At 71.8% G+C, this 115343-nt stretch carries 93 protein-coding genes, 1 tRNA gene and 1 other RNA gene (2 of these 95 cut by a window edge); 51 read left to right on the top strand and 44 right to left on the bottom strand.

The genetic code is table 11. The annotated features are described in order from the left end of the window. The 3 genes from WME90_RS47675 to WME90_RS47665 form a co-directional block, all read right to left on the bottom strand. Positions 1-1914, bottom strand: partial view of a M20/M25/M40 family metallo-hydrolase gene (locus WME90_RS47675; RefSeq protein WP_437278768.1) — the 5' portion only. It extends 279 nt beyond the left edge of the window; only the first 1914 of its 2193 coding nucleotides appear in the window; it begins with the start codon at positions 1912-1914; its stop codon lies off the left edge, out of view. Then, positions 1911-2324 (bottom strand): hypothetical protein, encoded by a 414-nt coding sequence (locus WME90_RS47670; RefSeq protein ID WP_437278767.1) that lies wholly within the window; start codon positions 2322-2324, stop codon positions 1911-1913. The genes WME90_RS47675 and WME90_RS47670 overlap by 4 nt, the downstream gene beginning before the upstream one ends. 231 nt (positions 2325-2555) lie before the next feature. Continuing rightward, the gene (locus WME90_RS47665) at positions 2556-5249 is read right to left on the bottom strand and encodes a HEAT repeat domain-containing protein (protein ID WP_437278766.1); all 2694 of its coding nucleotides are present in this window, start codon (positions 5247-5249) and stop codon (positions 2556-2558) included. Between the two features lie 228 nt (positions 5250-5477). On the opposite strand from WME90_RS47665, the gene WME90_RS47660 reads away from it, so the two are divergent. The 4 genes from WME90_RS47660 (at position 5478) to WME90_RS47645 (ending at position 9222) form a co-directional block, all read left to right on the top strand. After that, the gene (locus tag WME90_RS47660) at positions 5478-6023 is read left to right on the top strand and encodes a TlpA family protein disulfide reductase (RefSeq protein ID WP_437278765.1); all 546 of its coding nucleotides are present in this window, start codon (positions 5478-5480) and stop codon (positions 6021-6023) included. 101 nt (positions 6024-6124) lie between these two features. Further along, positions 6125-7273 carry an SUMF1/EgtB/PvdO family nonheme iron enzyme gene (locus WME90_RS47655; protein WP_437278764.1) on the top strand — a complete coding sequence of 383 codons (1149 nt, stop codon included), beginning with the start codon at positions 6125-6127 and terminating at the stop codon, positions 7271-7273. Positions 7274-7334: 61 nt separating this feature from the next. Next, a complete protein-coding gene (locus WME90_RS47650; RefSeq protein WP_437278763.1) occupies positions 7335-8201 on the top strand; it encodes a helix-turn-helix domain-containing protein in 867 nt (288 codons plus the stop codon). 469 nt (positions 8202-8670) lie between these two features. Further along, positions 8671-9222 (top strand): hypothetical protein, encoded by a 552-nt coding sequence (locus WME90_RS47645; RefSeq protein ID WP_437278762.1) that lies wholly within the window; start codon positions 8671-8673, stop codon positions 9220-9222. Between the two features lie 9 nt (positions 9223-9231). Here the strand turns inward: WME90_RS47645 and WME90_RS47640 are convergent, their stop codons facing one another. Beyond that, on the bottom strand, positions 9232-9459 hold the full coding sequence (locus WME90_RS47640; RefSeq protein ID WP_437278761.1) for a hypothetical protein: 228 nt from the start codon (positions 9457-9459) through the stop codon (positions 9232-9234). A gap of 212 nt (positions 9460-9671) precedes the next feature. On the opposite strand from WME90_RS47640, the gene WME90_RS47635 reads away from it, so the two are divergent. From WME90_RS47635 to WME90_RS47620, 4 genes are all read left to right on the top strand, one after another. Further along, entirely contained in the window at positions 9672-10073 is a 402-nt protein-coding gene (locus WME90_RS47635) for an MmcQ/YjbR family DNA-binding protein (protein ID WP_437278760.1), read from the top strand. Positions 10074-10313: 240 nt separating this feature from the next. Beyond that, positions 10314-10823, top strand: a complete 510-nt coding sequence (locus WME90_RS47630; protein ID WP_437278759.1) for a hypothetical protein — start codon at positions 10314-10316, stop codon at positions 10821-10823. A 441-nt stretch (positions 10824-11264) separates the two neighbouring features. Next, on the top strand, positions 11265-11597 hold the full coding sequence (locus tag WME90_RS47625) for an ArsR/SmtB family transcription factor (RefSeq protein WP_437278758.1): 333 nt from the start codon (positions 11265-11267) through the stop codon (positions 11595-11597). Continuing rightward, complete coding sequence (locus WME90_RS47620; protein WP_437278757.1) at positions 11581-12075, top strand: SRPBCC family protein; 495 nt, start codon at positions 11581-11583, stop codon at positions 12073-12075. Before WME90_RS47625 ends, WME90_RS47620 begins: the two co-directional genes overlap by 17 nt. A gap of 79 nt (positions 12076-12154) precedes the next feature. Here the strand turns inward: WME90_RS47620 and WME90_RS47615 are convergent, their stop codons facing one another. From WME90_RS47615 to WME90_RS47600, 4 genes are read right to left on the bottom strand one after another with little or no spacing between them, the layout of a single operon-like run. After that, positions 12155-13321 carry an NADH-quinone oxidoreductase subunit D gene (locus WME90_RS47615; protein ID WP_437278756.1) on the bottom strand — a complete coding sequence of 389 codons (1167 nt, stop codon included), beginning with the start codon at positions 13319-13321 and terminating at the stop codon, positions 12155-12157. Beyond that, positions 13318-13866, bottom strand: a complete 549-nt coding sequence (locus WME90_RS47610; RefSeq protein ID WP_437278755.1) for an NADH-quinone oxidoreductase subunit C — start codon at positions 13864-13866, stop codon at positions 13318-13320. The genes WME90_RS47615 and WME90_RS47610 overlap by 4 nt, the downstream gene beginning before the upstream one ends. A 25-nt stretch (positions 13867-13891) precedes the next feature. Continuing rightward, on the bottom strand, positions 13892-14440 hold the full coding sequence (gene nuoB / locus WME90_RS47605; RefSeq protein ID WP_437278754.1) for an NADH-quinone oxidoreductase subunit NuoB: 549 nt from the start codon (positions 14438-14440) through the stop codon (positions 13892-13894). Further along, a complete protein-coding gene (locus tag WME90_RS47600) occupies positions 14437-14949 on the bottom strand; it encodes an NADH-quinone oxidoreductase subunit A (RefSeq protein WP_437278753.1) in 513 nt (170 codons plus the stop codon). The genes nuoB and WME90_RS47600 overlap by 4 nt, the downstream gene beginning before the upstream one ends. A gap of 190 nt (positions 14950-15139) precedes the next feature. Between WME90_RS47600 and WME90_RS47595 the strand changes: the two genes are divergently transcribed. Next, positions 15140-15964, top strand: coding sequence for an undecaprenyl-diphosphate phosphatase (locus WME90_RS47595; RefSeq protein ID WP_437278752.1), 825 nt, complete (start codon positions 15140-15142; stop codon positions 15962-15964). Between the two features lie 67 nt (positions 15965-16031). Beyond that, complete coding sequence (locus tag WME90_RS47590) at positions 16032-17192, top strand: mannose-1-phosphate guanylyltransferase (RefSeq protein WP_437278751.1); 1161 nt, start codon at positions 16032-16034, stop codon at positions 17190-17192. Positions 17193-17197: 5 nt separating this feature from the next. Here the strand turns inward: WME90_RS47590 and rsmI are convergent, their stop codons facing one another. Further along, the gene (gene rsmI / locus WME90_RS47585) at positions 17198-18076 is read right to left on the bottom strand and encodes a 16S rRNA (cytidine(1402)-2'-O)-methyltransferase (RefSeq protein ID WP_437278750.1); all 879 of its coding nucleotides are present in this window, start codon (positions 18074-18076) and stop codon (positions 17198-17200) included. Between the two features lie 3 nt (positions 18077-18079). Further along, positions 18080-19375, bottom strand: a complete 1296-nt coding sequence (locus WME90_RS47580) for an RNA polymerase factor sigma-32 (RefSeq protein ID WP_437278749.1) — start codon at positions 19373-19375, stop codon at positions 18080-18082. 229 nt (positions 19376-19604) lie between these two features. On the opposite strand from WME90_RS47580, the gene WME90_RS47575 reads away from it, so the two are divergent. From WME90_RS47575 to miaA, 3 genes are read left to right on the top strand one after another with little or no spacing between them, the layout of a single operon-like run. Beyond that, the gene (locus tag WME90_RS47575; protein WP_437278748.1) at positions 19605-20192 is read left to right on the top strand and encodes a hypothetical protein; all 588 of its coding nucleotides are present in this window, start codon (positions 19605-19607) and stop codon (positions 20190-20192) included. Continuing rightward, entirely contained in the window at positions 20189-22216 is a 2028-nt protein-coding gene (gene mutL, locus WME90_RS47570) for a DNA mismatch repair endonuclease MutL (RefSeq protein ID WP_437278747.1), read from the top strand. Before WME90_RS47575 ends, mutL begins: the two co-directional genes overlap by 4 nt. Beyond that, complete coding sequence (gene miaA, locus WME90_RS47565; protein WP_437278746.1) at positions 22213-23154, top strand: tRNA (adenosine(37)-N6)-dimethylallyltransferase MiaA; 942 nt, start codon at positions 22213-22215, stop codon at positions 23152-23154. Before mutL ends, miaA begins: the two co-directional genes overlap by 4 nt. A gap of 78 nt (positions 23155-23232) precedes the next feature. Here the strand turns inward: miaA and WME90_RS47560 are convergent, their stop codons facing one another. Further along, the gene (locus tag WME90_RS47560) at positions 23233-23964 is read right to left on the bottom strand and encodes a hypothetical protein (protein WP_437278745.1); all 732 of its coding nucleotides are present in this window, start codon (positions 23962-23964) and stop codon (positions 23233-23235) included. 474 nt (positions 23965-24438) lie between these two features. Between WME90_RS47560 and WME90_RS47555 the strand changes: the two genes are divergently transcribed. Beyond that, complete coding sequence (locus WME90_RS47555; protein ID WP_437278744.1) at positions 24439-24891, top strand: nuclear transport factor 2 family protein; 453 nt, start codon at positions 24439-24441, stop codon at positions 24889-24891. Here WME90_RS47555 and WME90_RS47550 read toward each other — a convergent pair. The 5 genes from WME90_RS47550 to WME90_RS47530 form a co-directional block, all read right to left on the bottom strand. Continuing rightward, positions 24884-27226 (bottom strand): methyltransferase domain-containing protein, encoded by a 2343-nt coding sequence (locus tag WME90_RS47550; protein WP_437278743.1) that lies wholly within the window; start codon positions 27224-27226, stop codon positions 24884-24886. The genes WME90_RS47555 and WME90_RS47550 overlap by 8 nt on opposite strands. A 142-nt stretch (positions 27227-27368) precedes the next feature. Continuing rightward, on the bottom strand, positions 27369-28661 hold the full coding sequence (locus tag WME90_RS47545; RefSeq protein ID WP_437278742.1) for a DUF1552 domain-containing protein: 1293 nt from the start codon (positions 28659-28661) through the stop codon (positions 27369-27371). 303 nt (positions 28662-28964) lie between these two features. Beyond that, on the bottom strand, positions 28965-30278 hold the full coding sequence (locus tag WME90_RS47540; protein WP_437278741.1) for a DUF1552 domain-containing protein: 1314 nt from the start codon (positions 30276-30278) through the stop codon (positions 28965-28967). 51 nt (positions 30279-30329) lie between these two features. Next, entirely contained in the window at positions 30330-32066 is a 1737-nt protein-coding gene (locus WME90_RS47535) for a DUF1592 domain-containing protein (RefSeq protein WP_437278740.1), read from the bottom strand. Between the two features lie 611 nt (positions 32067-32677). Next, positions 32678-33220: an inorganic diphosphatase gene (locus WME90_RS47530; RefSeq protein WP_437278739.1), complete on the bottom strand. Its 543-nt coding sequence runs from the start codon at positions 33218-33220 to the stop codon at positions 32678-32680. Between the two features lie 344 nt (positions 33221-33564). On the opposite strand from WME90_RS47530, the gene WME90_RS47525 reads away from it, so the two are divergent. Beyond that, the gene (locus WME90_RS47525; protein ID WP_437278738.1) at positions 33565-35010 is read left to right on the top strand and encodes a hypothetical protein; all 1446 of its coding nucleotides are present in this window, start codon (positions 33565-33567) and stop codon (positions 35008-35010) included. Positions 35011-35062: 52 nt separating this feature from the next. On the opposite strand, the gene WME90_RS47520 is transcribed toward WME90_RS47525, so the two are convergent. The 3 genes from WME90_RS47520 to WME90_RS47510 form a co-directional block, all read right to left on the bottom strand. Then, a complete protein-coding gene (locus tag WME90_RS47520) occupies positions 35063-36394 on the bottom strand; it encodes a phosphoribosyltransferase family protein (RefSeq protein ID WP_437278737.1) in 1332 nt (443 codons plus the stop codon). Positions 36395-36500: 106 nt separating this feature from the next. Further along, positions 36501-37772, bottom strand: coding sequence for a DUF6882 domain-containing protein (locus tag WME90_RS47515; RefSeq protein ID WP_437278736.1), 1272 nt, complete (start codon positions 37770-37772; stop codon positions 36501-36503). Positions 37773-37934: 162 nt separating this feature from the next. Continuing rightward, positions 37935-39932: a DsbA family protein gene (locus WME90_RS47510; RefSeq protein WP_437278735.1), complete on the bottom strand. Its 1998-nt coding sequence runs from the start codon at positions 39930-39932 to the stop codon at positions 37935-37937. Between the two features lie 170 nt (positions 39933-40102). Between WME90_RS47510 and WME90_RS47505 the strand changes: the two genes are divergently transcribed. From WME90_RS47505 to WME90_RS47490, 4 genes are all read left to right on the top strand, one after another. After that, on the top strand, positions 40103-41389 hold the full coding sequence (locus WME90_RS47505; RefSeq protein ID WP_437278734.1) for a GNAT family N-acetyltransferase: 1287 nt from the start codon (positions 40103-40105) through the stop codon (positions 41387-41389). A 78-nt stretch (positions 41390-41467) separates the two neighbouring features. Further along, positions 41468-44323 (top strand): DUF4175 family protein, encoded by a 2856-nt coding sequence (locus WME90_RS47500; protein ID WP_437278733.1) that lies wholly within the window; start codon positions 41468-41470, stop codon positions 44321-44323. Beyond that, on the top strand, positions 44320-45885 hold the full coding sequence (locus WME90_RS47495) for a hypothetical protein (protein WP_437278732.1): 1566 nt from the start codon (positions 44320-44322) through the stop codon (positions 45883-45885). The genes WME90_RS47500 and WME90_RS47495 overlap by 4 nt, the downstream gene beginning before the upstream one ends. Positions 45886-46025: 140 nt before the next feature. After that, positions 46026-46631, top strand: a complete 606-nt coding sequence (locus WME90_RS47490; protein ID WP_437278731.1) for a hypothetical protein — start codon at positions 46026-46028, stop codon at positions 46629-46631. Between the two features lie 21 nt (positions 46632-46652). Here WME90_RS47490 and WME90_RS47485 read toward each other — a convergent pair whose 3' ends face one another. Continuing rightward, complete coding sequence (locus tag WME90_RS47485; protein WP_437278730.1) at positions 46653-48158, bottom strand: sigma-54-dependent Fis family transcriptional regulator; 1506 nt, start codon at positions 48156-48158, stop codon at positions 46653-46655. A gap of 32 nt (positions 48159-48190) precedes the next feature. Continuing rightward, the gene (locus WME90_RS47480) at positions 48191-49033 is read right to left on the bottom strand and encodes an MBL fold metallo-hydrolase (protein ID WP_437278729.1); all 843 of its coding nucleotides are present in this window, start codon (positions 49031-49033) and stop codon (positions 48191-48193) included. Between the two features lie 561 nt (positions 49034-49594). Between WME90_RS47480 and asd the strand changes: the two genes are divergently transcribed. The 3 genes from asd to WME90_RS47465 are packed head-to-tail and all read left to right on the top strand — an operon-like array spanning position 49595 to position 54749. After that, positions 49595-50317, top strand: coding sequence for an archaetidylserine decarboxylase (gene asd / locus WME90_RS47475; protein WP_437278728.1), 723 nt, complete (start codon positions 49595-49597; stop codon positions 50315-50317). Beyond that, positions 50314-52674, top strand: coding sequence for a methyltransferase domain-containing protein (locus WME90_RS47470; RefSeq protein ID WP_437278727.1), 2361 nt, complete (start codon positions 50314-50316; stop codon positions 52672-52674). The genes asd and WME90_RS47470 overlap by 4 nt, the downstream gene beginning before the upstream one ends. A gap of 20 nt (positions 52675-52694) precedes the next feature. Beyond that, positions 52695-54749: an FAD-binding protein gene (locus WME90_RS47465; protein WP_437278726.1), complete on the top strand. Its 2055-nt coding sequence runs from the start codon at positions 52695-52697 to the stop codon at positions 54747-54749. A 22-nt stretch (positions 54750-54771) separates the two neighbouring features. On the opposite strand, the gene WME90_RS47460 is transcribed toward WME90_RS47465, so the two are convergent. The 5 genes from WME90_RS47460 to rpmE all read right to left on the bottom strand — a co-directional run bounded on the left by WME90_RS47460 (position 54772) and on the right by rpmE (position 58508). Further along, complete coding sequence (locus WME90_RS47460) at positions 54772-55110, bottom strand: histidine triad nucleotide-binding protein (protein ID WP_437278725.1); 339 nt, start codon at positions 55108-55110, stop codon at positions 54772-54774. A gap of 15 nt (positions 55111-55125) precedes the next feature. Beyond that, positions 55126-55707: a hypothetical protein gene (locus tag WME90_RS47455; RefSeq protein ID WP_437278724.1), complete on the bottom strand. Its 582-nt coding sequence runs from the start codon at positions 55705-55707 to the stop codon at positions 55126-55128. After that, on the bottom strand, positions 55707-56810 hold the full coding sequence (gene prfA / locus WME90_RS47450; RefSeq protein WP_437278723.1) for a peptide chain release factor 1: 1104 nt from the start codon (positions 56808-56810) through the stop codon (positions 55707-55709). The genes WME90_RS47455 and prfA overlap by 1 nt, the downstream gene beginning before the upstream one ends. 65 nt (positions 56811-56875) lie before the next feature. Continuing rightward, positions 56876-58054, bottom strand: a complete 1179-nt coding sequence (locus tag WME90_RS47445) for a DUF1385 domain-containing protein (protein ID WP_437278722.1) — start codon at positions 58052-58054, stop codon at positions 56876-56878. A gap of 247 nt (positions 58055-58301) precedes the next feature. Beyond that, positions 58302-58508 (bottom strand): 50S ribosomal protein L31, encoded by a 207-nt coding sequence (gene rpmE, locus WME90_RS47440; RefSeq protein ID WP_012241637.1) that lies wholly within the window; start codon positions 58506-58508, stop codon positions 58302-58304. Positions 58509-59093: 585 nt separating this feature from the next. Between rpmE and dnaK the strand changes: the two genes are divergently transcribed. The 3 genes from dnaK (at position 59094) to WME90_RS47425 (ending at position 63981) form a co-directional block, all read left to right on the top strand. Further along, on the top strand, positions 59094-61010 hold the full coding sequence (dnaK, locus tag WME90_RS47435; protein WP_437278721.1) for a molecular chaperone DnaK: 1917 nt from the start codon (positions 59094-59096) through the stop codon (positions 61008-61010). 293 nt (positions 61011-61303) lie between these two features. Then, the gene (locus tag WME90_RS47430) at positions 61304-63331 is read left to right on the top strand and encodes a hypothetical protein (RefSeq protein ID WP_437278720.1); all 2028 of its coding nucleotides are present in this window, start codon (positions 61304-61306) and stop codon (positions 63329-63331) included. A gap of 224 nt (positions 63332-63555) precedes the next feature. Then, on the top strand, positions 63556-63981 hold the full coding sequence (locus WME90_RS47425; RefSeq protein ID WP_437278719.1) for a TraR/DksA family transcriptional regulator: 426 nt from the start codon (positions 63556-63558) through the stop codon (positions 63979-63981). A gap of 67 nt (positions 63982-64048) precedes the next feature. Here WME90_RS47425 and WME90_RS47420 read toward each other — a convergent pair whose 3' ends face one another. Both WME90_RS47420 and def read right to left on the bottom strand, forming a co-directional pair. After that, positions 64049-65644: a bifunctional metallophosphatase/5'-nucleotidase gene (locus tag WME90_RS47420; protein ID WP_437278718.1), complete on the bottom strand. Its 1596-nt coding sequence runs from the start codon at positions 65642-65644 to the stop codon at positions 64049-64051. 27 nt (positions 65645-65671) lie between these two features. After that, complete coding sequence (gene def, locus WME90_RS47415) at positions 65672-66247, bottom strand: peptide deformylase (RefSeq protein ID WP_437278717.1); 576 nt, start codon at positions 66245-66247, stop codon at positions 65672-65674. 105 nt (positions 66248-66352) lie between these two features. Between def and WME90_RS47410 the strand changes: the two genes are divergently transcribed. Next, positions 66353-67276: a hypothetical protein gene (locus WME90_RS47410; RefSeq protein ID WP_437278716.1), complete on the top strand. Its 924-nt coding sequence runs from the start codon at positions 66353-66355 to the stop codon at positions 67274-67276. 92 nt (positions 67277-67368) lie between these two features. Here the strand turns inward: WME90_RS47410 and WME90_RS47405 are convergent, their stop codons facing one another. After that, a complete protein-coding gene (locus WME90_RS47405) occupies positions 67369-68148 on the bottom strand; it encodes a hypothetical protein (RefSeq protein WP_437278715.1) in 780 nt (259 codons plus the stop codon). A 366-nt stretch (positions 68149-68514) separates the two neighbouring features. Here WME90_RS47405 and ffs point away from each other — a divergent pair. After that, positions 68515-68604: signal recognition particle sRNA small type (gene ffs, locus WME90_RS47400), an RNA gene on the top strand. Between the two features lie 210 nt (positions 68605-68814). Here the strand turns inward: ffs and WME90_RS47395 are convergent. Beyond that, on the bottom strand, positions 68815-69255 hold the full coding sequence (locus WME90_RS47395) for a deoxycytidylate deaminase (protein ID WP_437278714.1): 441 nt from the start codon (positions 69253-69255) through the stop codon (positions 68815-68817). Positions 69256-69528: 273 nt separating this feature from the next. Between WME90_RS47395 and purD the strand changes: the two genes are divergently transcribed. The 4 genes from purD (at position 69529) to WME90_RS47375 (ending at position 73247) form a co-directional block, all read left to right on the top strand. Further along, complete coding sequence (gene purD / locus WME90_RS47390) at positions 69529-70866, top strand: phosphoribosylamine--glycine ligase (protein ID WP_437278713.1); 1338 nt, start codon at positions 69529-69531, stop codon at positions 70864-70866. A gap of 9 nt (positions 70867-70875) precedes the next feature. Beyond that, positions 70876-71325: a hypothetical protein gene (locus WME90_RS47385; RefSeq protein ID WP_437278712.1), complete on the top strand. Its 450-nt coding sequence runs from the start codon at positions 70876-70878 to the stop codon at positions 71323-71325. A 191-nt stretch (positions 71326-71516) separates the two neighbouring features. Beyond that, positions 71517-72395 (top strand): FHA domain-containing protein, encoded by an 879-nt coding sequence (locus WME90_RS47380; RefSeq protein WP_437278711.1) that lies wholly within the window; start codon positions 71517-71519, stop codon positions 72393-72395. A 3-nt stretch (positions 72396-72398) separates the two neighbouring features. Then, complete coding sequence (locus WME90_RS47375) at positions 72399-73247, top strand: FHA domain-containing protein (RefSeq protein ID WP_437278710.1); 849 nt, start codon at positions 72399-72401, stop codon at positions 73245-73247. On the opposite strand, the gene WME90_RS47370 is transcribed toward WME90_RS47375, so the two are convergent. From WME90_RS47370 to WME90_RS47360, 3 genes are all read right to left on the bottom strand, one after another. After that, positions 73138-73893, bottom strand: coding sequence for a DUF721 domain-containing protein (locus WME90_RS47370; protein ID WP_437278709.1), 756 nt, complete (start codon positions 73891-73893; stop codon positions 73138-73140). The genes WME90_RS47375 and WME90_RS47370 overlap by 110 nt on opposite strands. Positions 73894-74075: 182 nt before the next feature. After that, a tRNA-Leu gene (locus WME90_RS47365) sits at positions 74076-74158 on the bottom strand. A 172-nt stretch (positions 74159-74330) separates the two neighbouring features. After that, positions 74331-75194, bottom strand: a complete 864-nt coding sequence (locus WME90_RS47360; protein ID WP_437278708.1) for a Crp/Fnr family transcriptional regulator — start codon at positions 75192-75194, stop codon at positions 74331-74333. Positions 75195-75560: 366 nt separating this feature from the next. Here WME90_RS47360 and WME90_RS47355 point away from each other — a divergent pair, with 366 nt between their 5' ends. Continuing rightward, the gene (locus tag WME90_RS47355; protein ID WP_437278707.1) at positions 75561-76547 is read left to right on the top strand and encodes a hypothetical protein; all 987 of its coding nucleotides are present in this window, start codon (positions 75561-75563) and stop codon (positions 76545-76547) included. 11 nt (positions 76548-76558) lie between these two features. Continuing rightward, a complete protein-coding gene (gene nadE, locus WME90_RS47350; protein WP_437278706.1) occupies positions 76559-78478 on the top strand; it encodes an NAD(+) synthase in 1920 nt (639 codons plus the stop codon). Positions 78479-78618: 140 nt separating this feature from the next. Here the strand turns inward: nadE and add are convergent, their stop codons facing one another. Beyond that, positions 78619-79800, bottom strand: a complete 1182-nt coding sequence (gene add / locus WME90_RS47345; protein ID WP_437278705.1) for an adenosine deaminase — start codon at positions 79798-79800, stop codon at positions 78619-78621. Between the two features lie 55 nt (positions 79801-79855). Continuing rightward, a complete protein-coding gene (locus WME90_RS47340) occupies positions 79856-81250 on the bottom strand; it encodes a vitamin K epoxide reductase family protein (protein ID WP_437278704.1) in 1395 nt (464 codons plus the stop codon). A gap of 92 nt (positions 81251-81342) precedes the next feature. Between WME90_RS47340 and rnr the strand changes: the two genes are divergently transcribed. The 9 genes from rnr to WME90_RS47295 all read left to right on the top strand — a co-directional run bounded on the left by rnr (position 81343) and on the right by WME90_RS47295 (position 90879). Next, a complete protein-coding gene (gene rnr, locus WME90_RS47335; RefSeq protein ID WP_437278703.1) occupies positions 81343-83715 on the top strand; it encodes a ribonuclease R in 2373 nt (790 codons plus the stop codon). A 421-nt stretch (positions 83716-84136) separates the two neighbouring features. After that, positions 84137-84619 (top strand): MSMEG_0572/Sll0783 family nitrogen starvation response protein, encoded by a 483-nt coding sequence (locus WME90_RS47330; protein WP_012241614.1) that lies wholly within the window; start codon positions 84137-84139, stop codon positions 84617-84619. A 14-nt stretch (positions 84620-84633) separates the two neighbouring features. Beyond that, positions 84634-85662, top strand: a complete 1029-nt coding sequence (locus WME90_RS47325; protein WP_437278702.1) for a Nit6803 family nitrilase — start codon at positions 84634-84636, stop codon at positions 85660-85662. After that, the gene (locus WME90_RS47320) at positions 85607-86926 is read left to right on the top strand and encodes an MSMEG_0568 family radical SAM protein (RefSeq protein ID WP_437278701.1); all 1320 of its coding nucleotides are present in this window, start codon (positions 85607-85609) and stop codon (positions 86924-86926) included. Before WME90_RS47325 ends, WME90_RS47320 begins: the two co-directional genes overlap by 56 nt. Beyond that, positions 86823-87338, top strand: coding sequence for an MSMEG_0567/Sll0786 family nitrogen starvation N-acetyltransferase (locus tag WME90_RS47315; protein ID WP_437278700.1), 516 nt, complete (start codon positions 86823-86825; stop codon positions 87336-87338). Before WME90_RS47320 ends, WME90_RS47315 begins: the two co-directional genes overlap by 104 nt. Then, positions 87338-88372: a sll0787 family AIR synthase-like protein gene (locus tag WME90_RS47310; protein ID WP_437278699.1), complete on the top strand. Its 1035-nt coding sequence runs from the start codon at positions 87338-87340 to the stop codon at positions 88370-88372. Before WME90_RS47315 ends, WME90_RS47310 begins: the two co-directional genes overlap by 1 nt. Continuing rightward, the gene (locus tag WME90_RS47305; RefSeq protein ID WP_437278698.1) at positions 88369-89619 is read left to right on the top strand and encodes an MSMEG_0565 family glycosyltransferase; all 1251 of its coding nucleotides are present in this window, start codon (positions 88369-88371) and stop codon (positions 89617-89619) included. Before WME90_RS47310 ends, WME90_RS47305 begins: the two co-directional genes overlap by 4 nt. A gap of 20 nt (positions 89620-89639) precedes the next feature. Next, positions 89640-89927 carry an MSMEG_0570 family nitrogen starvation response protein gene (locus tag WME90_RS47300; RefSeq protein WP_012241608.1) on the top strand — a complete coding sequence of 96 codons (288 nt, stop codon included), beginning with the start codon at positions 89640-89642 and terminating at the stop codon, positions 89925-89927. A 40-nt stretch (positions 89928-89967) separates the two neighbouring features. Next, entirely contained in the window at positions 89968-90879 is a 912-nt protein-coding gene (locus tag WME90_RS47295; protein WP_437278697.1) for a methylenetetrahydrofolate reductase, read from the top strand. 132 nt (positions 90880-91011) lie between these two features. On the opposite strand, the gene WME90_RS47290 is transcribed toward WME90_RS47295, so the two are convergent. From WME90_RS47290 to WME90_RS47270, 5 genes are all read right to left on the bottom strand, one after another. Further along, entirely contained in the window at positions 91012-92175 is a 1164-nt protein-coding gene (locus tag WME90_RS47290; RefSeq protein ID WP_437278696.1) for a flavin reductase, read from the bottom strand. 144 nt (positions 92176-92319) lie between these two features. Continuing rightward, positions 92320-92688: a cupin domain-containing protein gene (locus WME90_RS47285; RefSeq protein ID WP_437278695.1), complete on the bottom strand. Its 369-nt coding sequence runs from the start codon at positions 92686-92688 to the stop codon at positions 92320-92322. A gap of 14 nt (positions 92689-92702) precedes the next feature. After that, positions 92703-93164, bottom strand: a complete 462-nt coding sequence (locus WME90_RS47280; RefSeq protein ID WP_437278694.1) for a 1,2-dihydroxy-3-keto-5-methylthiopentene dioxygenase — start codon at positions 93162-93164, stop codon at positions 92703-92705. A gap of 55 nt (positions 93165-93219) precedes the next feature. Next, positions 93220-94218: an FHA domain-containing protein gene (locus WME90_RS47275; RefSeq protein WP_437278693.1), complete on the bottom strand. Its 999-nt coding sequence runs from the start codon at positions 94216-94218 to the stop codon at positions 93220-93222. A gap of 34 nt (positions 94219-94252) precedes the next feature. Then, a complete protein-coding gene (locus tag WME90_RS47270; RefSeq protein ID WP_437278692.1) occupies positions 94253-96241 on the bottom strand; it encodes a methyl-accepting chemotaxis protein in 1989 nt (662 codons plus the stop codon). A gap of 438 nt (positions 96242-96679) precedes the next feature. Between WME90_RS47270 and WME90_RS47265 the strand changes: the two genes are divergently transcribed. Next, positions 96680-98446, top strand: coding sequence for a sensor histidine kinase (locus tag WME90_RS47265; RefSeq protein WP_437278691.1), 1767 nt, complete (start codon positions 96680-96682; stop codon positions 98444-98446). Positions 98447-98661: 215 nt separating this feature from the next. Here the strand turns inward: WME90_RS47265 and WME90_RS47260 are convergent, their stop codons facing one another. The 4 genes from WME90_RS47260 to WME90_RS47245 all read right to left on the bottom strand — a co-directional run bounded on the left by WME90_RS47260 (position 98662) and on the right by WME90_RS47245 (position 106512). Then, positions 98662-102534: a DUF4215 domain-containing protein gene (locus WME90_RS47260; RefSeq protein WP_437283755.1), complete on the bottom strand. Its 3873-nt coding sequence runs from the start codon at positions 102532-102534 to the stop codon at positions 98662-98664. 412 nt (positions 102535-102946) lie between these two features. Beyond that, the gene (locus tag WME90_RS47255; RefSeq protein WP_272096723.1) at positions 102947-103156 is read right to left on the bottom strand and encodes a TOBE domain-containing protein; all 210 of its coding nucleotides are present in this window, start codon (positions 103154-103156) and stop codon (positions 102947-102949) included. A gap of 61 nt (positions 103157-103217) precedes the next feature. After that, positions 103218-104171 (bottom strand): phosphatase PAP2 family protein, encoded by a 954-nt coding sequence (locus tag WME90_RS47250; RefSeq protein WP_437278690.1) that lies wholly within the window; start codon positions 104169-104171, stop codon positions 103218-103220. Positions 104172-104337: 166 nt separating this feature from the next. Beyond that, a complete protein-coding gene (locus WME90_RS47245; RefSeq protein WP_437278689.1) occupies positions 104338-106512 on the bottom strand; it encodes a beta-propeller domain-containing protein in 2175 nt (724 codons plus the stop codon). Between the two features lie 349 nt (positions 106513-106861). Between WME90_RS47245 and WME90_RS47240 the strand changes: the two genes are divergently transcribed. From WME90_RS47240 to WME90_RS47205, 8 genes are all read left to right on the top strand, one after another. Next, positions 106862-107647, top strand: a complete 786-nt coding sequence (locus WME90_RS47240) for a polysaccharide deacetylase family protein (protein WP_437278688.1) — start codon at positions 106862-106864, stop codon at positions 107645-107647. 173 nt (positions 107648-107820) lie between these two features. Further along, positions 107821-109092, top strand: a complete 1272-nt coding sequence (locus WME90_RS47235; RefSeq protein ID WP_437278687.1) for a glycosyltransferase — start codon at positions 107821-107823, stop codon at positions 109090-109092. An 85-nt stretch (positions 109093-109177) separates the two neighbouring features. After that, entirely contained in the window at positions 109178-110134 is a 957-nt protein-coding gene (locus WME90_RS47230) for a DMT family transporter (protein WP_437278686.1), read from the top strand. Between the two features lie 216 nt (positions 110135-110350). After that, positions 110351-111073 (top strand): hypothetical protein, encoded by a 723-nt coding sequence (locus tag WME90_RS47225; protein ID WP_437278685.1) that lies wholly within the window; start codon positions 110351-110353, stop codon positions 111071-111073. Positions 111074-111092: 19 nt separating this feature from the next. After that, positions 111093-111608 (top strand): hypothetical protein, encoded by a 516-nt coding sequence (locus tag WME90_RS47220; RefSeq protein ID WP_437278684.1) that lies wholly within the window; start codon positions 111093-111095, stop codon positions 111606-111608. A 31-nt stretch (positions 111609-111639) separates the two neighbouring features. Further along, positions 111640-112110 carry a hypothetical protein gene (locus tag WME90_RS47215; RefSeq protein WP_437278683.1) on the top strand — a complete coding sequence of 157 codons (471 nt, stop codon included), beginning with the start codon at positions 111640-111642 and terminating at the stop codon, positions 112108-112110. 352 nt (positions 112111-112462) lie between these two features. Beyond that, a complete protein-coding gene (locus WME90_RS47210) occupies positions 112463-114313 on the top strand; it encodes a DUF459 domain-containing protein (protein WP_437278682.1) in 1851 nt (616 codons plus the stop codon). Between the two features lie 185 nt (positions 114314-114498). Next, positions 114499-115343: the 5' portion of a DUF2403 domain-containing lipoprotein gene (locus tag WME90_RS47205; protein ID WP_437278681.1), read on the top strand. Its footprint extends 499 nt past the window's final position; 845 of the gene's 1344 nt are visible here — the first part of the coding sequence; it begins with the start codon at positions 114499-114501; the stop codon falls past the right edge of the window.

The following is a 115343-nucleotide window of genomic DNA, read 5'->3' as shown; positions in this document are numbered from 1 at the left end:
GCTGCGGTGCGGGTCGGCGGGCGGGTCGGTGAAGGCGAGCCGCGCGTCGCGCCGCGACAGGGCGAGCGCCATCCGCGCCGCGAGCACCGAGCACCGCGAGACGCCCGCGGCGTTGATCTTGTCCGCGGTGTCGCTCGGCCGGTGGTAGTCCTCGTGGACGCCCGTGAACAGGAAGGCGATCGGGACGCGCGACGCGGTGAACGACGAGTGATCGCTCGCGCCGAAGCCCTCGACGCCGAACTGGAGCGCGAGGCCGAGCCCCTGGGCGGCGCCGTCCACGATCGGCTTCCAGTCGGGCGAGGTGCCCAGGCCGTCGACGAGGAGCTTGTCGCCCCGCATCCGGCCGACCATGTCGGCGTTGATCATCGCCACGACCGGCTTCATCCCCGCGAGCGGCGCCGGCGGGTGATCGACGAAGTGGCGCGAGCCGATGGTGCCGAGCTCCTCGGCGCCGAACGCGATGAACAGGAGGTTCCGGGCCGGCCGCTCGGGGAGCGAGGCGAACCGCCGCGCCACCTCGAGCAGCATCGCGGTCCCCGAGGCGTTGTCGTCGGCGCCCGGGTGGACGGCGTGCACGCCGGGCGCGCGTGAGAACGACGTGCCCCCGTAGCCGAGGTGATCGTAGTGAGCACCGACGACGATGTACTCGCCGGCGTAGGGCGAGCCGTCCCGCGCCGGGAGCAGGCCGATCACGTTCGACGCCGGCGCCGTCCGCGCGGTGACGTTGGTCGTGATCTCGACGGTGCTGCCGGCGAGCGGCTTCGGCGCAGCGGCCTTTGTCGCTGCCGGCTTCACGGCCGCGGGCTTCGCCGCGGCAGGCGCCGCGTCCGCCGGCTTCGCCGGCGGCGCGAGCCCGGCCGCCGGGAAGAGCGCGCGGGCCGCGGAGCGCGTGAGCACCACGGCCGGGATCCCCATGCTCGCCGCGTCGTCCGGCAGCCGCGGGAGCTCGTCGCCCGCCGCGACAAGGATCACCCCGGCGGCCTTGTGCTCGCGGGCGGTGCGGAGCTTGTATCGGACGCTGCCGAAGTCGCGAAGCGCGTCCGCCGGCCGCGGGGACGGCGCATGATGAGGATCGGCCGCCGCTCCACCGTGCGCGCCAGCAGGCGCCGCGCCTCCGTGCGCGCCCGCAGGCGCCGCTCCTCCGTGCGCGCCAGCAGGCGCCGCTCCTCCGTGCGCGTCAGCAGGCGCCGCGCCTCCGTGCGCGCCAGCAGGCGCCGCTCCTCCGTGCGCGCCAGCAGGCGCCGCGCCTCCGTGCGCGCCAGCAGGCACCGCTCCACCTGGGCCGTCGGCCAGCGTGGGCACGCCGTCGAGCACGATCGCGATCTTCCCCTCGATGTCCTTGCCGCCGTAGTCGTCCCAGGAGAGCGCCGGCGCGGTCACTCCATGGCCGACGAGCACCGCGGCCCCCGACACCGTGCCGCTCGCGCTCCCGTCGGCCGTGACCAGCTTGCCGGCCTCGACGCCCTGCTTCCGGCCCGCGCGCTGCACCGCGAGCGCCGCGGGCGCCACGTCGGCGCCGACCCGCGCGTCGAACACCTGCCGGTACGCCTTCGGGTCGCTCCCCGGCCCGCCCAGCGGCGAGAGCTTGAGCTCGGCGAACCGGCGCGCGATGAACTCGGCCGCCAGATCGGCGCCGGGCTCGCCCGTGCCGCGCCCCGCGAGCTCGGGCGACGCGAGGTACGCGACGTCCGCCGCGATCCGCGCCTCCGCGGCGGGATCGACGTCGATCGAGGCCGGCGCGGCGGGCGCCGCGGCGGCCGCCGGCTTCGACGCCGGCGGCGCGGCGGGCTGTTGAGGCGGCGCGGCCGGCGGAGCGCACGCCGCGACCGCGGCGAGCAGGCCGGCGACCAGGCCGCGGCGAAGACCTCGCGCGCAGAGCGGCGACGGCGAGGCCGCCGCGTGCCTCGCGCTCACCACGGCGACGCCTTCTGCGCCGCGCGGACCAGCTCGAGCGCGCGGCGGCCGATGTACTCCTCCACGTCGGCGGGCGCGATGTGGCGGTCCTTCGCGAAGTCGAACTCGCGCGGCTTGCCGTCGCCGAAGGTCACCCGGACGATCGCGGAGTCCCGCAGGAGCTCCAGCGAGAGGCTGAACTCGCCGAACGCGAGGCGGTGCTTGTCCGGCTCCTGGGAGAGCACGATGGGCTGCCCCTTCTCCCGCAGCCTCTCGTGCGCGAACTTCAGCGACTCGGCCCCCAGCGACACGGCCGACTCCGCGGCCGCGAGCGCCTCGGCGACCCGCTTCTTGTGCCGCGCGAGCTCCTCTGCCTCGCGCTCCGCCTTCGATTTCACGGCCTCGATGAGCTCATCACGCCAGGTCGCCACAGTGCACCTCGGCGCGAACACTCTTCCGAAACGTGCGTTTTGTCCAGCCCGACACGCGCCGGTCACCCGGCCACCCGGGCCAGCCCGACCCGCGCCGGACACGCAACCGGCCGCGCTGCCAGCACAAAAACAGGAAGCCCGGGAGCCCTGGAGAGGACGACCTCTCCTCGAGCGCTCCCGGGCTGCCTGCCCCTGGCGCGCGCGGGCCGCGCGCCGCGGCTCCGCGCGCCGCTACTGCACGTCGGAGCCCGCGGCCTTCGCCGGGGCGAACTTGCTCAGGTCCTCGGCCACGGTGGCCTTCGGGTTCATGAGCTCGTGGAACGCGCGCTTCGCGAGCGCGCCGGTCTCGCCCTGCTCGTGCCGCAGGGCCATGAGCATGCCCTTCTCCTTCATGAACTTGAGCGTATCGATCGCGCCCTTCTTCTGCGCGCCGTCGCCGCTCTTCGCCGCCTGGTAGAGCCGGTAGCGCAGCACGACGCGGGTCTCCGAGTGCGGGCCGTTGTCGTACTTCAGGTTGTCGAACTGGGCCTGGAGCCGCTGCCGCGCCCACTCCTGCGGCGCGTCGGCGACCTTCACCCGCGTGACCGCCTCGGCGTTGGCGACGTACCGGTAGAGGTTGCCGCGCTTGAAGTCCTCGTCCGACCAGTAGCCGAAGGCGCGGTAGTAGTGGTCCTTCAGGTCGTCCAGCGCGCTCTTGTCGAAGTCGGCGTACATCGCGACCGTCCGCGCCGCGGTGTCGCTCGTGCCGCCGAGGATGAGCGCGAGCGCCGCCGCGTTCCGGACCTCGACGTCCTTGAGCTTCTCGAAGAGCTGCCCCTGCACCGCCTCGTCGAAGCCGCCGATGCCGATGGCGCGCGCGATGGCCATGCGCACCCCGGGCTCGACGTCGGCCGCGAGGAGCGGCACGAGGTCGGCGGCCGCGCCGGGCACCGGCCGGAGCGCGAGCGACGACGCGTAGCACGCGCCGATGAGCTGCTTGCGCGGCTCCTTCTTGCTCGCGAACTCCTTCGCCTTCTTCGCGATCTCGACCATCGTCTTGTCGTCGGCGCACCAGGCGATCGCCTCGCAGGCGGCCTGGCGGGCCTCCTCGTGCCACATCTCGTCCTCGACGAGCTTCGTCAGCTTCTCCACCGCGCGCGGGTCGCCCCACTCGGCGAGCCCCTGCGACGCGCCGTAGGCGACCGCGCGGAGCGCCATCCCCAGCATCGCGAGCCCAGCGCCCTGGAGCCCGTCCTGGGTGATGTCCATCTTCGGATCCTTCTTCCGGTTGAACTGGTCGAGGAGCTTCGGATAGGAGGGCTCGTCCTTCATGCGCCCGATGTACCGGAGCGCGCTCTGCGCGGTCTCGAAGGCCGCGGGGAACGGCGGCAGCTGCCCCTCCTTGGGGAGCGGGTCCGTCGGGAAGGCCCAGTCGCGCATGTCCTTCAGGATCTTCTCGGAGCGGACCGTGGCGAGGAAGCGCAGGCCGTTCGCGTGCGGCTGCGGGCGATCCTTGAGCCACAGGATGACCGGCGCCTCGGCCGCGGCCTTGAGCTCGGCGGCCTTGTCGGTGTGGATCGTGGCGAGATCGGCGAGCATGCGGGCGCCGACGACGCGCGGCAGATCGGTGCGCGACAGGTGCCCGCCCTCGTCCGCCTCCCAGAACTTCTCGACCTTGTAGAGCTTGAGCGGGTCGGCCAGCATTCGCTCGCCGATGTACTTGGCGCCGCGGATGTCGCCGATCTCGGCGAGCCGCGTCCCCGCCTCGCCCTGCCAGTGCAGCGGCGGCTTCTTGGCCTCGATCCACTTCACGAGCGGGTCGGCGGACCGCGGATCCGCGAGCTCGCGCAGCATCTCCATGATCTGCTTCGTCTGGAACCAGGTCGTCTCCTCGGGATCCTGCTTCACGCTGTCGAGGGCGAGGACGAGCCCCTCGCCGCCGATGCCGTCGCGCAGCGCCTCGAGGAAGCGCTGGCGGCTGGCCTTGTCGGCGTTCGACAGCGCCTCGAGGAGCGGGGCGCGCGCCGTCTCGTCGCCGATCCGCCCGAGGCCGTTCGCGGCCTCGCGCGCGACCTCGACGTCCTTGTCCTTCACGAGCGTGATCAGCGAGCTCGTCCACTTGGGCTCGGCGTTGCGCGACAGGACCGTCGCGACGAGCTGCCGCACCGACGAGCTCTCGTCGGTCGCGAGCTTCGAGAGCTCCTCGAGCGACACGAGGCCGGCGAGCTTCTCGGGGTCGAAGGCGATGCCGCCGCCGAGCCGCTCGACCTTCGAGAGGAACCCCTTCCTGTACTGGTCCATCGCGTCCTTGAACGCGGCGGGCTCCTTGAGCTCGACGAGGGCCCACACGATCTGGGGCCGGTCGCTCTCGTCCGCGACCTTGAGCGCCTCGAGCAGCGCGTGCTTGGCGCCGTCGGCCTTGGGCGAGCCGTAGTAGGCGAGCACCTGCGCGGCGACGCCCTTCACGCGGTGGTCGGGGAGCGCGAGCGCGTTCTGCGCGTGCGTGACGCCCTCGGGATCGTCGGCCCACGCGAGCTGCATGAGGGCCTCCTGCTGGAGCGACAGCTCGGCGCTCGCGGCGGCCCATTTGCGCCACAGGGGCAGCTGGTCCTTCTTGGGCAGGACGAAGATGTTCTTCTTCTCCTTGGAGACGGCGTCGACCGTCATCTTCTGGCTGTCCGCCTTGACGCCGAACCAGATGGCGCCCGCGGCGCCGAGCGCGACGAGGAGGCCGACCACGATCGACACGGGGCTGAACCGGCCGCGCTTGAAGTTGCCGTCGTCCGCGAAGCCGCCGCCGCCGGCGGGCGCCGGCGGGGCTCCGGGCAGGTCGTTGTCATCGGGGGGCCACTTGGCCGCCCATTTGGCCGGAAGGGGACCCGGCGGCGGGCGCCGTCCGCGCGGCCCCGCGGGATTCTCTCGTGAAAGATTCGGACGATCGAGCATGGTTCCTCCAGCGCGCGGGCGACGACGTGACCCGAACGGCGGTGGCATCGCGCGGCGTGCCGCGCTGCGCCCCCGACCCCTCCCGGCGGCGGCGGCGTCGCGCGGCGAGCCGCGCTGCGCCCCCGCCCCCGGGCCAGGCGGCGAAGCGCCCGGCCGGTCGAGGCGCCGGACCGTACCAGAGCCGCTCGGACGTAGGCCCAAAGATTTGCTATGAAGCCCAGGGCCCGTATGGCCGAACCCGAGTCCAATTCCGGCAAGATTCTCTATCCTGCAGTCGCGTTGCTCATCGCCCTGAGCGCGCTCTTTGGGCTTGTGATCCTGCCGCGCCTCGCGCCCGGGGTCGGGGGCATGGTCGGCACGGAGGCCCCCGACGTGACGCTGCCGGTCGCGGCCAACGGCGATCCCGGCGCGCGCATGCAGATCGCCGAGCTGAAGGGCCAGCCGGTGATCCTGGACTTCTGGGCGACATGGTGCGGGCCCTGCGCGGTCCAGGCCCCGATCCTCGACCGGATCGCGCGCCGGTACCAGAAGAAGGGGCTCGTGGTGCTCGGCGTCAACGTGGACGACCCGCCCGACGTGGCCAGCCAGTACGCCCTCAAGAAGGGCCTGTCGTATCCCATCCTCATCGACGCCGCGAAGGAGGCCTCGGGCCGTTACGGGGTCGACAAGCTGCCGAGCCTCGTGGTGATCGACCGGCAGGGCAAGGTCGCGGCCTACCTGACGGGCGTCGTCGACGAGGCGAGCCTCTCCGAGATCGTCGCGGCCGCCCTCTGATCTCGCGCCACGTGCCCCTCTCGCGCCGCGTGCCTCGCTCGCTCCACGTGCCTCCTTCGCTCCCCGTGCCTCGCTCGCTCCACGTGCTTCTCTCGCGCCACGTGCGTCCTCCCTCCCGTCCCTTGCGCCTCGCGCTCGCGGCGCTCGCCGCCGCCGCGCCGGCCTGCTCCCGCGGCGACGCCGATCGCGGCCGCGACGCCGGCGGCGCGCCGCCGCCTGCCAGCGCCTCCGCCCCGTCGGCCGGCCCGGCGGCCTCCGCCACGGCGGCGCCTGCCCCTCCGGCCTCTGGCGACGCCGGCGCCCCCACCGCGGCCGGCGGCGACGCTGGCGCGCCCGGGACGTTCGGGGATCCGATGGCGACCCACTACGAGGCGCGCGAGGATCTGGTGCGGCTCTTCTCGCTGAAGGAGTTCTCGGAGCGAGAGCGGAAGTTCAAGAACCCCGAGCTCTTCCTGGAGAAGAACTTCGGCGGCGGCTCCCCTGCCCGGCTCAACCAGGGCAACAAGGAGCTCGCGCGGCACACGCGCTCGAAGGAGCAGTGCCTGGAGGGCCTCCGTGGCGTCGTCCTCCAGACGGAGGAGCAGCGCGCCCGCTGCGGCGGCCAGGAGAACATGGTGCCCGTGTACAAGCGCGGGAAGCCGGCGTCGGCCGAGTTCTGCATCGACATCTTCGAGTTCCCCAACAAGCCGTGCGAGCTGCCGATGGTGTGGGCGAGCCCGACGCAGGCGGCGACCGTCTGCAGCCTGCAGGGCAAGCGCCTCTGCACCGAGGACGAGTGGAGCCTCGCGTGCCGCGGCGATCCGGGGGGCGGCAAGCCGAGGACGTACGCGTATGGCGACGAGCTCGATCTCGCCGTCTGCCACACGCAGACCCCGCACCGCGACGTCGAGGGCAAGCCGTGCGACGGCGACACCGCGCGCTCGGCCTACCAGACCTGCGCGACCGACACCGAGCCCGCGGGGTCCTACCCCGCGTGCCGCTCGCGGTTCGGCGTCTTCGATCAGCACGGCAACGTGGCCGAGATCATGACCCGCCGCGACCGCGACGACGGCAAGCTGTACAGCCAGCTCAAGGGGAGCGCCTGGTTCTACGTCGAGGTCGCCCGCGAGCACGACGCCCCGAGGCCGAAGGGCCGGGAGACCTACCCCGATCACTGCGCCTACAGCCCGCGGTGGCACGTCGAGCCGATGGAGGACGCGTGGCACGCGAACTACCACCTGGGCTTCCGGTGCTGCAAGACGATCCGCTGAGGTGCCACGCCCGGCGCGCGCGGCTGGCTCGCGCGTGCACGGGCGGGTACCCTTCCCCGCGATGCAAGCGCTGGCGCCTCGTGCCCGGATCGCCCGCGGCAAGTCCGGTGAGGGCCGCTGGGAGATCGCGACGCGTCCCCCGGCGCCGCACCTCCGCCCCTACATCCGCGACTACAGCGGCTACACGGAGGAGGCGCCTGGACCGCTGCGGCGGCGAGAGCTCCCGGCGCCGCAGATCGTCGTGATCATCGAGCTCGGGCCGCCGCTGCGCGTGTTCGACGCGGGGAGCGATCGCCGTCATTCCTCGCACCGCGGCGGCTTCGTCGCGGGCCTCGACGACACCTTCACCCTCACCGAGCACGACGGCTTCCAGCGCGGGCTCCAGGTGAACCTCACCCCCATCGGCGCGCGGCTCTTCTTCGGCGTGCCCATGGCGGAGCTGACCGGGCGCGTGATCTCCGTGCGCGATCTGCTCCCCAGGGAGCACGCCCGGCTGGCGGAGCGCCTCGAGGAGCTCCCGACCTGGGACGCGCGCTTCGACCTGATCGAGCGGGCGCTCGGCGAGCGCGTGGCCGAGGCGCGGATCGAGGTCGGCGTGGTCTCGTGGGCGTTCCGCCGGATCGAGGAGCGCGGGGGCGCGGTCGACATGCGCGCCCTCGCGCGCGAGCTCGGCTACAGCCAGAAGCACGTGATCGATCTGTTCCGCGAGCACGTCGGCGTTCCCCCCAAGCTCCTCGCGCGGCTCGTGCGCTTCGACCGGCTGGTGCGGCACCTCAAGACGGGCGCCACGGGGACGTGGGCGGAGCTCGCGCAGCGGTTCGGCTACTACGACCAGGCGCACCTCGCGCGCGACGTGAAGCAGTTCAGCGGGACGACCCCGACGAAGGCGCGAGCGGCGCTGATCGACGTCGCCGGCATGAGCCCCTGATCCCTCGTTGCCCGAGCGACGTGACGCTGAGCGGTCCGCACGGTGCCTCGGAAGCCCCGCGTGGCGAGCTCGCGAAACAACAGGGGTGGGTCACGACACGCTGCGATCCGTGACATGTCACGCCGCGGCCCGTGACATGTCACGCCGCGATCCAGGACATGTCACGGCGCAACCCGTGACATGCCGCAGAGGAATGAGCCGCACTTCACGGCGGACGACCCATGCCCCGGCGAGTGGAACGCGACGGTTCGAGAAAGCAAGCGTCCTCTGCGCCCGGCACATGGCTTGCTCTGAGCCTCCGAGCGAGCCCCAGCAGCAGCGGGGTCACGCTGCGCAGGGAGCCAGCGCTTTACGGTCGAGAAGGAGAAATCCAGAGATGCGATCCGCGAATCTTATCATCGCAAGCGCCATCACCTTGGCAATACCTATGCTTTGTTGGGAACGGGATGCCCACGCTCAAGAGGTGGGGATGAGCGATCTCCCCGAGGGCTGCATCGACGACCTTCGAGCAGGCACGTTGCCGATCGATCGCGATCTCGGCACGCTGTCCAGCGGCAATTCCTCGTACTCAGTCTTCGGGTTCAACGGCTCGGAGTGCTATGGCTACAGCTGGTTCAAGTTCAAGAACGGCTCGAACGAAAAGCTCATGACGCCCCAGTACGGCCTGAACGTGAATTCGTCGGCATGGGACTGCAATCACACGGCGCTCACGTGGGGTCTTTATTTCAGAGTTACGCTCCCATTTAGCTCACCGGGCCCCTGGCTCTTCGCCACCGGGGGCAACAGTTATGGAAGCCTCATAGGCTCAACCTGCGTTTACACTCCAGCGAACTTCCCGGGCGGATCTGGAGTAACGATCGCCAACATTCCCGTCAACCCTGCCGGTACATCGATAGAGTATCGGCTCGGCATCAGGGCATGGCAACACGACGATGTGGGCTTGGGCCATCCGGGAACGTGGTGTGGGGGCTCATCGGAGTGCAATCACAACCCCGTGGTGACGTTCTCCGACGCCCTATAGGGTTGCGGCTCATCCATCTCGTCTTCGCGCCCGGGCCAAGGCGGCGCCGAGCACCGCCCCGAGCGCGGCGCCCAGCAACAGGCCGAGCCGGCCCGTCGCCTCGTATCCCCGGAGCCCCCCTGATTCGAAATCGGTCGCGAAGTTGCCCCCGAAGAGCGCCCCCAGGAGCAGCCCCACGGTAGCTCCCACCGCGGCTCCGAGCACTGCGCCCATGACCAGCCGACTCACCTGTCCCATGGCGAGGAGCCTAGCGCCTCCGGGGTCCGGAGCGGAAGGCGCCCCGCCGCATGTCCGGTGGCCCCGCGCGAGCGCGCGCCAATGGCCCGCCATCGTCTCGCACGCACGGCCAATCCGTCGTTGAGCGACGCGGTAGGCGCGAGGTAAACTATTTACAATACCCCCGGCGTCGCGCGCCCCAACGTATGCATCGAAGGTGCGAACACACCCCCATGATCTCTTCCGACGACTTTCGAAAGCTCGCGCTGTCGCTGCCCGAGGCCGAGGAGCAGGACCACTTTGGCAAGCCGTCGTTCCGCGTGCGAGGGAAGATCTTCGCGACCCACTGGGTGGAGCAGGAGGGCGCCGTCCTGAAGCTGTCCCTGGACGAGCAGGACAGCCTGGTGCAAGCGCAGCCTGACGTCTTCTCGGTGACGCCGTGGGGCCACCAGGGCTGGACGCGGGTGGAGCTCCGTCGCGTCGACCGGACGCTCCTGGAAGAGCTGCTCGTGGGCGCCTGGCGTCGCGTGGCGCCGAAGCGCGTGGTCGCGGAGCGGGATGCCGGCCGCAGCGGGGAGCCTGCAACGCCTCCGGGCTCTCCCTCACGCCCGCGGAAGCGCCAGCGCGCGACCTGACGGTGACGGGGCGCCAAGACGCGCGGCCGGAGAGCGCCTCGGCCGCGCGCGGGGAAGCTCGCGCCGGAGGCCGCTGTCCATTTTCTCTCCACGAGGAAGAAAAATTGAACGGCGACCGTAGTGTGTTCACGCTCGCGTGCCTGCCCGGTCGACGGCGCAGCTCGCTCGCCTCCTTCGGCGGAGCCGTCCTGGAGCGACGCGCGGGCACTCAGGTGAACATTCTCGATGAGGGAGCGCTCGATGACACGGATGAAGCTTCTTGGATTGCTGATGGCTGGGCTCGCGCTCGTGGCGTGCGGCGATGACGAGGGGAGCGGCCCCGGTGGCGAGACGGGCAACGGGAGCGAGCTCGACGGCAAGCAGCTCGGCCAGCTGACGGCCGCAGAGTCCGAGCAGGTGTGCGCGGACATCGCACGCTCGACAAAGGTCTCGAAGGAGGATGCGTGCGAGCTCACCGGGATAGGCCTTAGCGTCCTCGGAGGAGACTGCGAGGCCGTCAAGGCGGAGTGCGTCAGCTCTCCGGACGAGCCTGAGGAGGTCCTCTCCTGCGACACATCGAAGTTCGCGGGGTGTACCGCGACGGTCGCGGAGGCCAAGGCCTGTACGACCGCCAGCGCTGAGTCCATGAAAGCGCTCACGTGTGCATCGGGCCTCGAGGACCTCTTGCAGCAGCCCGCGGCGTGCGCGGCCATCAACGAGAAGTGCCCCGCGCTCTTCGAAGAGGAGGCGACCGACGGCGAGGCCCCCTGAGGGCTCGTGAGGTCGCCCCCCCGGCCCGCGTCAGCGCGCCGCCTCGCGCCGATGCTTTCGGTCGCCGAGCGCGAGCGTCGAGCTGTCGGGCGCGCCGCTGACGAAGAACCTGTCCCGAAACTCAACCCGGAAGGTCTCGGCACCCCTCGGGGCTGCTGAAACTCAGCCCGGAAGGTCTCGACGCCCCTCGGGATAGCGGAGCGGGCCAGAAGACCGCCTCGCCAGCCCCACCTAGCCACCCCTCCCATGCCTGCCCCCCCGGCGCGGGCCGGTGCCGGGCCACGCCCAGCATCGTCGGCCACGGGCAGTGCCGCGCGTGGCCAGGCCCAGGGCGATGGCAGGGTCCCTACATCCGAGCACCTGCGCGACCCGCCCCCGGGACGCGCGCCGGCCGAACATGCCGGACCTTGACAGGTGACCATTTGGTAACATATCAAGGAGGTGACGGACGACGATCGCGTCTTCAAGGCGCTGGCCGATCCCACCCGGCGCTCCCTCCTCGACCGGCTCTTCGCGCGTGACGGCCTGACGCTCACGGAGCTCGAGTCCGAGCTCGAGATGTCGCGGTTCGGCGTGATGAAGCACCTTCGGGTGCTCGAAGCCGCGGGGCTCGTCGTCACGGTTCGATCAGGCCGAAAGAAGCTTCACTACCTGAACCCGGTCCCCATCCGCCAAATCCACGATCGCTGGATCGACAAGTACACCGAGGGGCGCCTCTCGGCGCTCGTGGATCTGAAGAACCAACTGGAGAAGAACGATGACGACGAAGAGTGAGAAGCCTGTCCACGTCTACCGGGTCCACATCAAGGCGACGCCCCAGGCCGTCTGGGATGCGATCACGAAGCCCGAGTGGATCGAGAGATACGGTTACTGCGCCCGCGCGGAGTACGATCTGCGCCCCGGCGGCAAATACCAGGCGTTCGCGAACACGGAGATGGCCAAGCACGGCGGCCCCAACGTGATCATCGATGGAGAGGTCATCGAGGCCGACCCTCCGCGAAAGCTCGTTCAGACGTGGCGCATCCTCTGGGATCCCGAGATGAAGGCCGAGGGGTTCAGGCGACTCACGTGGGAGATCGAGGTGAGCCCCTACGGCATCACGTCGCTGACCGTGACCCACGAGGTCGGCGATGCGCCGAAGACGGCTGCCATCACCTCGGGCGAGATCAAGGAGGCCGGCGGCGGCTGGAGCTACATCCTGAGCGATCTGAAGACGCTGCTCGAGACAGGCAAGACGCTGTCGGCGGCGTGAGGCCCCCACCCGGCCGTGCGCGGGGCTCCTCCCGTGTCTTCGGGGCGACGCGGCCCTCGGCCGGCGCTCGGCCGGCGCTCTATCGGTCGATCTCGGGCGCCACGACGTCGAAGCTCGCGATGAGCGCCACGAGGTCGGCCAAAAACAGCCCGGGGCTCTTGGCCTCGATCATCGCCATCGCGGTGAAGCTCCCTGTCCGGAACCGCGCCCGGTACGCCTCCTCCGCGCCCCGCCCGATGACGTAACAGCCCATGTCGCCGCGGGCGCTCTCGATGCGAGCGTAGGCCTCCCCGTCAGGCCTCATCTTCTTCGGCAGCTTGCCCAGGATGTCGTCCTCCGGGTGCTCGTCGATCTTGTCGAGCGCCTGCCGGAGGATCTTCGCCGACTCGCGGCACTCCTCGACCCGGACGTAGAACCGGTCCCAGCAGTCTCCCACCGTCCCGTAGCGCCCGCGGCCCACGGGCACGTCGAACTCGAGCTCCGGATAGACCGAGTAGGCGTCCTCCTTGCGGAGATCCCACTTCACGCCGGACGCGCGCAGGTTGGGGCCGACGAGACCCCAGTCCTTCGCCTCCTCGGCCGTGACCACGGCGACGTTGGCGAGGCGCTTGATGAAGATGTCGTTCAGGCTGACGAGCCGGTCGAACTCGACCATGATCGGCTCGAAGCGGTCGAGCCAGCACCTCACCTTGTCGGCCCACCCCTTCGGCAGGTCGAACGAGACGCCGCCGATGCGGTGGTAATTGAAGGTGAGCCGCGCGCCGCACAGCTCCTCGATGAAGTCGTTGATGTACTCCCGCTCTCGCAGCGCCCACGGAAAGGGGGTGACCGCGCCGACGTCCATCGCCATCGCGCCGAGCGCGATCATGTGGCTCCCGATCCGGTTGAGCTCGCAGGAGATGACGCGGAGGTACTGCGCCCTCTTCGGCACCTCGATGCCCATCAGCTTCTCGCAGGCGCTCGCCCAGGCCTCGTTCGCGAACATCGCCGCGATGTAGTCGACGCGATCGGTGTACGGCATGAAGCCGCTGTACGTGCAGCGCTCGCCGATCTTCTCGATGCTCCGGTGCAGGTAGCCGACGTCCGGCACCGCCTTCCGGATGATCTCGCCGTCCGTCGAGATGACGAAGCGGAGCACGCCGTGGGTCGACGGGTGATGAGGCCCCATGTTGAGGGTCATCTCGTCGTCCATCTCGGCGCCCGGGCCCGCGCCCCCGCGGTCGACGCTGAAGATGACCTGGCTCATGACGCCTCCGCGTCCTTCTTCGGGAGCTTGATCTTGAAGAGCTCGACGGGGTTCGGCCGCTGCGTCGGGATGCCGTGGTACTCGGCCTTCTCCTGCCAGTCCTTGCGGAGCGGGTGCCCCTCCCAGTCGTCGGGCAGGAGCAGGCGGCGGAGATCCGGGTGCCCCTCGAAGCGCACGCCGAGCAGGTCGAAGCACTCCCGCTCCTGCCAGTTCGCCGCCGACCACACGTCGACGAGCGTCGGCACCGCCGGGCCCTCCCTGTCGAGGAACGCCTTGAGGACGACCCGGTGCTTCTTCGCGTACGAGTAGATGTGATAGACGACGACGATCTTCTTGAGATCGGGATAGTCGACCCCGGTGATGCACTCCAGGTAATCGAAATCGAGCTCGGGCGCCTCGCGGAGGAGACGGCACACGGGCTCGATCTTCGCGGGCGCGACCTGGAACCAGGCGTCGCGATCCTTCGGGGACACGGGGTGGAGGTCGAAGACCGCGTCTTCGCCGAGCTTCGCCTGGAGCGCCTGGAAGATCTCTTCGGGTGACATGGCAGGTGCGCGGGAGGAGAGGGGCTCAGCCGCCCGTGGCGCCGCGGCGGCCGAGGGCGCGCTCGCTCTTGATCTTCTCCTGGATCTTCAGGAGCCCTTCGAGCAGCGCCTCGGGGCGCGGGGGGCAGCCGGGCACGTAGACGTCGACCGGGATGATCTGATCCACGCCCTTGCAGACCGAGTAGGCGTACTGGAAGAGGCCGCCGCAGTTCGAGCAGCTGCCCATCGAGATGACGAAGCGGGGCTCGGACATCTGGTCGTAGAGGCGCCTCACGCGGGTCGCCATCTTGTAGGTCAGCGTCCCCGCGATGATGAACAGGTCGCTCGACCGGGGGCTCGGCCGCGGCGCGGCCCCGAAGCGCTCGAGATCGCCGCGGGGGCCGCCGGTCTGCATGAGCTCGATGGCGCAGCAGGCGAGGCCGAAGAGCATGTACCAGACGCTGTTCGACCGCCCCCAGTTGAGCAGCCAGTTGACGGTCTGATCGACGCTCGTCGTGATGACGCCGCCGCCGTCGCTCTCGTACTTCGCCTCCCACCCGCGGGGCGGGGCCATCAGGTTCAGATTCGATGTCATGACTCGACACCTCCCTCGGCGACCGCCGCCTGCCCCGGGAGGCCCGGCGGCGCGCCTTCGCGCTCGCCCGCGAGCGGAGCGCGCGGCCGGGCCCGGCTGCTCACGTTCTGAGCCCCGCGCGGATCTCCCTTGATGGCGCGGATCCAGTTCAAGTCGCCCTTCACCCAGACATAGGCGAAGCCGAGCATCAGGATGGCCACGAAGAGGAAGATCTCGATCAGCGCGAAGAGCCCGCTGCCCTGGTCCACCCAGCGCCTGAACACCGCCGCGACCGGGTAGATGAACGCTATCTCGACGTCGAAGATGATGTAGACGAGCGCGATGATGTAAAAACGCGGGTTGAAGTTGAACCACGCGGGCCCGACAGGCGCCTCCCCGCACTCGTACGTCTCGATCTTCTCGGCGTACATGTTGTTGGGGCGCAGCAGCTTCCCGAACAGCAGAGAGCCGAGCATGAAGCCGATCGCCACCAGAAAGAACGCGGCAACGCTGGCGTAGGCCATCAACATCGGGCGGAACCTCGCTCGGCTCGGCCCCCTCGTCCCAGGCGAGAGGGGGTCGAATCCAGGGGGATTATGTAGGTGAAAAGCTGAACCGCGGCAAGCCGGCAGACCCTGGCATCGTTGGTACCGCGCGCCGCGCGCCGCGCGCCGCTGCTCGGGATCGACAGGACGCGTCGGGCTGCGGTATCGGTCGGACGTGGGTCTCGTGGACGTGACGGTGCTCGCGGCCGTGGAGGGGGCGGCGCAGGCGCTGCCCATCTCGGCCAGCGGGCACGCCGCGGCGGCCCGGCTCTGGCTCCGCGTGGCCGAGGGCGACGCCTGGGTCGGCGCGGCGCAGGCGCTCGGGGCGGCCTTGGCGCTCACGCTCGCCGTGCGGCAGAGGCTCTCTCGTGCGTTCGGCGAGGGCGCCCGGGCGCTCGCGAGGCCGTCGCTCTTCAGGGCGTCGCCGCCGGCGCGCGACGCGGCGCGGCTCGCGCTCGGCGCCGCCGCGAGCCTGATCGTCGCGGCGGCGCTCCGGTCGCACGCCGCGCCGTGGCGGGACGCGCCGCTCGCGGTGGGGCTCGGCCTGCTCGCCACCGGCGCGGCGCTCGCGAGCACCGCGCTCGCTCCGCGGCGCGACGGCCGCGACGAGGCCGACGCGCCGTCGCTCGCCGGGACGATCGCGGCAGGCGCGGCGCACGGGGTCGCGGCGCTGCCGGGCGCGTCGCGGGTCGGGGCGGCGCTCGTCGTGCTGCTCTGGCTCGGCGTCCGTCCCGCGCGCGCCGTCGAGCTCGCGCTCGCGATCAGCATCCCCGCGCTGCTCGCCTCGGGGCTCGCCGAGGCGCGCGCGTTCCACGGCCCGGCGCCAGGAGCGGGCGCCGTGACGTCGAGCCTGCTCGCGGCCTTCCTCAGCGCCGCCGCGGCGGCCGCCGCGCTCCACTTCCTCGCCGAGCGGCGGCGCACCGGGGCGCTCTCGCTGTGGGTCGTCCCCCTCGGCCTCGCGATGGTGGCCTACGCGCGCGCGCTGCCCGGCCTCGTCTGAGCGGCCCTCGGCGGACGCACCACAACCGTGCGACCCTCTTCGACGTCGAAACCTCCGAGGAGCGCCGATGACCCCGACCGACCCCTCCATCCATGTCCTGATCCTCGCCGGCGGCGCGGGCACGCGCTTCTGGCCGGCGTCGCGCGCCGCGCGCCCGAAGCAGCTCTTGCCGCTGCTCGGCGGCGAGCCGCTCCTCGCAGCGACGGCGCGCCGCGTGCTCCCGCTGTGCGCCCGCGGGGGGCGCGCCGGCTGGGAGCGCGTCTGGATCGCGACCGGCCAGCACCTCGCCTCGCCCACCCGCGCGGCGCTGCCGGAGATCTCCGAGCGGCGCCTGCTCGTCGAGCCAGCGCCGCGCAACACGGCGCCGTGCATCGGCTGGGCGGCCGCCACCATCGCGCGCGAGGACCCCGAGGCGGTCGTCGTCGTGCTCCCGAGCGACCACCACATCGCCGACGTGCCGCGGTTCCTCGAGGCGCTGGAGGCCGCGGTCGCCTCGGCCCGGGGCGGCGCGATCACGACGATCGGCGTGCGCCCGACGCACCCGGAGACGGGCTTCGGCTACATCGAGGTGGACGAGGCCGCCGGCGCGGAGGGCGCGGCGCCCGCGGAGCCCCGCCGCGTGCGGCGCTTCGTCGAGAAGCCGAGCCGCGAGCGCGCCGCGGAGTTCGTGGCGAGCGGCCGCTTCCTCTGGAACGCGGGGATGTTCATCTTCCGCGCGGGCGACATGCTGGCGGCGATCCGCGCCCACCTGCCGGCGCTCGCCGAGGGGCTCGACGAGATCGACGGCGCCGCCGCGCTGGGCCCGGGCGCCGAGGCGGAGGCCGTCCTGCGGGTGTTCCCTCGCCTGCCGGCGGTCAGCATCGATCACGGCGTGATGGAGCACGTGGGCGGCCTCGCCGTGGTGCCCGGCGATTTCGGCTGGAGCGACGTGGGCAGCTGGCAGAGCGCCTGGGAGCTCGCCGACAAGGACGAGCGGGGCAACAGCGCGCCCGCGGGGTCGGTGCTGATCGACGCGCACGGCAACCACGTGGTCGATCTGCGCGCGCGCGCGGCGGGCGCCGCGCGCGCCGCGCCGGACGATGGCCGGGTGATCGCGCTCGTCGGTGTGGAGGGGCTCGTGGTGGTCGAGACCGACGACGCGCTGCTCATCGTCCCGCGCGATCGGGCCCAGGAGGTGAAGCTCGCGGTCGACGCCCTGAAGGCGCGGGGGCAGGGCCGGTACACGTAAGCGCGCTACTCGCGCGGCGGCTCGCGCCTCGCCACCGCCCGCGCGTAGATCTCCCGCCGCGGTAGCCCGAGCTCCACCGAGAGCTCCTCGGCGATGTGCTTCGCCCGCCTCCCCTGGGCGAGCTCCCGATCGATGCGCGCGTCGAGCTCCTCGTCGCTCGGGCGCGCGCCAAGAGCGGCCGGCGCCGCGGGCGCGAGCACGAGCGTGATCTCCCCGAGCCACTCGCGCTCGATCGCCGCGAGCTCCTCCACGCTGCCGCTCAGGATCTCCTCGTGCACCTTGGTCAGCTCGCGCGCGACGACGGCGCGCCGCCCGGGCATCCGCTCGGCGAGCTCGGCGAGCGTCTCGCGGAAGCGCCGCGGCGACTCGAACAGCACGACCGCCTCGGGCGTCGACGTGACCAGCGCCAGCACCTCGCGCCGCTCGCGCCCGCCGCGCGGCAGGAACCCGACGAAGCGGAAGCCACCCGTCACCAGCCCCGACACGCTCACCGCCACCATCACCGCGCTCGGCCCGGGGATCGCCACGACGCGCGCCCCGGCCTCGGTGGCCGCGCGCACGAGCGCGGTCCCCGGATCGCTCACGACCGGCGTGCCGGCGTCCGTCATGAAGGCGATCGACTCGCCCTCTGCGAGCCGCGCGGCCGCGCGCGCCGCGTCCGCCTCGGAGGCGTGCGCGTCGAACCGGTCGACCGGCTTGCCCGAGACGCCGAGGTGGCCGAGGAGCGCCCGGGCCCGCCGCGTGTCCTCCGCGAGGATCCGGTCCGCCCCGCGCAGCGTCTCGACCGCGCGCAGCGTGATGTCGCCGAGGTTGCCGATCGGCGTCGCCATCACGTAGAGGCACCCGCGGCCCTTCGCGCCGCCCTGCTCGCCGCCGCTCGACAAGGCCTAATCCGCCTCGACGGCGTCGCCGAGCTCCTCCTGGAGGTACGTCCGCAGCTTGGACTGGAGCCGCGCCTCGAGCTGGCGCACGCGCTCGCGCGAGATGCCGAACTCGTTGCCGAGCTCCTGGAGCGTGAGCGGATCCTCCGCGGCCATGCGCTTGTCGAAGATGATCACGTCCTTGCCCTTCAGCGTCTCGCGGAACTTCGAGAGCCGATCGTGGACGAGCATGCCCATCTCGCTCGCCTCGTACGCGGTGTCCGGGCTCGCCCCCGACGAGACGAGCAGCTCGACGCGCGGGATCGTCCGGCCCTCGAGATCGCCGACCGGGGCGTCGAGCGAGGCCTCGCCGCTCGCGAGGCGGCGGTCCATGTCGACCACCTCCTTCTCCTCGACCGACAGGCGCTTCGCGATCTCCGCCGCCGTGGGCTCGATGCCCATCGCCGAGAGCTTCGCCTTCTCCTTGTTGAGGTTGAAGAAGAGCTTCCGCTGCGCCTGCGTCGTGCCGAGCTTCACGAGGCGCCAGTTGTTGAGGATGAAGCGGAGGATGTACGCGCGGATCCACCAGGCCGCGTAGGAGGAGAGCTTGACGCCGCGGTACGGGTCGTAGCGCTTCACGGCCTGCATCAGGCCGATGTTCCCCTCCTGGATGAGGTCCATGATGTTCTTGTAGGCGCGCCGGTACTCGTACGCGAGCTTGACCACGAGCCGCAGGTTCGCCGTCACGAGCCGCGCGGCGGTCGCGACGTCCTGCGTCTTCGTGTACTTGATCGTCAGCTCCTTCTCCTCGTCCGGCGTGAGCAGCGCGTGGCGCTGCACCTCGCGCAGGTAGGCCTGCAGCGGGTCCGTGCGCGACAGCGCGACGTCCCCGCCGCCGCGGCCCTCGCCGCGGCCCTCGCCGCCGCTGGCCCGCGCGGAGCGCGGGAGCTCGATGTCGTTCAGATCGAGGTTCGCGTCTTCGATCACCTCGCCGACGACCTCGACGACGTCGCCCTCGTCGACGTCGCCCGTCCTCGCGGCGCCGCTCTCGGGGGCGCCGTCCGCCTCGTCGTCGTCCTCGCGCGGCCCCTCGTCCTCGCTCGACGCGGGCTGCGCCTCGCCGCGCGCGCGCCCGCCGTCCTTCGCGGAGGAGCGCGCGCGGCGCTTCGCGGCGGGCCGGGGGGCCGCGTCCGCGCCGGGCCGGAGCTCCGCGCCTTCCTCCTCCGCTCCGGCCTGGGACCCCGCCTTCGCCACCCCATCGGGCTGGGGCGCTCCGGTCCCCTTCGTTCGCTTCGCTCGCGGCTCGCTCTTGCTCTTCGCCACCAGGACCTCGTCCTCGAAGTTCTAGTACAGCCCCGCCGCACCGCGCCACCTGTGCCGGCGCGCAGGCGCGTGGGCGCTTCGCGATTCGGAGGCTACCCGCTCCGAGATCCGCAGGTAAGGAAGACAGCGCGCGAGATCGGAGAACGTGCTACACGCCTGCCTTCTCCACGTGGACTCGCACCGCCCTCCGCGCCCGCGCTCGCTGCGCCCCTGGTACCTGGTGGCCACCATGCTGCTCACCTGGCTCATCGGCGTGCGCGGCTTCATGGCGGGGTGCGGGACGGCCATGTACCTGCGCGCCGGCATGGCGCCCGACGTCATGGCCGTGGCCGAGCAAGCGCGCGACCAGGGGGATCCGTTCCAGTTCACCTTCCTCGTGCTCGAAGCCGCCCAGGCGCGCGCGCTGAGCCTGTACCAGGACGTCTCCTTCCCCCTCAGCATCGGGAAGCTGCTCCTCGGCGGGCTGCTCGTCGTCGCGAGCGGGCTGGCGCTCGGCGGGCGGCCCGGCACGCGCGGCTTCGTGCTCCAGGTCCTGTGCGCCAACCTGGCCTTCGCCGCGGTCGAGTACGTGCTCACCCGGGGCGTCCGCGGCGCCTGGATCGACATGCTCGCGCAGGCGGGGGCGCTCCTTCCGCCGGACATCCCCGAGCGCGCGGGCCTCACGAACCCCGCCCTCTGGTGGACCGCCGAGCGGGTGCGCTTCGTGATCTTCGAGCTGGCCGTCCTGGGCTCCGCCGCGCTGGCGATGACGCGGGAGCGCACCAAGATGTACTTCCAGGCGGTCGCCCGGACGGTCGACCCCGGCGACGAGCCATGAGCACCGCAGAGAGGATCCCCGGCGCGGATCCTCGATCGAGCCCCGCCCTGGTCGAGGAGCGGAGGGTCGCCATCCTCCCGGATGACCTCGCCAACCAGATCGCGGCGGGCGAGGTGGTCGAGCGGCCGGCGAGCGTCGTGAAGGAGCTCGTCGAGAACGCGCTCGACGCGGGCGCGCGCCGCATCCGCGTCGACATCGAGGGGGGCGGCGTCGGCCTTGTGCGCGTCGCGGACGACGGGCGCGGGATGAGCCGCGAGGACGCCTCGCTCGCGGTGCTCCGCCACGCGACGAGCAAGATCGCCCGGCTCGACGATCTCCGCAGCATCCAGAGCTTCGGCTTCCGCGGCGAGGCGCTCCCCAGCATCGCCTCGGTGAGCCGCTTCTCGCTGCGGACGCGGCGCGACAGCGAGGCCGAGGGGACGGAGATCCGCGTCGAGGGCGGCGGCCCCGCGCAGGCCATCCCCTGCGGGTGCGCCGCCGGCACCGTGGTCGAGGTGCGCGACCTCTTCTACAACGTCCCCGCGCGGCGCAAGTTCCTGCGCGCCGTCGGCACGGAGTCGGCGCACGTCACCGAGATCGCGCAGGCGGTCGCGCTCGGCGAGCCGGGCGTGACGCTGGTCCTCTCGCGCGACGGGCGGGTCGCTCGGGAGTGGCTGCGCGCCTCGAGCCGCGCGGAGCGGGCGCGGGCCATGCTCACGGGCGAGGAGCTCGCGACGTGCGCCGGGCAGCGGGGGCCGCTCACGGTCGAGGCGTTCGTGTCGCGGCCGGAGCGCGCCCGCTCGGGCGCCGGCTGGCTGTGGATGTTCGTGAACGGCCGGCACGTGCGCGACCGCTCGCTCGCGCGCTCGATCGCGCTCGCCTACGGCAGCGTCCTCGAGCCGGGCCGGTACCCCATCGGCGCCGTGTTCATCGATCTGCCCGCCGAGCTCGTGGACGTGAACGTCCACCCTCAGAAGGCCGAGGTCCGCTTCGCCGACGGCCGCGCCGTGGCCGACGCGCTCTACAAGATCGTCGCCGCGCAGGTGGCCGCGGCCTTCGGCCTGCCCGCGCCGGCCCCCGGCGGCTTCCAGGGCCGCAAGGGCAAGCTCTTCGAGGACGCGGCGCCGCCGCCGGGAGACGCCTGGGTCTGGTCGAGCGGCCCCGCCGCGGGGCCGACCGCGGGGGGCGCGCCGGCCGAGCGGCAGGGGCCGCCGGCCGATCCGTGGGGCCTCGGCGGCGACCTCGGCGGGGCCCCGCCGGCGCGCGCGGACGCCGCGCAGGCCGCGCCGACCGGGCCAGACCCGCAGGCGCAGCTCGGGGCGTGGGCCGACATGGCGGCGCTCGATCTACCGGCGCGCGGCGGGCCGGACGTGCCGCCGGCGCCCGCGCCGGGGTCGCCGCCCGCCCCCTATCCGGATCTACCGACGCGCAGCGGGCCGGTGCTCGCCGCGGCCGAGCGCGTGATCGCCTGGAGGTCGCTGCGCTTCCTCGCCCAGGTGCGCAACACCTTCTTCGTGTGCGAGGGGCCGGACGGGATCTACTTCCTCGATCAACACGCGGCGGCGGAGCGCGTGACCTTCCATCGGCTGCGCGCGTCGTACGACGGGCGCGACGTCGCGACGCAGAAGCTGCTCTTCCCGGTGATCGTCCAGGCGGCCCCCGCGGAGGTGTCGCTCATCGAGGAGGCGCAGGAGGCGATCGCGCGGCTCGGGCTCGACGTGCGCCCCGCGGGCGCGGCGCAGCTCGCCGTGCACGCGGTGCCGACGCTCCTCCGCCGCGCGGCGCCCGAGCGCCTCGTGCGCGACCTCGTGGACGAGCTGAGCCACTCGGGCGAGCGCGCCTTCTCGGGCGCGGTGGACCTCGCGCTGGCGACGATGGCCTGCCACGGCTCGCTGCGCGCGGGCGACCCGGTGGCCGCGGAGGAGGCGCGGGCGCTGCTCGCGGCGCTCGACGAGGTCGACTTCGCCGGCCACTGCCCGCACGGCCGGCCCATCGTGATGCGCGTCGGCTGGCCGGAGCTGGAGCACCGCGTGGGGAGGCGGTGATCGAGGCCGCGCACGAGCTCGCCGCGGACGCGACCGCCGCGCCGCCGTCGTGGGAGACGATCGCGCCGCCGGCGCCGGGCGAGCTGCTCGTCGTGGTCGGCCCGACGGCGAGCGGCAAGACCGAGCTCGCCATCCGGCTCGCCGAGCGCCTCGGCGGCGAGGTGGTGAACGCCGACAGCGTGCAGATCTACCGGGAGTTCGACCTCGGCTCGGGGAAGCCGACGACCGCGGAGCGGGCGCGCGCGCCGCACCACCTTGTCGACGCGGTCGATCCGCTGCAGGCGATCGACGCCCAGCGCTTCGCGGAGCTCGCGGAGGCGGCGATCGACGACATCCGCGGCCGCGGCCGGGTCCCCGTCGTCTGCGGCGGCACGTTCCTCTGGGTGAAGGCGCTCGTCTTCGGCCTGTCGCCCGCGCCGCCCGCCGATCCCGAGGTGCGCGCGCGCCACCGCGAGATCGCCGACGCCGAGGGGCGCGCCGCGCTCCACGCGCGCCTCGCCGCGGTGGATCCGGAGAGCGCGGCCCGGCTCGCGCCGAACGACCTCGTGCGCGTCAGCCGGGCGCTGGAGATCTACGAGCGCTCGGGCCGGACGCAGAGCGCGTGGCACGCGGAGCACGGCTTCCGGGAGCGACGGCACGCGGCGCGCCTGCTCGCGGTGCACAGGGACCGCGCCGAGCTCGACCGCCGCATCGAGGCCCGCGTCGCCGGGTGGCTGGAGCAGGGCTGGGTGGAGGAGGTCCGCTCGCTGCTCTCCCGCGGCTACGGCGACGCGCGGGCGATGGGCTCGGTCGGCTACCGGCAGGTGCGGGAGCACCTGGAAGGGCGCCTGCCGGCCGGCGAGCTCGCGCCGGCCATCGTGCGCGCCACGCGGACCTTCGTGCGGCGTCAGCGCACCTGGCTGAGGGACGAGGCGGTCGCGTACGTCGCGCTCTCATGATCCGAAAAATAGAATAATTACGGCATATTGCACCCAACCCGCCGCCGCCGGCGCGGCGCGGCGCGGCGGGGCCGGCGCTCATGCGCCCTCGCCGCCCTTCCTGCCGCTGCCGGGGCGCCAGGCCGTCCTGGCCTGGGAGGCGCGCCACCGGACCTCGCCGTCGCAGCGCGGGCAGCCCGCGGTGGACGGCCGCACCTCCTGGGAGAACGCGACGCGCCCGCAGCGCGCGCAGACGGTCATGTGGCGCTGATAGATGTCCGGACCCGAGAGGATCGCCGCGGCGAAGAGGCTGAGCACGACGTCGCTCAGGAAGTCGCTCCCGCACGGCGCCGGCACCCAGCCTGCGCGGTCGCCCACGCCCGTCACAGACCAGCGGACGCGCGCGCTGTACAGCGCTGCGCGGAGGAACGCGCCGTCGGGGTCGGGGGCCACGAAGTCGAGCAGCGCGCTCCCCACGCGCCGGCGCGCGCCCTCGGTGAGCGCCGCGACCTCCTCGGGCCGCTCGTCCAGCTCGTGGAGCGCCACGGTCTCTGCGCCAGGCTCGCGCACCGCGCGCGGGGGTCTCATCCACCCCGGCGCGATCACGTGCTCGGCGAGCCACGCCCTGAGCTCGTGGGGCTCCCAAGGGCGGGTCGTCACCTGCATGAACTGGAGAGCTCCGGCCAGGCTGGGGCTCGCGAGCATGCGCCCGCGCAGCGCGACGAACGATCGGGCCCGCCCGGAATCGGCTCGGGTGCTCCACCCGAGCCTCCTGGTCGAGGAGCCCGCGGGCGCGGGGCCGGCCACCGGGATCTTCAGGGAATTGCTCATGAGCTCCATGGGGTCTTCCGCCCCGCTGTGCGCCGCGGGGAGCGGCCGGCGAACCGGCGATGTGCGGCGCGTTAAGCGCCCGGCGTGCCAGCCGCCGCGCGGGCCCGGATCTCACCGCAAGCGCGGACAGCGCCCGCAGATACGGCATGTCCGCGCGCGCTGGCGGCGCCGCTGAGGCCTCGAAACCGCCGTTCGGCGAGCGCGGTTGCGGGGTGCAGGCCTCAGCGGGTCACCGGCGCGCGATCGACGATCGACGCCACGGCGCGCGGCGCTTCGTGGGCTCACCCCCGCCGCGCCGATACGCGCAGCCCACGGCGCCGCTCCGGGCCGACAGCCGCGCTCGAGCGAGGTCGAGCGATAGCGGGCGATGGAGCGGGCTCTTCTCGCCCCATTGCGTCCATGTTAACCGCACCTCTCATCCGATCAGGTACGGTTCGAGAGATCTCACGGTTTCACCCGACGAGAGGGCCGAGAATGACCCAAGAGCTGAATGACGCGCAGGCGATCCAGAATGTCGTTGTCCGGGTCGCGCACCACATCGATGCTCGGCGCTGGACCGAGCTCCGCGGTCTCTATGCCGACGTCGTCGTGACCGATTTCACGTCGGTCCTCGGGGGCGAGGTGCAGGAGCAGACGCCGGACGATCTGCTGGCGGGCTGGAGGAAGTTTCACAGCGCGATCGACACGACACAACATTTCCTCGGCCCCCTCGATATCGAGCTCAGCGGCGAGCGCGCCACCGTGGAGTGCCATGTCCGCGCCTACCATCGGTTCGCGCGCGCGCCGGGCGGCGAGGACTGGATGGTCGCGGGTCACTACCGCTATGAGCTCTCCAAGCGAGCCGACGGCTGGAAGATCGTCAAGGTGACGTTCACGGTGTCGTACCAGACCGGCAACACGAACATGTTCGAGGAAGCGCTCAGGTAAAGCCCGGAGGCGCGCTCGAAAGGCCGAGCGCGTGCGCCGCGCGCAGGGCCGCGACGCGGAGGTGGCCGTCCGGCAGGTGCTCTCGGCCCGCGACGAGGTCGGTCAGCGGCACCCACGAGAGGCGCTGGGCCGCCGCGGACGCCTGCGCGAGGTCGGGCACGGCGGCGGCCGCGGCAGGCGCCGCGGAGACCACGAAGGCGAGCGGCTGGACCAGCTCCGGGGTCAGCCCAGCCGAAGGGCGGTAGACGCCTCCGAGCTCGACGGCCGCCCCCACCTGAACGCCGTACTCGACGAGCAGCCGCTCCCGTACGAACGCCTCGGCGGCCGCCAGCGTGCCCACGCTCCGAGGCAGGCGCCACGCCGGCGCGACAAGGATGCCGCTGTTGCCCGAGAAGCTCTGGGCGGCAGGCAGATCGTCGTCGTCCACGCCGAGCACGACCTCCCCCGAGGGCGCCCGCGCGAGCAGCGCCGTCGAGACCGTCAGCACCCCGAGCGACCGCGGCACCACGTACTCCAGCTCTCGCGCGGCGACGACGCCGCCGTCCGCGGTCAGCTCCTCGAAGCGCGCCCGTCGCACCTCCAGGAACCCGGCGCTCGCGCTCGGATCCACCCGCGAGAAACGCCGGCGGCTCGGGCGCGCGAGCAGCGCGCCGAGCGAGGTCGGCTGCACGACAGCCACCCTGCCGTCATCGCCGGTGCCGGCGCCCGCGCCAGCGACGCCCGCGCCGGCCGCCGCGAGCGGGATCTCGTCGCCGATCCACGGCCCGAACGGCACGCCGAAGCGCGCCAGGAGGTCGTAGACGTTCAGCTCGAGCCGCGCGTCGGGCAGGCCGCCGACCTGGGCGGCGCGCAGCAGCTGGCGCGCCTCGATGGCGCGGATGCGGCCCGAGGTGCCGAATCCCGAGACGTTCTCCGAGGGAGCGTTCACGAACGTGGGCTCGACTTGCACCAGCATCGAGCGCACCTCTTCGAGGATGCCGCCCGGCGACGGGTAATACGTCGTGCCCGGGATCATGCGCTGGATCGCCGCCGCCCGCACCCCGGCCGCCCGCTCCAGCGCACGCTCGACCGTGTGCCCGACCGGGAGCTCGGTCTGCACGACCGCGATCGGCTCGGCGAGGTAGTCGGCCGGCCCGCTGCCGTCGAGCGGAGGCGTCTCCTCGCGGCAGGCCCGCGCGATCGGCCGAGGATAGCTCGTCCTCGCCAGCACATAGGCCGTCTCGCCCGCGAAGAAGAACGGCACGATATCCAGCGTGGGGTGCGGCCGCGCCGCCAGATCGAACACCCGCCCTGTCGCCCGATCCTGGTGGTGCTCGATCCTCAAGAACTGCCGAGGGCTCTCCGCGGGCGCGAGCCGGAACGCGACCCCTTGGCCTGCCTTCACCTTCTCTCCGACGATCAGGTAGTTCGTTGGCGGATAAGGCAGGAGGGCGCCTGTGGCGTCCCGGAGCTCGAAGCGACCGGCGAACCGGTTCCGCACGATCCAGGGGTTGCGCAGCGGCGTCGACGACAGCACGCGCAGGCCGAGGCGGGCGAAGAGCGCCTCGAACTGCGCTTGCGAGAAATAGGTGTACTCCTCCTTGACCTCGGCTTCCCAGTCGGCGCGGTAATCCTTCCGCAACACGAACTCGACAGCGTGCTTGCGGGCGAGCCGGTACCGGCGCCACCCCGGGCGCGGCGCGGGCAGCGCGCCGGATGGCTCGAGCGGGGCGCGCTCGAGCGGGAAGCCCGGGTCCGGCGAGAGCGAGCGAAACTCGCCCGCGAACCGCTCGAGCAGCGCCGCCGTCGAGGCGCGCTGGGGGTCACGGCCGTCGTCGCCGTCGTCGGCGGGCACGTCGAGGAGCACCGCCTCCGGCCCCGGATCGACGAAGTCCCTCACCACCAGCACGCCGCCCGGCGAGAGCTGCTCCACCTGCGCCGCCAGCGCATCGGCGGCGTTCGCGTGGCGATAGCCGCCGTACGAGGTGACGTGGTGGAGCACCGACGAGTCGAAGATCCCGTCGAGGCTCTCGGGCGCGAATACCGCCTTGGCGATGTCGCCCAGCTGAAAGCCGAGGTTCGGGCGCTGATGAGCGCGGCGCGCGAGCTCGACGACCGTCGGATCGATGTCGACGCCGATCACCTCGAGGCGCGGGTAGAGCTGGGCCAGCGCGGCGCTGCCCTGCCCCGAGCCCATGCCCATGTCGGCGACGCGGCCCTCGCACAGGAGGTGCGCTGCCGTGAGCGCGACCTTCTGGCGCATCGACGCGTCCATCCCGGACAGGTACCGCGCGTACGCGGACAGGTCGTCTCGCCGTTGATCTGCCTCGTACCCCGCCGGCGCGCGCGTCGTCATGGCGACCAGTGTACGCGCGGCGCGGGACGGGGGTCGACGGCGGAGTGGGCCTGAGAGAGCGCACGCTGCCGGCCGCGTCGCGGCGGGCGCCGGAGACGCCGAGGACCGAAGAGCGCGCAGCGGGAGCCGCGCGCCGGGCGCCTCAGCTGGCCGCGAGGCCCGGGAGCGGCGACTTGGCCGACAGGTTCGGATCGCCGAAGCCGTTGAAGCTCGTGACGCCCATCGCGTCGCACAGGCTGAGCAGCACGCGCTCGTGCCGCTCGCCGCTCTTGATGTACCGGCCGCCAGGGCTCGTCTTCAGATAGCCACCCTCGCCGCTCGCCAGGACGAACTTCATCTCGTTCTGGTTGTGGTTCGGCGAGTCGCCCATGTCGCGGCACCACGCGATCAGCGTGTTGTCGAGGAGCGTCCCGGAGCCGTCGGCCTCGGGGATCGCCTTCAGCTTCTTGATGAGGTCGACGAACCGCTGCGACAGCCACTTCTCCAGCTTGATCAGGTCGAGGTGCGCCGGCGCGCCGGTGTGGATCATGGAGCCGTGCTCCTCGCCCTTCAGCCCGATCTCCGGGAGATCGACGTTCATGGCCTGATCCGAGCCCCACTGGATCGCGGCGACCCGGGTGACGTCGCACGCGAGCGCGCCGACGAGGACATCCATGTGGAGCAGGTTGGCCTGGAGCGGGTTGGCGGGATCGGTGGCGGGCTTCGTCGGCGCGCTGCAGCCGCCGCCGTTGTCGCCCGACGACGCGTTGGCCAGCCGCTCCTCGATCTGTCGGATCGAATCGAGGTGCAGCTCCAGCTTGTACTTCTGCTCGGAGCCGAGGTTCCCCTCGAGCGCCTTGATCTCGTTCTTGAGGTGATCGAGGACGCTCTTGCGACGGCGCAAGAGGTCGTTCGAGGTCGTGTTCGTCGGGATCGCCGAGCCGAACACGGTGGAATAGGCGGACGTCGGAGAGGCGATGGTCGGCAGGTTGTCCTTGCGGTAATACGGCGACTTCCCGCCGCTCACCGTGCTCTCGGCCCCCAGCAAGAGCGAGGGGATCTGCGTCTTCGTGCCTGCGGCGATCAGCTTGTCCGCGATGAACTGATCGACGGAGATCTGCTTGGAGGGGTCGCCGAAGCCGAGGCCCGTGAGGCCGTCGGGCGCGCCGTGGTTGTTCCCCGGATTCCCGCTGGGGAGGCCGTCCACGAGCACGACGTGCTGCTTCACGTCCGCGAGCGGCGCCGTGGCCTCGCTGAACGTGGGGGTCTCGCCGGAGACGCTCGTGGGCTTCCAAATCTGGGGCGCGGTGCCCATCGTGCAGAACAGCAGGAGCCGCTTGGGCTTCCGCCCGGGCGCCGCCTCCGCGATGGAGTCGAGGAAGGGGGTGAACAAGAAGCCGGCCCCGACGCTGGCCCCCAGCCCCTTAAGGAATTCTCTACGACGATGGCTGCGCATGAACGACCCTTTCACGCTACCGCTCTTCTATGAGTGTTCGCCGTGGGACTCACGGACTTCAAGTTCAAAGCATTGTATAGCACGGCGCACGCGCCAGCGCGCTCGATGAGCGGTGTTGTCGGCATGGCCCGTTCTCGACAGGCATCACGCGCCACAACCGGGCCGCTTTCGTGGAAGGGTGCCAGTTCTCTTCGTTGTGCCCGCGGACCGCGTTCGACGGCCGGGAGAGCGCACCAACGGAGCTCGCCGCGACAGGTGCGTGGGGGCGCACCTGTCGCGGCGAGCGGCATCGCGCTCTCGGTGTCAGGTCGCGGCGATGCCGGGGAGCGGCGACTTGTTGGGCAGAGCCGGATCGCCGAAGCCCGAGTAGTCCGTGACGCCCATCGCGTCGCACAGGCTGAGCAGCACGCGCTCATGCCGCTCGCCGCTCTTGATGAACCGGCCGTTCGGGGCCGTCTTCAGGTAACCGCCCGTGCCGCTCGCCAGGACGAACTTCATCTCGTTCTGGGTGTGGTTCGGCGCGTCGCCCATGTCGCGGCACCAGGCGACGAGCGTGTTGTCGAGGAGCGTCCCGGAGCCGTCGGCCTCGGGGATCGACTTCAGCTTCTTGACGACGGCGACGAACTGCTGGTGCAGCCACTTCTCGAGCTTGATCAGGTCGAGGTGCGCGGGGGCGCCGGTGTGGATCATGCCGTTGTGCTCTTCGTTGGCGAGGCTGATCTCCGGCAGATCCGCCCTCATCATTTGATCCGAGCCCCACTGGATCGAGGCGACCCGGGTGATATCGCACGCGAACGCCCCGACGATGATATCCAGATGATGCTGGTTGGCCTTCATGCCATTGGCCATGTCGCCGGTGGGCGAGCCGGGGACGGAGCAGGCGCCCGTTTCCCCCCCTCCCCCGGTCATCGTGTTCGAGAGCCGATTCTCGAGCTGACGGATCGACTCGAGGTGCAGATCCAGCTTGTACTGCTGCTCCTTCCCCAGGTTTCCCTTGAGCGACGTGAGCTCGCGCGTGAGGTTGTCGAGGACGCTCTTGCGACGGCGCAGCTGGTCCGCGGCGGCGGTGTTGTCGTTGCTGCCCGGGTTGGACGGCTTCACCCCCGTGAACACGGTCGAGTAGGCGGAGACGGGAGAGCCGATGGGCACCTGGTTGGTCCCTTTGCTGTAGAACCCCGTCTTGCCGCCCTCGACGGCGGCGCCGAGCAGGAGCGAGGGAACGGGCGTCCCCAGCCCCTTCAGCTTCTCGACGATGTACTGGTCGACCGAGATCAGCCCGTAGGGGCCGTTGCTGTAATAGCCCATCCCGGTGAGCCCGTCGGCGGACCCGTGGTTGTTGCTGGGGCTCCCGCTGGGGAGGCCGTCCAGCATCACGATGTGCTCCTTGATCTCCGCGAGCGGCGAGGTGGACTCGCTGAACGTGGGGGTCTCGCCGGAGACGCTCGTGGGCTTCCAGATCGAGGGGGCGGTCCCCATGGTGAAGAAGATCAGGAGCCGCTTCGGCTTCTTCCCGGGAGCCGCGTTGGCGATGGAATCATAGAAGGGAGAGAACAGAAGGCTGGCCCCCAGGCTCGCCCCGACACCCTTAAGAAACTTCCTACGACTGTGGCTGCGCATGACCGATCCTTTCACTCGCTACCGATCTGTTCTTGGGTTGCAGCCGTGGGGTCACGGACCTTGAACTCTGCGGGTGAAGTGCGGCGCACGCGTCAGCGCGAGCCACACGTTCTTGAGGCGGAACTCGTTGGCGGCCGCGTCCTCCTGGACCTCCTCGTACGTGCAGCCGTCCTGATTCCAGGTGCCGCCGAACGCGTAGTACGACCAGTAACGGACCATGCACGCCTTGACGTCCTCGCTGGCCGCGAGATAGTCGGCCAGCTCGGTCACGCCGCTGAAATTGAAATCTTCACCGCTGGGCGGCTCGACGATCGTGCCGGTGACGTCGACGGGGATCCCGTTCTCGTCGTTCCGCCACCGACCGAAGGTGTCGTAGTGCTCGAAGCCCACGCCGATCTTGTCGGTGAGCTTGTGGCAGCCCGCGCAATATTCGGCCTTCGTGTGCTGCTCGACCATCTCCCGCGTCGTCGCCGGGGTCTCCAGGGGCTTGACGTTCGGATCCACGCCGGGCGGCGGGGGCTCGAGCGGCTCGCAGAGGAGGCGCGTGCGGACCATCTTGCCGCGCTGGGTCGGCGAGGACAGCTTGGCGCTGCCGTGCCCCGTCAGGAAGCTGCCGTGGGCCAGGATGCCCCCGTCGCGCTGCCCCGGGGTGAGCGTCACCTTCGTCAGCTCGCTGCCCCCGGCGCCGTTGATGCCGTAATGCGCGCCCAGGCTGGAGTTGATGAACGTGTAGTTCGCCTTCAGGAGGTCGGCGAACGTGCCGTTCTGGTTGAACGCGGTGTCGACGACGAGCGCCTGCGTCTCGGCCATCATGTCCTTGCGCAGGGCGTCGGTGAGCTCGAAGATCGTGTTGTCCTTCACCGCGGTGACGAGGCGGTTCAGCTGGAGCCAGCCGCGCATGAACCGCATCATCTCCTTCTCGGCGAGCGGCCTGGTCGCCGAGTCCTCCAGCAGGCGCTGCGCGTGCTGGGCGATCTGCTCGCTGGTCAGGGTGGTGCCCTGCTCGGCGGCGGCGTCGGCGGCCTGCAGCAGAGCGTCGTCCGGCATCGTCCCGGTCAGCAGGTACGAGAGGTTGTTCGCGACCTCGTGCGGGGTGAGCTCGTAGACGCCCGCGCCGTTCGGCTCGGTCCCGATCTCGTGGCGGTACAGGAAGTACGGCGACTGCAGCATGGCGCTCACGACCACCTTGGCGCCGTCCTCGAACGTCTTCTCCGCCTCGAACAGATCGTCGTAGGACGCGACGCGCTCCTCCGTGAGCTTGTCGCGGAACGCGCGGCGGCCGAAGTCGCGGATGAACTCGACCCGGCAGCTCTGCTCGACGGTCCTGCATGTGACCGAGGTGATGCTGGAGAGCTTGTTCGTCACCGCCCAGTCGGCGGTCGTCTCGGCCCAGTCCATGATCTGCTGGGCCGTCAGGTCGCGGATCACCAGCGCGTTCGCGTCGGCGAAGAACCCGAGCACCATCGGATCGTTGAAGATGCTCGGAAGGGCGACGCTCTGGTCCTTGAAGAGGTCGCGAACAGTGGCTTCGAATTGTTCCACCGTCAGGCGACGCACCACGCGCGGGCCCGGGGTGCTCTTGTCCGCGACCTCGCACTGCGACACGTCCGGGATTTCCGAGGGCATCTCCGGCGGATCTTGCATGCCGCCGCCATCGCCGCCGCTGCTGCTGCTGCTACCGTTTCCGCTGCCGTCGCTGCTGCCGCTGCTACCGGTCTCGGAGGGCGTCCCGTCGGGATTGCCGAGGTTGCCCAAGCAACCGAGCGGGCCGGCGAGGAGAAGCGCCACTGCGGAGTAGCGGCGACACGCTTTCGCCGAAACTAAGCTATTAAGCGTGCTCATCATTGCTTGAGAAAAGCTGATGTCTCTCATGTTGTCAAGCCCCGATCAAGCGGTGTCGCCTCGAAAATCCAAGCACAAATTCCGCGCTTCAATGGCTTTTCATTGAATCGTTCGCGTTGCGTCACGCACGTTCGAATCGTTGCAGCGCCTCTGCCATGTCCGCTCATCCTGCCTGCGTCATGGCGAGCCCTCGTTGGTTCTCCAGGTGAAGGAAGTAGAGCTCGACGCTCTGCGTTGAGCCGATTCATGGTGTCGCCTGCCATCCAACCCGAGGCCGAATCGGAGCCGCTGGATCGCCAGGCGCACCCCGACCTCACGGCTCTCGGCGAGCCGCTGGGGCTTGCCTTCGTCGTCCATGAGCATCGAGGAGCGATCCACAGCGGGGCGGTAAAGCAACCCTCGTGCCGGGTGATCTCGCAGGGTTGCCTCAGGCCTGGATGGGCGGTTTCTGGATTTTTTCGAAGGTTGCGAGGGGTGGACCTTAAGCGGTCCAGGAAGCGCGATCCACCGCATCCGCGATCCATCCGTGCGCTGGTGGGCCCCCAGAGCCGGCCGCGTCAGCCCTTGGACCAGGCGCTGATCGAGCGATAGCTCGCGACAGACTCCTCGATGACCTCCAGCGCGCGGTTCCTGTCGTACATCGTGTCTACCTCTGCGAGCTTGTTCTCCAGCGTCTTGTAGTCGATGAAGAACCGCATGAGCTCCCTGGTCACGTGCGGCGGCAGCTCCTCGTGGGTCAGGTAGTGGGCAACGGAGGGGTCGTCCACGGCGACCGCGATGATCTTGTCATCGACGCCCTTGTCGTCGCGCATGAAGAAGCCGCCGATGGCGCGCGCCCTCACGATCGTGAGCGGCACGACAGGCTCCTGCATGAGGACGAGGACGTCGAGGGGATCGCCGTCGCCCGCGTGCGTCTGGGGGATGAAGCCGTAATTGGCCGGGTAGTGCACTGACGAGTAGAGCACGCGGTCGAGCATCAAGAGCCCGGTCTTCTTGTCGAGCTCATACTTGCACTTCGATCCCTTCGGGATCTCGATCACCACGGGGAAGAAGTCGTGTCGGCTGTCGGGGAGCAAGATGTCGTGGAGCGGATGGGTCATTGAGCCGTCCTGAGCTTTCGCCCGCCGTGGAGGCGGGTGAGGGGCTCGCAGGATAGCAGGAGTTCGACTCGGTGAGTCAGGGTCCAGACACTCCCACATTCCCGCTCTCGAACGATGACGAGCCGCCGGCGCGCGGCGAGGGCCGGCGGACGCGCGGCGCGGGCCGGCGGGCGCGCGAGGTGCAGCGCTCGCGTTGGCGAGCATGGGCAAGGGCCGTCGCTCGTGCGATGAGCTTGCGCGAAGCCGCCGGGGCAGACTCGCCAGCGGGCTTCCGGATGGCTGCAGCGCTCCCCATGAGACCGTTCCCCACACACGCCCTACCCGAGCGACGGGAGCAGGCGCCCGTGCTGCGGCGCAAGGCGCCCTGGGTGCTCGCGCTCCTGGCGCTGGCCGCGGCCTTCGGCGGCCCCCTCGCGGCAGCGGCGCGGGCGCCGGGCGCGCCGTCGCCCGGGTCACCCTCGCCCGTTGCGAGCGCGCAGGCCGGGGCGCTCGGTGACGACACCGCCGCGGAGGCCGCCGCCCCGCCGGCTGAAGGCCGACCTGTCGTCTCGCCGGTGCAGCGCCCCGACGACCGCGACGCGCCGCAGCGCGCCTGCTCCTTCACGCTGCCCCTCTGCGTCCACGCGCCCGCGGGCGTTCCCGGCGCCGCCCTCCTCGACGCCCTCGCCCAGCTGGAGGCGGCGATGCGGGCCTACGACGCGCTCGGCCTGCCACGGCCGCTCCCCGACGGAGCGCGGGGCGGCGGCCCGTCGTACGATCTCTACCTGGAGCGCGGCCCGCGCCGCGGCCCGATGCGCGTCGGGCACGACCTGCGGGCGCTCGGGGAGCGGTTCGACGCCGCGAGCGCGTTCGCCATCATCGCGGCGCCGGAGCGCGGCGGGTGCGCGAGCGCGTCCGACGCGGCCTACGCGCTCGGCTACGCCGTCGCCACGCGCCTCGACGCCGGGGCGGAGGAGGGCGCGCTCGCCATGACGGCGAGCTACCTCGCCGCCATCGCGGCGCCCTGCGCGGCCGAGGAGCTCGCCGCCGTCGACGCCTTCCAGCGCGCGCCGGAGCGGGCGATCACCGGCGCGGCGCTCGGCGCGCTCGACGGCGGCCTGCTCTTTCCGTGGTACCTGGACGACGCCTACGGCACCGGGACGCCGGCGCAGATCGCGGCGTCGCTCCTCGCCATCGCGGCGCAGTCGACGCCCGCGGGCGCGGCGCGCTTCCACGCGGAGCCCGACACCTTCGACGCGCTCCGGGCGTCCCTCCGATCCCGCGGCGAGGACCTCGGCGACCTGCTCCTCGAGTTCGCCATCGCGCGGGCGTTCCTGGGCAGCCGCAGCGACGGCGCCCACCTCTCGGACGCCGAGCGCTTCGGCGACTTCGGCCGGGTTCGCTTCGAGTGGTCGCTGCCCTACGCGACGCTGCCGCGACGGGTCGCGCCCCTGCGCCCGATCGAGCCGACCGGCGCGACCTACCTCTGGCTCGATCTCTCGGCGGAGAAGGCGGCCGCCCGGCAGGACCTCAAGACGGCCGAGATCACCTTCGTGGCCGACTGGGAGCTGCCCGCGCTGTTCCGCTGGGCCATCGTGAAGATCGACGAGCAGGGCGCCGAGGCCGGCCGCGTCGACGTGGCCGGCGTCTTCGGCAGCAGCCGCGCGCAGCGCACGGTGGTGGGGCTCGACGGCCTCTCGGGGCTGCTCGTCGTGGGCGTCAACGCGGGGAGCATGATCCGAACCCACCCGTTCGACCCCGACGAGGCGCCGTTCATGCCGCACGGGTACACCGTCTGGCTCTCCAGGTGAGCGCCGCGCCGGCCGCGCGCTCCACGCGGACGCCGGCCGGCCGCCCGGCGCGTCACACCCTCGCCTCGTCTCCCTTCGGGATCAGGTGCTGCGCGAACCACTCGCCGGCGAGCCGGGCGACCGCCGCGAGCGCGCCCGGCTCCTCGAACAGGTGCGTCGCCGAAGGCACCACGGCGAGGCGGCGCGGGCCAGCGAGGCCGTCGAGGGCGGCCTGGTTCAGCGCCAGCACCGCGGTGTCCGCGCTGCCCACGATGAACAGCGTCGGCGCGCGCACCATCGCCAGGGCCGCGCCCGCGAGGTCGGGCCTGCCGCCCCGCGAGACGACCGCGCCCACGACGCGCGGCCGCGCCGCCGCCGCGACGAGCGCGGCCGCCGCGCCGGTGCTGGCGCCGAAGTAGCCGACGGCGAGGTGGCGGAGCTCGGGGCGCGCGAGCGCCCAGTCCGTCGCCCCGATCAGCCGCCGCGCGAGCAGATCGACGTCGAACCGGAGGCGGGCGCTGCGGCGATCTTCCGCCTCCTCCTCGTCGGTGAGCAGGTCGAAGAGCAGCGTGGCCAGCCCCCACCGCCAGAGCGCCTCCGCGACCGAGCGGTTGCGAGGGCTCCTCCGGCTGCTGCCGCTGCCGTGCGCGAAGATCACGAGGCCGCCCGCCCTCTCCGGGATCGCGAGGTCCCCGGGCAGCGACGCCGTCCCCGCCTCGACGAAGAGGGGCCGCTGCGCTCGCTCCTCCGTCGGCAGCTCGCGCCGCGCCTCGGCGAGCAGCAGGGCGACCGCGTCGTCGGACGTCTGCGAGAAGTCCTCGTAGTAGGCGCCGATCGCCTGGAGGCCCGGGTCCTCCTCGATGCAGGCGATGCCGTCGACCTCACGGCTGAGCGACGACAGGCTCGACGGCGCGGCGACCGGCGCGGCGAGCACGAGCCGCCTCGGCGAGCGCTTGCGCAGGTCGCGCAGCGCGGCCCGCACGGTGCCGCCGGTCGCGATGCCGTCGTCCACGACGATCACCGTCCGCCCCTCGACGGCGGGCGTCGGCCTGTCGCCCCGGAACCGGCGCACCCGGCGCTCCACCTCGGCGGCCTGGTGCTCCGCGAGCTCGGCGAGCTCCTCCTCGGAGATCCCGAGCAGCGCGACGAGGTTGCGATCGATGTACACCTCGCCCCCCTCGGAGATCGCGCCCACGCCGAGCTCCGGCTGCCCGGGTGCGCCGAGCTTGCGCACGATCCACACATCGAGCGGCGCGCCCAGCGCGCGCGCCACCTCGTAGCCCACCTCGACGCCGCCGCGTGGCAGGGCGAGCACGAGCGGCGCCTCGCTCCTGTACCCCGAGAGCAGCTGCGCGAGCCTGCGCCCGGCGTCCCTGCGATCCTGGAACAGCTTCGCTCGCCCCATCGCCGCCTCCCCTCACGTCCGCCCCTGCGACCCTTCAAGAGCGGTGCCGCGGGGCGCGCCGCGCTGCGCGGGCTCGGCCGCGGCGCGACGGCAGGTCAGCGCCGCATCAGCCGAACAGGCTCCACTCGTCCTCGATGAGCGAGAGCGAGTTGATCAGCTCGAGCGCGAGCTCGCGCTCGATCCACTCGTCGACGCGCTGGCCGGCCGCGACCGCGCTGAAGTCTGCGCGCGGGATGCGCCTCGCGAGGTGCGCGAGGCACGAGCCGGTCCGATCGAGGCGCGCGACCCAGTCGGTGTCCCGGTAGGCGTATTTGGCCTGGTGGAACAGCGAGTCGCTGAGCGCGGAGATCCTCTCGCGGACGACGTCGGCGGGCTCAGCGCGCGACGCGATCGCCTCGCGCACCTCACCGATGGCGTGCAGCACGAGGCCGACCGGCGCTCCGGGGTGGAACGACGTGCGCTTCGGTGAGAACGTCAGCTCGTCGAGCGCGAGGAAGTACCAGGCCTGCGGCGAGGACACGCGGTAGAGGTAGGCGGCGCCGCAGGCGTCGGCCGCCTTCATCGCGATCTGCCAGGCGCCGTTCTCGTCGATGCCGTCCTGCTCCGGGGGCATCCCGTCGATGCGCTCGACCCCCGCGCCGCTCACGAGCGGGTCGGCCCACGCCATGACCAGGACCGACGTCGCGCGCGACCAGCTGCACAGGAGGCGCGCGCTCGCCTCGGCGGACACGCGCCCGCTCGGCGCGATCCAGACGAAGCGCCCCTCCTTGAGATCGGCGCGGTACTCGTGGGGCCCGGCGCCGTGGCCTTCGAGCTGCTGGAAGAGCTCCTCGCCCCGCGCCGCCCAGCGCTGGGCGAGGGCCTCCTCGGCGCTGCCAGACGGCGTGTCGTCCCAGTCGAGCTCCGGCGGCCGGGGCGGCGAGAACTCCGCGTCGTCCGCGTCGCGCTTCGCCTTCGCGCCCCGGGCTCGCCGCTTCGGCGGCGCGGCGTGGGCCTGCTCGCCAGCGCGCGCCGTCGGCGGGCGCAGCCTAGGCGCCGCGGGCCGCTCGGCGGCGCGCTTCCTCGGCGCCGCGGGCCGCTCGGCGGCGGCGCGCTTCCTCGGCGCCGCCGGTCGCTCGGCGGCGGAGCGCTTCTTCGGCGCCGCCGAGCGCTTCGCCGCAGCGGCCTCCACGAGCGAGGTCGCGGCCTTTTTCTTGGGCCTGGCTCGCGAGCTCGCAGGCGACCGCTCCTGCCTGTCGCGCAGCGTGGCCGACGGCCCCGCCTCTGCGCCACCGCGCTCGCCCGCCTTGCCATGACGCCGCGCGCGCGCCGGTCCGCTCGATGCCTTGACGGTGCGCCTGGGTTCGGCCGATGTCCCTCGACGGCGCGGTTTGGGCATTGCGACAAGGTATCACGAGCTCGAAGCGCAACACCGATGGAGGCGCCCCGAGGAGCGCACCTGCCGGACGGAGAGGCAGGTCACCCGGAGCGCCGGTCCTGGAGCCCGAAACCCGCGCGCACGCGTGCCTGGACGCGCATGTCGCGCGTGTTCAGGTCGTGTTCAGTTCGCTTCGCTGAGGGCGCGGCGAACTACCTTCTTGAATTTCGCGAGCGGCTGGGCTCCGCTGACCATGTACCCGTTGATCACGAACCCGGGAGTCCCGGTGATGCCGGCGCTCCGCGCGGTCTGCGCGTCGCCCTCGACGGCGGCCCGATGGGTGTGCTCGTCGAGCGCCTTGGCAAAGCGCGCCGCGTCGAGCCCGATGCTCGCGGCGTGCTGCTCCAGGGCCGCGCGGTCGAGGTTCGAGGCGTCGTGGGCCTTGAAGAGCCGGTCGTGCATCTTCCAGAAGCCGGCCGGCCCTTTCTGCGCGAGCGCTTCCATGGCCGCTTCGGCGGCCAGCTGCGCCTCGGGGTGGAAGGGGAGCGGCAGGTGGCGATAGACAACGCGGACCTTGCCCGGGAACGCCTTGATGATCTCGTCCATCGTGGCCGCGGCGCGCGCGCAATAAGGGCACTGGAAGTCGGAGAACATCTGGATGACCACCTTGCCTGCGGCCGCGCCCTTGCCGGGGTGGCCCTTGGGCGGCGGCGGCACGGACACCTTCGGCGGCGGCGCCGGCGGGACAGCCTGCTTCTGGATGGCCTCGTAGACCTTCGCGCGCGGCGTCCCCGCCACGACCATGGCCTCCGCCTTGGCGATCTCCTCGTCGATGATCGCCTGGAACTTCTCGACCGGCTGCGCGCCGACGAGCCTGCGGCCATTGATGAAGAAGTACGGGGTCCCCTGGGCGTCGAGATCGTCCGCGAGCTCCGCGTCGGCGTCGATCTTGGCGGCGTGCTTGTGCGAGGCGATGGCGCGCTTCGCCGCGGCCACGTTCAGCTGGAGGTCCGCGGCGACGGCCTCGAGGGCGGCGTCGTCGAGGGCGTTCTCGCCGGCGAGGAGGCGATCGTTGGCTTGCCAGAAGGCGACGTCTCCCTTCTGGGCACGCGCCTCGCGCGCGAGCTCTGCAGCGGGCTCGGCCCGGGGGTGGAACGGGAGCGGGTTGTCCTTCCAGACGACGCGCAGCTTGTCGCCGTACTGCGCCCTGAGCTTCTCGACCGTCGGCGTGACCCGCCTGCAGAACGGACACTGGTAGTCGCTGAACAGCACCATCGTGACGAGCGCCGTCTCCGCGCCGCGCACGGGCGAGTCGCCGACGGGCACGAGGTACACCGCGCCGCTGGCGCCCTCCTCCTCGTCGGCGTCGTCGGGCTCCTCGGCGGGAGGGGCGAAATTCTTCTTCGCGAGCTCCGCGTAGATCCGCTCAGGCGGCGTCCCCTCGGCGCGGAGCGCCCGCGCCGAGGCGAGCTGCGCGTCGATGATCTCGGCGAACCGCTCCGCCGGCTGCGCGCCGACGAGGAGGACCCCGTTGATGAACGACGCCGGCGTGCCGTTCACGCCGAGCCGCGCGGCGAGCGCCATGTCCGCGTCGACCTTCTGCGCCGCCCCGCTCTGCTGAACGAGCTGCTGGATCTGGCCAGGGGTCACCCCGGCCCGCCGGAGCGCCGTGGCTTCGACCTCCGGCGAGAGCCGCTCGTCGGACGTGAAGATGGCGTCGTGGAACGCCCAGAAGCCCTTCGGACCGGCGTGCGCGAACACCGCCATCGCGGCCTCGGCGGTCGGCCGAGCCTGCTTGTGGAAGGCGAGCGGGAAGTTCTTCCACACGACCCGCAGCTGCTCCGCGCCGTACCGCTGCTCCAGCTGCCTCAGCGTGCCGCCCAGGTGCTTGCAGAACGGGCACTCGAAATCGGAGAACACGACGATCGTCACGGGCGCGAGCCGGCTGCCGCGCGCCGGATCGGCGCGGGTCACCGGCACCGGACCGGGGTCGCCCTCGGCGACCATCACGTCATCGAGCGGCCCTCCCGGCGCGGCGCCCGAGCCCGGCTGCTGTGCAGCGGCGCCGCCGCCCTTCGTTACGTGCGATGCGTCTGGAGGGGACGGCGGCAGCGCGGGGCTGCAAGCCAGGACGAAAAGCAGCGAGAGCCACACGACGGCGGCGATGGCGCGGCGAAACATCGCGCGAGTGTACTCCGGTTCTGAGATCACGCCTTCATCGCGCACGCGTCGCGGTGTGCCCAGCGCGGAACGCCTCGTCACGCCGCCAGGCGCGATTGACGCGCTCACCACCTTCGGCCATGACGGGCCCGGCGCGCCGCTCTGCGCGCAAGGAGAGCGCACCGGAAGCCATGGAGAAGGTCTACAGCGCCGCCCGCATCCAGCCGGAAGAGCACAGGGACGTCCTCGCGCAGCTCTGGAGAGAGAACCTCGCGCACGGCGAGGTGTCGCAGGAGTTCGTGGAGCGGCGGATGCGCTGGTTCCAGGAGGAGAACCCGGCCGGTCCTCCCCGGACGTGGATGGGCTTTCACGGACCGGAGCGAGAGATCATCGGGAGCGGCTCGTTCTACCCGCGCGACATCTATGTCAACGGGCGCAAGCTCAAGGCCGGCATCCTCGGCGACTTCGGCGTGACCAAGGCGCACCGCATCGCCGGCGCCGCCATGAGCATCCAGCGAGAGCTCGCGAAGGGCTGCCGCGACGCCGGGGTCGACTTCGTGTTCGGCTTCCCCAACAAGGCCTCATTCCCGATCTTCCAGCGCGCCGGCTACAAGAAGATCGCCGATTCCACCCTCTGGGTCCGGCCCCTCACGGCCTCGTACAAGCTGAACGAGCTCGCGGCCGCGTCGGCCGGGGAGCAGCAGAGCACCGTGAGCGCGGTGGTGCAGCGGGTCGCCGAGCGGGCTGCCTCGGCCGTCCCCCACCCTCGCTGGCGCGCGCTCTGGGAGACGGCGGCGCCCGGCGACCCGCCCGCCCCGCTCGCGCATGCGCTGGCGACCGCCGCCGAGCGCGTCGTTCAGCGGGCGACGGTGAAGCCGGACAACCTCCTGATCCGGGGCGCGGGGAGCGCCCTCGACGCGTCGATGGCGGTCCGGGACAGCGCCGTGCTTCTCGCGAAGGGGAGCCGCGTGCGCACCGAGCTCCTGGACGCCGCCGATCACCGCTTCGACGCGCTGTGGTCGCGGGCGAAGCCCTGGCCGATCGTCGGCGAGCGGAGCGCGCAGTTCCTGAACTGGCGTTACGCGCAGCTCGGCGACGTCCGATACCGCTTCTTCTGCATGCTGGACCGGCACGACGGGCGGCTGCTCGGCTACACCGTCTACCTGGTGCGCAACAACAAGGTCGAGATCAGCGACCTGTTCTGCGAGGACAACGGCCCCACGCTCGACGCCCTGCTGCTCGAGTTCTGCCAGGCGATGCGGCGAGAGGGGCACGTCTCCGTGTGCCTGGCCCTCGTGATGCCCCCTGCGTTCGGCGCCCGCCTGCGGGCGCTCGGCTTCTTCTCCCGCCCCCAGCCGCCGGGCGTCGCCGCGCGGTGGCTCATCGTACACCTCGATCCCGCCTTCCCGGACGAGCTGCGGCGCGTGCTGCTCGACGCGGACAGCTGGTTCATCACCGACGGCGAGCTCGACGTCTGATCGCCCGGGCTCCCGCCTCGCGGGCGGTCCCGCCGATCCGCTGGACCACATCCTGCCGCCGGTTACCCTTGCCTCACCATGGATAACGAGGCGCCGGCCCTGTCCATCGCGCGGCTGCGCTCCGTCTGGGATGCGGAGGTGGACCCTTCCGCGCGTCGCGCGCTCACCGCGGCGGCCTTCGCGGGGCTGTTCGGCGCGGCGCACGTGGCGCGCGTGGGGTCCCCGCTCGCCCGCGGGCTCGCCGGCGCCGGGCTCGCGCTGCTGCTCGCCGCGATCGCGGCGCGGGCCATCCTCGCGCGGCGGCGGCGCGGCGACGCACGGCGCACGGTGCGCGAGATCATCGGTCGCACCGACGAGGCGCTCGGCGCCGCCACCCTGCGGGCGCTCGCGCTCGTGGATCGCGCCGCGGTCGATGACAGCATCGGCTCGCCGGAGCTCGCCGGCCTGCACCTCCGGCGGCTGCTCGGCCGCGCCTCGCAGGCGCGCATCATCGCGCGCGCGCGGCAGGCGGCGACGCGGTGGGCGAGCGCGGGCCTCGCCCTCGGCGCGGCGGCGCTCGCGGCGGCGGCGATCGAGCCGTCGCGCGTCGTCGAGGGGCTGGACGTCCTCGCCGCCCGCGGCGGCGAGGCGCCCCTCGCGCTGCCGTGGATCGAGGACGTCGAGATGACGGCGGCGCCGCCCGAGTACCTGCACCAGGGCACGGAGGAGCTCATGCCGTTCGCGCCGACGATGCAGCCCCGGGGGACCGTGCTCACGGTGCGCGGCCGCCCCGTCCGCGCAGGGCGCGCGCTCGTGCTGACGGACGGCAGCGCCGAGGTGCCGTTCGTCGACGACGGCAAGGGGAGCGTGGTCGCCCGCTGGACGCTCGGCGAGTCGACGACGCTCCAGGCGGCCGCGCGCTTCGGGCGGGTGCGCATCCGGCAGGCCGACGCGCAGCGCGTCGTGTCGATCCCGGACGACGCGCCGCGCGTCACGCTCGAGGGCGCGCCGCGCACGGTGAGGCTCCTCGACGAGCCCAGCATCCCGCTCCGCTACGAGATCACCGACGATCACGGCCTGCGCGAGGTCGATCTCGTCCTCCGCGCCGGCGCGAAGGAGGAGCGGCGCTTGCTCTCGCGGCCGGCGGCGGACGCGAAGGTCGACCGCGGAGGCTACGAGCTCCGGGCGCGCGATCCCTTCTTCCGAAGGACGTACGTGCCCGTCGAGGTGCGGATCGAGGCCCGGGACAACGACCCGATCGAGGGCCCGAAATGGGGCAGGAGCGAGGCGATCCTCGTCGTCCCGCCGCAGGTGGGCGAGCCCGAGGCGCGGCGCTACGCCGCGCTCGTGAGGGCGCGCGACGCGCTGACGGATCTGCTCGCCGACCGCATCGGCCAGAGGACGCCGGAGGCGGGCGGCGCCGCGGCGCACGCGGCGCACGAGGCCGAGGTGCAGGCGACCGCAAAGGCGGCGGTCGAGGCGGCGCTCTCGGCGGATCACGGGGGGCTCCGGGTGCGGGGGCGCATCGCGTCGCTCGCCCGAGGTCAGCTGGCCAGGCTCGACGCGGCGCTCGCCGCGGAGCGGAAATCGACGACCCGCGCGGCGCACCAGGGGCTGCTCGACGAGACCGAGGGCGCGCTGCTCGCGTTCGACGCCGGCCTGCGCGGCCTCGGACACCGCGACGCCCAGGCCGTCGCGCAGCGGCTCGCCGATGTCGCGGACGAGGCGGCCGCGGCGGCCGAGCTCCTGGGCGGCGGCGACCGCGAGAGCGGCGAGGTCCGCCTGGAGGCGGCCGTCACGGTGCTGGGCGGCGGGGGGGTCGAGCTCGGCAAGCTCGGCGAGCTCGGCCTCGACCTCGGCGAGATCGTCGCGAACGACCTGCGCAGGATCGCGCGCGCCCGCGGCGTCGGCGACTGGATGCACACCGAGCTCGCGGCGCGCGACCTCGCGGCGCGGCTCAGGCGGCCGGAGCCTTCGTTCGGCGGCGGCGGCCGCGGCGGGGTGGAGTCCGGAGCGCCGCGCGGGCCGCAGCCCGGGGACGCGTCGAGCGCCGACGAGAGCGTCGCCCAGAGCGAGCGGGACCTCGAGGAGCTCGCGCGCGATCACGCCTCCGAGACGAACGCCGTCGCCGAGGAGCTCTCGCGCGCGTCGCGGCCCGAGGACGTCGCGGCGCTCCGGGAAGAGGCGAAGAAGCACGCGGAGGCGATCCGCGAGGCCGTGCGGGATCTGCCGCAGCCCGGCGCGGCGCCGGGCTCGGCCGAGTCCGCCGCCGCGGCCGGCAGGGAGCAGGCCGAGGCGATGGCCGGCGCGCTGGAGCAGGGCCGTCCCGAGGAAGCGGTGACGAGCGGCCGCGGCGCGATGCGCTCGCTCGGGGAGGCGAAGCGGCTCGGCGCGCAAGCCGGCGGCTTCTTCCCCGAGGAGCGCGCCGGCCGCGAGGCTGGCGAGGCGCAGCAGCCGCTCGCCGAGGAGCTGGCCTGGGCCGAGGAGGCGCTGCGCAAGCTGCGGCAGGCGGCGGCAGAGCGGGCGCGCGACGGCCTCGGGAGGTCGAGCCAGCGCGAGGGGTCGCTCGCGGACCGCGCGCGCGAGCTCCGCAAGCGCGGCGAGCGCGGCGACGGCCGCATGCCTGAGGAGATGCTCGATCGCCTCGACGAGGCCGAGCAGGCGATGCGCGACGCCCAGCGAGCCCTCGCCGACGGAGACGGCGAGGGCGGCAACGAGCGCCAGCGCGACGCGCAGCGGCTGCTCGAGATGTCGCGCAGCGAGGACCAGGGTCAGGAGGGCGACGCCGAGTCGGAAGGGGATAGGAACATGGCGAGGAAGGCCGACATCCCGGACAAGGACAAACACAAGGGCCCCGAGGAGTTCCGCCGTCGCGTGCTCGAGGGGCTCGGGGGCACCTCGGAGCCGCGGCTGAGAGAGGCGGTCAAGCGTTACGCGGAGGGGCTCCTGAAATGACGAGCACCGGCGGTGAGGCGGCCGCGGCGCGGCGCGGGGCGGCGGCGATCGCGCGCCGCGGCCTCCGGGCGGCGATCCTCGCCGGGCTCGCGACGGCGTCGGCGACCGCGTCCGGCCGCATCCCCCTCGGCGATCTCGATCGCGCGGCGCGTGCGCGGGCCGCGATCCTGGAGATCGACCTCCCCGCGGCGCGAGACGCCCTGAAGGACGCGGATCCGGCGGACCCCTCGCTCGCGCTCGAGCGCGGCCGCCTCGCGATCTACGACGGCGACTGCGACGCCGCCTCGGCGATCCTCGCGCGCCCCGATCTCGCGGCGACGGCGGAGGGCGCGGCGCTCGGGGACATCGCGCGCGGCTGCGCCCGGGCCACCGCGGCGACGGTCGTCGTGAACGACGAGGAGCGCGGCGTCTGGGTGCGGCTCCAGGACGACGACGATCGCGCCCTCGTGCCGTTCCTCGTGGACGTCGCGGCGAGGACGCGCGACGTGCTCGCGAAGGATCTCGGCGTCGAGCTCCTCCAGCCGCTGCGGATCGATCTCGTCCGGGATCAGTTCACGCTCTCCGCGATGACGGGGCTGCCCGAGGAGGCGGCGCGGACGACGGGCACGGTCGCCATCGCCAAGTGGGGGCGCGTGACGATGCTCTCGCCGCGCGCCACGCCGAACGGCTACCCTTGGCTGGATACGCTCGCGCACGAGATAACGCACCTCGCGCTGTCGCGCGGGACGCGCGACAACGCCCCGCTGTGGCTGCAGGAGGGCGTGGCCAAGCGCGAGGAGGTCCGCTGGCGCGAGCCCGACCCGCTGGACGACGTGCCGTCCGCGGACGCCATCGCCTTCCTGGGCCTCCAGAAGGGCCTCGGGCGGCCGCTCGACAAGATCGGCCCGTCGATCGCGATGCTCCCGAGCGCGGAGGAGGCGGCCGTGGTGTTCGCCGAGGTCGCGAGCTTCATCCGTTACTGGACGAAGGAGGCGGGCGACACGGCGCTGCCGCAGCTCGTGCTCCGGCTCAAGGACGCGAGCAGCGACGCGGACCTCGAGCGGGCGATCGCCGAGATCTCCGGCGCGGACCTCGCGGCCTGGGACAAGCGCTGGCGCGCCTACCTCGCCAGCGTGCCGGCCGACGTGCCGCCCGACCTCGCGCCCGGCGCGGACATGCCGCACCGCCAGGAGGTGAGCAAGCGGGTGCGGCTCGGGCAGCTGCTCCACGATCGCGGCCACCACGCCGCCGCCGCGATCCAGCACGCGCGCGCGCAGGCGCTCGCGCCGCACGAGCCCGCGGTGCGCTGCTTCCTCGCCGCCGCCCTGCTGGCGTCGGGCGAGCGCGCGAGCGCCGCGCCGCTCGTCGAGCGGGTGGAGGACGTGAACAGCCGCTACGGGCGGTGGTGGTCGCTGCACGGGCTCCTCCACGGAGGCCCCGACGGGGACCGCTCCTTCTCGGCGGGCACGGCGCTCGATCCGCTGGACCCCGACGTGGCCTGCGAGGAGAAGCTGCCGCCCGAGCTCCCTGGAGATCCCCTCCGGTCGGCGCTCTGCGAGGCCGCGCGCCGCAGGGCGCGCTAGCCCCGCACATCCGACATAAAAAAACCGTCGAACCGAGGAAATGGCGCCGCTCGACGCAATGGGGCGCGCGCGGCGGTTTGTGCGAGAGCGCGCCCGCTCCGGATTCCGTCGCGCCGGAGCGCGCTCCTACGGTGTGCGGGATGCCGAACCCTTGTCGCATCCCCGTGATGGTCGCGCTGAGCCTCGCCCTGCCGGCCCCGGCCTACGCCCACGGCGCGCAGCGCGCTCCGCGGCCGCCTGTGCGCAGCGAGTTCAGCGCGTCCTCCGTGCTCGCGTTCGGCTTGATGCCCACCGTAGGCGTCGGCATCTCCCCCGCTGTCGCTGTCCGCTGGGGCGACCTGGCCGTGTCGCTCGAGGCGCGGGCGATCGTCGCGTTGGGCAGCAATCCGAGCGCCTTTCCGAGCACAGTGCCGAGCCGCAGCAGCGTCGGGCTGGGGGTCGTGTCGCTCTGCAAGCACAGGGACGCCGTCTTCCTGTGCAACGTCTGCCAGCTCGGCGCTCTCCGCGCGTCCGCCCCGGTGGACGCCACCCAGACGGAGAGCGGCGCCCTCTGGCTGCTCACCTCCGGCCTGCGCGGCGGCGCCGGGTGGCGCATCGCGCACTACCTCGAGCTGCGCAGCTTCCTCGAGCTGCACGTCGCCCTGACGCGCCCTCTGCTGAGGCTCGGGCCGATCGGGGGGTGGCAGACCTCGGCCGTCGCGGCGGTCGCCGGGATCGGCCTGACGTTCCCGGTGGACCCGGGGTGAGGCCGCGCGCGCCGCGCGGCTTCAGTGCTTCGCGCGGAGCGCGCGCGCCAGGGTGTTCCTGCCGACGCCGAGCCGCTTCGCCGCCTCCGTCTTGTTCCCCTCGCACGCCCGGACCATCGCCTCGACGTAGCGCCGCGTCACCTCGTCGAGGGTGAGGCCCAGCGGCAGCGCGACCCGATCCTCGCCATCGGGCGCCGCGGCGGCGTGCGGCGGGGCGCCTTCGCGCCGGCGCGCCGGGAGGTGCCCCGCGGAGATGCGGCCGTCCGGCGCGAGCGCGATGGCGCTCTCGACCCAGTGCTCGAGCTCGCGCACGTTGCCTGGCCAGGTGTGGGCGCGGATGTGGCGGAGCGCGTCCGGATCGAAGCGAGGCGATGGCCTGCCGTACCTCGTCGCGTACACATCCGCGAAGTGCCGGGCCAGCGTCTCGACGTCCTCGGGGCCGCGCTCGCGCAGGGCCGGCAGATCGATCTCGACGACGCGCGCTCGGTAGTAGAGGTCCTTCCGGAAGCGGCCCTCGGCGACCGCGCGCTCGAGGTCGCAGTGCGTGGCGCACACGACGCGCACGTCGGCGCGGAGCGACTGGCGACCGCCGACGCGCTCGAACGAGCGATCCTGCAGGAAGCGCAGGAGCTTGCCCTGGATGTCGAGCGGCAGGTCCCCGAGCTCGTCGAGGAACAGCGTGCCGCCCTCGGCGAGCTCGACCTTCCCCGGCACGCGTCGATCCGCGCCGGTGAACGCCCCGCGCTCGTGGCCGAAGAGCTCGCTCTCGACGAGCTGCGCTGGCAGCGTCGTGCAGTCGACCGTGACGAAGGGCTTCGTCTGGCGCCGCGAGTTGACGTGGATCGCCCGGGCGAACAGGCTCTTGCCTGTGCCCGTCTCCCCGCGGAGCAGCACGGTCGCGTCGGTCTGGGCCGCGAGCTGGACCTTCTCGTACACGGCGGCCAGCCGCTCGCTCCGGCCGACGATCCGGTTGAACGGGCCCTGCAGCACGACCCCCGGACCGCCGCCTTCGGCTGCGCGGAGCGTCGTCAGCGAGAGGGCTCGGGCGAGCTGCGTCGCGAGCGCGACGAGGTAGAGCTGGTCCTCCTCGTCGAAGGGCGCGCCCGCGCGGTTCAGCAGCTGGACGACGCCGCGGATCGGCGCGGCGCCGTCCTCGCGGATGGGCGCGACGAGCATCGAGCGCGTCGTGTAGCCCGTCGCCCGGTCGGCGGACGGATCGAAGCGCGGATCGCGCGCGGCGTCGTCGACGCGCACGACCTCTCCGGTCCTGGCGACGTGCCCGGCGATGCCGCGCTCGAGCGGCTGCCTGAGCGAGGGGAGCTCGGGCAGGACGGCGACCCGCGTCACGAGATCGCCGCGCTCGGCGTCGACGAGCCAGATCGTCGCGCGGTCGGCGCGGAGCGCCTTCGCGAGCCGCTCGCACGCCGTGCCGAGGAGGGCGTCGAAGTCGACCTCCCGGGCGAGGAGGGAGGCGAGATCGACGAGCAGCGAGAGGCGCGACATGGATAGCGGAGCGGTATCCAGCATAGAGGGCGCCGCCCTTGTCGTCATCCGCGTCATCACGCGGCCCGCGCGAGGGCCTCGACATGGATGCGGAGCCCCTCGCGCGCCGCGACCGAGGCGGGGAAGAGCTCGCGCGAGAGGCGCTCGATCTCCGCGACGCCGGCGTCCGTCCGCTGCGGGTCGTGGTGAAACAGGACGAGCCGCCGCGCGCCGCACGCCCGCGCGATCTCGGCGCCCGCGACGTAGGTCGAGTGCCCCCATCCGACCTTCGAGCGCCCGCCCTCGCCGCGGTACTCCTCCGGGGTGTACTGCGCGTCATAGATGAGCACGTCGGCGCCGTCCGCGAGCGCGCGCAGCGCCGGATCGACGCAGGCGTAGTGCTCGGTGTCGGTCGCGTAGACGACGCTGCGGCCCTCGTGCTCGAGGCGGTAGGCGAGGACGCCGCCCGGGTGGTTGAGCTTGGCGATCCGCACATGGACCTCGCCCACGTCGAACGCCTCGCCCGGCCGCGCCTCCCGCAGGGCGATCTGCGCGCCGAGCTCGTCCATGCGGACGGGGAAGCTCGGCGCGGCCATCTGCGCCGAGAGCGCCTCGCGCAGGCTGCCGGCCCCGTGCGCGCTGCCCACGATCGACAGCCTCGAGCTCGGCAAGTACGCCGGCACGAAGAACGGCAAGCCCTGGATGTGGTCCCAGTGGAGGTGGGACAGCAGGACCGTAGCCTCGACCGGCCCCTCGCGGAGCAGGGCGTCTCCGAGCTTGCGCACGCCGGTCCCTGCATCGAGGATGAGCCGCGACGATCCGCAGCGAACCTCCACGCAGCTTGTGTTGCCGCCCACCGCAGCCGTCTCCGGCCCCGGCGAAGCGATGCTCCCGCGAACTCCCCAGAACGTGATCTCCATCGTTGTTGCGAGCCTCCTCGGCCCTCTCCAGCGAGCGGCGTGCCAGGACGCAGGCCCTTGAAATCGCGCCGATTTTCTGCTCCGGCCGCGGGGGTCGATCGAAGCTGCAGCGCGGGCTCCGGATCGACGCTTCAGAATGGAGCGCGTGCGCGTCGGTAGACGGCGCGGCCGGCGGGCTCTCGCGTTCCCATTTGCCGCGGAGCGGCGCTTCGCGATTGACGCGCTCGCGGCGACGTGGAGAAACGTGAGGCGCGGGGGACGGGCCTGGACGTCGCGCCACGGATCGCGCTGTGCGTCGCGTCAAGGCTGAGCTCCTTCGCCCGATGGGGACCGCGCCGACGCAGGAAGGTTCGTCTGACCCGAGCGTTGACCAAGGTCCTTCCTGAGGCCTAGCATTCCTGCACCGCTCTCTTTCCCGCATCGTTAACGCCGCTCCGCACAATGACCGTTGCCACCTACGCCGCCGCACAGCTGTTGCGGGTGCTTCCGCGAGAGCGCATTACCCGGGCCGTTGGCCGCCTCTGCGACGCCAGGGCACCCGCCGCCGTCTTGAACACGGTGGTGAAGCTCTACGCGCGCGCGTACCGCGTCGACATGGACGCCGCCGAGGTGCTGACGAGCCCTTACGAGAGCTTCGACGCGTTCTTCACGCGCAAGCTCCGCGAGGGGATGCGCCCTGTCTGCTCCGATCCCGGAGCCATCACCAGCCCTGCCGACGGACGGGTCGAAGCGATCGGCCCCGTGACCGAGGGCGGGCGGCTGACCATCAAAGGGCAGCCCTACCGCGTGGAAGACCTCGTGGGCGACCCCGCAGAAGCCACGCGCTATGACGGCGGGCAGTTCGCGATCGTCTACCTGTCGCCCCGCGACTACCACCGGGTCCACTCGCCCGTCGCCGGGCGGGTGAGCCTCATCCGCTCGATGCCGGGGGAGCTGTTCCCGGTGAACGCGATCGGCGAACGCCACGTCCCGGGCCTCTTCGCGCGCAACCGGCGCGTCGCGATCGTGATCGACACCGAGGGCCAGGGGCGCGTCACGGTCGTGATGGTGGGCGCGATGATCGTCGGACGGATCACGGTGAGCGCCGTCGACGCGCGCGACGTGCCGCTCGGCGTGCACACGATCTCGCCGGCCCTCCCCGTCGCGTGCGGCGAGGAGATCGGCAAGTTCCACCTCGGATCCACCGCGGTCATGTTCGTGGAGCGCGGGGTAGCGGCCCCCTGGGGCAGGGCTCCTGGGCCGATCCTCTACGGCGAGCCGCTCGACGGAGGGGGCCTGCGATGACGAGCGAGCGGCCGCGCAACCCCCTGGCTGCGTCCGCCCAGGAGGGCGGCGCCTCCGGAGAGCCCGGCGCGCCTCGGCCGGGCGAGGCAGGGAACGCGGCCGCACCGGCGCCGCAGGGAGAGCAGGGGGCGCACCCCGCGCGCACGCCTGTTCCACGGCCCGATCGCGCGCCCAGCACGCGCCCGCAGCTCGCGACGACGACGCCGCTGCCGCGCCTCGATGTCGTCGCGGGCATCGCCGACGGGAGCTCCGGCGGGTCGATCGCGGAGATCCCGGATCTCGATCTCGACCCGCGGATCGCCGGACCGCCGACGGAGCGCTCTCGGCACGGCGCTCCCCTGCCGACGAGCCCCACCTCCAGGCGGTCCTGGCAATCGCTGGCCACGGAGGTGGAGCGGGCCGCGGAGGTGGAGCGCGGCGACGGCGCAAAGACCGCACGGCGGCGCTCGCGGCGGCTCGTGAACGTGTCCGGAGATGCGGCGCAGCAGGGCGATGATCAGGTCGCCGCGCAGGACCGGTCCACCGTGCCGGAGGATACCGCGACGCAGCGATCGCACGGGTTCGACGAGGCGGACGACGACGGATGGCCGACCGCCTCCGAGCGGCGGCCCAGCTACCCGACGCTCGAGGCTGCCGGGCATCCCAGCGACGCGGCGATCGAGGGCTCCAGGACGACCGACAAGCCGGCGCCTGCGGCGAACCTGGCAGAGCTTGTCGCGCCCCGGGCGGTCCCGCGGCCGTCGCCGAAATCCTCGAGCGTGCCGCCCCTGCCGACGCCGAGCGGGCTCATCATCGACCCCGACTCGGTCGCGGTGATCCGGCCGCTCCAGATCGTCAGCATCGAATCGGACCTGCCGCCAGTGCCGCCGGTCACCTTGGCCGTCGAGCCCGCCAGGCCGCCGCTCTTGACCGATCCGGCGGAGCACGAGTGGCCGCCGATGCAGTTCAGGATCCAGCCGGACGAGATCCCGACCGGCATGGGTCTCGAGTCGTTCCAGGAAGGCCTCTCGGAGGGCCCGCCGACGGCGCGCGACGCCGCCTTCGAGGCGCTCCAGCCGGACCTTCGAAGGCCGCGCGGAAGACAGGCCTCGGCGCCGGAGATCGACGCGCGCCCGCTGGACTGGCCGCTGGGGGCGGGCGCGGACGAGGTCTCGGAGGTCGAGCCCGAGTCCGAGCTCGCCGACGACGCGAAGGCCGATCGGTCGGGAGCCTCGACCGGCGGAGGCGAACGCCAACAGGCGCAGGGCGATCCGACGCGCATCACCTTGCCGCCGAAGAGCACCGAGGTCGAGCTGGAGGAGGTCGAAGCCGAGCCGACCGACGGGAGCTTGGCCGCCCAGGCCGACGCGCAGGCAGCCCACGCCAAGAAGCCGCCGCCGCCTCCGTTGCCGCCGCGGCGCCCGCGCGCGCAGGCCCTGGCATCGCCGGATCTCGCGACGTTCACGGCCTCGGTGCCGCCTCCGCCCATGTCAGCGCCGCCCGTGTCGGCGCCGAGCTCGCACGGCGAGCCGTCCCCGTCCGCGCGGCCCGCCGCTCCCGCGGCGACGCCCGCGGCGAAGCAGATCGAGCACGATTCGAGCTCCGGTCCGTCGACCGAGCCCGCCGTGCGCCGGAAGCGTCCGTGGTGGGAGGAGCTCTTCGGCGACGACTTCCTGCGCACGCTCGACAAGATCGACAGCAAGGTGGTTCGCCGCGAGGTCAATTTCATCGAGGAGCGGCTCGGCGTCGAGAAGGGCGCGGTGATCCTCGATCTCGCGTGCGGCGCAGGCGGCCACGCGATCGAGATCGCCAGCCGCGGCTACAGCGTGGTCGGCTACGACCTGTCGCTCGCCATGCTCGCCCGCGCCGCCGACGACGCGCAGGACCGCGGCCAGAAGCTGAACTTCCTCCAGGGCGACATGCGCGAGATGACGTTCGAGGAGACCTTCGACGGCGTCTACTGCTGGTCGACGAGCTTCGGCTACTTCGACGACGAGAAGAACGCGGACGTCCTCGCCCGCATCCGCCGCGCCCTCCGCCCCGGCGGCATGTTCCTGCTCGACATCGTCAACCGCGACTACGTGGCGTCCCGCCAGCCGAGCCTGGTCTGGTTCGAGGGGGACGGCTGCGTCTGCATGGATGAAATGCATGTGGATTTCTTCACGAGCAGGCTCAAGGTGAAGCGCACCGTCATGTTCGAGGACGGCCGCTCGCGCGAGCTCGACTACTCGTTCCGCCTCTACGGGCTGCACGAGCTCGGCAAGATGTTCCACGAAGCGGGCTTCAAGGTCACCGAGGTGACCGGGCACCCTGCGCACCCGGGCGTCTTCTTCGGCTCCGAGTCGCCGCGGCTCATCATCCTTGCCGAGCGGAGCTGAGGCGCTAGGGCTCCCGGCGCATGAGCTTCGAGGCCGCGATCGCGCGCGCGCTGCCGGGGATCCCGCGCAGCACCTCCCCCGTCGATCAGATCGCCTACGCCCGCGATCTCTGGCCGAGGCACCACCTCGCCGTGACGGAGGGCCGCATCGCCGAGCACCGGCCCGGGATGATCGTCTGGCCGTCGTCCGCGGAGGAGGTCGCCCAGGTGGTCCGCTTCTGCGCGGACGAGGGGCTCCCGCTGGTGCCTTTCGGCGCGGGCTCGGGCGTGTGCGGCGGCGTCTTGCCGGACGAGCGCACCGTCGTGCTCGACCTCAAGCGGCTCTCCCGCCGCCGCTCTCTCGATCGTCAGGCCCCCTCGGTCGAGGTCGAGGCCGGCGCGCTCGGCATCCGCTTCGAGGAGGAGCTCAACGCCGAGGGCTTCACGCTCGGCCATTTCCCGTCGTCGATCCTCTGCTCGACCGTGGGGGGCTGGGTCGCGGCGCGCAGCGCCGGCCAGTGCTCCGGGCTCTACGGCAAGATCGAGGACATGGTCGCGTCGCTCGAGTGCGTCGTCGGCCGCGGCGAGATCGTCCGCTTCGATCGGCGCGCGCACGGCCCGGATCTCACGCCGCTCCTCATCGGCAGCGAGGGCGTGCTCGGCGTGGTCACCGCCGCGACGCTCCGGCTGCACCCGGCGCCGCCGGCGCGCGCGTTCGCCGCCTTCTCGTTTCCCAGCGTCGAGGCCGGATGGGACGCGATGCGGTCGATGTTCCAGGCCGGCCTCCGCCCGGCGGTCTCGCGGCTCTACGACCCGTTCGACTCCTTCATGGCCCGGCTGGGCGCGGTGCGCCGGCAGCGCGCCCACGCCGCCGCAGGCGGTGAGCCCCCCGAGGGGGCGCCCGCGCGGGAGCGCGGGGCGCGCGGTCCTGGGGCCGGCGCCGCGGTGCTGCGCGGCCTGCTGCGCGCGCCGGGGCTCCTCAACCAGATCGTCGACGGCGTCGGGTCGCGCGTGCTCCGCGGCGCGACGCTCATCCTCATCTTCGAGGGCACGGCGCGCGCGAGCGCGGACGACCTCGCCCGCGCCGCGGCGATCGCGGAGCGCGGCGGGGCCAGGCCGCTCGGCGAGGAGCCCGCGCGCCACTGGCTCGCGCACCGCTACAGCGTGAGCTACCGCCAGGCGCCCGTGTTCATGGCCGGCGCGTTCAGCGACACCATGGAGGTCGCCGCGCCCTGGTCGCGCCTCGACGCGCTCTACCGCGCGGTGCGCGCGGCGCTCGGGCGCCACGTGTTCGTGATGGCTCACCTGTCCCACGCGTACCCGGACGGCTGCAGCATCTACTTCACCTTCGCCGGCAGCGCGCCGACCGTCGCCGCGGCCGAGGCGAAGTACGACGCGGCCTGGCGCGCGGCCCTGGACGCCGCGATCGACGCCGGCGGCACGCTCTCGCATCACCACGGCGTCGGCCGCAGCAAGGCGCCGCGGCTCGGCGCCGAGCTCGGCCTGGGCGCCGACGTCGTCCATGCGCTCCGCGGCGTCTTCGACCCCGCCGGCGTCATGAACCCCGGCAACCTGCTCCCGCGCGAGGCTCCCTCTGCCGCGCGCCGCCCGCTTCCGCCGCCGCCCGCCGCGCCTGTGCTCGACGGCGACTCCATGCTCGTGCACGCGTCCGGCGCCGCTCGCCTCGGCGAGATCGAGCGCGCCCTCGAGCAGCGCGGCCTCACGCTGGCGATCGACTTCGCCGCGACCTCGCGCGAGCTGACGCTCGACGCGTGGATCGCGGCGGGCGCCCCGGGCGCCCCGGATGCGTGGAGCGATCCGGTCGATCACCTCGTCGCCGGGTTCACCGCGCGGCTCGCGTCCGGCGCCGAGCTCGCGGTGCGGCCCGCCCCGCGGCGCGCCGTGGGCCCGGATCTCTTCGCGCTGTTCCTCGGCGTGGGGGGGCGCGTCGGCGCCATCACGTCCGCGCACCTGCGTGCCCACGGCGCGCCGCGCCCCCGCGCCCTGCCGACGTCGCTGCCGCGGCAGCCGTCGCTCCGCGCCGACGAGGCGGCGTGGCTCGACGCGGTGGTGAGCGCCGCCCGCGGCGTTCGCTGATCGCGGTCCGGGCGGGTCTCGTTCAGCCGGGAGGCCAGGCCATCGGCCTTCCGCCCAGCACGTGGACGTGGATGTGGAAGACCGTCTGGCCGGCGTTCGCGCCGCTGTTCACCACGGTCCTGAAGCCGCTCTCCGCGATGCCGGTCAGCTCTGCCACCCGCCGCGCGGCGAGCAGCAGCCTGCCGAGGACGGCCTCGTCCTCGGGCGTGGCCTGGGCGATGCCCGCGATGTGGCGCTTCGGGATGACGAGCGCGTGCGTGGGCGCCTGCGGGTTCGTGTCGTGGAAGGCGATGACGTGCTCGTCCTCGAACACGACCTTCGACGGGATCTCCTTGTTCGCGATCTTGCAGAAGATGCACATGGCCGCCTCCTACTCCTAGGGTGCTTGCGAGTCACGCGGCGCCCGGTCACGCGGCAGCGCCCTGGTCGCGGGGTCCGGCTCACCCGCCTCCCCCTGAGCGGGAGACTCCAGCGCTCCGCCGTGTCCCTCCTCGGGCAACAGCCGGGCGAGCACGCGCTCGATCCGCGAGGTATCGGCCGGCTCGGGGAAGAGATCGTGCGGCAGGGCGGCGCCTGTCGCCGAGCTCGGCGCGGCGTCTCCGCCGCCCGGCTGCTCGGCCCGAGGGACCGCGCCGCGCGCGACCGCGATGCGGAGCACCGCGAGCTCCAGGGCGTCGAGCGCGGCGGTGCGCTTCAGCCCGAGCGACGGCACGTCGTAGGTGAGCAGCGCGCCCCCGCTCGCGGCGGGCGCCAGCCCGGCGCGGTCCGCGCCCGCGACGAGCTGCCGCACGATGCTCCTGAGCAGCGCCGCCCGCCGCCGCACGCGGCGCGCCTCCGGGTCGGCGTACAGCGAGAAGAAGCGGTTTCGCGAGAAGGTCGACGGCGCCAGCACGAGCGCGACGAGCAGCGCCTCCAGATCGACGGGCCGCGGCCCCCTGTCGATGGGCGGCGCCCCCATCACGTGGCGGGCTCCAGCGCGCCGCCCGCGGGCCCCGAGAGCCCGCCGCGCCGCAGGAGCTCCGCCTGGCGGTGCGTGCGCAGCGCGCCGATGAGCTCGTCGAGATCCCCTTCGATGATCTTGTCGAGCTTGTGCAGCGTGAGGCCGATCCGGTGATCCGTCACGCGGTTCTGCGGGAAGTTGTAGGTCCGCACCTTCTGCGCCCGCTCCCCCGTGCCGACCATGGTCCTTCGCTCGGCGCTCTGGGCCTCCTCCTGCCGGCGCTGCTCTAGCTCGAGCAGCCGGCTGCGGAGCACCTTCATCGCCTTCGCCTTGTTCTTCAGCTGGGAGCGCTCGTCCTGGCACTTCACGATCATGCCCGTCGGCAGGTGCTTGATCTGCACGGCGCTGTTCGTCGTGTTGACGCCCTGACCGCCGGGGCCGCCGGACGCGGCGATCGAGATCTCCAGGTCCTTCTCGTCGATGTGCACGTCGACCTCGTCGGCCTCGGGCAGCACGGCGACCGTCGCGGTCGACGTGTGGATGCGCCCCTGCGTCTCCGTCGAGGGGACCCGCTGGACGCGGTGAACGCCGCCCTCGTACCGGAGGTGGGAGTAGACGTCCTGCCCCGTGATCAGCGCCGCGACCTCCTTGTAGCCGCCGGCGGAGGCCTCGCTCAGGTTGAGCACCTCGACCTTCCACCGCTTCGTCTCCGCGTAGCGGCAGAGCATGCGGAACAGGTCGGCGGCGAAGAGCGCCGCCTCCTCACCGCCCTCGCCGCTGCGGATCTCGATCACGGTGTTCCGCGTGTCGTTCGGGTCCTTCGGCAGGAGGAGCAACTCGAGCTCGCCGGCGAGCCGCTCCCGCTCGAGCTCGAGCTCGGGCAGCTCCGCCTGGGCGAGCTCGGACAGGTCGGGATCGCTCAGCGCCTCGCGATCCTCGGCGATGCGCCGCTCGATGTCCCGCAGCCGAGCGAAGGCGACGACCACGGGCTCGATCTCGGTCCGCTCGCGGTTGAGCCGCTGGAGCTCGGCCGGAGCGGAGAGCACCGCCGGGCTGCACATGAGGTGCTCGAGTTCCTGAAAGCGGCGCTGAACCGCCTCGAGTTTCGCGATAGGTAGCATCTGCAATCCGAAGACGGTGCGGAGTTGGACGGCGGCGGCGAGGGGCGCGGCGGAGCCGGCGCTGCCTAGCCGTGGGCGCCTGCGTAGCCGGGGTCGGCCAGCAGCTTGGAGTAGTCGGAGAACACCCGATCGGGCTGGACTGGAGCGGCCACCGAGGCCTCGCGCCAGAGCGTCGCGCGGAGCGACGCGAGGGCGATCTCCAGCTGCGCATCGTCGGGCTCCGCCGTCGTGATCTTCTGGACCAGGAACCCTGGCCAGAGCAGGACGCGGAGCGGGCCGGTGGTGCAATAACGCGCGAAGATCCGCTGGATCTCGAAGGTGACCGCGGCGATCAGCGGGAGGAACGGCAGCTTCATCAGGAAGAAGGTGACGCTCTCGACGATCCGGCCACCGGGCAGCTTGGGCAGGAGCGCCCCGAGGGACGCCCCGGCCACCGAGAAGACGACGATCGACACGAGCGCCACCATGACCAGGAACGTCGTCCCGCAGCGGGGGTGCATGGCCGTCTTTCGGCGCGCGTTCTCGACCTCGAGGACCTCGTGCGCCTCGTAGGTGGAAATCGCCTTGTGCTCGGCCCCGTGGTACTGGAAAACGCGCCGTACCTCGGCGATCTGGCGGATCAGGAGGAGGTAGCCGACGACGATGGCGAGCTTCGCCACGCCGGTGATCGCCTGGAACGCCGGGGACGTGACCTCGAGGCCGAGGCCCAGGAGCTTGTTGATCAGCTCGGCGCCGGCCTGGGGCGCCGCCACGAAGAGCAGGACCGCGAAGAGGATCGGGATCATGCCCATCCCTCCTCCCCGCTTCTTCGCTTCCGTGCCGGGTCCGCCCGGCGTGGGGCCGCCCGTGACCTGCGCGGGCTCCACGTCCTGCGCCGCGATCGCCGCCATGCTGAGGGCCAGGGAGGTGAGGTTCACTCCGCCCGCCTGTCCCGCGCTCGATCGCTTGGGCTCCGGCCCGTTGGCCGAGCCCGCCTCCTCGGCCGAGAGATCTTGCTCGTAGAGGTCCGCGGACCAGCGGAGCGCCTGGGATCCCAGGCGCAGCGACTCGACGAGGGTCGCGATCCCCCGCACGAACGGCCAGGTGCGCGGCCCCTTCGCGACGGCGGTCATCGGCTGCTCGCGCACGACCAGCTCTCCCGAGCGGCGCCGGCAGACGATCGCGACCGAGCTCGGCGACCGCATCATGACCCCCTCGATGACCGCTTGGCCGCCGATATACGGACGTGCAGGCTGATCGCTCATACGCGTTCCAATCTAGCGCATAACGCGGCTGGCGCATCGGCCCGACCGACCAGCGCTGCGCGTGTGAAGGGCCAAGCTCGTCCGCGGCGCGACGTCTCGGCCGCTCGCGCTGCGCGCAATGGGCGAGCGAACGAGCTCGGGGCGAGCCAGTCCATCCCAGTCATCCGCCACGCCCCGGGCGGGCGCGGCGTGACGGGCGGTTCCGGTGAAAGAAGGGATATCGGGGCTAGCGGGACGATCGGTCCGGCTACTTGCCGGCGGTCGCGTACTTCTTGCGGAAGCGATCGACGCGGCCGGCGACGTCCATGATCTTGTGCTTGCCCGTGTAGAACGGGTGGCAGGCGGAGCAGACGTCGGTGGTGAAGCTGCCGCGGGTGGAGCGGGTCTCGACGACGGCGCCGCACGCGCAGGTGATCGTGGAGGCCTTGTACTCGGGGTGGATGCCGGGCTTCATGGTGAGTCCTTCGGGTGTTGCGAGGGAGGGCGCCTATAGCTCAGCGCGTCTTGGACCGCAAGAAGCCCCTCCGATGCGCCCGCTCTTCTAGCTCTCCTCCGGCGCTCCTACGGCCCGCTCGTCATCGTCATCTTCATCATCTTCGCTCGCGTCGTTTGCGCGAGGCCGCGCAGCGAGCGCGTCGTTTGCGCAAGTCCGCGCAGCGCGGCGGCCCTGGCGCGACCGGCAGAGCCCGCCGCGCCGCCGGGAGCGAGGCCCCGGGCGGAGGCGCTGGGCGCTGGGCAGCGCGGACGCCCGAGGTCCGGCGCAACGGGGATCCGGTCGAGGTCCGGGCTCCGCCGGCGCGCGCGCACGGCAATTGCTAGGGGCGGCGTTGACGCTCCGGCGCACATGGTTAGCTTCGCGGTCGCGAGCCAGCGAGCTCGCGAAAACTCGGCGAAAGTATCCGGATTCCCAGCGGTTTTTGACGGCTCTGGAGCGGTGGCTCGCGGCAGCTGTCAGCTGAGCCCTGCTGGCCGGTCGGGTCTTCTCGCCCCCCGTGGTCACCAGGCCGTCGCGCAAACAGTTCTCGGAGGGTTCAACGTCATGGGCAAGATCATCGGCATCGATCTCGGCACGACCAACAGCGTCGTCGCGGTGATGGAGGGCAAAGAGCCCAAGGTCATCGTGAATGAGGAGGGTTCGCGCCTCACGCCGTCCGTCGTGGCCTGGGATGACAAGGGCGAGGTGCTCGTCGGACAGATCGCCAAGCGCCAGGCGGTCACGAACCCCACCAACACCATCTACTCGGCCAAGCGCTTCATGGGGCGCCGCTTCGAGGAGGTGCAGGAAGAGGGGAAGCGCGTCCCGTACACGGTCAGCAAGGGCAAGAACAACGACGCCTCGATCGCGGTGCGCGGCAAGCAGATGTCGCCCCCCGAGATCTCCGCGAAGGTCCTCCAGAAGCTGAAGAAGGCCGCGGAGGACTACCTCGGCGAGAAGGTCACCGACGCCGTCATCACCGTGCCGGCCTACTTCAACGACGCGCAGCGCCAGGCCACCAAGGACGCGGGCCGCATCGCCGGGCTCGAGGTGAAGCGCATCGTCAACGAGCCCACGGCGGCCGCGCTCGCGTACGGGCTCGACAAGAAGAACGAGCAGGTCATCGCCGTCTACGACTTCGGCGGCGGCACCTTCGACATCTCGATCCTCGAGGTCGGCGACAACGTCGTGCAGGTCATCTCGACCAACGGCGACACCCACCTCGGCGGCGACGACGTCGACCACCTCGTGATGGACTGGCTCGCGGCGGAGTTCAAGAAGGACACCGGCATCGACGTCTCGAACGACAAGATGGTCGTGCAGCGGCTCAAGGACGCCGCGGAGCAGGCGAAGATCGAGCTGTCGAACGTGCAGGAGACGACGATCAACCTGCCGTTCTTGACCGCCGACGCCTCGGGGCCGAAGCACCTCCAGAAGCAGCTCACCCGGGCGAAGCTGGAGCAGATGATCCGGCCGCTCATCGACCGCACGCTCGAGCCGACCCGCAAGGCGCTCGCGGACGCGAAGAAGACGCCGCAACAGATCGACGAGATCGTCCTCGTCGGCGGCTCGACCCGCATCCCGCTCGTGCAGGAGACGGTCAAGAAGTTCTTCGGCAAGGAGCCCCACAAGGGCGTGAACCCCGACGAGGTCGTGGCCGTCGGCGCCGCGGTCCAGGCGGGCGTGCTCTCGGGCGACGTGAAGGACCTCGTGCTGCTCGACGTCACGCCGCTCTCGCTCGGCGTCGAGACGCTCGGCGGCGTGATGACCGTGATGATCTCGAGGAACACCACGATCCCGACGCAGAAGAAGGAGATCTTCTCGACCGCGACCGACAGCCAGCCGAGCGTCGAGGTCCACGTCCTCCAGGGCGAGCGCACCGAGGCCCGCTACAACCGGACCCTGGGCCGCTTCCACCTGGAAGGGATCATGCCGGCGCCCCGCGGCGTGCCGAAGATCGAGGTGACGTTCGACATCGACGCGAACGGCATCCTCTCGGTGCACGCCAAGGACACGGCCACCGGCAAGGATCAGCGCATCACGATCACCGCGTCGGGCGGCCTGAAGGAGGACGAGATCAACCGGATGGTCAGCGAGGCGGCGACGCACGAGGCCGAGGACAAGCGGCGGCGCGAGGAGATCGAGCGGCGCAACAAGCTCGATAACCTCTGCTACACGCTGGAGAAGACGATCAGCGAGAACAAGGACAAGCTGCCGGAGGGCGACGTCTCGGCGCTGAACGGGATCATCGCCGAGGGCCGGTCGGCCATCGAGAAGCAGGACGACGCGGCCGTGAGCGCGGCGCTGGAGAAGCTCGAGAAGGAAGCGCACCGCATCGCGAGCGTCATGTACGAGAAGGCCGGCCCGCCGCCGGACGGGGGCGCCGCGCCCGGCGGCACGCCGGGAGGCCAGCCGCCGCCCCCCGCAGGCGGCAAGGGGAAGGATTCGGTCATCGACGCGGAGTTCGAGGAGTCGAACTGATCACCGCGAGGAGCCAGCTCCTCGCACGAGGGTGACGGGCGCGGACGAGCCGCGCTCGTCGCCAAGCGCAACGAGCGCGGCGCCGTCCGCGCTCGTTTTCATTTACAGCGAGCGCGGTTTCGGCCCGCGCTCGTTTTCATTTACAGCGAGCGCGGCGTCGTCCGCGCTCGTTTTCATTTACAGCGACGGCCGTACGAGGAACCGTACGAGGAGGCGGAGAGGACGACCACGTCCTCCGTGCCGCGCTCCTTGGGCGTCGACTCGGATGTCAGGGAGCCGTATAACGGGCGCTCATGCGAACTCTCCTGCCGATCGCCCCCCTGGTCCTGATGGCCGGTTCCCTCGCCTGCGGGCCGTCCCCCGCGCCTGTCGCGCCGGCAGGAGGACAGGGCGAGGTCAAGGCCGGACCTGCGCAGGTCGCCGCCGGCCCAGCGTTCGATCTGTCCCCCGTCGCCGAGCCGGCCGACGTCGTGGGCGTGCTGCGCTGGAGCAACCCGGCGGCCACGCTGTCGAGCATCGCGACGTGCGCCGGGCTGCCTCCGGCCCTCGCCGAGACGGGCGCGCAGGCGTTCTCCTCGGGCGTGCTGAGCGAGCTCGTGAGCCCCTCCATCGACACGAAACAGCTCGCCACGGTGCTCGCGCTCGACGCGCCGGTGCACCTCGTCGTCGCGCTCGACGACAGCTCGAAGCGGGGCAAGCCCGTGGCGGCCGTGTCGTTCGGGCTCACGTCGCTCGAGCGGGCGAAGGGCGCGCTCGAGGCAGGCGCCGCCCTCACCGAGGTGAAGCCGGGCATGTGGAAGATCGGCGGGAAGGAGCCCGCGTCGTCGAGCTGCTTCCTCGCCGCGTCCGCGGGCTCGGCGCCGGCGCGGCTCCTCTGCGGCGATCGGGACCGCGACGTGACGACGCTCGGGCCGTACCTTGCGCGCACGCTGCCGACGCTCACGCCCGAGGCGCGCGATCTCCACGGCGAGATCCGCTTCGTCCCGCTCAGCACGAAATTCGGCGGCATGGCCAAGCAGCAGCTCGGCGGGCTCCCGATCCTCGCGCAGAGCCAGCTCTCGATCGGGCAGCCCCAGTTCGACCGGGCGCTCACCGACGCGGCGACCGCCGTCCAGCAGGAGCTCGAGGCGCTCATCAACGACGCGAACAAGGCGGTCGTCGATCTCCAGGTCGACAACCAGTCCTGCGTGAACCTCACGGCGGCCCTGGAGCTCCGGGGCCAGTCGTCGTGGCTCGCCAAGACGATGGCCGACAGGGCGAACCGCGCCGGGGCCGCGCCGGAGCTCTACTGGCGCGCGCCGAAGGACAGCGCCGGCGCGTTCTTCGACCACGGCTACGACCCGGCGCACTACGGCGGCATCCTGAAGACGCTGCGCGACATGCTCGAGGGGTGGCTCGAGAAGGAGAAGATCGGCAAGCCCGCCGATCGCAAGGCGCTCGCCGACGTCCTCGCGCTGCCGATCAACCAGGGGCCGAGCGTGTCCGCCCACGGGTACGTCGACGCGCCTCCCGCCGCTGCCCAGGCCGGAAAGCCGACGCCGAACGAGGTGCTCGACAAGATGATGGGGGGCTTCGTCGGCTGGAACCTGTTCGGGTTCGAGGAGGCGCCCGACGCGATCATCAAGTACGTGAAGAACGCCGTCGCCGCCTACAACACGCCCGGGCTGCGCAAGCGCCTCCCGGAGATCAAGGTCGATCCGAAGGATCTGCCGACGGTCAAGACGGTCCAGGCGCCGAAGGAGCTCGGGAAGGCGTCGCTCGCCGTCGAGCTCCAGGTCGTCCAGGAGCTCCCGCAGCTCGACGACGACGCGAGCTCGCCCCCCGCCGCCAAGGGCAAGCAAAAGCCCAAGCTGACGATGACGCTGCACCTGCTCGTCATGGGTGAGGAGAAGACGACGTGGGTCGCCTTCGGACACGACAAGGGCGACCTGCTGAGGCGGCTCGCCACGGTGAAAGCGGGCGCGCCCGCCACAGCGACGCTCGCGTCACGTCCGGGCCTCGAGAAGCTGAAGACCGGGAAGTTCGCCTGGGGTGGATTCTCGACGCTCGCCCCGATCACCCGCACGTTTCAGAGCGTGCTCACGACGCTGGACCAGCCCGGGGCGGCGCCGGTGGCGCTGCCCCAGGAAGCCCGGCTGTTCGGCGAGGCGCTCGCAAAGCTCCCCCACAAAGGGGAAGGGCTGATGTTCGTCACGACCCAGCAGCAAGGCGGCGCCGCCCCGCGGGCCGAGCTCTCGATCAACGTGTCGAAGCCCGTGCTCGAGGACATCGGCGCGCTCGTCGCGGCGGGGCTTCGAATGGCGGGCATCACGAAGCCCTAAGCTCGCGGATGCGCTATCACAGTCAGTAGCCTGGCGCGTCCACTCCCGCTCGGTCGTGTCCCCTGGTCACCGCACATCACGCGTGCGTCGTCCGCCCACGTTCAAGATCGGTATGCGAATTGCCACCGAGAAGATGAGAGGAAACAATGAACAACCGTGAAGGTGCGAGTCGCGACGGAACGAGCCCGGCGCGGCCGGAGATATCCGTCACGACGGCAGCCGCTATGCCGAGGCCGCCCGTGCGCCGCGCGGCGCCCGAAACGGACGACTCCGATCTGCCCGATCTGACCCAGGAGCAGCTCGACGAGCTCAAGCAGGCGCTCGAGGAGCGCCGGGCGAGCCTCGTCGCCAACATCGATGAGCGGCAGCACGCGGAGCGCGACATCTCGCGCGAGGTGGGCGACGAGATGGACGAGGCCAACGCCGAGGGCGCGACCTCGCTGACATCGAAGCTCCTGGAGCGCGATGTCCGGGTGCTCGCCGAGATCGACCGCGCTCTCGCCAAGATGAAGGAAGGGAGCTACGGCATGTGCGAGGGGACCGGCGAGCCCATCGGTTACCGCCGCCTCAAGCTGCGTCCGTGGGCGCGCTACAGCGTCGCCTACCAGGAGCAGATCGAGCGCGAAGAGCGGACCGGCGGCGGCTCTTGATCGCGCGCCGCCAAGAGACCACGCGCGTCCCTCCCCGCCAGCGCGGGGCAGAGACGAGCGGCCTGCGCTAGCGGAAGCGCGCGTCCAGGGGAGCGCTCGAGCTCGTGCCGAGCGCTCTGGTCCACTCGATCACCGGCGCGCGCCAGTCGAGCCCCGTCCAGCGCGGCGAAGGGTCTTGCGCCTGGAAGCGAAAGCCGTCCCCACCGAAGTAGAGGAAGTCGATCGTCGCGACGGTGTAGCGGCGGCCCTCGTCCAGCGATCGCCCGTCGGGCAGGACGTAACGTCCGTCCCCTGCAGGCGATAGACCGACGAGCACGGCGTCGGGGTTCCGGAGGGTCTCGAGGAGCTCGCTGCCCTTCAGCGTGCAGATGACGAGCTTGTTGTCGAACGGGAGCACGGAGAACACCGTCGCCTTCGTGATCGGCCCCCTGGGCACGGCCTGCCGGATGCCATCCTTGTTCAGGATCGCGACGTCGACCCCCAGCTGTTCGCGCCAGGCCCCCGCGATCCAGCGCTGGATCTCGGTGGATTCGCGCTCCATCCCGTCGCTCGAATACCCGATCGGCTCGCCGAGCGCCTCGTCCAGCGCGCGCTGCCAGCCCGCGCTCGCCTCGACGAGCGCCGCGTCGGGCGGGACGGCCGGCGCGCCCTCCGGGTGGGACACGTCGACCACCTCCGCGGAGGCCGACACCACGCGCCGCTGCAGCGGGCGCCGGGGATCGATCTCGAGCGACACACGGGCATAGCTGCGCAGCCGCCAGCCGGGGTTGACGAGCGGGGCGCCGCCGACGCGGAGCTCGGCCTTCTTGTGGCAGTGCCCGGCGCCAACGAACGACAGGCGCCACTCGGGGTGACGCGCGAGGATGGGCTCGATCACGTCCTGGCACACGTGCGCGACGAGCACGAGCGCGTCCGGGCCGGCGCGCCACGCCTCGGGGATGGCGCGCGAGAGAGCAGCCTCCTCGTCCTCGAAATCGATGCCTTCGAAGCGGCTCGCGGCCGCGGCCTCGCGGGTGCGCGCCGTCGCCAGCCCGACCACGCCGATGCGCAGCCCGCGCCGCTCGAACACGGCGAAGGGCGGCAGCGCGAACGCGGAGAGCCCTGGATCCGTGACGCGCAGATTCGCCGCCAGGTACGCGGCTCGCGACCGCGTCCTGTTTTGAAGGAAGGCGTCCCTGCCAAAATCGAACTCGTGATTTCCGAAGGCCGACGCGGCGTAGCCCATCCGTGCCATCGCGTCGGCCATCGGCGCCCCCGTGAAATAGGAAGAGATCGCGGGCCCGGTCCAGTTGTCGCCGCCGGAGAGCGCGAGCGTCGACGGGTCCTGGCAGGCCGGCGACGGAGGGAGCGGAGATGGCGCTCCGGGCGCCGGGCCGGCGCAATGGCCCTCCCGCGAGGCCCACGCGGCGAGCACCTCGGCAGCGCCGCCGAGCACCTGGCCTCTCTCGGTGGTGGAGAGGAGCCACCCGTGCTCGTCCGTCGTGTAGAGGAGCGTGATCGTGGCTGGAGCGCGCTCGGCCGGCGCCGGCACCTTCGCGGCCGTCGCCGCGTCCCTGGGGTCGCACGCGGCCAGGGACAGGAGCGCGCGCGCGGCGAGCGAGAGCGCGACGAGCGCGCGCGCGGCGCGAGCGAGAGGAGCCTCCCGCGCAGCGATCACACGCACCGAGCAGGATCCGCGCGATGAGGCACCTCAGCCGCCCATCCGCTGGATGAACGGGACGATGCGCTCGACGAAAGGCTGCTTGTGATAGCGATCGAACTCCGCCCAGGTGCAGAGCGTCCGCGGATCCTTCACGCGATCGACGAAGAGCACGCCGTCGACGTGATCCTTCTCGTGCTGGAAGGTGCCCGCCGTCAGCCCGCGCACGGTGCGGTCGATCGGCCTCCCGCCGCGATCCAGGCCGGTCAGCCGGATCTCGGTGAACCGGTCGACGACCCCCCTCAGGTTCGGGACGCTCAGGCACCCTTCGTAGTTCTCGAACGTCTCCTGCGTGAGCGGCTCGATCACCGGATTGACCACGACGGTGAGCGGGATGTTCGGCTTGTACGGGTAACGAGGGTTGTCCTGCACCTCGACCGCGAAGATGCGCACCGGCGCATGGACCTGAGGGGCGGCGATGCCCGCGCCGTTCGCGTCGCGCATCGTCTCCACCAGATCGTCGATGAACGCCTGCATCGCGGGGGACGAGAGCTCTTCTGGCGTCACCTCGCGCGCTCGCTGCCTGAGGACGGGGTTGCCGATATGGGCGATTTTCAGGAGCGTCACGCGGCGATCGTACCATAGCGGCGCGCCGCCGGCCTGGCCGGGCCACGGCGGCGTCCACGCGCCCGTCCATGCGGCGCGCGGCGGCGTCAGCTATGGAGACGGGACATGCACGACTTCCCCGACGAACCTTGCGTCCCCGAGCAGCAGCAGGCGACCGCCGTCATGCACCTCCGCTTCGAAGACGTCAGCCAGAACGGCCGGGTGATGCTGGACGCGCTGCCGCACGGCCTCGGACCCGCGGTCTGGGTGAAGCTCCTGCGGGCGAGCCCCATCGAGGCGCTCATGTCGACGCAAGGGATCGTCCCGATCCTCACCCGGCTCGTCATCGAGGGCGGAGAGGGGCCGATCGCGACGCGGGAGCCGCTGCAGCTGCGGGGCCGCTACCAGCTGGCGCACACGGAGGACGCCACCTCGCAGGTGAATCGGCTGATCCTGGCGATGTGGCTCTCGGCCAGCGGGCGCCGCAGCCAGACCTACGGCCCGCCGCCGCCCGGCGCGGGCGAGACGATCCAGATCGGTCGCGTGTTCGCCGAGCACGTCTTCACGCGGCCGTTCGCGGGGCCCGGGGCGCGCAAGGTGCTGCGCTTCGAGTCCCCGGATCTGCCGGGGGTGCCGCCAGAGCGCTACGACTTTCGCTCGCCGGAGGCGTTGATGGCCCTGCCGGAGGGCGCGGAGCCGCTCGACGCCGTGCCGACCCTGGATCCGATCTCCGTCGCGTTCGGCCTGGATCACACGGACGGGAACCAGCACGTGAACTCGCTCGTGTACCCGCGGCTCTTCGCGGAGGCCGCGCTGCGGCGCCTCTCGGCGCACGGCCACGGCACGGCGGTGCTCGCCCGGAGGGTGGAGATCGCCTACCGCAAGCCGTGCTTCGCGGGCACGCGCGCGAGGATCGCGCTGCGCACGTTCACCCTCGGCGGCGCGCTCGGCGCGCTCGGCGCGTTCGTGCCGGACTCGACGGAAGACCCCGCCAGCGCGGCCCCCGGCGCGCGCGCCTACTGCTACATCCGCACACTGTTCCAGGGCTGAACCTGCCCACGGACAAGGCGCCCCTGGAAGGACCGGCGTTCCGGTCGGCGTCGCGCAGCGGTACGCGTGCGATGAGCGGGCCCGCTAGGCGCTCACCGGGCGGGGAGGCCGGCGCGATCGGCGATCTCGTCGTGGAAGGCGCGGAACGTCGACTCCTGGGGCCATGAGGGCGCGTCGGCGAGGAGCTCTTCGACGCGGGTGAGCTCGCCCTCGTCGATGGCGACGACGGCCGCGGCGTAACGCATGGCCCAGAAGACGAGCGGGCTGGCCTCGCTCGCGCGCTCCAGCAGGGCGCGGTCGCCCGGCACGCTCCTGTGGGCGAAGGCGCGGGCGAGCGCGCCGGCCGCCGACCGCAACGTGACGACCCGGCTGCGGAAAGGCGAGCTGATGTCCGGGAGAGGGAGGCGCTCCAGGCGACCTGCCTGCGCGAGGGCCGTATCGCGATCGCCCTCGAAGGTGCAGAGGAGCGTGTCGAGGAAGAGGCGGTGCTCGAGGGCGGCGTCCCACGCAGGCCCTCGCTCGGCAGCGGCCAGGGCCGCGCGCGCCTTCTCGACCCAACCATAGGCCGCGAACGCCGTCGCGGTCATGAGCGGGGCCATCGTGGCGGGGTGCGGGATGCGGTGCAGCGTCGACGACCAGCGCTGCAGCACCGAGCCCACGTCGCCCGAGCGCAGCAGCCTGCGCAGCTTGCGGCGAGCGAGCCAGCGGGCCGCAGCGAACACGAGGATCACGCTGAGCACCGCCCCCATGATCACCGGCTGCCGCCAGGCGAGCCGGAGCGCGACCGCCGCCAGCGCTGCGGAGCCGATGAAGAGAAGCACCGGAGTCAGCCGGCTCCCCCGTCCCTCGTCCTCGGAATCGAACGGATCCACGACACCTCCAAGCGTACGGGGCTTCCTGTACGAGGCAAGTCCCGGGCGATGCCGCTCCAGCTCGATCACGCCGCGCTCACGCCCCGCGCCCACACCCCGATCCCACCCCGCTGACGCTCACACCTCACTGGCACCGCGCTCACACCCGGAGAGGGAACCACGCGTGGACGCGTGGACGCGTGGACACGTGGACGCGTGGACGCGTGGACGCGTGGACGCGTGAATGCGTGGTGTGGGCGGCGCGACGCTCGCAGAGGAGCCGAGACGCCGTGGTCCCATCAAACGCCGCCGAACGCTCCGTGGGGCTCGACACGGGGCTGAGGTTCGACTACGACGTCTCCTGCGTCAGGCGAAAGCGCCTGAACCTCATGGGTCCGCCGACAGCGCGCCGTGAACCCCGCCAGGCCCGGAAGGGAGCAACGGTAGCGGAAAGCGAGTGTGGCGGGCCCACTTACTTTTTGTGGTTCGGTACGCTCCTGCGCTCACGTCGGGGCGCGGTCGCCGAGCCAGGTCGTGGCCGCGACGATGCAGGCCCTCGAGGGGCGTCGAGCCCGTTGCCGCTCAGGACGAGCCTGAAAATCGCAGCCTCCGCCCGCTCCCGCCACCTGTCCCTCCCGTGAGCTGGACGGTCTGCTCGGGCGTCGTGTTCTGGATCCGGACTACGTCTCAGGCGGGCGTCTCGCGCCGCTCCAGCGGGGCGAGCTCGAGCCCGAGCTCGGTGGCGAACCGAAAGATGCGCTCGTCGCGGTAGAACTCGCCGAAGACGACGCGCGAGATCCCCGCGTTCGCGATCATCTTGAAGCACCCCCAGCACGGCGAGGCCGTGACGTAGACCGTCGCGCCGTCGATCCGCACCCCGTTCCGCGCGGCCTGGATGATGGCGTTGGCCTCCGCGTGGATCGTGCGCACGCAGTGGCCGTCCTCGATCAGGTGCCCCTCCTCGTCGCAGTGGGGCAGCCCCCGGATGGATCCGTTGTACCCGGTCGCGAGGATGCTCTTCTCGCGCACGATCACCGCGCCGACGTGCTTCCGATCGCAGGTCGCCCGCGACGCGACGACCTCGGCGATGCGCATGAAATATTCATCCCACGAAGCCCGGTGCGTCATCGCTCATCTCCACGGCGTGGATCCGCGCCCGCCGTCCCCTCGATGTGCGGGGACCAGCGCGCGTCGATCCTTCCAGAATGTTCAGGGATCCGCCGTCCGGTCCCTCGCGTCCCTCGCGAAGGGCCCGGCGGCGCGCGCCCGCGGCCCTGGATGAGCCGCGCCGCGCGCCCCGAGGCGCTTCTATCACGATGTCGGGCGCCGCGGAGCCCCCGCGGGCGCGGGACCGCGCGAGGCGCCTCGACAGCGAGGGCCGGCGCGTGGTAGCGCGCGGGGGTGAGCTCCGCCGCCAACACCCGAAGGTCAGATCGCCGCATCCTCGTGCTCGGCTCCGGGGGGCGCGAGCACGCCCTCGCGCGCGCGTTCGCCCGATCGACCTCGGTCGCCGAGGTCATCGTGGCGCCCGGCAACGCCGGGACCCACGCGAAAGCGGGCGCCGGCCGCGCCCCGATCCGCCGCGTCGACCTCCCCTCCCTGTCGCCCGCCGAGGCGACCCGGCTCGCCGTCCGCGAGCGCGCCGACCTGGTCGTCGTCGGCCCCGAGGCGCCGCTCTGCGCCGGCGTCGCCGACGCGCTCGCCGCCGAGGGCGTCGCCGTCTTCGGGCCGAGCCGCGAGGCGGCGCGCCTCGAGGGATCGAAGGCGTTCCTCAAGGAGTTCGCCGCGCGCCACGGGATCCCGACCGCGCCGTTCCGGATCGTGCGCTCCTTCGACGAGGCGGCCCGCGTCATCCGTGAGCGGGGCGCGCCCATCGTCGTGAAGGCCGACGGCCTCTGCGCCGGCAAGGGCGTCGTCGTCGCGACGACCGTCGACGAGGCGCTCGCGGCGGCGAAGGACATGCTCGTGGATCGCCGCTTCGGCGACGCCGGCGCGACCGTGATCCTCGAGGACGCGATCCAGGGCGAAGAGGCCAGCCTGCACGCCATCAGCGACGGCGACGCGATCTTCGTCCTGCCGGCGGCGCGCGATCACAAGCGCGTCGGCGAGGGCGACACCGGGCCGAACACGGGCGGCATGGGCGCGTTCGCGCCGAGCGCCGGCGTTACCCCGGCGCTGACCGCGCGCGTCGAGCGCGAGATCCTCCGGCCGACGATCGACGGCATGCGGGCGGAAGGGAGGCCCTTCCGCGGGGTGCTGTTCGCGGGCCTGATGATCACGCCCGCCGGCGATCCCATCCTGCTCGAGCACAACGTCCGCTTCGGCGACCCCGAGTGCGAGGCGCTGATGGAGCTCCTCGAGGGCGACGTCGCCGAGCTCTGCGCGTCCGCCGCGGCGGGCGCGCTCGACCCCGGGGCGGCGCGCGTCGCCCCCGGCCGCCACGCGCTCACCGTCGTCCTCGCGGCGCGCGGCTACCCCACGGCGCCCGTGACCGGCGACGTCATCCGCGGCCTCGACGCCGCGGCCGCGGTGGAGGGCGCCTTCGTGAACCATGCGGGCACGGCCGAGCGGGACGGCGCGATCGTGACCGCGGGGGGCCGCGTGCTCGCCGTCACCGCCGCGGGCGACTCGCTCGCCGAGGCGCGGGAGCGCGCCTTCCGCGCCGCGGGCGCCATCGACTTCGACGGCAAGGTGCTCCGCCGCGACATCGGCGTGGACGGAGCGCGCGCGGCCGGGTGAGGCTGCACCATGCACCCCATCGTCGATCTCGCCCCAGGCGCGGAGGAGAACCCGCTCGCCGCCCACTTCGGCCAGCTCATCCGCGAGCACCTCGCGCGCGACCCGAAGCGCGCCGCTGATTTCAGGGCGCTGCGCGGCTCCGTGCTCGTCGTCGCGCAGGACGCCGGCACGTCCATGACGATGCGCTTCGATCACGGACGCCTCACCATCCACGACGGCGCCATCGGGATCCCCTCCGTCACGTTCTGCGGCGACGAGACCGCGCTGCGCCGGCTCCCCGACATCGCGTTCCACCGCTGGTTGCGCTTCCCGAAGGTGGGCGTGCTGCACCGCCGGCAGAGCGCCCCCCTGCGCGATCTCGCGCGCCTCGTGGCCAGCGGGGAGCTCAAGATCTACGGCCTCATCGCGCACCCAAGGCTCCTCCTTAGGCTGCTCCGGGTCCTCTCTCGCCTGCCCTGACCTTCGCCCAGGCCCGTCGCGACGACGCGCGACGACGCGCCAGGGCGTCACGCCAATTGGTGTGATACTGTAAGACGGCAACGGACTTCCCGTCCGTGTTGCAAGGCCGTTCTTGTGGGCTTGCAAACCAATGCTACACGGCCCGAAAGCTGTCTTTTGACGGCCTGTTGGGCTGTTGGTATGGCTCGATCATGGGCATCCGATTGCGCTACCTCGCCCACGATCTCGAGGTGCCGCTCGGCGAGTTCTTCATCGGACGGAGCGCGGATTGCCAGCTGTCGCTGGACGACCCGCTGGTGTCGCGCCGGCACGCGCTGCTGACCGTCGGCGAGGGCGGCGTCGCGATCGAGGATCTCGGCAGCCGCAACGGCGTGCTCATCAACGGGGCCCGGATCGCGGGGCGCCAGATCCTGTCGGACGGCGACAAGATCGCGATCGGCGGCCAGGAGATGTTCCTGCTCGGGGCGATCGAGCCGAGCTCGGCGCACTCGCCGCGCAGCGCGCCGCTCTGGACCAGGCAGCAGAACGCGCGCACGGTCGACATGAGCGAGATGCCCGGCGGCGAGGACGACGGCGCGACGGCCATCGCCTCCCGCAGGTCGCTGCCCGGGCTCGTCCCGCAGCACCCCGACAAGCGGGTGCACGCGCTCAGCCTCATCGGCAGCGTGGCCGACAAGGCGCTCGCCCTGGGGCGCGTGGACGAGGCCGAGCGCATCCTCCAGCGCTCGCTCGCCGACATCCTCACGAAGGCGCGGGACGGGGGCGTCGGCGCCGTGCAGCCCGAGCTGGTCGAGAAGGCCAGCATGTACGCGGCCCGCCTCGCCTCGGCGACCGGTCGGGGGTCGTGGATCAACTACATCTTCGAGCTGAACACCCGGCTCGAGCTCCTACTCCCCGCCTACCTCGTCGATGAGCTGTATAGTGTCCTGCGCAAGGTGAAGGCCGTCGACATGTCCATTCTCCGTGGCTATGCGAAGCGGCTCCGCGAGCGCGCAGGAGAGCGTACCCCGGCGGAGCGGTTCATCCTCCAGCGTATCGAAGGGCTCGAGCGCCTCGGCGCACTGAAATAGACCATGCCTTTCCGCCTCCGGTATTTGGCGCACGATTTCGAGCTCCCCGAAGGGCCCTTCGTGATTGGCCGGAGCGGCGACTGCCAGCTCTCGCTCGACGATCCGCTTGTATCGCGGCGCCATGCGACGTTGCAGGTGCGCAACGACGGCGTGGCCGTGCTCGACCTCGAGAGCAGGAACGGCGTGTACGTCAACGGCACGCGCATCTCCGGCCAGCGCGAGCTGACCGACGGCGATCGCATCATCATCGGCAGCCAGGAGATGCTGCTCTACGGCGGTGAGGAGTCGCGCCCCCACGACGCGTACGGGGTCGAGTTCCGGCGCGCGACGGCGACGCTCGGCGCGATGGCGCTGACCGAGATGCGCAAGATGTCGGACGACCCGACGGAGCTCACGAGCCCGACGGGAGACGGCGGATCGAAGGGCTTCCAGTCGCTGCGCCTGCTCGCGAGCCTCGCCGACAAGGCGCTCGCGATGGGCCGGAGCGAGGAGGCCGAGCGCATCCTGCAGACCGTGCTGATCGACATCCTGAGCCGCGCGAGGACGAACGTGCCGCTGGAGATGCCGGCCGCGGAGCTCGCCGCGCGCTACGCGGCCCGCCTCGCCGGCGCCACCACCAAGGGGACGTGGGTCAACTACGCGTTCGAGCTCTTCACGATCGCGCGCCGCCCGCTGCCCGGCCCCGTCGTCGACGAGCTCTACACCGTCGTCCGGCGCGTCAAGACGCTCGATATACAGCCGCTCAGGATCTACCTCGACGACCTGCGCCGGATGGCTCCTTCGTTCGGTCCGACCGAGCGGTTCCTGATGCAGCGGATCGAGGGTCTCGAGCGCCTCGTCGCGGCGAAGTAGCCGCCGCCTCGCCGCCGGGCGCAGCGGGCGCGGCGGCCTCGGGCGACACACGCGAAGCCGGCGGTTGCGCCGCGCGCACGGCGCCGCGTGGGACAGGCGGCGGCGCCGCGTGGGACGCCGGCGGCGCTGCAGACGGGAGCGGCGGCGGCGCGTTGCGCGGGAGCGCGCTCGCTCTCGCCTCTGCTTCCTGCCACCCGAGGTTCCTCGCGGCGGCCTTCGCGATCGCCTCGCGCAGATCGAGATCGGCGACCTTCCCGAGCTCTCGCCGCACCTCGAACGGGAGCGGCGCATCCTTCGGGGTCGGGCGGACCTCCTCGCGCCACGGCGGCCGCGCGACCGGCTCCACCTTGCCGACGCGAAACCGGAGCGAGTGCACCGGGAGGCCACGCGCCCGGAGCTGCGCGGTGATGGCGTCGCCGAGCAGCGAGAGCTCCTGCGCCCACATCGAGCTCGCCGCGCGGACGTGCAGCACGCCGCGCTCGAGCTTGAGCGGCCGCGCGCGCGCGGCGATCCGGGATCCAACGGCGGCCTCCCACTCGCGGAACGGCATCGGCGAGGAGTCGACCTCCGTCGGCGGTGCGAGCGAGGACTCGCGCTGGATCAGCGCGCCCAGCCGTTCGATGCCCCCTCCGATCCGACGCGACATGCGCGCCGAGCGTAGCAGCCTGACGGCGGCGTGCTCCGGCAGAGCGCGCCGTCCAGGCTCGCCCGGCGTCACGAACGGTCAGCGCCCCCGCCCGCCGCCTTGTGACCAGGACGGCAACCCGCCAGGGCGGAGCAGCTTTCCTCGGCTGCCCGGCGATGGGAGGTTTTGGGAGGCGCTCTCGGTACCGAAGGTGGGACTCGAACCCACAAGCCCTTGCGGACAGCGGATTTTGAATCCGCCGCGTTTGCCATTCCGCCACTTCGGCTCAGCGCTGGGATGTCAGCGAGCTCCTGGAACCGTAGATCACCGGGCACGATCCTGGCAACGGGATCGGTCCGAGAGCGGTCGAGCAGGGAGGGGAAGCGGAGAAACAAGGAGCGCGGCCGAGCGGCGGCCGTCGCTCCTCGCCGCGCGGCCGCGGGCCGCGCGGCGAGAGCTCACACCACGAAATCCAGCATCTGGAGGCGTGTCAGGTAGTCCTGGAGCGCGGCGGCGTACTCGTCGATCAAGAGATCGAGCTTCACGAGCGCGCCGTGATCGTCGACCGCGTCGAGGGTCCCGCTCACCGGGATCTCGCGCGCGGGCAGGACGAGCACGCCGCTCCAGTGCGCGCCCTTCACGGCGTCGCGCAGACCGGCGAGGCGCAGCCAGCCGTCGGAGAGCTCGACGACGGGGACGAGCGCCCCGCTGTCCAGGCGGACCGAGCTCTTCAGCGTGTGGGCCGGCTCGACCATGTAGTGGGAGCGCCGGTTCTTCTCGATGAGATCCTCGAGGGTCGCGCAGATGACCTTGCTCAGCGGCGTCTCCTCGCTGTCGAGCACGAGCTCGAGGAGCCGCTTCATCGCCTTCTGCGTGCGGATCAGGTTCGCGCGGGTCTCCTCGAGGCGGCGCGCGTCGCGCCGGATCTTGCCGGCCACGACGTTGAGCAGGTTGTTGTAGAAGGGGTACGCGACGTCGCCGTGCGCCTCGAAGAAGTCCTGGAGCTCGGCGACGCCGATGCGCCAGATCTCCGAAGGCTGCGTCGTCACGGCCGTCGTCGTCCGCCGGAAGCCGGTCAGCGCGCCGAGCTCGCCGATGGGCGAGATGGGGCTCAGGCGGAAGCGCGTCTCGCCCGCTTCGAGCAGCGCGACCTCGCCTCGGACCAGGAGAAACAGGTGCGCCGGCGCGCTCCTGGCCTCGAAGAGCACGTGGTCGGACGGGACCTCCTGGCGCTGGAACGCCTTCATCAGCTCATCGAGGTGATCCTCCGTGATTCTCTCGAACAGGGGGATCGCGTGCAGGTCGGATGGGCGGACCGCCATGGGATGACACTCCTCTTCAACAGGGGTCGGGCTCCGCGTCCGCGACGTTGCGAGACACGGACCGTTGCGGCGCGCACGAGCTGGGCGTGGACCGCGGGAGCGGCATCCTACTCCAGGTCCCGACCCGAGGAAGAGGGATGGCCTGGCTCGAACAAGGTGCGCGAGCTGGATCGCGAGCCCGCGCACCTTCTCGCATCGTCGCCGCGCCGCGCATCGTCACGTCGCCCGTCGCGCAAGGCGCAAGGGATGCTCGGCGATCGGCGATCGGCAGGTCGACACGTCGACAGGCCCCGACGCGCGCCCGGACGCCGAGGAGGTTTGCCCAGCTGGCAGGATCGGGTAGGTGCCGGTAACGTCGCCCGGGTGATGCCGTCCGTTCGCCAAGGGCTCCTCGCCGCGATGCGCCCCTCGCCGCTGCGCCGCTCGCTGCTGCGGCTCGTCGTCATCGGCCTCGCCCTCCTCGTCGCCTCGTGCGGCTCCGCGTCGTCCGGAACGCCGGTCAGCGCGGAGACGGCGCCGCCGCCGAAGCCGCGCAACGCCGCCGCGATCGCGCAGTCGATCGCCGGGGGGAAGGTCTCGGTGCTCGTCTACGGCGACAGGACCCGGGGGCACCCCATCATGGCCCGGCTCGCGGCGCTCGATCTGTGGGGCCCCGTGCTCGCCGGCACGGGGCTCGATCCAGAGAAGAACGTCGAGCGCGCCTTCGTCACCGCGCCGCGCGCGGACGCGGCCAACGACGCGGTGGTCGTGCTTCAGCACAACGTGCCGCCGGACGAGCTGGAGTCGGGGCTCGACGCGCTCCTCTCGCGCAGCCAGCCGCCAGGAGCCCGGGAGAGCGGGCTCGGCGTGCCGGCGGTGCGCGTCACCCTCAAGGGGCACACGCGCGTCGTGGCGACGGTGGAGCCGGACTTCCTCGTCGTCTTGCCGGTCGCGCGGGCGCGCGAGGCGCGGCGCTTCATCGGCACGGGTGGCTTCCCCGAGCCGACGGGCGACGAGGCCGCGATCGCCGCGGCGATCGACCCGGCGAGGACGCTGAAGGGACCGCGAGAGGCGCCCCGCGTGCCGCCCACCGTGAGGTCGCTCGCGGCCACCGTGACGCTGGCCAAGGACGGCGGCGCCATGGTCGCGCTCGACGGCGCGAGCGAGAGCCCCGAGCTCGCCGCCCGCGACGCGGCCTTCCTCAACGAGGAGCTCGAGCGCGTGACCTCGTTCCGCATCGCGATCGTGACGGTCCGGGTCGTCGACCCGATCGTCTTCTTCGCCGAGGGGGACCGGGTGAAGTCGAACCGGCGCGTGACGCCCGGGGAGCTCGACAAGCTCTTCGGCCTGCTCAGCGCCGTGCTGCCGCGGTAGGCTGCCGCCCGATGCGACTCGTCAAGATCGGAATCGCCAACGTCAACGCGACCGTCGGCGCCGTCCGCTCGAACGCCGACCGGTGCCTCTCGCTCGCCCACGCGATGTCGCGCGACGACGTCACCCTGGCGGTCTTCCCGGAGCAGGTGATCGGCGGCTACGCGGCCGAGGACCTCGTGCAGTGGCCCGCGTTCGTCGCGAGCCAGCAGCGCGAGCTCCGCCGGTTCGCCGAGGGGACCGCGCAGCTCCGCACCGTGTTCGTCATCGGCGTGACCGTCGGCGTGGGAGGCGACCTCTTCAACGCCGGCGCCATCGTCCACGCCGGCCGGGTGCTCGCCTTCTCCCCCAAGGAGAAGCTGCCGACGTACAACATCTTCTACGAGGCGCGGACGTTCTCGCGCGGCATGCCGTTCATGGAGCTCGACGCCGACGGCGTGCTCTGCGGCGATCGCGTCTACGCCTTCGATTTCGGGACGATCGCGGTCGAGGTGTGCGAGGACATCTGGTCGCCCGACGGCCCGATGCGGCGCCGCTGCTACGCCGGCGCCGAGATCGTCTGCAACATCTCGGCGTCGCCGTTCCGCGCCGGGGTGACGAGCACCCGGCGCGAGATGCTCGCGACCCGCGCCTCGGACAACCAGTGCACGATCGCCTACGCGAACCTGGTCGGCGGCAACGACGGGCTCGTCTTCGACGGCGGCGGGTTCATCAACCAGAACGGCCGGCCGATGCTGGAGGCGCCGCGGTTCCGCGAGGGGTTCTCCGCGGCCGTCGTCGACCTCGACCGGACCACCCGCTGCCGCCGCGAGGCGAGCACCTGGCGCAGCGATCTCGAGGAGTTCCGCCGCGCCTCCCCCCGCATGGTGCAGGTCCTCCGGATCGACGGGGAGACGGCGGACCGCGCGCGCCTCTCCTACCCCGCCCCGCCGGCCGGCACGACGCCGTTCCTGCCGTCGGCGGCGCTGCCCGCGATCTCCGCGCGCGACGAGCTGCTCGACGATTTCTACGAGGCGCTCGCGCTGGGCGTCGCCGACTACTACCGCAAGATCGGCGCCTTCACGAGCATCGGCCTCGCGCTCTCGGGCGGCCGCGACTCGCTCCTCACGCTGCTCGTCGCCTGGCGCGCGGTGCAGCTCATCCACCCGGGCCTCGAGGGCGCCGCCCTGCGCGAGCGGATGAAGGCGTCGCTCCACGCGTTCTTCATGCCCTCCCGCTACTCCAGCGACGCGACGCACCGGGCGGCCGCGCAGATCTCCGACGATCTCGGGGTGTCGTTCGCGGTGATCCCGATCGAGGACGCGTTCCCCCGGGAGCTCGAGGCCGCCCACGCGATGGTCGGCGAGGGCCGGCAGCTCACCGAGCTCACGAAGCAGAACGTGCAGGCGCGCATCCGCGGCGGGCGCATGTGGAACTGGGCGAACACGAGCGGCGCCCTGTTCCTGCAGACGGGGAACATGAGCGAGAAGGCGCTCGGCTACACCACGGTGGGCGGCGACCTCGAGGGGGCGTTCAGCGTCATCGCCAACCTGCCGAAGACGGTGGTCATCGCGCTGCTCGAGCGCCTCTCACAGCGCTTCGGCTTCCAGGGCATCCACCAGACGCTGGCCACCACCGCGGGGCCGGAGCTCGCCGAGAACCAGTCCGGCGAGGCCGAGCTCATGCCGTTCGAGGTCCTCGACGCGTGCCTCTACCTCTACGGCGCAGAGAAGCTCGCCGCCGACGAGGTCGCGGCGGCGCTCCCGAGCCTGTTCCCGGACAAGGACCCCGCCGCGCTGCGCGCCTGGGCCGAGAAGTTCGCGACGCTGTTCTCGAGATCGATCTTCAAGTGGGTGCAGTCGCCCATCGCGATCCACCTCGGCTCGCTCGATCTCGACCGCGAGCGCGCGCTGCAGCTGCCGGTGGTGCAGCGGACCGAGTGGAAGGGCGGCTGAGCGCGCCGCCGAGGGCGCGGCCGCTGCGCCGCGCCGCGCGATCGCACCGTTCGAGGACGTGCCACGCGCCACGCGCCACGCATCAATCAGCGGCGCGCGGCGCGCGGCGCGCGGCGCGCGACGCGTCGACCAGCGACGCGTCAGTTGGCGGCCTTCTCGACGGACGCCGAGGCCCCCTGCCTGCCGTCCTTCCCGTCTCTCGACGCGGCCTCGATCCCGTCGTGGCCAAGGGCCGAGGGGGCCGCGGCGGGGCGGATCGAGCCGTCGGCGGAGAAGCGCTCGAGGTCCTCGGTGACGCGTCGGAGGTAGGCCTGCTTGATGTGGAACGGGAGGAAGGCGCTCTTGAAGCCGGCCACGACGGTCGCCTTGATCTCCTTCAGCCCGAACCCCATCTTCGTGTGGCAGTGCCAGAGCTCGTGGGACACCGTCGTATCGGTGACGAGCCGGTTGTCGGTGTTGACGGTCACGCGCAGGCCGAGGCTCTGGTAGAGCTTGAGCGGGTGCGAGCCGAGATCGCGCACGGCGCCGGTCTGCACGTTCGACGACGGGCAGCACTCGAGCGGGATGCGGTGATCGTTGATGTAGTGGAGCAGATCGCCGTCCTCGCGCAGGCGGCAGCCGTGGCCGATCCGGTGCGCGCCGCAGACGTGCAGCGCCTGCGCGATCGACTCGGGGCCGTACGCCTCGCCGGCGTGGATGGTGCAGTTGATGTTGTTCTGCCGCACGAGCTGGAACGCGGCCTTGTGGTGCTTCGCCGGGTGATCGTACTCGGCGCCGGCGAGGTCGAACCCGACGACGCCGCGGCCCTTGTACGCCACCGCGAGCTCCGCCATCTCCAGCGACGACTCCGGCGAGATGTTGCGGATGCCGCAGACGATGACGTTGCTCTCGATGCCCAGCGCCTCGCGCGCCGCCCTGAGCCCGGAGAGCACCGCCTCGACCACGCTCGTCAGCCGCAGGCCGAAGCGGGTGTGCAGCATCGGCGAGTAGCGGACCTCCATGTAGCGGACGTTCTCGCGCGCGGCGTCCTCCGCGAGCTCGTACGCGACGCGGTAGAGGGCCTCCTCGGTCTGCAGGACGCGCAGCGTGATGTCGAACGCCTTGAGGTACTCGACGAGCGAGCCGCAGTTCTGGCCCAGGTTCATCACCCTGCGCAGCTCTGCCGGCTCGTACGTCGGGAGCTCGACGTGGTGGGTGCGGGCGAGCTCGATGATCGTCTCGAGGCGCAGGGAGCCGTCGAGGTGGACGTGCAGATCGGTCTTGGGTAGTTGCCGGAAGAACTCCAGGGGGAGCTTGCCGGCTAGCTCGGGATGATCACTCATGAGCTATTCTGTCACCCGCCGACCGGCCGCGAAAGGCGGCCCGGGGCGGCGTCGCTCACGATCGCTCGGGCGAGGACGACGAGGACGACGAGGGCGCCGCGCTGCCCTCGCCCGCCGCGCCGCGCGAGCGATCCCTTCCGCCCACGAGCACGGCGACGGCGGCCACCCCGAAGAGCGCGACGAAGAGCCACGGGAGCGGCAAGCTCACGTCGTCCCCGGCGGCCTCACGGCGCAGCGCATCGCGGATCCGATCGGGGTTGTACGCCACCACAAGGCGCCGCCCGACGTAGGTCGTCGGGAGCCCGCGCGCCTCCATCCGCCCATACAGCGCGACGTCCGCGTCGATGGCGGCCTGGGTCTCGGGCGCGGCGAGGCAGGCCTCGAGCGCCGCGGCGGAGAGGCCGAGCGGCGAGAGGACGGACGCGACGCGATCGTCCGTGAGCTTGCTCGGCGACGCGCTGTAGAGCAGCGCCGCGGCCTGCTCGCGCTTGTCCTCGGGCGTGCAGACGTAGGCCTTCGCGGCGGGGAGCGCGCCGGGGTGGATGGGGAGCGGCACCATCTTGCGCACGTGGCGCACCCTGTCGCCGTAGGCTTCCTCGATCTTGCTCAGCTCCGGGTGCAGCTTGCGACAGAAGGGGCACTCGAAGTCGGTGAAGGCCACGATCGTGATCTTGCCCGGCTCCTGCAGCGCCGCGAGCTCCGGCGGGAGCGGCGGGATGACCGGGTGGTTGCCCCAGAGGAACGGCAAGCCGATCGCGGCCGCGGCGGCCGCGCCCCACACCGTGGTGCCCAGCAGCCCGGCCTGGGCAGCGCGATCGAACGCCGCGGCCGGCGTGCGCCGCGCCTGCCGCGCGACGAGGGCAGACGTGATCGCGGCGACGAAGGCCGCGAGATCGACCGCGACGCACCACGCGCAGAAGGCGCCGATCGCAAAGGTCTGGAGCCCGAGGAGCACCGCGGCGGCGAGGCCGCCGACGGCCGCGGCGGCCGCGATCGCGGCGTGGTGCCAGCGCGCCCGCGCGAGCAGCGAGGCGGTGAGGAGCGAGGTGTAGGCCGCGAGGCCGAGGTTCGGCAGCGGGACGCCGAGGAAGCGGCTGTACGGCGAGATCCTGACGGCGAAGCACCCCGACGAGACGCCGCAGAACGCGGGATCACCCGCGTTCTGGTACTCGACGACGAGCGCCGCGCTCGCCGCGATGGCGACGAAGAGCGCGAGCCGGAAGAGCGTGACGAAGAACCGGGCGCGCCCAGCCTGCCGCTCGTCGGTCGACGGCAGCGGCGCGGGCGCGTCGGGGCTCGCCTGAGCCGCCTCCGGGGACGTGCGCCCAGGCCGCCCGTCGCCCCCTTCACGCCGGTCACCGGCCGGACGCACTGCGAAGACGTTGCCTCTGCCGGCGAGGCCGACGAGGAGCACCAGCGCGAGGAGCAGGGCGATCGAGTTCAGCAGCATCGGTCGTTGCGGGTCGATGAGGAGCGGGCTCGAGGCATACCGGACCCGGGCGGAGACAGCCAGCGCGAGGAGACTCGTGCTAGTCGAGTTTCATGCGTTCTTCATCTCGCGGAGATACCCCAACGACCGGCTCCGGCGCGCGCCGCCGGGAGGCCGTCGTCGACCTGCTGTCCTCGTTCAAGCGCGCCCTGCACGCGAACGAGATCGCCGAGCGCCTCGGGGTCGAGCCGAGCCGCTACGCGAAGCTGCAGCGGCTGCTCGAGGAGCTGTCGCTGGAGGGCAGCATCGTCGCCCTCCCCGGGCAGCGCTTCCGCACGAGCCAGAAGCAGGTCGAGGCGCGCGGCGCCGAGCAGGAGGGGACGCTGACGGTACACCCGCGCGGGTTCGGCTTCGTGGCGCTCGGAGGGGCGGCCGAGGACGTCTACGTCTCGCCCGAGGCGATGGGCGGCGCGCTCCACGGCGACACGGTCGTCGTGCGCATCTCGACCCGCTCGCGGCGCGGCGTGGAGGGGGAGATCGTCCGCGTCGTCAAGCGGCGTCACGCGCGCGTGGCGGGCGTGCTACGGCGGCGAGGCAGGAGCGCCTGGCTCGAGCCGGACGACGGGCGCGTCCGCGGGCCGATCGTGATCGTGCCGCGCGAGCAGGGCGGGCCGCTCGTGCCGCCCGACGCGGAGGACGGCGCCGCGGCGGTCGTCTCGATCGCCCGCTTCCCCGACCTGGTCGATGAGAACCCGGAGGGCGTGCTCGAGGCCGTGCTCGGGACGCCCGGCGATCCGAACGTGGAGGTCGCCAAGATCCTGGTGCGCGAGGGGATCGAGGAGGGGCACCCGCCCGAGGCGATCGCCGAGGCCGAGGCGTTCGGGGGCGAGGTGCCGGCCGAGGCGCTCGAGGGGCGCACGGACCTCACCCACCTGCCCATGCCGACGATCGACCCGGAGGACGCGCGCGATCACGACGACGCGGTGTGGGTGATCCGCGAGGAGGACGGCTCGTACCGGGCCTGGATCGCGATCGCCGACGTCTCGCACTACGTGCGGCCGGGCAGCGCGCTCGACCAGGCGGCGCTCGCGCGGGGCAACTCGGTCTACCTGCCCGATCGGGCGATCCCGATGCTGCCGCGGGCGCTGTCGTCGAACCTCTGCTCCCTCCTGCCGGGCGTGATCCGCCTCTGCCTGTGCGTCGAGGTCGAGCTCGACGCGACGGCGACGGTCCGGAGGGCCCGCGTCATCGAGGGGTACATCCGCTCGATCGCGAAGCTCACCTACCCCGGCGTGGCGCGCGCGCTCGGGTTCACCCCCGAGCCGCCGCGCAGCCCCGAGGCCGAGGCGCTCAGGAACGACCTTCAGGTGATGTGGGACCTCGCCCGCCTGCTCCGCGGCAGGCGGATGCGGCGGGGCGCGCTCGACCTCGACCTGCCCGAGGCGAAGGTGGTGCTCGACCCGCAGACGGGCGCGCCCGTCGACGTGCAGAAGCGCAGCCACGACCCCGGCGTGGCGAAGGCCTACCAGCTCATCGAGGAGCTGATGCTCCTCGCGAACGAGACGTGCGCGCAGTTCGTCGTCGACCAGGGCATCCCCACCGTCTTCCGGTACCATGCTCCCCCGGACCAGGCGAAGCTCGAGCGCTTCGCGACGATGTGCGGAGAGCTCGGGCTCGCGTTCGATCCGGAGGACGCGACCGACCCCAAGCGGCTGTCGGTGTTCCTGAAGAAGCTCGACGCGCACCCGCAGAAGCAGGTGCTGCACATGCTGCTGCTCCGCGCGATGAAGCAGGCGGTGTACGACGTCGCCAACGTCGGCCACTTCGGGCTGGCCTCGAGCGCTTACCTGCACTTCACCTCGCCCATCCGGCGGTACCCGGACATCACGGCGCACCGGGCCATCCGCGGGGTCCTGCGCGGCGAGCGCATCGACAAGAGCGAGGCGGCCACGGAGCGGCTGCGCGAGGCGGCCATCATGGCGTCGGAGCGCGAGCGCAAGGCGATGGACGTGGAGCGCGAGGTGGTCGACCTGCACCGCGCGCTCCTCATGCGCTCCCGGCTCGGCGACACCTTCGAGGGCACCGTCACGGGCATCGTGGGCGCCGGCGTCTACGTCAACATCGAGGATCCGTTCGTCGACGTGCTCGTCCGCATGGAGTCGCTCGGCCCGGATGCGTACGAGATCGACGACGAGGGGCTGCGCGTCATCGGCCGTCGGTCAGGAGATCGGATCGCCATCGGCGACGCGATGCTCGTGCAGATCGAGGACGTGGCCATCCTCCGGCGCTCGGTCTACGGCCGGCGCCTCGCCGGCGGACCGGCGTCGGATGAGCCGAAGCCGCGCCGGCTGCGGCGCGACGCGGCGGACGCACGGCCAACCCGTCGTGTCAAGATCAGCAAGAGCACGAAGCCTGCGAAGGGCATTAAGCCCAGCAAGCGTACCAAGGGCGGCAAGAGCGCCAAGGTGCGAAAGAAGCAGCGGTAGCAGGCCTCCATAGCGCGCGATTCGCTGCCAAGGCTTTGCCGCTCGGACACGCGAGCGCGCAGCTCCTCCCCAGCCACGCTCGTTCTCCCGGACAAGCGCCCGAAACCTCGTCGAAATCGCCGGAACGAACCCGCGAAACAAAGCGAGTCGAACCCGTCGAAATCGTCGCCCCTGCGCGACAGCCGCGACCGACCCGACAGGCGCAACCGACGCTACCGACGCAACCCGCGGCAAAAGCCGAACGGGGCGCTGCGAGCGTCGACGCCAGATCCAAAGTCGTACCCCCTCCGCGCCCTTTCACGCCGGTTCACGCCCTTTCACGACTCATACCCGCTCAAAAGAGGGAGCGGCTCCTGCATTTCCCTTGCGTTCAGAAAACCACTATGTTCTCAACTAACTCATTCTAGGAGAGAGGTAACCAATGCCGAAGCCGACGTATCCCGCTTACAACGCTGGTGACTTCCTGGTCGATTACGAGGAGAAGGTCTTCGAAGACGTCAAGGCGAAGCCGGGAGAGAAGGCGCTGGTTACCTTTCACACGGTGGCCTTCGAAGGGTCGATCGGCCTCGTCAACGTGCTGACGGCGATCCGCCTCCAACGTAAGGGGTTTGAGACATCCATCCTGCTCTATGGGCCGGGCGTCACGCTGGGACTGCAGCGCGGCTTCCCCAAGCTCGGGAGCGAGGCGTTCTCCGGGCACCTCGCGGTGAACCAGCAGATCGGCCGGTTCATGGAGGAGGGCGGCAAGGTGTACGCTTGCCGGTTCGCGCTGCAGGCGCTCTACGGCCACGGCGAGCACGCGCTGATCCCGGGCATCAAGCCCATCAGCCCGCTCGACGTGCTCGACATCCAGCTGATCCACCGCCGGGACAACGCGTTCATGGTCCACTCCTGGACGCTCTGACCCGAGCGCCCTCCATGGAGTTCAACCGCAAAGTCCGGGCGGCTGCGGTGCAGGCCAGTCCCGTCCTCGGCAGCCGGGACGGGACGACCGAGCGAGTCGTCGGCGCGATCGCCAGGGCAGCGAAGGAGGGCGCGGAGCTCTGCGTCTTCCCCGAGGCGTTCGTCCCGTATTATCCGTACTTCTCCTTCGTGCTCCCGCCGCCCTCCATGGGCAAGGAGCACATGCGCCTTTACGACGAGGCGGTCACCGTCCCCGGCCCGGTGACACGGGCCGTGGCGGCCGCCGCGCGCGCGCACGGGGTGGTCGTGGTGCTCGGCGTGAACGAGCGCGATCACGGGACGCTGTACAACGCGCAGCTCGTCTTCGACAGCGACGGCGCCTTGGTGCTCCACCGGCGCAAGATCACGCCGACCTACCATGAGCGCATGATCTGGGGGCAGGGCGACGGCTCGGGGCTCAAGACCGTGGACACCGCGGCCGGGAGGCTCGGCGCGCTCGCGTGCTGGGAGCACTACAACCCGCTCGCGCGGTTCGCGCTCATCGCGCAGCACGAGCAGATCCATTGCAGCCAGTTCCCCGGCTCCCTGGTCGGGCCCATCTTCGCCGAGCAGATGGAGGTGACGATCCGGCACCACGCGCTGGAGTCGGGCTGCTTCGTGGTGAACGCCACGGCCTTCCTGACGCCGGAGCAGGTCCGGGAGATCGCCCCGAACGAGCAGATCCAGGGCGTGCTGCGCGGCGGGTGCATGACGGCGATCGTGACGCCGGAGGGCGTGCACGCGTGCCCGCCGGTGACCGACGGCGAGGGGATGGCGGTCGCCGAGCTCGATTTCGCCCTGATCACGAAGCGAAAGCGGATGATGGATGCGGCGGGGCACTACGCCCGGCCCGACTTGCTGCGGCTTTGGATGGATACGGCGGAGCGCTCGATAACGCTCGGCGCGGGCAACCCCAAGGCCTCCTCCCTTGCCCCTGCGGCGGTGGACCATGGATACCCAGACGCTGATCACCGAGCTCCAGTCGTTCGGCCTGAGGCTGGCTGAGGCCCCCGAGGGCGCAGCCGAGGCGGGCGCCGCGCCCTCGCAGGAGGCCGCCTCCGGCGAGGGCGAGGGCCGCCGCGCAGCGTGGACCTCGCGCCGCGGCGGCGCAGGGCCGACCCAGCACGTCGCGGCGACGCTCCGCGGGGCCACGGTGATGATCCCGATCCACACCGACCAGGCGGCGGCGTCGCCGTTCATCGCGCGGCTCGGGCGCGACGGGGCGGGGACCGTCGAGCGGGACGGCCTGGAGCTCGCGCCCATCGCGCTCGTGAAGACGCCGCGGTTCTACGCCCTCTCGACGGAGGACGGCATCCCCTACCCCAAGATCGCGCTGCTGCACGGGGCCGACGTCCTCGCCTCGACGGTGCTCCAGACGTGCATCCGGTACACGGAGCGCGAGAAGGCCTGCACCTTCTGCGCGATCGGGCAGTCGCTCGCGGCGGGGCGCACCATCGCGAAGAAGACGCCGGAGCAGCTCGGCGAGGTCGCCGAGGCGGCGGCGCGGCTCGACGGGGTGCGGCACGTGACGCTGACGACGGGCACGCCGCGGTCGGCCGATCGCGGCGCGGCGCACCTCGCCGACTGCGCGCGCGGCATCAAGGCGCGCGTCGATCTGCCGGTGCAGGCGCAGTGCGAGCCGCCCGACGATTTCGCCTGGTTCGAGCGGATGCGCGCGGCCGGCGTCGACAGCCTGGGCATGCACCTCGAGGCGGTCGAGGACGAGGTGCGCGCGGCCGTGATGCCGGGCAAGGCCGAGGTGAGCGTCGCCCGCTACTTCGAGGCGTTCGAGGCGGCCGTGCGCGTGTTCGGGCGCGGCCAGGTGTCGACGTACCTCATCGCGGGGCTCGGCGACTCCCTGGCCTCGCTGCTCGACGCGAGCGAGCGGCTCATCGCGATGGGGGTCTATCCGTTCCTCGTCCCGCTCGTGCCCATCCCGGGGACGCCCGGGGCCGATCGCGCGCCGCCCTCGGGCGACTTCATGCGGGCGATCTACGAGCACATCGGCCCGCTGCTCGCGCGGGCGGGGCTGCGCTCGACCGACGTGAAGGCGGGCTGCGCCCGCTGCGGCGCGTGCTCGGGGCTCTCGGGCTTCGAGGCAGAAGGCCGGGCCGCGACGCCGCCGGGACCCGCCGCGGCATGGACATCAACCTCGGAGAGCTCCGATGACGCCACATTACAGCTTCGAGCTTGTGCAGAGCAGGGACACGTATCTCGCGTACCTCCGCTTGCGCCGGTCCATCTTCTGCGACGAGCAAGGGCTGTTTAAGGCCACCGACGAGGACGACTGGGACGCCTCCGCGTTCCCCATCGCGGCCATGCAGCATATGCAGCATGGAGCGCCCGAGGGCCCGCAGCTCGTCGGCACCGTGCGCATCTACGAGGCGGAGCCAGGCCTCTGGTACGGCGGCCGGCTCGGCGTCGAGCGCGCCCACCGCAAGCAGGGCGTGGTGGGCCGCGGCCTCGTCCACAAGGCGGTCACGACCGCGCACGGCTGGGGCTGCCGCCGGTTCCTCGCGCTCGTCCAGGCGGCCAACGTCCCGTTCTTCGAGGGCATCCACTGGCGCTCCCTCGAGGAGCGATCGCACCGCGACAGGCCGCACCACCTGATGGAGGCCGACCTCGACAGCTACCCGCCGAGCGACGAGCCCCGCCCGCCGCCCGGGCAGAGGTTCCGCTGATGCTCGCCGGCCTCGCGGCCGAGCTGCGCGGCGCGATCGGCATCCTGGCGAAGCGGGACGTGCAGATCCCTGCGCGGCACCTGTCCGGCGCGCCGGGCTCGGCCGGCGCGGGGCGCGCGATCGGCGCTCACGACGCAGCGGACGCGGCCGGCGCCGTCGAGCGGCCCGCGGCGCTCGGCGACGACTGCGCGGCCATCCCCGACGGAGACGGCTACCTGCTCCTCGCCGCCGAGGGGATATGGCCGGCGTTCCTCGAAGGGGACCCGCGGTTCGCCGGCTACAGCGCCGTGATGGTCAACATCAGCGACATCTACGCCATGGGCGGCCGCCCCATCGCCGTTGTCGACGTCGTCTGGGGGACCTCGGCCGGCGCGCTGGAGCCGGTCTGGGAAGGCATGGTCGCCGCGTCGCGCGCCTACGGCGTGCCGATCGTTGGAGGGCATACGAGCGCGCGCAGCCCCTACAACGCCCTCGCCGTGGCCATCGCGGGGCGGGCGCGGCGGCTCATCACGAGCTTTACGGCGCGGCCCGGCGACGTGCTCGTCGCGGCGATCGATCTGCGCGGCAAGATGCACGCGGACTACCCCTTCTGGGACGCCTCGACAGGGACGGACCCGGCGCGGCTCCGCGGCGACCTCGAGGTCCTGCCCGCCCTCGCCGAGGCGGGCCTGTGCGACGCGGGCAAGGACATCAGCATGGGCGGCGTCGCGGGGACGCTGCTCATGCTCCTCGAGACCTCCGGCGTCGGCGCGGTGCTCGACGTCGCGGCCGTCCCGAGGCCGCGCGACGTGCGCGATCTGTCGCTCGCGCGCTGGCTGCTCGCGTTCCCGAGCTACGGCTTCCTGCTCAGCGTGCGCCCCGGGGCCGCCGGCGAGGTGCTCTCGGCGTTCGCGCGGCGAGGCATCGCGAGCGCGGCGGTCGGCGCCGTCGACGGCTCGCGGCGGCTCACCCTGGAGGCCTCCGGCGAGCGGCAGACGCTCTGGGACCTCGCCGGAGAGCCGCTCACCGGGCTCGGGCGCGAGGGCGCGCGATGAGCGCGCGCGCCTCAGCCGGCGCGATCAGCGCCGGCGCCGCCAACGGCGCGATGAGCGCCGCGCCAGCCGACGCCGCGCCGCTCTCGGTTGCGCTCCTCACCTACTCGACGAAGCCGCGCGGCGGCGTCGTGCACACGGTGGAGCTCGCGGAGGCGCTCCACGACCTCGGCGTGTCGGTCTGCATCTACGCGCTGAACAAGGACCAGGGCGGCTTCTACCGCGCGCCGCGCTGCCCGTCCGTCCTCGTGCCCGCCGCGCCCCCGGCGTCGGGGATCGACGCGGTGGTGAGGCAGCGCATCGCGGAGTTCGAGGAAGGGCTGCGCCGCCTCGGGGCGCGGCACGACGTCTGGCACTCGCAGGACTGCATCAGCGCGAACGCGCTCGCGGCGCTGCGCGCCGAGGGGCGCGTCCCCCATTTCCTCCGGACGGTGCACCACCTCGACGACTACGACAGCCCGTACCTGCGCGCCTGCCAGGACCGCTCCGTGCGCGAGGCCGACGCGTGCCTCGTCGTCAGCGAGGCGTGGCGGAAGGCGCTCCGGGCCGAACACGGCGTCGACGCCGCGATCGTCCCGAACGGGGTGAGCCTGCTGCGCTATACGCCCACGCCCGACGAGCGGGACGCGGCGCTCCGCGCGCGCCTCAACGCCACGGGGTCGCCGCTCTACGTGACCGTGGGCGGCGTCGAGCCGCGCAAGAACTCGATCGGCCTGCTCAAGGCGTTCCTGTCGGTGCGGAGGCGGCTGCCCGGAGCCCAGCTCGTCATCGCCGGCGGAGAGACGCTGTTCGACTATGCACCTTACCAGCGCGAGTTCGAGGCCGTCGCGCGGGAAGGCGGCGTCTGGCCCGCGCCGCCGGGCGCGTCGCCGCCGCCGCTCGTCCTCGCGGGCGTGCTCCCCGACGCGCTCATCCCGCCGCTCTATCGCCTTGCCGACGCGTTCGTTTTTCCGTCCGTCCGCGAGGGGTTCGGGCTCGTCCTGCTCGAGGCAATGGCGTCGGGGGCGCCGGTGGTGAGCTCTGCGCAGCCTCCCTTCACCGAGTTCCTCTCGAACGGCCAGAACGCGCTGCTCGTCGATCCCTCGAGAACAGACGATCTCGCCGGCGCGATGGAAGCTATCCTGGACGAGGGCGTGAGGCGGCGCCTCCGCGCCGCGGCGATCGAGACCGCGGCGGGGTACACGTGGGCGAGATCGGCCCGCATCGCGTCCGACGTGTACCGCGAGTTCCTTGGTTCCCGCCAAAAGTAGGGCGAGCGAGCGAGCGACGTATGCCGGAGATGCGCTTTGTGATCGAGTGGCCGAGCGGCGAGCAGCAGGTCTGTTACTCTCCGTCGCTCGTCGTCAAGGAACACCTCGACGTCGGGGAGAGCTACGACCTCGACGACTTCGTGTCGCGCTGCCGGACGGCGCTCGATATCGCGAGCGAGCGGGTCTTCAAAAAGTATGGTTTCCCCTGCAGCCTGGCGCGGGCGGAGGCGGCGCGCATCGCGAGCGCGGCCGCGCGGTTCCACGGCAGGAGCGGCGCCAAGGTCCGGGTCCTCAGGTTCGTGGAGTGACGGAGTCCTCAGGTTCGTCGAGTCACGGAAGGAGCAGGAGATGGTGACGAAGTCGAAGATGGAGCGCCTCCTCAGCGAGCGCCAGTTCCTCGTTTCCGCCGAGCTGACGCCCCCGCGTCACTATGATTTGGAAAAGCTGCTGAAACACGCCCGAAACATGGCGGGCTGTGTGGATGTGGTGCAGATCAACGATCACCTGCTCTCGCAGGCGCGCTGCGCCAACATGGCAGTCGGCCATTTCGTGAAGCAGGAGGGGCTCGAGCCGGTGCTCCAGTTCTCGCTCCGCCACAAGAACAAGATCGCCCTCCAGGGCGACCTGCTCGGGATGGCGGCGCTCGGGCTCTCGAACATCATCGTGCTCGGCGGCTACCCGTGCGCCATCGGCTCCGATCCGGACGCGAAAGAGGTGAGCGACATCGACAGCTACGCGGCGATCGAGCTGACCCGCCGGCTGACGCGCGAGGGGAAGCTCTTCAACGGAGACGTCGTCTCACCGGCGCCCTACTTCCACGTCGGGACGATCGATTTCCCGTGCGCCGAGCAGGCGATCGCCGGGGCGATGGACCGGCTCGCCGCGAAGATCGACGCGGGCGCGAGCTTCATCCAGGTGCAGGCGGTGTTCGAGCTCGCGTCGATGCGCCGCTGGATGGCCGCGGTGGTCGAGCGCGGGCTGCACGAGCGGGCGCACTTCATCGCGGCGATCTTCCCGTTCGCGGGCGTGGATCGGCTGAGCTTCCTGCAGAAGGTGCCGGGCCTCGTCGTCCCCGATCACCTGATCGAGCGCGTCCGCCAGAGCGGCGACGCCGAGGGGGAGAGCTACCGGATCACGCTGGAGCTCATCCGGGGGCTCCGCGACGTCCCCGGGCTCTCGGGCATCCACATGCGGTCCATCGGCGCGGAGGACTGGGTGCCCCGGCTCGTCGAGGAAGCGGGGCTCAGGCGGGCAGCGTGACGTGGAGGAGAGGTCGAGGCCGCTGCCCCTCACCCTGAACCCCCTCCTCCCGGGGACGTGGGACACACGTCGAGGGGCGACGACCCGACGCGACGCGCCGCGCGCAGGCCGGGCTGCCCGGCGAGCCAGGCCCTACGCCTTGCGGGCGATCCAGAGCAGCGCGAGGCCGTTCATCCTGCGCTCGCAGCGGTCGACCTGGAGCCCCGCGCCGCCCAGGTCGGCGCCGAGCTTGTCCTCGGTGTGACGGTAGGTGACCTCCGCCGCGTCGGCCCACGCCAGCATCGCGTGGGCCGTCGGCGGGTTGTACCGGTGGCCGCGCAGGTAGCCGGCCATGGCGGCGCGGCTCATCGCGGCCGCGGGCTCGAGCAGCGCCAGGCGGCCGCCCGGGCGGAGCACGCGCGCCGCCTCGGCCAGCACCGGGCCCGGCTCGGGCAGGTGCAGGAGCAGGTTCGACGCGGTCACCACGTCGAACGAGGCGTCGGGGAACGGGAGCCGCGTCGCCAGCGCCTCCCGGAACGTCACGTTGTCCAGGCCGAGCGCCTTCGCCCGCTGCGTGGCGCGCTCCACCATCGCCGCCGTCGCGTCGATCCCGATCGCCTCGTGGCAGCGGCGCCCCATCTCGCGCGTCAGGCGGCCCGTGCCGCAGCCAAGGTCGAGGCACCGCTCCTCGACGCCCGGATCGACCAGCGTGACGAGCTCGTCGATGAGCGTCGCATAAGGGCCCTCCGCCTGCATGCGATCGAAGAAGTCGACGAGCTCGTGGAACGGGGTCGCCTGCTCCTTCGCCGCGTAGCGATCACGCCACCGCCAGACGTCGTCGAGGGCCTGGTACGTGCCCCGGTAATACAGGAGCGGCGCGCCCGCCTCCCCCCGGCCCGCGGAGAGCACGCGGCCGACATAGATGATGTGATCGCCGCCGTCGTACGTGTGCTCCACCTTGCAGTCGAGGAAGGCCAGCACGTCCTTGAGGATCGGGCTGCCCGACTCGGCCACGTGAGCCTCGGTGAGCACCGCCTGCCGATCGATGTCCGTGCCCTTGCCTGCGAACAGGTCCGAGAGGTCCCGCTGCTGATCCCGGAGGATGTTCACGGCGAAGACCCCGGACGCCGCGATGGCCGCGCTCGTGCGCGACCGCCTGTCGGCGCAGAAGAGCACGAGCGGCGGGTCGAGCGAAACCGCGCTGAACGAGTTCACCGTCATCGCGTGCGGCGTGCCGTCCTGCACCGTGGTCACGAGGGTGACCCCGGTCGCGAACTGCCCCAGCACCTTCCGGAACTCCGCGGGATCGAAGAGCATACGGCATAGTACGCGCTCGGCGCTCACCAGGGATCCAGGATCTGCGCGGCGCACGCGCAGACGCTGCGCGGATCATGCGCCGGCCTGCGCGGATCACGCGCCAGCGCCGCGCAGATCACGCGCCGGCGCCGCGCGCTGCGGAGCTCACTCGGCGTCGCGCCGCGCCAGGTCCGGCGCGAAGGCCGGTATGCAGAGGGCGAAGTACTCGCTCTCCTCGTCGAACGGGTTGCTGTAGCGGACGCGCTGATCGGGCTCCGTCCAGATGGCCTGGCCGGCCGAGACGTCGACCGCCTCGCCCGCGATCTCGACGCGCACGCGGCCGCGGATCACGAGCGTCAGCTCGCCGAACGACGGCGTCTGCGCGGGCTCGCTCCACCCCGCCGGGGCCACCATGTGCGCCAGGCTGAACCCGTCCGTGCCGGTGTTCACGCGGCCGAAGAGCTCCTCGATCAGCTTGCCGCCAGGGACGGGGATCCGGGCCCTGGAGGTGACGAGACGGTAGGGACGCGCCATCGGGTACCTCGAGATCACATCGCGCGCGTCCGATCATCGGACACGCGGTAGAGCTGCATGAGCAGGTGACGGCCGCCGTACGGCTGCAGGTAACGGAGCGCGCCCTTGCTCGCCACGAAGCGATGGTAGCGCCGCGCCGGCACGACGACGAGGTCGCCCGCGCCGACCCAGATCCGCAGCCACTCGTCGTTCGTGCAACGGATGTCGTAAAAGCCCTGCCCCTCCACGAAGAGCCGCAGCTCGTCGCCGAGGTGGCAGTGCTCATCCGCCTCTCTCGCGCTCTCCGCCTCGTCTCGAGGTTTGCTCCCGTCGCGGCGCACGTCCTCGTGCTCCGTCCATCCACGGTCCGCGACGACGCGCTGCAAGGCGAGCTGGGCTGCGCCCGGGTCGAACGCGCCGCACCGGATCCCTTCCGCCTGGAGCTCGGCCTCGGTGGCCTCGCTCTCGCCGTCAGCTCTCATTCGGATCGCACGCATGCGCACCCTCCGGGACTGCGCTCTTCGAACCCTGCGCGCGCGCGACGTCAAGACACTAAGAGCGCCCGAGCAGCCACAACAGGCCTGCAATGCTGAGCACCAGCACACCGAGCGCGAGCAACGCAATGAGCGCCTCTGTGAAGCCCCACCCACTGCCCTGCGCGGCGCGAGACACCGGCGCCGCTGCAGCAGACTCCGCGAGCGGCGAACTCGTGCTCGCCGAGGCAGGCGGAGGCGTCGGAGTGGAATGCGCTTCCTTCGGCTCCTCGAGCGAAGGAGGGTCGAACACCGCGTCTGGACGGAGCGGCTCACACGGGCTGCGCTCGATCTCCGCGAGCGCCTCGGCGGTCGGGTGCTCGAACGTAAGCCGATCACCAGAGATCGCGAGCACCTGTCCAGGACGCCAGATCGTATCGAACTGAGGGACTGGAACGCCGTCGAGCGAAGCGCCCGAGCGCGATCCGAGGTCCTGAACCGAGAATTGATCGCCCCTTCGTGTAATGGCCAGATGACGGCGAGAGACGTCCGGGTCGTCGAGGACGAGATCTGTGTCCTTGGCGCGCCCGAGGATGTAGGGGCGCGCCGGCTCCTCGAGCCGCAACGAGCGGCCGCTGTCCGGGCCCTCGACGACGACCACGCGCGGCGCCGGATCCTCGCCTTGCGCCGCGAGGCCGCGGGCGACGAGCTCGAGGGCGAGCTCCTTCGCGGCCGCCGCCGTGGCGGCCCTCGCGACCGCCGGCTCGATCCGGAGCAGGAGCCACACGCGCCCGATGCGGATGCGGTCGCCGGTCTTCAGCGGCATCGCCGTGCGCAGGGCGATGCGCGTCTTGCCGAGGAACGTGCCGTTCTCGCTGCCCTCGTCGAGGAGCAGGTAGGTGGCGCCGCGCTGCCGGATCGACGCGTGCCGGGGGCTCACGCTCGTGTCGGGGAGCCGCACCTCGCAGCCCTCCGCGCGGCCGATGATGATGCGGGGCGCGTCCAGCGTCAGGGAGAGCTCGCCCCCGTCCACCTTCCCCGCCCCGTCGGGCGCGAGCACCACGATCGTCAACGCCATCGGTGCTGCCTGCGCGCGAGGGGGCGGCTCGGCCTCAAATCGCCGCCGTACGACGCATCCGCTCGGAGGCGCTGAGGAGCTGGCGCACCGCCTGGTCCTGCTGCCGCGCCGCCTCCTCGATGCGCTTGCCGGCCTCGACGAGCTGCTCGCCGCCGCGCGTCTGGCTGCGGTGCGAGGCGTTGAGGCTGTGGACCATGTTCGAGATCTGCTCGATCGCGCTCGTGATCTGGCGCCCGCCGCGCGCCTGCTCCTGGCTCGACCGCTCCACGTGCTGCGTGATGGTCCGCATCTTCTCGGCGCTCTTCATGATGAGCTCCGAGCCGCGCGCCTGCTCCGCCGTGGCGGCCGCGATCTGCTGCACCGTCTCGGCGATGCGGCCGATCGCGTCCGTGACCTGCTTCGACCCCTTGGCCTGCTCGACCGTGGCGCGGGCGATGGCGCGCACCATGTTGGTCGACTTCTGCGAGCTCTCGAGGATCTTCTTGAGGGCCCGCTCGGCCTCGTTCGACACCTCGACGCCGCGATCGACGTTGTGGGCGCCGCGCTCGACGGCGGCGATCGCGTTCTTCGACTCGGACTGGATGGTCTTGATGAGCTCGGCGATCTCCTTCGTGCTGCCGCCGGCGCGCTCGGCGAGATCCTTGATCTCGTCGGCGACGACGGCGAAGCCCTTGCCGTGCTCGCCGGCCTGGGCGGCGATGATGGCGGCGTTCAGCGCGAGGAGGTTCGTCTGCTCGGCGACGTCGTCGATGACGGCCAGGATCTGGCCGATCGCCTCGATGCGGAAGCCGAGGTTCGAGATGACCGCCACGGCCTCCTGGCTCGACTCCTTGATGCGGTAGATCTCGCCGATCGTCTTCAGGATGGCCTCGGCGCCCTTCTCGGCGTCGGTCGCCACCTCCTCCGAGAGGCGGGCCGTCTCGTTCGCGTTCGACTGGACCTGGTCGATCGAGACGTCCATCTGGTTCATCGAGGAGCTCGTCTCCTCGGCCGTCAGCGCCAGGGCGTCGACGTTCTTCGCGACCTCGCGGATGGAGTAGGCCATCTCCTCGATCGACGAGACCGTCTCGCGCACGCTCGACCCGAGCTCGCCGACGTTCTCGGCGACCTCCTCGTTCGTGGCCGTCATCTCGAGGATGCTCGAGCTCGACTCCTCGGCGCTCGACGCGAGCGACTCGACCGACTGCGCGATGTTGGCTAGGGCGGTCGTCATCTCGCGGATGTACACCGTCGCCTGCTCGCTCGCGTGCATGACGCTGCTCACGCCGTCGCTGAGCTTGGGCAGGAGCTCGTCGAGGAGCACGGTGGCCTGCGCGAGCTCCGACCGGCGCTGCTTGTCGCGCAGCTCCGCCTGGGTGATCCGCTCCGCGATGCCGGAGAGCTCCGAGTAGAGGCGCGAGAGCTCCTGCGGCGAGCCCGGCGGGACGCGCACCCGCTCGCCGGCGGTGGCGCGGAGGACGGCGTCGACGAGCGAGTCGACGTCGATGTCGGGGCCGCGCTGCGCGAGATCGTTCACCTTGCGGGTGAGCGTCGTGCACTCCCGCTCGAGGGTGTCGCGCTCCTTCGTGAGCCCGTCGCGCTCCCGGCTCAGGTTGTCCCGCTCCCGCTCGAGGGTGTCGCGCTCCTTCACGATCCCGTCGCGCTCCCGGCTCAGGCCGTCGCGCTCCCGCGCGAGCTTGTCGCGCTCCTCGGCGAGCGCGTGGCGCTCCTCCGCGAGCTCGAGCTGGCGGCCGGCGATCTCGGCGATCTGCTCGTAGGTCTCCGCGAGGTCGGCGGGCGCGCCCTCGGGGAGCTTGGGCCGCTTGCCTCGCGCGGCCGCGCGGAGCGCGTCGCGCAGGCCCCCGAGGGGGACGCCGCCCTTGCCCGCGAGGCCCGCGTACAGCACCGCAACCGCCGCGGAGAAGCCGAAGAACATGAACAGCTGGCCCGAGAACTCCGCCAGCGGCTTCGACGCGAAACTCAACCCGAAGCCGATGAGCGCGAGGATTGCGGCGATGGGGATGGAGAGCTGCTTGGCGTTCATTTCGTGCGTTCCAGCGCGGTCGAGCTGCGGCGCGCGCTGGGCGGCGCGCCCCCGACGACCCCGAAGGACGACCGAGCGTAAGAGGCGAGTGCCCCCCGGTGCAAGGAGAGCGCGCGGCAGAAGCGCGGTCAGCGCTGCCAGCGCGGGCAAGCGCGGCCAGGGACCGAGGGCAGCAAGCGAGCCGCGGGCCGAGATCTCCTGGGCAGAGGCGCAGGGGGCGGGCCCGCGGAGCTGGGGGAAACACGACGAACTTGGACGATCCCGACCCGATGGCGTATGCATGGAGGTTGCGGCGGAGAAGGAGCGCGCCGCGGGGGCTCGGCACGGGCGCCGTTTCCTCTAGGTTCGACAGCACCGATCCTGAACGCCGCCGCGGACCGCGGCGGCCGCCCGGCCGTCCAGGCGGCCGCGCGGCCGGGCGGGCGTGGCTGTCCCGCCATGTCCCTCGCCGCCCGCCTCCTGCTCGCCTTCGGGCTCGTCGCGATCATCGCGACGGCGTTCGTCGGGCTGACCCTCCGCGAGGCGTCGCGCGAGATCATCGAGGGCGGCTTCGCCGAGCGGATCGACGCGGCGCACGCCGGCGTGCGGCAGCAGCTCGCGTGGGAGGCCGACGCGCTGCGCGACCTCCTGCCGCCGCTCTGCCGGCACGACACGTTCGTCGACAAGGCCCACGTCGAGCTCGAGCGCGCCAAGGGCAACCCGGACGCGATGGACCCGGGGAGCCGCATCGCCCTCGCGCGGCTGGTCCCGAGCCAGGCCAAGGCGCTGCGCCTCGACGAGCTGTCGCTCGTGGCGGGCGACGGGAGCGTCCTCGGGGCCGAGGACGCCGCGCGCATCGGCGCCCGCGATCCGCGGCTCGCGGCGCTGATCCAGGACCCCGGGGGCGCGCCGCGGCTCCGGCCCGCGAAGGCGGGCGGCGAGCCGTCGCTGGAGGTCCACTGCGCCCTGTCGCGCCACGGGGTGACGATCGGGCTCGTGGGGGGGCGGCGGATCGGCCCGGTCCTCGCGCGGATCGGCGAGGCGTACCATGTGCGCCTCACGGCGGCGCGTGAGGGGGAGCTCGTCCCTCTGAGCAGTGAGGCGGAGGTGGTGCGCGTCCTCCACTTCGCGGAGATCCCGGGCCTCGACGTCGTCGCGTCGGTGTCGCGCGATCCGCTGAGGCAGGCGCTCGCCCGGCTCGATCGCGCCATCGCGCTGACCGGCGCCACGGTGCTGGCGATCGCCGTCGCGATGGCGGTCGTGCTGGCGCGCAGCCTGTCGCGGCCGCTCGTGGCGCTGGCCCGCGAGACGCGCGAGGTGATGAGCGGCGCGCCGCGGCGGGTGGAGGGGCGCGGAGGGCGGGAGATCGCGGATCTCGCGGCGGCGTTCAACGCGACCATCGACGAGCTGGCGGCGATGCGCAAGCGCCTGGCGGCGACCGAGCGCATCGCGGCGCGGCGCGAGGTCGCGCGCCAGATCGCCCACGAGATCAAGAACCCGCTGGCGCCCATCCGGGCGGCGGTGGAGACGCTGCGGCGGCTCCGGCAGCGCGACGACCCGGCGTTCGACGACTACTTCGCGGAGGCGACGTCGACGGTCCTGAACGAGGTGCACCGGATCGCGAACATCGTGACCGAGTTCACCCGATTCGCGCGCCTGCCGCCGCCGAACCTCATGCCCGTGGATCTCATCGCGATCGCGCGCGGGGTGGTCACGCTGCACGCTGCGTCGGGCGAGGCGACCTCCGGCGCGGGGGCGACCTCCGGCGCGCCGTCGCCGCGCGTGGAGCTCATCGCGGACCCGATCCCGGAGGTCTCGGCCGATCGGGATCAGCTGATCCAGGTGCTCACGAACCTGGTCCAGAACGGGCTGGACGCGGCGAGCGCCGTCCGCCGCGACCCGCGCGTCTCGGTCACGATCGGCCCGCTGCCGAGCGACCGCGTGCGGATCGTGGTGCGCGACAACGGGCCGGGTGTGGCGGAGGAGATGGTGCCGCGCCTGTTCGAGCCGTACGCGACCAGCAAGGAGAAGGGCACGGGCCTCGGGCTCGCGATCGCGCAGCGGATCGTCTTCGAGCACGGGGGAGAGATCAGCTACCGCAAGGCCCAGAAGGGCGGCGCCGTCTTCGAGATCTGGCTACCCGTCGCGGGTCCGCCCCTCCTGGAGAAGCCGCTGGGGGACACCACGGTGCGACCGCGGTCGGAGGCTCCGCGGTCAGGCGCGTGAGCGTTCGCGCGCTCTCCCCCGCCGCGCGCTCGGGTTAGCGGATCCCAAGGCTGCTCCCGCGCCCTCTCCGCCAAGCAACGGCGACGACGCCAGCGACGGTCACCCGCACAGGAGACGGGCCCAGATCGGCGTTTTCGGCGCGGAAGCGCACTCATGTGCGCTGAGCACCGAAAACGCCGAGGTGGGCCCGGATCCGCAGCGGGTGACCGTCTCTTCTAGAGGGGTTGGTTGTCGTATTCGCAGGCGGAGCTGCAGCCGTCGCCGCTCCTGTTGTTCCCGTCGTCGCACTCCTCGTACAGGCTCTGCCGCTCGCCGTCGCCGCAGTGCGGGCCGTACACGCACCCGGGCGCGCACTTGCCGTACCCGCCGGTGTTCTTGCCGTCGTCGCACTTCTCGGGGCCGTTCACCACGCCGTCGCCGCAGCGCGGGCCGTACAGGCAGCTGGGGCCGCACTCGCCGTAGCCGCCGTCGTTCACGCCGTCATCGCACTGCTCGCCGAGGTTGGCCTGCACCACCGAGTCGCCGCACTGGGCGCCGAGGCGGCAGTTGTCGCTGCAGCCGGTCGCCGCGTTCGGGGGATCGCACTGCTCGCCCCAGTCCTCGTCGACGTTGCTGTCGCCGCACCGGGCCGCCGGCGTGCAGTCAGGGAAGCAGCTGCCGTAGAAGCCGTCGTTCACGCCGTCGTCGCACGTCTCGGAGCCGTTGACGGCCGCGTCGCCGCAGTACGGCCCGTACGCGCAGTGCTGAGTGCACCCGTTGTAAGCGCCGTTGTTGTCGGCCTCGCCGAGGTCGCAGTCCTCCGCGTCGGGCTGCACCACGCCGTCGCCGCAACGCGGGCCGTACAGGCACATCGGGGCGCACTCGCCGTAGCCGCCGTCGTTGACGCCGTCGTCGCACTCCTCGCCGTAGCTCGCTTGCACGACCGCGTCGCCGCAGAGCGCCCCGAGCTGGCAGCCCACGCAGTTCGGGTCGGACGGGTCGTCGCACTCCTCACCCCACGCGTCGTCGACGTTGCCGTCGCCGCACCGCGGGGCGCGCGTGCAGTTCGGGTTGCACGTGCCGTAGAAGCCGTCGTTCTTGCCGTCGTCGCACTGCTCGGGGCCGTTCGTCGCGCCGTCGCCGCAGTACGGCCCGATCTCGCACTCGAGGGTGCAGCCTCCGTAGCCGTTCGCCGTGTTGCCGGAGCCGAGATCACACGCCTCGTACGGGGCGTTGACCGCGCCGTCGCCGCAGCGCGGCGGGGCCATGCACCCCGGCGCGCAGGCGTTCGAGGCGTTGGCGTACGTGCTGTTGTTGATCCCGTTGTCGCAGGCCTCCGGGCCGTTCTTGAGGCCATCGCCGCAGTACGGCCCGAGCTGGCAATTGTTGCACTCGCCGTAGCCCGTCCCGTTCTCGCGGCCGTCGTCGCACTCCTCGCCCGGCGTCACGACCGGCGGGTCGACCCCGCACTGCGGCGTGCACACCGACGTGCCGGCGCTGAAGCCCGACAGCGTGAGCTGGTAGTTCGACCCGGTGACGTGGCGCTCGGCCTGGAACACCGCGATCTCGTAGACCTTGCCCGCCTCGAGGTTCAGGTCGACGTCGTAGGTGGCGCCGCGGTTCGTGCAGCCGGCAGCGGTGCCGCACGGGGTCACGCGCGCGTCGCCATTATCAAGGATGGTCACGCTCTCCTGGAGCTGCCCGTGAATGCCGCCGATGTCCGCGGTCAGCGTGTTCTTGATGAACACCCAGACGTCGTCGTCACCGTAGAAGGTGAGCACCGGATCGGCCGCGGCGCCGTTGGGCGTGAACTGGAACCAGTACCGGACCTCGCTCGTGAAGTAGAAGTTGTGCGCGGGGTTGCCCTGCGTCCGCTCCAGCCCGGCGGAGACCAGGTTGTTGAGCACGGGATCGCCGCCCGGCGGGGTGCGGTCCACCGGCCAGAACGGGTTCCGCTGGTACACGTACCTGCCGGCGTCAGGGGCCAGCTCGATGGAGGTGACGAGCGTCCGGTTGTACGTCGGGTTGTCCCGGTACCACCACTGGAAGTTGGATTGCCCCGTGGTCCAGCCGTTGTTCGCGGTCGGCGGGAAGGGGCCGGCGCCGTAAGCGTTCACGGGCTTGCCCGCGCTGTCGAGCGTCGTCTGGACGGTGTAGTCGGTCTGCCCGTTGCCCGCGATCTCGAAGTCGAAGTGTCCGATGACGCTGTCCGTCAGGTTGGCGTCGCACTGGGTGTTGCTCGAGCTGCTGTCGTTGCCCTCCGGACACCAGCCGATGAAGTCGCGGATGACCATCGGCAGCCGCATCTCGGTGGGCGCGACGGTGCAGGCGTAGCCCGGCTCGATCGTGCACGTGGCGGAGCAGCCGTCGCCGCTCACGGTGTTGCCGTCGTCGCACGCCTCGGTGGGGTCGCCGGGCAGGAGGATGCCGTCGCCGCACTTCGAGATGCACGCGCCGCCCCTGCAGTCCGGCTCGCCCTTGCAGTCGGGCGTGCAGGTGTCGCGCCAGTTGCCGTTGCCGTCGTCGCACGCCTCGGTGCCCTCACGGATGCCGTTGCCGCAGACGGAGTAGCGCGTGCAGTCCTGGGGCACGGCGCTATTGCACACCCGGCCGGGCTCGATGCGGCACGTATCATCGCAGCCGTCGCCCGAGACGAGATCGCCGTCGTCGCACTGCTCGGCGCCGAGCTTGCGCCCGTCGCCGCAGACCGTCTTGCAGGGGAACCCGACGCGCGAGCAGTCCCAGCCCGCCTCGATCGTCTGGCAATCGGCGCTGCACCCGTCGCCGCTGGCCGGCGGGCGCTGCCCGTCGTCGCACACCTCGGTGCCGCCGATCTTGCCGTCGCCGCACACGGGCGGCGGCGGCGGGGTGCAGCGCCCGCCCGCCGGCGGGCACGTCCAGCCGACCTCGATCTTGCACTGCGCGGTGCAGCCGTCGCCGCCCTCGGGGGACGCGCCCCCGCCGTCGTCGCACTGCTCGCCGAGCTGCACGACGCCGTCGCCGCAATAGGTCCTCACGGTGCAGGGCTGGCCCGGCCTGCAGACCCAGCCCTCCTCGAGCCGGCAATCCGCGGTGCAGCCGTCGCCGCTCTCCGGCGGGTCGTCGCCGTCGTCGCACTGCTCGTTGCCGCTCACGCGGCCATCGCCGCACTCGTAGAGGGGGATGCACGGCTCGCCCGGCTTCCGGCACACGTACGCCGGGTCCTTCACCTGGCAGTCGGCGCTGCAGCCGTCGCCGTCCGCGGTGTTGCCGTCGTCGCAGAGCTCACCAGGCTGCACCTTGCCGTCGCCGCACTGGACCAGCCGCACGCAGGGAGATCCGGGGGTCGGGCAGTTGTAATAGGGCTCCTGCCGGCAAAGGCTCGAGCAGCCGTCGCCGCTCGCGGTGTTGCCGTCGTCGCAGCCCTCGCCGGTCTCCTTGAGGCCGTTGCCGCAGACCGGCAGCTTCGTACACGGCTGATCGGGCTTGCTGCACTGGAACCCCGGCTCGCGCTTGCAGTCCGCGCTGCAGCCGTCGCCGGACGCGGGCGGGTCGTCGCCGTCCTCGCACTCCTCCGAGCCGTTCACGCGGCCGTCGCCGCAGTCGTAGAGAAGGATGCACGGCTGGCCCGGCTTCGGGCACACGTACGAGGGATCGACGTAGAGACAGTCGGCGCTGCAGCCGTCGCCATCGACCTTGTTGCCGTCGTCGCAGAACTCGCCGGGGTCGACGGCGCCGTCGCCGCACGCGATGGTCAGCTCGCAAGGCTGCCCGGGCGTCGGACACCTCCAGTACGGCTCGACCTGGCACTGCCCCGAACAGCCGTCGCCCGGCAGCGTATTGCCGTCGTCGCAGGCCTCGGACGCCTGGTTCATCGCCGCGTCGCCGCAGGCGGGGTCGGGAGGAAGGAAGCACTCGGGGGGCGGATCATCGACCTCGCACGGGTCCTGCTCGCCGCCGCCGTTGCCGCCGAGCCCGAGGCCGCTGCCCACCGTGAACTCGGGCACGCCGCCCGAGCCGCCGGCGCCGCCGGTGCCAGGCCCGCCGCCGGAGTTCGCTCCGCTCCCGGAGCCGGTCGCCTCGCTCGTGGTCGCGCCGCCCCCGCCGCAGGCGACCGTGACTTGAAGCAATCCCACCGCCAAAGCCAGATAAGAAGTCCTTAAAACCACGGCCACCTCGATAACGCACGTTGCGCTCTTCCCGAGCAAACGGCGCTACACACACTTTATCGTAAAAGTGCACCCCGGTTCCAGGCGAAATCGGGGTTCCGCTGAGCTCGGCGCAGCTCGTCATTCCCGGTCACCGCCGGTCACCACCGGTCGCCACCTCGGTTCTGCGCCTCGGCTTCCACCTCGGTTCTGCACCGCGGCATCGGCGTCGATTCCAATAGTAATGTCTATTTCCACCGCAGCTACACTCGGCTTCTGCCAGGGAGCTCGCGGCTTGATGTCGAATCGATCACGGCTGGCGTTCGATCTTGACATCTCCAGGCGCGCTGCGGATCAGGGCGGCGGTGGCGGGGCGCGCGCCGGCCTGCGCCGATCACCCGGCGATCACCATGATCTCGGTCGCCTTGATGAGCGCCTGCACCTCCTTGCCGACCGCGAGGCCGAGCTCCTTCGCCGCGTCGCTCGTGATGACCGCGACGAGCTCGGTGCCCCCAGGCCCCTCCATCACGACCTTGGCCATCACGTCGCCGACCACGAGCTCCGTGATCTTCCCGGGGATCTTGTTCCTGCCGCTGATCTGCATCTCCTGCCTCCTCCCGCGCGATCCTAACGCGGAGCGGCCGGATCGCCCGCGCGCCGGCCGCTCAGGCCGGCAGCGACTCGCCACCTCGGGCAGGAGGCGACCGGCCGTCGATCCGACCCGGCCTGCGCCGCGCGACCTCGATCCCCGAGATGCAGGCGGCCAGCCACACGGTGCCCGCGGCGAACCCCGCGAGCACGTCGCTCAGGTAGTGCACGCCGAGGTACATCCGGCTGAAGCCCATCGCCACGGTCCAGCCGAGCGCGAGCGCGACGAGCGCGAGGCGAGCGCGCAGCGTCCGGAGGAGCAGCAGGCCGAGGTACGAGAGCATGCCGAAAGCGACGAACGTGCCCATCGAGTGTCCGCTCGGGAAGCTCCACCCCGCGGCGACCGCGAGCGGATCGGCGAACGCCGGCCGCGGCCGAGCGAACAAGGCCTTGAGCGCCGCGTTGAGGAGCCCGCAGCCGGCGAGCGCGAAGAGCCACCCGACCGCGAGGACGCGCAGCCGCCGCCTCAGCAGCGCGCCGGCCACGACGACCGCGAGCGGCACGAGCGCCCAGGCGCTGCCGAGGAGGGAGAAGGCGCGGAGCGCCGCCACGCCGACGCGGCTCGACGACGCGTGGAGGGCGCGCGCGAGCGCGAGATCGACGTCCACGATCGGCGCGCGCCCGCTCACCCCCTCGGCGAGCGCGACGAACACGAGCGCGGCCATGCTGAGCACCAGCCCGAGGCCGAGGTGGATCACGAGGTACTCGGCCGCGGAGAGCTCGCGCAGCACCCTCGCGACCGAGGGGAACCGAGCCGAGAGGCGCCGCGTGATCGGGTGCGCGGCCACCGCGGCGTAGGCCCGGACGGCCCGCGCCCACAGCGCGCGCGCGTGGCGGTCGGAGAAGCGCGCGACCGCCACGAGCCCAAGGAACGCCCCCACCGTCCCGATCAAGAGCAGCGCGAGCAGCAGAAAGGGCCGCGCGCCGACCGCCGAGGCCAGCTGCTCGGCGGGGAGTACCAGCGCTTCCATGGCGGAGCTCTATAGCGGGGCGCATCTTCGCGCGCCACGGGCGCAGCCGCAGCGTGAAGCGCGCCGCGGCGTACCTTCGTACGCCTCACTCGCCTGCCCAGCGGCTGAGCCCGTGACGCACGGATCCGCGCCCCGCTATCCCACGCGGCCGCGCCGCGGATCTCGCTCAGGGGACGAGCGACACGATGGCTTCCGGCGTCGCGAGATCGCCGATGTTGGCGACCCGGATCTCGTCCTCGGACACGGAGTAGACGTAATCGTCCATGAAGACGCTCCGCTTCACGAACGAGGTCGCGCTGCTCCACCAGTTGCCGCAGCTGGCGGAGTACGGGTCGGCGTTCGTGTCGGGCAGCGGGTGGGGGACGCCGCCGACGGAGGTGAAGCCCTCGGCGGGATCCACCTTGTAGACGAGCAGCCCGCTGAACGTCATCGTGTCGCCGAACTCGCCGCCGCTCCCGCCCTCGCAGATGACCATGGGGATCCCGAGGAGCCCTCGCTGGGTGAAGTAGTTGAAGGCGAGGTGGTTGGTCGCGGCGTCGCTCGCGGAGCCGCGCGTCCCGATCACCTCCTTGTGCGCGAGCGTCGGCGCGTCGAGGTCCGTCACGTCGAAGATCTGGAGCATGATCCCCTGGAACCACGCGAAGTCCCCCTGGTCGTCGGCGTCGTAGCCGATGCTCATGACGTGCCCCTCGTCGATCATGTGCATGTAGGTCGAGAAGCCGGGGATCTTCAGCTCGCCGCGCACCCTCGGCGACTCGGGGTTCGAGAAGTCGAGCGTGTAGAGGGGATCGGTCTTCTTGAAGGTCACGACGAAGCCGACGTCGCCGTAGAAGCGGGCAGACCGGATGTCCTCGCCGGGAGCGAGGTGATCCACCATCCCCTTGACCACGAGCTCGCCGCCCTCCTGCTTCAGCGACGCGACGGTGTTGTGCGTGTCCGGGTCGGGCAGGTGCCCTGTGGTGGTCGCGACGCGGAGATAGCCCTCGTGCTCGCTCAGCGCGAACTGGTTGAGCACGCGCCCCTTCACGACGCCGCTCCCCAGGTACGCGCTCGGCGCCGCGCGCTCGCTCAGCGCGAACTTGTGGATGGTCGTGGCGTCGGGCGTCGTATCGCCGTCCTCGTAGAACCAGCCAACCGTCTGGCCGTACTGGTGCCGGCTCGCCACGTAGAGCGAGTCCGCGGTCGCATAGACGGCGCCGGGCCTGCCCACGATCGTGGTCTGCCCGAGCGCGTCGGTGCCTAGCTCGGTCGAGACGACCGAGAGGAAGCTCTGTCCGTCGCCCGTGTTCGACAGGTAGAAGTTCTCGCAGCTCGCGAAAGGGTCGTGGCTCTTCGGAGCCGCCACGCCGTCTCGGTACAGCGTGTCCTCCACGGCGGGCATCTGGACGTCGAGCGGGGCCGCGTCGATGAGGGCGATGTTCTTCTCCACGAGCTTGTCATACGCGCTGTTCACGGCAGCCACCGTGGACGGGTTGACCCCTTGCCCGGACAGGGTGCAGATATCGAGGCCCTCTGGCCAGGTAGAGAGCCCCTCCACCGTCGGCTCGGGGGAGGCCACGACGGTGTGCACCGCGTTCCCGATGCGCCTGGCGTTGAGGAATGATCCGGAGAACTTCAGCGTCCGCACGACGGCGGGCGCCGTGAGATCGCTGATGTCGAGCTCGGTGACCAGGAGCGGCGTGCCGTCGCCCGTGAACTCGCAGTCGTATCCGTACGTGCACTCAGCGCGGGGATAATAAGGGCCTTCGCCGTCGGGCGACGAGGACGGGGACAGCGACGAGTACACGAGGGCGCGCTTCTCGTGGACGAAGAGCTTCTTCGGCTCCCCCTCGATCGCGACCGACGCGACGCGGTGGATGTCGGCGGCGGGCCACGCGTCGAAGATCTGGAATTGCCCGTGGGCCAGGATGTAGACGTGCTCTCCGTCGTTCTTGATGAAGTCGGCCTCGTCGACGTCCGCTTCCTGCGTGTTCGTCGTCGAGTACTCCTTGGCGGCCCCGTCGTCCTCTCCCCCGCCCCCCGCGGTCGGCGCCGAGACGGGCCCTCCCGCGGCGGAGGAGCCGCTGGCCGCGGCCACCCCGCCGTCCGCTCCGTACCAAACGCACCCGTTCTCGAGCTGCTGCAAGGCGGACTTGCGCGCCGCTTCGACAGACTCGATCGTGTTCTGCTTCAGCCGCTCGCGCAGCAGCGCTTCGACATCGTCGCAGCTCGTCGCGGGCGTGAGAGCGCTTTGTGCCAGGCCCGTCGGCGCAGGACCGCCAGATCCGCTCGAGCAGGCGGCGAAGCCGGCGCCGAGCGCCAGCAAGGAAACAAGCGTACAACCCCTATAGAATGATCGCATGAGAGTCTCCGTGTCAGTCCGTCGTTCGGTTCGATGGTCCGACGAGAGGCACTCGACATGCCGATCCATTTCCCTAACAATTACCAATAGATACGTTCGGCACCATCTGGCACACACCGGCACACGCGTGCCCTGGTCGCCTTATCGGGTCGAGTCACCGCGCGGGCGTCGGATGGCTCGGAGATCGGCCCGGTGGTCAGGACGGCCTGCCGCGCCCCGCCGCTGCTCCAACCGCGGTCATGCCGCCTCCGTCCCAGTCACCGTCACGTCGAGCGTCGACGTCTTCGACGCACGCAAAGACCAACAAACCGCAATACCATGGCATTGCAAGAACATCCACTCTTGCTAAATGCACAGAGATAGCATTTGCCGAAGTGCTCGCGCCCTCCACCCATGGACGCGCGGAGCCGGCAAACAGGCGCTCGCCCGCGACGAGAAAGGGGCACTCATGGGCTTTGTACGGCAAGCGATCAAGCAACTTGCGACCGCGACGGTCCCCCGTCGCATGCTCATGGATCGGGGAGCTTCGTCCTGGATGCCAGCCATCGGCGCTGGCCGTTCTGGCCGGGGCGCCACGACGATAGCGTTGACGTTCGACGACGGTCCCCACCCCGAGCGCACGCCTCGAGTCCTCGACGTGCTCGCCGAGCACCGGGTGCACGCGACGTTCTTCGTCATCGGCGCCATGGCTCGGGAGCACCCCGATCTCGTGCGCCGGCTCGTCGCGGAGGGACACGAAATAGGCAACCACACGTACACCCACGCGTCGCTGGAGCATACGTCTCCTCAGCAGCTACGCACGGAGGTGGAAATGACGCGGGCGCTCCTCGAGGATCTCACCGGGAGGGCGTGCCCGCTGTTACGTCCGCCCTGGGGGAAGGTCTCGACGCGCGCGCTCTTTCAGCTCTGGAGCGGCGGGCACTCCGTGATCCTCTGGAGCGCCGACCCTCGCGACTACGCCATGAAATCGGCCGAAGCCGCCTCTGCGTGGTGTGCGCGATACAGGCCTTGCAACGGGGACATCATTCTCCTTCACGACCCATCGAGCGTCACCGACGCGCTCGTCCGTGAGCTCGTAGAGCACACGAGCCGGCAAGGCATCCAGTTCTCGCGGATCTCTCAGTACATCCCGTGAACGTCTCATCAAGGGGGGAAATCATGATCTTTGACAATAGCGTGCATTTTCACACCACAGGAGAGCGCAGGGCTGCCCTCGACGCTCAGAACGGGTCTGTTCTCCGTCGAGCCGCTGGTACCCGGCGGCTCTTGCTCATCAGCTATCACTTCCCGCCCGTCGGCGGAGCCGGAGTGCAGCGTCCGGTCAAGTTCGTGAAGTACCTGCGTCGCTTCGGCTGGGAAGCCAGCGTGCTCGTCGCGGCGAACCCGTCAGTGCCGCTCTCCGACGAGAGCCTGCTGCGCGACATCCCGCCTGAGACGCACATCGAGCGCGCGAGGACGTGGGAGCCGGGCTACAGCACGAAGGCCAAGCTCGCGTCCGACGCGACGGCCACGACGACCGCGACAGGACCGCGCCGGCGCCTCGTCAAGGCGCTGCGCGGTGCGGCCATGCTCGTGCTGCAGCCCGATCCGCAGGTGCTCTGGCTCCCCTCGGCGCTGCGCGCGGGCAGCGAGCTCCTGCACAGGGTCCATCACGACGCCATCCTCGCGACCGCCCCGGCGTACTCGAACCTCGTCCTTGGAGCCATGTTGAAGAGGCGCTTCGGGCTGCCGCTCGTCCTCGACTTCCGTGATGAGTGGGACATCAGCCAGCGTTACCTCGAGAACGCGCGTCAGGATTCCTTCTCCCATGCCATCCAGAGCAGGATGCAGCGCTACGTCCTGCAGCAGGCCGATGCCCTCGTCGGAACGACAAAGTCGAGCGCCCGGCGCCTGCAGGACCGCGCTCGCGAGGCGGGCGGCCACGCCGCGTCGACGTGCATCTACAACGGCTTTGACGAGGACGACTTCGCTCCGGAGCACGTCGTGGACGACATCGCCAAACCGGAGCGGAACACGTTCCGGCTCGTCTATACGGGCACGCTCTGGAACCTGACCAACATCGAGCCGCTGATCGCGGCGATCGAGGTGATCAACGCATCCGCGCCGGAGAAGCTCGCGCGGCTGGAGCTCGTCATCGTGGGCAGGAAGACCGAGCAGCAAGAGAGGCTGCTCGACCGTGTCAAGAAGACGCGCTGTCGCCTGCGCCTCGAGCCTTACTGCGACCACTCGCGCTCGATCGCCTGGATGAGATCCGCCGACGCACTCTGCATGCTCCTGAGCGACGTCGAGAACGCGCACCGCGTCGTGCCGGCGAAGATGTTCGAGTACCTCTCGCTCGGAAAGGGGATCCTCGCGATCGCCCCCGACGGCGAGGCGGCCGACATCATCAAGGAGCACAACGCTGGCCACCACTTCCAGCCGGGCGAGGTGCTCGGGATCGCGGACTGGCTGATCGAGCGCTTGCAGGGCGGTAGCCGCGCGCTCCCGCACCGCGACGCCGCCAGCATCGCTCGGTTCAGCAGGGAACGGCTCTGCGAGAAGCTCGTGCGCGTCCTGGATCAGCTCCCCATGGCTCGGTGAGCCGCGCCCCCGACCACGCCGCGCGCCGGGGCACCGCGGGTGAGACCCAGGTAGGGCCCGGCGGCGTCAGAGGCGAGCTCTGGCCATGGAAGCGGACCTCCCCTACCGTCCGACCCGAATGGCTTCCACCCCTCTCGGCGTCGCCGAGCCCCGCCACCAGCGTATCGCCCAGATCCTGCTGTTCGTCACCCCGGCGCTGTTCACCGCCAACATGCTGCTGGCGCGCGCCACCGCGGATTTCATTCCGCCGGTGGCGCTGGCGGAGCTGCGCTGGATGGGCGTCGTGCTGGTGCTGCTGCCCTTCTGCGGCCGCGAAGTGTGGCGCGCCCGCGCGGCGTTGCGGCGCGACTGGGCCCGGTATGCGGTGCTCGGCCTGCTTGGAATGGGCATCTGCGGCGCCGGCGTCTATCACGGCGCCGCCAGCACCACGGCCACCAACATCGGCCTGATCTACGCCGTCTCGCCGGTGATCATCATCCTGATGTCGCGCGCCATGTTCGGTGACCGGCTCAGCGGGCGCCAGGGCCTGGGCGCCGCGCTGGCGCTGATCGGGGTGCTGGTCATCGTGCTGCGCGGCGACCCCGCGGCGCTGCTGGCGCTCCGCTTCAACCCCGGCGACCTGATGATCCTTGGCGCCGCGGTCTCCTGGGCGCTTTACACGGTGCTGCTGAAGCGCTGGCCCGATCCGCTGGGAGTCCAGGCGCGGCTCGCCGTGATCGCGCTGGCCGGCTCGATCCTTCTGCTGCCGCTGCTCGGCTGGGAGCTGGCCAGCCGCGGCGCGCCGCATTTCGACCTGCGCACCATCGCCACCGTGCTGACGCTGGTCCTGGTGCCGGGCGTCGGCGCCTACGCCACGTACGGCTATATCACCGAGCATCTCGGCCCCAGCCGCACTGGCCTGCTGCTCTATCTGTCGCCGGTCTACACCGCCGTGATGGCCTGGCTGCTCCTCAGCGAGGCTTTTGCCCTTCACCATTGGCTCGGCGCGGCGCTCGTGCTGCCGGGCCTTTTCTTCGCGACCCACAAGCCCAAGGCGACCTGACTGCCCTGCGCGGGGCGAAACGACCCACGTGGGGCGAAACGACCCACGCGGGGCGAAACGACCCACGTTGCGTCCATCGAAGCGCGGCGATGCGCTCGCCGAGGGCTTTCAAGATTGCTCTCGCGTACGCGCCCTCCCGGCGCCGACGGGCTGCCGGCGCCGGTCTCGGCGGCTACTTGACAGAATGCCCCCCTGGTACCAGACAGATCTTCCTAGATGATGACGAAGACCACCCTGCCCGTCGTGCTGTTGACAGCCCTCGCCGTCGCGACCGCCGGTTGCGACAGCACCGGCAACGGCGGGCGGTTCAAGGAGCGGTGGGCGACCACCGAGAACACAAACGTCGAGCTCGACTTCGACAAGGTCAACGAGGCCTACAAGGCGGCCGAGGGGCCTGAGGACTTCGAGCGGCGCGTCAACGAGATCTACCAGGGGAACGAGGTCATCAGCGTCGCCGTGCAGGACCTGGACGCCAAGACGCAGGTCGTCACCGGGTTCTTCGACAAGAACAGCGACGGCAGCGTCCAGGACCCGGAGAAGGTGTTTTCGATCCGCCGCGACGTCTCGGGCGAGGGCGCCGCCCAGATCCAGACGTCCGGGTTCGGCCCCTACGGGTACTACCACTCGCCGGTGATGAGCCTGGCGTCGGGCATGCTCCTCGGCGCCATGGTGTCGTCGGCGCTGCGCCCGAATTACGTGCCGGTGTACACGCAGCCGTACACGACGCCGCCGAACCGCGCGCCCGATCTGCGGACCCACCGCAACGCGTACCGCGCCTCGAATCCGTCCAGCGTCGACCACAGCAGGTCGTCGCAGACCGGGCGGCGCTACAACAACGCTGGCGGCAGCCGCTTCGGGAGCGGCAAGTCCGGCGCCGGCTCGCGCTTCGGCGTCCGCCGCAGCGAACGCGGCCGCAAGCCCGAGCGCCTCGTCGGGTAGCCGCGCGCCGCCCGCCGCGATGCAGCCCCTGCGAAGCATCTCCGAGCTCCCGTTCCGCTGCCGTCCCGCGCTGGAGCTGCTGAACCTCGAGCAGCACCGCGACGAGCCTGACCTGGAGTCCACGCAGTTCGGGTGGTGCCGGGTGGCCACCCTCTGGCTGGATGGCCGCGCGGCTCGGGAGCCGCTCCGGGTGACCGACGCGCTCGTCGTGGCGGTGCACGCCGCGGACGAGCCGGAGGTGCTGGCCGACGACGTGGAGCTCGAGTTCTTCGTCGAGGAGGTCGCGAAGGACTACTCGGTGACCGTGCTCCTGTCGGCGTTCCTCGAGCGCTGGCTGCCGGCCGCGTTCTCCGGCGAGCGCGCCATCGTGCTCGCCATGTGCAACCCCCACGCCGCGCGCATCCGGCGGCCGGAGGCGGCGGGGCGCACCCCCGTGTATTATGCCGACGGCGACGTCGACGCGTGGCTCGACACCGACACAGACGGTCGCCGGCACATCCGCCTCGAGGCGGAGGCCTGGCGCGTCGCGGAGTGAGACGATGTTCGATGGACGCAGACAGCCAATCGTGTCGCGCGAACAGAAGCTGGTCTATGCCGGCATCTACGTGCTGAAGAAGATGGATCTGAAGCCCGCCGACGGAGGCATCGAGATGCCCCTCGTGCTCCCGTCCGAGATGAGCCCGCTGGAGGACGTCCTGCAGGAGCTCGTGAACGCGGACCTCGTCGAGGTCAACCGCCGCAAAGCGCGGTTCGAGATCACAAAGAAGGGGCTGGCCTACCTCGGCGAGATCATCGATGAGGCGGAGGCGCTGGTCGACGAGTTCGACGACGAGTCGCTCGAGGACGCGGTGGCCGAGCTCCGCAGGCGAAACGTGGACGTGCTGCGTGCCCGGTTCCTGTGGGGCTGGTACGACGGCGAGCTGGATGATCTGGTGCTCTTCCAGCAGCGCCGGGGCGCGACGCCGGTCGAGCCGTGGTGGGCAGACTACCTGATGAGCGACGCGTTCTACGACGCGCTGAGGCGCGATTACGAGTGAGCGCGAGGGCGGCTGTCCCGCCGCGAGTACGCCGCGGGATCACTCCTGACCGAAGATCGACGAGAGCGACTTTCACGGGCGCCGCGGGCTCGTTCCCATGCTGGTCGCCGGGAGCTCGTGCTCCGTGGAGGCCAGAGGAGAGGCGTTCGGTAAACGCCTTTTCTGAGATCCATCCGGTAGACCGCATCATGGTGCTCCTCCCCACGGGAACGAGGCGCTCCACCTAGCGAAGCCGGCCACCCGGAGATCGGATCTACGCCCGGCGACCTCGACCACGGCGCGATCCGCGCAGCGCGGGCGCGCGGCATGGGAGGCGCCGCCCGGGCGTTTTGATAGTCTCGCCCCTCGTCTCGTGGACACGCCCGCCCGTCGCCCGCTCCTCCCGCACCTGCCCGCGCTCGACGGGCTGCGTGGGCTCGCCCTTCTCGGCGTCCTCTTCTTCCACGCGAACGGGATGCTGCGCGGCGGCTTCCTCGGCGTCGATCTCTTCTTCGTCCTGTCGGGCTACCTCATCACGGCGCTGCTCCTCGCGGAGCACGAGGCGCGCGGCTCCATCTCGCTCAAGGACTTCTGGCTCCGCCGCGCGCGCCGGCTCCTCCCCGCGCTCCTCGCGCTCGTCCCGGTGGTCGCGCTCCACGGGCGCCTCTTCGGGCCGCCGAGCGCGCTCGCCGGCCTCCGCGCCGACGTCCTCGCGACGCTCGGCTACGTCGCGAACTGGCGCGCCATCTACGCGCACAAGAGCTACTGGGAGATCTTCACGTCGCGCTCGCCGCTGGAGCACACGTGGAGCCTGGCGATCGAGGAGCAGTTCTACCTCGTCTGGCCGCTCGTCGTCGTCTTCGTGCTCTCGCGGTGGTCGCGCCGCGGCGTGCTCGTCCTCACGCTGACGCTGGCCGCGCTCTCCGCGATCGCGATGCTCGTCCTCTTCGCGCCGGAGAGCACGACGCGCGTGTACATGGGCACGGACACGCGCGCCTCCGGCATCCTCCTCGGCGCCGCGCTCGCGACGGTGCTCACGCCGCGCGTCGAGCTCTCCCCGGGCGCGGTGCGCCTCCTCGACGGCGCCGGCGTCGTCTCGGCGATCGGCCTCGCGATCGCGTGGTCCGTGTTCGACGGCCAGTCGTGGCTCCTCTACCACGGCGGGTTCTGGCTCACGGAGCTCGGGGCCCTCTCCCTCATCGCGTGCGCGGTGCAGGGCTCGCGGAGCCTCGTCGCGCGCGCGCTCGCGTGGCGCCCGCTCGCGTGGGTCGGCACCATCAGCTACGGCGTCTACCTCTGGCACTGGCCGGTGCACGTGTTCGTGTCGAGCGATCGCCTGCACGGCCCCGCCCTCACAGCGCTCCGCTTCGCGATCACCTTCGCCGTCGCGCTCGTCTCCTACCGCTTCCTGGAGAAGCCGATCCGCGAGCGCGGGCTGCCGAAGGGGCGCTCGTTCTGGGCGGTGCCGGCCGGCTTCACGCTCGGCCTGCTCATCGCCGTCCGCGCGACCCACGCGCAGGACGGCGCGGCGCCGAAGGGCTCCGCGATGATCAACGCGCTCGTGACCGCGGTCGTGAAGGATGAGGTCAGGTTCCGCGTCGTCGTCGTCGGCGACTCGACCTCGAACACGCTCGGCTGGGCGCTCCGCGGTCTGCAGGAGCGCGGGCTCGCGGTGGACCTCCACGGGCGTGACGGCTGCACCATCATGGCGGACCTCTGCGGCATGACCGAGTGGCCCGCGCTCCTCGCGCAGACGAAGCCCGACGCCGCGGTCCTCTACCTCGGCGGCGCCTTCATGCACGGCATCACGGCGAACGACGAGTGGACGACGGCGTGCAAGCCGGCGTGGCACGAGCGCTTCGAGACGAACCTCGTCACGAACCTCGGCAAGCTCCGGAACCCGCACGGGCGCGTCTGGATGGCGACCCTCCCCTACGCGCTCGGCGACTGGGAGACGAAGGACGTCCGCGAGCAGGTCACGTGCATCAACCGCTCGATCCGGAAGGTCGCCGCGACGCTTCCCGACGTCGCGCTCCTCGACCTTCAGGAGCACATCTGCCCCGGGGGTGAGTGCCGGCGCATGTACGAGGGCGGCGCGATCCGACCCGACGGCGTGCACTTCACGATCGAGGGGGCGCGCGGCGTGGCGCAGTGGACGCTCGCGGAGCTCCGCGCGAGGCCGCGCGAGACCGGCTCCGCAGCGGACGCCGAGCCACCGCGCTGAGCGCGAACGCGGCCCGCCGACAACGCGCGCAGCGAGCCGACCGGGGTTGGGGCAGCCGAGCCACTGTCACATGGGCGCTCGGCTGTAGGCCCCGTGGCGCCCATGTGAACCGCGCGATGACCAAACCGTCCTGCTTCCGCTGCTTTCCATCACGAAACGGGCGCGCTCCGGAAACACTCAGGGACATGAAGCGCTCTTCGTTTTTTGTGCGGGCCGCTCTCGTCCTCCTCGCGTCCGCCTGCGGTTCCGGGGGCGACCTCGGAGGAGAAGGCGGCGCAGGAGCCAACGCGAGCGAAGGCCCGTCCACCGGCGCGACAGGCGCCGGCGGAGGCCCGTCCACCGGCGCGACGGGCGCCGGCGCGACAGGCGCCGGCGGAAGCCCGTCCACCGGCGCGACAGGCGCCGGCGGAGGCCTCGGCCCCCACGTCACCGAGCCGAGCACGCCGACGCGGGGCGGGACGATGACGTTCACGAACATCGGCGCGCCCGGCTGGTGGCCCCGCCGGATCGACCGCGAGCCCGGCGACGCGGCGTGCGACTACAAGGACGGCGACGACACCTGGGGCGGGCACTGCTGCATGACGGAGCATCACACGACGAGCGACAAGCTCGCTCCGTTCGACGAGGAGATGACCCTCATCATGAAGGCCATCCGCGTGAAGCAGCTCGCCGTGTACCAGCCTGGCAGCGACCCGGCCGCGTGGCAGATGGTCTCATCGTGGGACGCCAGAAATGGCGTTGGCTCCAACCTGCTCGTCACGGAAGGGCAGAGCACGTCCGCCGACTTCACGGGCGACCTCACGAAGAGGGACTGTGTCACGTACTTCACTCAGGACAAGCCCTTCGCGTGTGGTGACGGCAAGGACTATTACTGTCCCGACGATCCGGGCATCATGCACCTCGGCTGGGCAGGCTCGAAGCTCGTCGTCTTCCTGGCGTCGATGACGTTCGACGACGCGGGCGTCGAGAAGTGCGACGGCGGTGGGCAGGGCCATCCCGGCCCGTGGGTCGCGTTCGTCGCGTCCGAGCT

It is taken from the genome of Sorangium sp. So ce375 (assembly GCF_051473855.1).
Classification (GTDB): Bacteria; Myxococcota_A; Polyangia; order Polyangiales; family Polyangiaceae; genus Sorangium.
This window is presented reverse-complemented; position numbering and strand designations above follow the sequence as displayed.

Coding starts and splice junctions, on each gene's coding strand:
- WME90_RS47665 (WP_437278766.1), bottom strand. CDS start 5,249: ATGCTCGATCGTCCGAATCTTTCACGAGAGAATCCCGCGGGGCCGCGC.
- WME90_RS47660 (WP_437278765.1), top strand. CDS start 5,478: ATGGCCGAACCCGAGTCCAATTCCGGCAAGATTCTCTATCCTGCAGTC.
- WME90_RS47650 (WP_437278763.1), top strand. CDS start 7,335: ATGCAAGCGCTGGCGCCTCGTGCCCGGATCGCCCGCGGCAAGTCCGGT.
- WME90_RS47645 (WP_437278762.1), top strand. CDS start 8,671: ATGAGCGATCTCCCCGAGGGCTGCATCGACGACCTTCGAGCAGGCACG.
- WME90_RS47640 (WP_437278761.1), bottom strand. CDS start 9,459: ATGGGACAGGTGAGTCGGCTGGTCATGGGCGCAGTGCTCGGAGCCGCG.
- WME90_RS47635 (WP_437278760.1), top strand. CDS start 9,672: ATGATCTCTTCCGACGACTTTCGAAAGCTCGCGCTGTCGCTGCCCGAG.
- WME90_RS47630 (WP_437278759.1), top strand. CDS start 10,314: ATGACACGGATGAAGCTTCTTGGATTGCTGATGGCTGGGCTCGCGCTC.
- WME90_RS47620 (WP_437278757.1), top strand. CDS start 11,581: ATGACGACGAAGAGTGAGAAGCCTGTCCACGTCTACCGGGTCCACATC.
- WME90_RS47615 (WP_437278756.1), bottom strand. CDS start 13,321: ATGAGCCAGGTCATCTTCAGCGTCGACCGCGGGGGCGCGGGCCCGGGC.
- WME90_RS47610 (WP_437278755.1), bottom strand. CDS start 13,866: ATGTCACCCGAAGAGATCTTCCAGGCGCTCCAGGCGAAGCTCGGCGAA.
- nuoB (WP_437278754.1), bottom strand. CDS start 14,440: ATGACATCGAATCTGAACCTGATGGCCCCGCCCCGCGGGTGGGAGGCG.
- WME90_RS47600 (WP_437278753.1), bottom strand. CDS start 14,949: ATGTTGATGGCCTACGCCAGCGTTGCCGCGTTCTTTCTGGTGGCGATC.
- WME90_RS47590 (WP_437278751.1), top strand. CDS start 16,032: ATGACCCCGACCGACCCCTCCATCCATGTCCTGATCCTCGCCGGCGGC.
- WME90_RS47575 (WP_437278748.1), top strand. CDS start 19,605: ATGCTGCTCACCTGGCTCATCGGCGTGCGCGGCTTCATGGCGGGGTGC.
- mutL (WP_437278747.1), top strand. CDS start 20,189: ATGAGCACCGCAGAGAGGATCCCCGGCGCGGATCCTCGATCGAGCCCC.
- WME90_RS47560 (WP_437278745.1), bottom strand. CDS start 23,964: ATGAGCAATTCCCTGAAGATCCCGGTGGCCGGCCCCGCGCCCGCGGGC.
- WME90_RS47555 (WP_437278744.1), top strand. CDS start 24,439: ATGACCCAAGAGCTGAATGACGCGCAGGCGATCCAGAATGTCGTTGTC.
- WME90_RS47550 (WP_437278743.1), bottom strand. CDS start 27,226: ATGACGACGCGCGCGCCGGCGGGGTACGAGGCAGATCAACGGCGAGAC.
- WME90_RS47545 (WP_437278742.1), bottom strand. CDS start 28,661: ATGCGCAGCCATCGTCGTAGAGAATTCCTTAAGGGGCTGGGGGCCAGC.
- WME90_RS47540 (WP_437278741.1), bottom strand. CDS start 30,278: ATGCGCAGCCACAGTCGTAGGAAGTTTCTTAAGGGTGTCGGGGCGAGC.
- WME90_RS47530 (WP_437278739.1), bottom strand. CDS start 33,220: ATGACCCATCCGCTCCACGACATCTTGCTCCCCGACAGCCGACACGAC.
- WME90_RS47520 (WP_437278737.1), bottom strand. CDS start 36,394: ATGGGGCGAGCGAAGCTGTTCCAGGATCGCAGGGACGCCGGGCGCAGG.
- WME90_RS47515 (WP_437278736.1), bottom strand. CDS start 37,772: ATGCCCAAACCGCGCCGTCGAGGGACATCGGCCGAACCCAGGCGCACC.
- WME90_RS47510 (WP_437278735.1), bottom strand. CDS start 39,932: ATGTTTCGCCGCGCCATCGCCGCCGTCGTGTGGCTCTCGCTGCTTTTC.
- WME90_RS47505 (WP_437278734.1), top strand. CDS start 40,103: ATGGAGAAGGTCTACAGCGCCGCCCGCATCCAGCCGGAAGAGCACAGG.
- WME90_RS47500 (WP_437278733.1), top strand. CDS start 41,468: ATGGATAACGAGGCGCCGGCCCTGTCCATCGCGCGGCTGCGCTCCGTC.
- WME90_RS47495 (WP_437278732.1), top strand. CDS start 44,320: ATGACGAGCACCGGCGGTGAGGCGGCCGCGGCGCGGCGCGGGGCGGCG.
- WME90_RS47490 (WP_437278731.1), top strand. CDS start 46,026: ATGCCGAACCCTTGTCGCATCCCCGTGATGGTCGCGCTGAGCCTCGCC.
- WME90_RS47485 (WP_437278730.1), bottom strand. CDS start 48,158: ATGCTGGATACCGCTCCGCTATCCATGTCGCGCCTCTCGCTGCTCGTC.
- WME90_RS47480 (WP_437278729.1), bottom strand. CDS start 49,033: ATGGAGATCACGTTCTGGGGAGTTCGCGGGAGCATCGCTTCGCCGGGG.
- WME90_RS47470 (WP_437278727.1), top strand. CDS start 50,314: ATGACGAGCGAGCGGCCGCGCAACCCCCTGGCTGCGTCCGCCCAGGAG.
- WME90_RS47465 (WP_437278726.1), top strand. CDS start 52,695: ATGAGCTTCGAGGCCGCGATCGCGCGCGCGCTGCCGGGGATCCCGCGC.
- WME90_RS47460 (WP_437278725.1), bottom strand. CDS start 55,110: ATGTGCATCTTCTGCAAGATCGCGAACAAGGAGATCCCGTCGAAGGTC.
- WME90_RS47455 (WP_437278724.1), bottom strand. CDS start 55,707: ATGGGGGCGCCGCCCATCGACAGGGGGCCGCGGCCCGTCGATCTGGAG.
- prfA (WP_437278723.1), bottom strand. CDS start 56,810: ATGCTACCTATCGCGAAACTCGAGGCGGTTCAGCGCCGCTTTCAGGAA.
- WME90_RS47445 (WP_437278722.1), bottom strand. CDS start 58,054: ATGAGCGATCAGCCTGCACGTCCGTATATCGGCGGCCAAGCGGTCATC.
- rpmE (WP_012241637.1), bottom strand. CDS start 58,508: ATGAAGCCCGGCATCCACCCCGAGTACAAGGCCTCCACGATCACCTGC.
- dnaK (WP_437278721.1), top strand. CDS start 59,094: ATGGGCAAGATCATCGGCATCGATCTCGGCACGACCAACAGCGTCGTC.
- WME90_RS47430 (WP_437278720.1), top strand. CDS start 61,304: ATGCGAACTCTCCTGCCGATCGCCCCCCTGGTCCTGATGGCCGGTTCC.
- WME90_RS47425 (WP_437278719.1), top strand. CDS start 63,556: ATGCCGAGGCCGCCCGTGCGCCGCGCGGCGCCCGAAACGGACGACTCC.
- WME90_RS47410 (WP_437278716.1), top strand. CDS start 66,353: ATGCACGACTTCCCCGACGAACCTTGCGTCCCCGAGCAGCAGCAGGCG.
- WME90_RS47395 (WP_437278714.1), bottom strand. CDS start 69,255: ATGACGCACCGGGCTTCGTGGGATGAATATTTCATGCGCATCGCCGAG.
- WME90_RS47385 (WP_437278712.1), top strand. CDS start 70,876: ATGCACCCCATCGTCGATCTCGCCCCAGGCGCGGAGGAGAACCCGCTC.
- WME90_RS47380 (WP_437278711.1), top strand. CDS start 71,517: ATGGGCATCCGATTGCGCTACCTCGCCCACGATCTCGAGGTGCCGCTC.
- WME90_RS47375 (WP_437278710.1), top strand. CDS start 72,399: ATGCCTTTCCGCCTCCGGTATTTGGCGCACGATTTCGAGCTCCCCGAA.
- WME90_RS47370 (WP_437278709.1), bottom strand. CDS start 73,893: ATGTCGCGTCGGATCGGAGGGGGCATCGAACGGCTGGGCGCGCTGATC.
- WME90_RS47360 (WP_437278708.1), bottom strand. CDS start 75,194: ATGGCGGTCCGCCCATCCGACCTGCACGCGATCCCCCTGTTCGAGAGA.
- WME90_RS47355 (WP_437278707.1), top strand. CDS start 75,561: ATGCCGTCCGTTCGCCAAGGGCTCCTCGCCGCGATGCGCCCCTCGCCG.
- nadE (WP_437278706.1), top strand. CDS start 76,559: ATGCGACTCGTCAAGATCGGAATCGCCAACGTCAACGCGACCGTCGGC.
- add (WP_437278705.1), bottom strand. CDS start 79,800: ATGAGTGATCATCCCGAGCTAGCCGGCAAGCTCCCCCTGGAGTTCTTC.
- WME90_RS47340 (WP_437278704.1), bottom strand. CDS start 81,250: ATGCTGCTGAACTCGATCGCCCTGCTCCTCGCGCTGGTGCTCCTCGTC.
- rnr (WP_437278703.1), top strand. CDS start 81,343: ATGCGTTCTTCATCTCGCGGAGATACCCCAACGACCGGCTCCGGCGCG.
- WME90_RS47330 (WP_012241614.1), top strand. CDS start 84,137: ATGCCGAAGCCGACGTATCCCGCTTACAACGCTGGTGACTTCCTGGTC.
- WME90_RS47325 (WP_437278702.1), top strand. CDS start 84,634: ATGGAGTTCAACCGCAAAGTCCGGGCGGCTGCGGTGCAGGCCAGTCCC.
- WME90_RS47320 (WP_437278701.1), top strand. CDS start 85,607: ATGGATACCCAGACGCTGATCACCGAGCTCCAGTCGTTCGGCCTGAGG.
- WME90_RS47315 (WP_437278700.1), top strand. CDS start 86,823: ATGACGCCACATTACAGCTTCGAGCTTGTGCAGAGCAGGGACACGTAT.
- WME90_RS47310 (WP_437278699.1), top strand. CDS start 87,338: ATGCTCGCCGGCCTCGCGGCCGAGCTGCGCGGCGCGATCGGCATCCTG.
- WME90_RS47305 (WP_437278698.1), top strand. CDS start 88,369: ATGAGCGCGCGCGCCTCAGCCGGCGCGATCAGCGCCGGCGCCGCCAAC.
- WME90_RS47300 (WP_012241608.1), top strand. CDS start 89,640: ATGCCGGAGATGCGCTTTGTGATCGAGTGGCCGAGCGGCGAGCAGCAG.
- WME90_RS47295 (WP_437278697.1), top strand. CDS start 89,968: ATGGTGACGAAGTCGAAGATGGAGCGCCTCCTCAGCGAGCGCCAGTTC.
- WME90_RS47290 (WP_437278696.1), bottom strand. CDS start 92,175: ATGCTCTTCGATCCCGCGGAGTTCCGGAAGGTGCTGGGGCAGTTCGCG.
- WME90_RS47285 (WP_437278695.1), bottom strand. CDS start 92,688: ATGGCGCGTCCCTACCGTCTCGTCACCTCCAGGGCCCGGATCCCCGTC.
- WME90_RS47280 (WP_437278694.1), bottom strand. CDS start 93,164: ATGCGTGCGATCCGAATGAGAGCTGACGGCGAGAGCGAGGCCACCGAG.
- WME90_RS47275 (WP_437278693.1), bottom strand. CDS start 94,218: ATGGCGTTGACGATCGTGGTGCTCGCGCCCGACGGGGCGGGGAAGGTG.
- WME90_RS47270 (WP_437278692.1), bottom strand. CDS start 96,241: ATGAACGCCAAGCAGCTCTCCATCCCCATCGCCGCAATCCTCGCGCTC.
- WME90_RS47265 (WP_437278691.1), top strand. CDS start 96,680: ATGTCCCTCGCCGCCCGCCTCCTGCTCGCCTTCGGGCTCGTCGCGATC.
- WME90_RS47255 (WP_272096723.1), bottom strand. CDS start 103,156: ATGCAGATCAGCGGCAGGAACAAGATCCCCGGGAAGATCACGGAGCTC.
- WME90_RS47250 (WP_437278690.1), bottom strand. CDS start 104,171: ATGGAAGCGCTGGTACTCCCCGCCGAGCAGCTGGCCTCGGCGGTCGGC.
- WME90_RS47245 (WP_437278689.1), bottom strand. CDS start 106,512: ATGCGATCATTCTATAGGGGTTGTACGCTTGTTTCCTTGCTGGCGCTC.
- WME90_RS47240 (WP_437278688.1), top strand. CDS start 106,862: ATGCACAGAGATAGCATTTGCCGAAGTGCTCGCGCCCTCCACCCATGG.
- WME90_RS47230 (WP_437278686.1), top strand. CDS start 109,178: ATGGAAGCGGACCTCCCCTACCGTCCGACCCGAATGGCTTCCACCCCT.
- WME90_RS47225 (WP_437278685.1), top strand. CDS start 110,351: ATGATGACGAAGACCACCCTGCCCGTCGTGCTGTTGACAGCCCTCGCC.
- WME90_RS47220 (WP_437278684.1), top strand. CDS start 111,093: ATGCAGCCCCTGCGAAGCATCTCCGAGCTCCCGTTCCGCTGCCGTCCC.